Source organism: Streptomyces longhuiensis (assembly GCF_020616555.1).
In the GTDB taxonomy this organism is placed as follows: Bacteria; Actinomycetota; Actinomycetes; order Streptomycetales; family Streptomycetaceae; genus Streptomyces; species Streptomyces longhuiensis.
The window spans coordinates 9,025,120-9,138,560 of the sequence record NZ_CP085173.1 but is presented as its reverse complement, the minus strand read 5'-3'; the positions used below and the strand labels follow the sequence as shown (position 1 = coordinate 9,138,560).

At 70.1% G+C, this 113,441-nt stretch carries 99 protein-coding genes and 2 pseudogenes (2 of these 101 only partly in view); 52 read left to right on the top strand and 49 right to left on the bottom strand.

Annotated elements, in window-relative coordinates:
* On the top strand, window positions 1–817 hold the 3' end of the coding sequence (locus tag LGI35_RS41575; protein WP_227299606.1) for a sugar-binding domain-containing protein. It extends 998 nt beyond the left edge of the window; 817 of the gene's 1,815 nt are visible here — the last part of the coding sequence; its start codon lies beyond the left edge, outside the window; it ends in the stop codon at window positions 815–817.
* A gap of 153 nt (window positions 818–970) precedes the next feature.
* Here the strand turns inward: LGI35_RS41575 and LGI35_RS41570 are convergent.
* Window positions 971–1,323: pseudogene (locus tag LGI35_RS41570) on the bottom strand (cupin domain-containing protein); the annotation flags it as partial.
* A gap of 55 nt (window positions 1,324–1,378) precedes the next feature.
* Here LGI35_RS41570 and LGI35_RS41565 point away from each other — a divergent pair.
* Entirely contained in the window at window positions 1,379–2,026 is a 648-nt protein-coding gene (locus tag LGI35_RS41565; RefSeq protein WP_227299605.1) for an FMN-binding negative transcriptional regulator, read from the top strand.
* Between the two features lie 21 nt (window positions 2,027–2,047).
* Here LGI35_RS41565 and LGI35_RS41560 read toward each other — a convergent pair whose 3' ends face one another.
* On the bottom strand, window positions 2,048–2,905 hold the full coding sequence (locus LGI35_RS41560; RefSeq protein ID WP_227299604.1) for a maleylpyruvate isomerase N-terminal domain-containing protein: 858 nt from the start codon (window positions 2,903–2,905) through the stop codon (window positions 2,048–2,050).
* Between the two features lie 199 nt (window positions 2,906–3,104).
* Here LGI35_RS41560 and LGI35_RS41555 point away from each other — a divergent pair, with 199 nt between their 5' ends.
* Entirely contained in the window at window positions 3,105–4,358 is a 1,254-nt protein-coding gene (locus LGI35_RS41555; RefSeq protein WP_227299603.1) for an amidohydrolase, read from the top strand.
* Window positions 4,359–4,379: 21 nt separating this feature from the next.
* Here the strand turns inward: LGI35_RS41555 and LGI35_RS41550 are convergent, their stop codons facing one another.
* The 4 genes from LGI35_RS41550 to LGI35_RS41535 form a co-directional block, all read right to left on the bottom strand.
* Window positions 4,380–4,955: a TetR/AcrR family transcriptional regulator gene (locus tag LGI35_RS41550; protein ID WP_227299602.1), complete on the bottom strand. Its 576-nt coding sequence runs from the start codon at window positions 4,953–4,955 to the stop codon at window positions 4,380–4,382.
* On the bottom strand, window positions 4,952–6,382 hold the full coding sequence (locus LGI35_RS41545) for an MFS transporter (RefSeq protein ID WP_227299601.1): 1,431 nt from the start codon (window positions 6,380–6,382) through the stop codon (window positions 4,952–4,954). Before LGI35_RS41545 ends, LGI35_RS41550 begins: the two co-directional genes overlap by 4 nt.
* A 177-nt stretch (window positions 6,383–6,559) precedes the next feature.
* Window positions 6,560–7,546 (bottom strand): alpha/beta hydrolase, encoded by a 987-nt coding sequence (locus tag LGI35_RS41540; RefSeq protein WP_227299600.1) that lies wholly within the window; start codon window positions 7,544–7,546, stop codon window positions 6,560–6,562.
* Between the two features lie 20 nt (window positions 7,547–7,566).
* Window positions 7,567–9,183, bottom strand: coding sequence for a phosphodiester glycosidase family protein (locus tag LGI35_RS41535; protein WP_227299599.1), 1,617 nt, complete (start codon window positions 9,181–9,183; stop codon window positions 7,567–7,569).
* 376 nt (window positions 9,184–9,559) lie between these two features.
* On the opposite strand from LGI35_RS41535, the gene LGI35_RS41530 reads away from it, so the two are divergent.
* From LGI35_RS41530 to LGI35_RS41520, 3 genes are all read left to right on the top strand, one after another.
* Window positions 9,560–10,390, top strand: coding sequence for an ABC transporter substrate-binding protein (locus tag LGI35_RS41530; RefSeq protein WP_376224091.1), 831 nt, complete (start codon window positions 9,560–9,562; stop codon window positions 10,388–10,390).
* An 83-nt stretch (window positions 10,391–10,473) separates the two neighbouring features.
* Window positions 10,474–11,238, top strand: a complete 765-nt coding sequence (locus tag LGI35_RS41525) for an amino acid ABC transporter permease (protein ID WP_376569426.1) — start codon at window positions 10,474–10,476, stop codon at window positions 11,236–11,238.
* A 57-nt stretch (window positions 11,239–11,295) separates the two neighbouring features.
* Window positions 11,296–12,087 (top strand): amino acid ABC transporter ATP-binding protein, encoded by a 792-nt coding sequence (locus LGI35_RS41520; protein WP_227299597.1) that lies wholly within the window; start codon window positions 11,296–11,298, stop codon window positions 12,085–12,087.
* A 208-nt stretch (window positions 12,088–12,295) separates the two neighbouring features.
* Here the strand turns inward: LGI35_RS41520 and LGI35_RS41515 are convergent, their stop codons facing one another.
* Window positions 12,296–12,883, bottom strand: coding sequence for a TetR/AcrR family transcriptional regulator (locus LGI35_RS41515; protein WP_227299596.1), 588 nt, complete (start codon window positions 12,881–12,883; stop codon window positions 12,296–12,298).
* Between the two features lie 141 nt (window positions 12,884–13,024).
* Here LGI35_RS41515 and LGI35_RS41510 point away from each other — a divergent pair, with 141 nt between their 5' ends.
* The 4 genes from LGI35_RS41510 (at window position 13,025) to LGI35_RS41495 (ending at window position 19,624) form a co-directional block, all read left to right on the top strand.
* Window positions 13,025–13,807: an SDR family NAD(P)-dependent oxidoreductase gene (locus LGI35_RS41510; protein ID WP_227299595.1), complete on the top strand. Its 783-nt coding sequence runs from the start codon at window positions 13,025–13,027 to the stop codon at window positions 13,805–13,807.
* A 288-nt stretch (window positions 13,808–14,095) separates the two neighbouring features.
* The gene (locus LGI35_RS41505; protein WP_227299594.1) at window positions 14,096–14,959 is read left to right on the top strand and encodes an LLM class flavin-dependent oxidoreductase; all 864 of its coding nucleotides are present in this window, start codon (window positions 14,096–14,098) and stop codon (window positions 14,957–14,959) included.
* Between the two features lie 335 nt (window positions 14,960–15,294).
* Window positions 15,295–18,447, top strand: coding sequence for a discoidin domain-containing protein (locus LGI35_RS41500; RefSeq protein ID WP_227299593.1), 3,153 nt, complete (start codon window positions 15,295–15,297; stop codon window positions 18,445–18,447).
* 595 nt (window positions 18,448–19,042) lie between these two features.
* A complete protein-coding gene (locus tag LGI35_RS41495; protein WP_227299592.1) occupies window positions 19,043–19,624 on the top strand; it encodes a TMEM165/GDT1 family protein in 582 nt (193 codons plus the stop codon).
* Between the two features lie 26 nt (window positions 19,625–19,650).
* On the opposite strand, the gene LGI35_RS41490 is transcribed toward LGI35_RS41495, so the two are convergent.
* The 4 genes from LGI35_RS41490 to LGI35_RS41475 form a co-directional block, all read right to left on the bottom strand.
* Window positions 19,651–20,244 (bottom strand): DUF3592 domain-containing protein, encoded by a 594-nt coding sequence (locus tag LGI35_RS41490; protein ID WP_227299591.1) that lies wholly within the window; start codon window positions 20,242–20,244, stop codon window positions 19,651–19,653.
* A gap of 376 nt (window positions 20,245–20,620) precedes the next feature.
* Window positions 20,621–21,313 (bottom strand): DUF899 family protein, encoded by a 693-nt coding sequence (locus tag LGI35_RS41485; protein WP_227299590.1) that lies wholly within the window; start codon window positions 21,311–21,313, stop codon window positions 20,621–20,623.
* 256 nt (window positions 21,314–21,569) lie between these two features.
* Window positions 21,570–22,721: a hypothetical protein gene (locus LGI35_RS41480; RefSeq protein WP_227299589.1), complete on the bottom strand. Its 1,152-nt coding sequence runs from the start codon at window positions 22,719–22,721 to the stop codon at window positions 21,570–21,572.
* 117 nt (window positions 22,722–22,838) lie between these two features.
* A complete protein-coding gene (locus tag LGI35_RS41475; protein ID WP_376222935.1) occupies window positions 22,839–24,608 on the bottom strand; it encodes a SpoIIE family protein phosphatase in 1,770 nt (589 codons plus the stop codon).
* Window positions 24,609–24,847: 239 nt separating this feature from the next.
* Here LGI35_RS41475 and LGI35_RS41470 point away from each other — a divergent pair, with 239 nt between their 5' ends.
* Window positions 24,848–29,074, top strand: a complete 4,227-nt coding sequence (locus LGI35_RS41470; protein WP_376226835.1) for a HAMP domain-containing protein — start codon at window positions 24,848–24,850, stop codon at window positions 29,072–29,074.
* 53 nt (window positions 29,075–29,127) lie between these two features.
* On the top strand, window positions 29,128–29,709 hold the full coding sequence (locus LGI35_RS41465) for a response regulator (RefSeq protein ID WP_376222940.1): 582 nt from the start codon (window positions 29,128–29,130) through the stop codon (window positions 29,707–29,709).
* Between the two features lie 62 nt (window positions 29,710–29,771).
* Here LGI35_RS41465 and LGI35_RS41460 read toward each other — a convergent pair whose 3' ends face one another.
* The 4 genes from LGI35_RS41460 to LGI35_RS41445 all read right to left on the bottom strand — a co-directional run bounded on the left by LGI35_RS41460 (window position 29,772) and on the right by LGI35_RS41445 (window position 34,353).
* A complete protein-coding gene (locus tag LGI35_RS41460) occupies window positions 29,772–31,475 on the bottom strand; it encodes a sel1 repeat family protein (RefSeq protein WP_227299585.1) in 1,704 nt (567 codons plus the stop codon).
* A gap of 126 nt (window positions 31,476–31,601) precedes the next feature.
* Window positions 31,602–32,399 carry a citryl-CoA lyase gene (locus tag LGI35_RS41455; RefSeq protein WP_227299584.1) on the bottom strand — a complete coding sequence of 266 codons (798 nt, stop codon included), beginning with the start codon at window positions 32,397–32,399 and terminating at the stop codon, window positions 31,602–31,604.
* Window positions 32,396–33,601 (bottom strand): CaiB/BaiF CoA transferase family protein, encoded by a 1,206-nt coding sequence (locus tag LGI35_RS41450; RefSeq protein WP_227299583.1) that lies wholly within the window; start codon window positions 33,599–33,601, stop codon window positions 32,396–32,398. The genes LGI35_RS41455 and LGI35_RS41450 overlap by 4 nt, the downstream gene beginning before the upstream one ends.
* Entirely contained in the window at window positions 33,598–34,353 is a 756-nt protein-coding gene (locus tag LGI35_RS41445; protein ID WP_227299582.1) for an IclR family transcriptional regulator, read from the bottom strand. Before LGI35_RS41445 ends, LGI35_RS41450 begins: the two co-directional genes overlap by 4 nt.
* A 190-nt stretch (window positions 34,354–34,543) precedes the next feature.
* On the opposite strand from LGI35_RS41445, the gene LGI35_RS41440 reads away from it, so the two are divergent.
* Complete coding sequence (locus tag LGI35_RS41440) at window positions 34,544–35,896, top strand: MFS transporter (protein WP_227299581.1); 1,353 nt, start codon at window positions 34,544–34,546, stop codon at window positions 35,894–35,896.
* On the opposite strand, the gene LGI35_RS46235 is transcribed toward LGI35_RS41440, so the two are convergent.
* The 3 genes from LGI35_RS46235 to LGI35_RS41430 form a co-directional block, all read right to left on the bottom strand.
* A complete protein-coding gene (locus LGI35_RS46235) occupies window positions 35,893–36,027 on the bottom strand; it encodes a hypothetical protein (RefSeq protein ID WP_264484707.1) in 135 nt (44 codons plus the stop codon). The two genes, LGI35_RS41440 and LGI35_RS46235, sit on opposite strands and share 4 nt — an antisense overlap.
* A gap of 5 nt (window positions 36,028–36,032) precedes the next feature.
* On the bottom strand, window positions 36,033–36,479 hold the full coding sequence (locus LGI35_RS41435) for a PaaI family thioesterase (RefSeq protein WP_227299580.1): 447 nt from the start codon (window positions 36,477–36,479) through the stop codon (window positions 36,033–36,035).
* 79 nt (window positions 36,480–36,558) lie between these two features.
* Window positions 36,559–37,191 (bottom strand): dihydrofolate reductase family protein, encoded by a 633-nt coding sequence (locus LGI35_RS41430; RefSeq protein WP_227299579.1) that lies wholly within the window; start codon window positions 37,189–37,191, stop codon window positions 36,559–36,561.
* Between the two features lie 81 nt (window positions 37,192–37,272).
* Between LGI35_RS41430 and LGI35_RS41425 the strand changes: the two genes are divergently transcribed.
* Window positions 37,273–37,839: a GNAT family N-acetyltransferase gene (locus LGI35_RS41425; RefSeq protein WP_227299578.1), complete on the top strand. Its 567-nt coding sequence runs from the start codon at window positions 37,273–37,275 to the stop codon at window positions 37,837–37,839.
* Between the two features lie 55 nt (window positions 37,840–37,894).
* On the opposite strand, the gene LGI35_RS41420 is transcribed toward LGI35_RS41425, so the two are convergent.
* Together LGI35_RS41420 and LGI35_RS41415 are read right to left on the bottom strand one after the other, a co-directional pair.
* Window positions 37,895–38,647 carry an anti-sigma factor gene (locus tag LGI35_RS41420; protein WP_227299577.1) on the bottom strand — a complete coding sequence of 251 codons (753 nt, stop codon included), beginning with the start codon at window positions 38,645–38,647 and terminating at the stop codon, window positions 37,895–37,897.
* On the bottom strand, window positions 38,644–39,228 hold the full coding sequence (locus LGI35_RS41415) for a sigma-70 family RNA polymerase sigma factor (RefSeq protein WP_227299576.1): 585 nt from the start codon (window positions 39,226–39,228) through the stop codon (window positions 38,644–38,646). The genes LGI35_RS41420 and LGI35_RS41415 overlap by 4 nt, the downstream gene beginning before the upstream one ends.
* 239 nt (window positions 39,229–39,467) lie before the next feature.
* Here LGI35_RS41415 and LGI35_RS41410 point away from each other — a divergent pair, with 239 nt between their 5' ends.
* From LGI35_RS41410 to LGI35_RS41395, 4 genes are all read left to right on the top strand, one after another.
* Window positions 39,468–40,742 (top strand): NAD(P)/FAD-dependent oxidoreductase, encoded by a 1,275-nt coding sequence (locus LGI35_RS41410; RefSeq protein ID WP_227299575.1) that lies wholly within the window; start codon window positions 39,468–39,470, stop codon window positions 40,740–40,742.
* An 86-nt stretch (window positions 40,743–40,828) separates the two neighbouring features.
* A complete protein-coding gene (locus LGI35_RS41405) occupies window positions 40,829–41,536 on the top strand; it encodes a DUF1365 domain-containing protein (protein ID WP_376222926.1) in 708 nt (235 codons plus the stop codon).
* Window positions 41,533–42,867: an SAM-dependent methyltransferase gene (locus LGI35_RS41400; protein WP_227299574.1), complete on the top strand. Its 1,335-nt coding sequence runs from the start codon at window positions 41,533–41,535 to the stop codon at window positions 42,865–42,867. Before LGI35_RS41405 ends, LGI35_RS41400 begins: the two co-directional genes overlap by 4 nt.
* On the top strand, window positions 42,864–43,673 hold the full coding sequence (locus LGI35_RS41395; RefSeq protein WP_227299573.1) for a DUF1295 domain-containing protein: 810 nt from the start codon (window positions 42,864–42,866) through the stop codon (window positions 43,671–43,673). The genes LGI35_RS41400 and LGI35_RS41395 overlap by 4 nt, the downstream gene beginning before the upstream one ends.
* 18 nt (window positions 43,674–43,691) lie before the next feature.
* Here the strand turns inward: LGI35_RS41395 and LGI35_RS41390 are convergent, their stop codons facing one another.
* Window positions 43,692–45,065, bottom strand: coding sequence for a cryptochrome/photolyase family protein (locus LGI35_RS41390; protein WP_227299572.1), 1,374 nt, complete (start codon window positions 45,063–45,065; stop codon window positions 43,692–43,694).
* 239 nt (window positions 45,066–45,304) lie between these two features.
* On the opposite strand from LGI35_RS41390, the gene LGI35_RS41385 reads away from it, so the two are divergent.
* On the top strand, window positions 45,305–46,438 hold the full coding sequence (locus tag LGI35_RS41385; protein ID WP_341483481.1) for a PP2C family protein-serine/threonine phosphatase: 1,134 nt from the start codon (window positions 45,305–45,307) through the stop codon (window positions 46,436–46,438).
* On the opposite strand, the gene LGI35_RS41380 is transcribed toward LGI35_RS41385, so the two are convergent.
* From LGI35_RS41380 to LGI35_RS41365, 4 genes are all read right to left on the bottom strand, one after another.
* Complete coding sequence (locus tag LGI35_RS41380) at window positions 46,386–46,994, bottom strand: MarR family winged helix-turn-helix transcriptional regulator (protein WP_227299571.1); 609 nt, start codon at window positions 46,992–46,994, stop codon at window positions 46,386–46,388. The genes LGI35_RS41385 and LGI35_RS41380 overlap by 53 nt on opposite strands.
* Window positions 46,994–48,838 (bottom strand): MFS transporter, encoded by a 1,845-nt coding sequence (locus LGI35_RS41375; RefSeq protein ID WP_227299570.1) that lies wholly within the window; start codon window positions 48,836–48,838, stop codon window positions 46,994–46,996. Before LGI35_RS41375 ends, LGI35_RS41380 begins: the two co-directional genes overlap by 1 nt.
* 165 nt (window positions 48,839–49,003) lie before the next feature.
* Window positions 49,004–50,614: an APC family permease gene (locus tag LGI35_RS41370; protein ID WP_227299569.1), complete on the bottom strand. Its 1,611-nt coding sequence runs from the start codon at window positions 50,612–50,614 to the stop codon at window positions 49,004–49,006.
* Window positions 50,615–50,696: 82 nt separating this feature from the next.
* Complete coding sequence (locus tag LGI35_RS41365; protein ID WP_227299568.1) at window positions 50,697–50,936, bottom strand: DUF5302 domain-containing protein; 240 nt, start codon at window positions 50,934–50,936, stop codon at window positions 50,697–50,699.
* Window positions 50,937–51,423: 487 nt separating this feature from the next.
* Here LGI35_RS41365 and LGI35_RS41360 point away from each other — a divergent pair, with 487 nt between their 5' ends.
* The 3 genes from LGI35_RS41360 to LGI35_RS41350 are packed head-to-tail and all read left to right on the top strand — an operon-like array spanning window position 51,424 to window position 56,488.
* Window positions 51,424–52,365, top strand: a complete 942-nt coding sequence (locus tag LGI35_RS41360) for an ABC transporter ATP-binding protein (protein WP_227299567.1) — start codon at window positions 51,424–51,426, stop codon at window positions 52,363–52,365.
* The gene (locus tag LGI35_RS41355; protein ID WP_227299566.1) at window positions 52,362–53,720 is read left to right on the top strand and encodes an ABC transporter permease; all 1,359 of its coding nucleotides are present in this window, start codon (window positions 52,362–52,364) and stop codon (window positions 53,718–53,720) included. The genes LGI35_RS41360 and LGI35_RS41355 overlap by 4 nt, the downstream gene beginning before the upstream one ends.
* A gap of 5 nt (window positions 53,721–53,725) precedes the next feature.
* On the top strand, window positions 53,726–56,488 hold the full coding sequence (locus LGI35_RS41350) for a bifunctional YncE family protein/alkaline phosphatase family protein (RefSeq protein WP_227299565.1): 2,763 nt from the start codon (window positions 53,726–53,728) through the stop codon (window positions 56,486–56,488).
* Between the two features lie 112 nt (window positions 56,489–56,600).
* Here LGI35_RS41350 and LGI35_RS41345 read toward each other — a convergent pair whose 3' ends face one another.
* On the bottom strand, window positions 56,601–58,040 hold the full coding sequence (locus LGI35_RS41345; RefSeq protein WP_227299564.1) for a purine-cytosine permease family protein: 1,440 nt from the start codon (window positions 58,038–58,040) through the stop codon (window positions 56,601–56,603).
* A 277-nt stretch (window positions 58,041–58,317) separates the two neighbouring features.
* Here LGI35_RS41345 and LGI35_RS41340 point away from each other — a divergent pair, with 277 nt between their 5' ends.
* Window positions 58,318–59,205 carry an MBL fold metallo-hydrolase gene (locus tag LGI35_RS41340; protein WP_227299563.1) on the top strand — a complete coding sequence of 296 codons (888 nt, stop codon included), beginning with the start codon at window positions 58,318–58,320 and terminating at the stop codon, window positions 59,203–59,205.
* Here LGI35_RS41340 and LGI35_RS41335 read toward each other — a convergent pair.
* Both LGI35_RS41335 and LGI35_RS41330 read right to left on the bottom strand, forming a co-directional pair.
* Window positions 59,156–60,601: a GntP family permease gene (locus LGI35_RS41335; RefSeq protein WP_227299562.1), complete on the bottom strand. Its 1,446-nt coding sequence runs from the start codon at window positions 60,599–60,601 to the stop codon at window positions 59,156–59,158. The genes LGI35_RS41340 and LGI35_RS41335 overlap by 50 nt on opposite strands.
* Before the next feature lie 182 nt (window positions 60,602–60,783).
* The gene (locus LGI35_RS41330; RefSeq protein ID WP_227299561.1) at window positions 60,784–61,773 is read right to left on the bottom strand and encodes a Bug family tripartite tricarboxylate transporter substrate binding protein; all 990 of its coding nucleotides are present in this window, start codon (window positions 61,771–61,773) and stop codon (window positions 60,784–60,786) included.
* Between the two features lie 97 nt (window positions 61,774–61,870).
* Here LGI35_RS41330 and LGI35_RS41325 point away from each other — a divergent pair, with 97 nt between their 5' ends.
* Window positions 61,871–63,517, top strand: a complete 1,647-nt coding sequence (locus tag LGI35_RS41325; RefSeq protein WP_227299560.1) for a sensor histidine kinase — start codon at window positions 61,871–61,873, stop codon at window positions 63,515–63,517.
* Entirely contained in the window at window positions 63,514–64,224 is a 711-nt protein-coding gene (locus LGI35_RS41320; RefSeq protein ID WP_227299559.1) for a response regulator, read from the top strand. The genes LGI35_RS41325 and LGI35_RS41320 overlap by 4 nt, the downstream gene beginning before the upstream one ends.
* Before the next feature lie 129 nt (window positions 64,225–64,353).
* Here LGI35_RS41320 and LGI35_RS41315 read toward each other — a convergent pair whose 3' ends face one another.
* Window positions 64,354–64,872 carry a lamin tail domain-containing protein gene (locus LGI35_RS41315; RefSeq protein WP_227299558.1) on the bottom strand — a complete coding sequence of 173 codons (519 nt, stop codon included), beginning with the start codon at window positions 64,870–64,872 and terminating at the stop codon, window positions 64,354–64,356.
* Between the two features lie 419 nt (window positions 64,873–65,291).
* Here LGI35_RS41315 and LGI35_RS41310 point away from each other — a divergent pair, with 419 nt between their 5' ends.
* On the top strand, window positions 65,292–66,086 hold the full coding sequence (locus LGI35_RS41310) for an SDR family NAD(P)-dependent oxidoreductase (protein ID WP_227299557.1): 795 nt from the start codon (window positions 65,292–65,294) through the stop codon (window positions 66,084–66,086).
* A 124-nt stretch (window positions 66,087–66,210) separates the two neighbouring features.
* On the opposite strand, the gene LGI35_RS41305 is transcribed toward LGI35_RS41310, so the two are convergent.
* Both LGI35_RS41305 and LGI35_RS46705 read right to left on the bottom strand, forming a co-directional pair.
* Entirely contained in the window at window positions 66,211–67,263 is a 1,053-nt protein-coding gene (locus LGI35_RS41305) for a cytochrome P450 (RefSeq protein ID WP_227299556.1), read from the bottom strand.
* A gap of 108 nt (window positions 67,264–67,371) precedes the next feature.
* Complete coding sequence (locus LGI35_RS46705) at window positions 67,372–67,452, bottom strand: tryptorubin family RiPP precursor (protein ID WP_227300733.1); 81 nt, start codon at window positions 67,450–67,452, stop codon at window positions 67,372–67,374.
* 395 nt (window positions 67,453–67,847) lie between these two features.
* Here LGI35_RS46705 and LGI35_RS41295 point away from each other — a divergent pair, with 395 nt between their 5' ends.
* Window positions 67,848–68,801, top strand: a complete 954-nt coding sequence (locus LGI35_RS41295) for a DUF5996 family protein (protein ID WP_227299555.1) — start codon at window positions 67,848–67,850, stop codon at window positions 68,799–68,801.
* A gap of 36 nt (window positions 68,802–68,837) precedes the next feature.
* Here the strand turns inward: LGI35_RS41295 and LGI35_RS41290 are convergent, their stop codons facing one another.
* Window positions 68,838–69,329: an SRPBCC family protein gene (locus LGI35_RS41290; RefSeq protein WP_227299554.1), complete on the bottom strand. Its 492-nt coding sequence runs from the start codon at window positions 69,327–69,329 to the stop codon at window positions 68,838–68,840.
* Window positions 69,330–69,490: 161 nt separating this feature from the next.
* On the bottom strand, window positions 69,491–70,033 hold the full coding sequence (locus LGI35_RS41285; RefSeq protein WP_227299553.1) for a DUF1707 SHOCT-like domain-containing protein: 543 nt from the start codon (window positions 70,031–70,033) through the stop codon (window positions 69,491–69,493).
* A 152-nt stretch (window positions 70,034–70,185) separates the two neighbouring features.
* On the opposite strand from LGI35_RS41285, the gene LGI35_RS41280 reads away from it, so the two are divergent.
* Entirely contained in the window at window positions 70,186–70,602 is a 417-nt protein-coding gene (locus LGI35_RS41280) for a VOC family protein (protein WP_227299552.1), read from the top strand.
* A gap of 173 nt (window positions 70,603–70,775) precedes the next feature.
* On the opposite strand, the gene LGI35_RS41275 is transcribed toward LGI35_RS41280, so the two are convergent.
* The 3 genes from LGI35_RS41275 to LGI35_RS41265 all read right to left on the bottom strand — a co-directional run bounded on the left by LGI35_RS41275 (window position 70,776) and on the right by LGI35_RS41265 (window position 73,818).
* The gene (locus LGI35_RS41275; RefSeq protein ID WP_227299551.1) at window positions 70,776–71,417 is read right to left on the bottom strand and encodes a class I SAM-dependent methyltransferase; all 642 of its coding nucleotides are present in this window, start codon (window positions 71,415–71,417) and stop codon (window positions 70,776–70,778) included.
* Between the two features lie 156 nt (window positions 71,418–71,573).
* On the bottom strand, window positions 71,574–72,518 hold the full coding sequence (locus LGI35_RS41270) for a fumarylacetoacetate hydrolase family protein (RefSeq protein WP_227299550.1): 945 nt from the start codon (window positions 72,516–72,518) through the stop codon (window positions 71,574–71,576).
* Entirely contained in the window at window positions 72,493–73,818 is a 1,326-nt protein-coding gene (locus LGI35_RS41265; RefSeq protein WP_227299549.1) for an MFS transporter, read from the bottom strand. The genes LGI35_RS41270 and LGI35_RS41265 overlap by 26 nt, the downstream gene beginning before the upstream one ends.
* A gap of 281 nt (window positions 73,819–74,099) precedes the next feature.
* On the opposite strand from LGI35_RS41265, the gene LGI35_RS41260 reads away from it, so the two are divergent.
* Both LGI35_RS41260 and LGI35_RS41255 read left to right on the top strand, forming a co-directional pair.
* Window positions 74,100–75,431, top strand: coding sequence for an enolase C-terminal domain-like protein (locus tag LGI35_RS41260; protein ID WP_227299548.1), 1,332 nt, complete (start codon window positions 74,100–74,102; stop codon window positions 75,429–75,431).
* A 4-nt stretch (window positions 75,432–75,435) separates the two neighbouring features.
* The gene (locus tag LGI35_RS41255; RefSeq protein ID WP_227299547.1) at window positions 75,436–76,170 is read left to right on the top strand and encodes a FadR/GntR family transcriptional regulator; all 735 of its coding nucleotides are present in this window, start codon (window positions 75,436–75,438) and stop codon (window positions 76,168–76,170) included.
* A gap of 30 nt (window positions 76,171–76,200) precedes the next feature.
* Here LGI35_RS41255 and LGI35_RS41250 read toward each other — a convergent pair whose 3' ends face one another.
* On the bottom strand, window positions 76,201–76,611 hold the full coding sequence (locus LGI35_RS41250) for a hypothetical protein (RefSeq protein WP_227299546.1): 411 nt from the start codon (window positions 76,609–76,611) through the stop codon (window positions 76,201–76,203).
* A 213-nt stretch (window positions 76,612–76,824) separates the two neighbouring features.
* On the opposite strand from LGI35_RS41250, the gene LGI35_RS41245 reads away from it, so the two are divergent.
* The 4 genes from LGI35_RS41245 to LGI35_RS41230 all read left to right on the top strand — a co-directional run bounded on the left by LGI35_RS41245 (window position 76,825) and on the right by LGI35_RS41230 (window position 81,913).
* Window positions 76,825–77,859 carry an alpha/beta hydrolase gene (locus LGI35_RS41245; protein ID WP_227299545.1) on the top strand — a complete coding sequence of 345 codons (1,035 nt, stop codon included), beginning with the start codon at window positions 76,825–76,827 and terminating at the stop codon, window positions 77,857–77,859.
* 259 nt (window positions 77,860–78,118) lie between these two features.
* Complete coding sequence (locus LGI35_RS41240) at window positions 78,119–79,045, top strand: alpha/beta fold hydrolase (RefSeq protein ID WP_227300732.1); 927 nt, start codon at window positions 78,119–78,121, stop codon at window positions 79,043–79,045.
* Window positions 79,046–79,199: 154 nt separating this feature from the next.
* Window positions 79,200–80,483, top strand: coding sequence for a glycosyltransferase (locus LGI35_RS41235; RefSeq protein ID WP_227299544.1), 1,284 nt, complete (start codon window positions 79,200–79,202; stop codon window positions 80,481–80,483).
* 92 nt (window positions 80,484–80,575) lie between these two features.
* Window positions 80,576–81,913, top strand: a complete 1,338-nt coding sequence (locus tag LGI35_RS41230) for a wax ester/triacylglycerol synthase domain-containing protein (RefSeq protein ID WP_227299543.1) — start codon at window positions 80,576–80,578, stop codon at window positions 81,911–81,913.
* A gap of 91 nt (window positions 81,914–82,004) precedes the next feature.
* Here the strand turns inward: LGI35_RS41230 and LGI35_RS41225 are convergent, their stop codons facing one another.
* Window positions 82,005–82,928 (bottom strand): SDR family oxidoreductase, encoded by a 924-nt coding sequence (locus LGI35_RS41225; RefSeq protein ID WP_227299542.1) that lies wholly within the window; start codon window positions 82,926–82,928, stop codon window positions 82,005–82,007.
* 105 nt (window positions 82,929–83,033) lie between these two features.
* On the opposite strand from LGI35_RS41225, the gene LGI35_RS41220 reads away from it, so the two are divergent.
* Window positions 83,034–83,600 (top strand): TetR family transcriptional regulator, encoded by a 567-nt coding sequence (locus tag LGI35_RS41220; protein ID WP_227299541.1) that lies wholly within the window; start codon window positions 83,034–83,036, stop codon window positions 83,598–83,600.
* A 17-nt stretch (window positions 83,601–83,617) separates the two neighbouring features.
* Here LGI35_RS41220 and LGI35_RS41215 read toward each other — a convergent pair whose 3' ends face one another.
* The gene (locus LGI35_RS41215) at window positions 83,618–84,874 is read right to left on the bottom strand and encodes an FUSC family protein (RefSeq protein WP_227299540.1); all 1,257 of its coding nucleotides are present in this window, start codon (window positions 84,872–84,874) and stop codon (window positions 83,618–83,620) included.
* Window positions 84,875–85,027: 153 nt separating this feature from the next.
* Window positions 85,028–85,699: a TetR/AcrR family transcriptional regulator gene (locus LGI35_RS41210; protein WP_227299539.1), complete on the bottom strand. Its 672-nt coding sequence runs from the start codon at window positions 85,697–85,699 to the stop codon at window positions 85,028–85,030.
* Between the two features lie 145 nt (window positions 85,700–85,844).
* Between LGI35_RS41210 and LGI35_RS41205 the strand changes: the two genes are divergently transcribed.
* A complete protein-coding gene (locus LGI35_RS41205; protein WP_227299538.1) occupies window positions 85,845–86,963 on the top strand; it encodes an FAD-dependent oxidoreductase in 1,119 nt (372 codons plus the stop codon).
* Between the two features lie 23 nt (window positions 86,964–86,986).
* Here LGI35_RS41205 and LGI35_RS41200 read toward each other — a convergent pair whose 3' ends face one another.
* Together LGI35_RS41200 and LGI35_RS41195 are read right to left on the bottom strand one after the other, a co-directional pair.
* The gene (locus LGI35_RS41200) at window positions 86,987–87,745 is read right to left on the bottom strand and encodes a carbonic anhydrase (protein ID WP_227299537.1); all 759 of its coding nucleotides are present in this window, start codon (window positions 87,743–87,745) and stop codon (window positions 86,987–86,989) included.
* 244 nt (window positions 87,746–87,989) lie between these two features.
* Window positions 87,990–88,733, bottom strand: a complete 744-nt coding sequence (locus LGI35_RS41195; protein ID WP_227299536.1) for a TetR/AcrR family transcriptional regulator — start codon at window positions 88,731–88,733, stop codon at window positions 87,990–87,992.
* 89 nt (window positions 88,734–88,822) lie between these two features.
* On the opposite strand from LGI35_RS41195, the gene LGI35_RS41190 reads away from it, so the two are divergent.
* Window positions 88,823–89,686, top strand: coding sequence for an SDR family oxidoreductase (locus LGI35_RS41190; protein ID WP_227299535.1), 864 nt, complete (start codon window positions 88,823–88,825; stop codon window positions 89,684–89,686).
* Window positions 89,687–89,901: 215 nt separating this feature from the next.
* Here LGI35_RS41190 and LGI35_RS41185 read toward each other — a convergent pair whose 3' ends face one another.
* Complete coding sequence (locus tag LGI35_RS41185) at window positions 89,902–90,516, bottom strand: TetR/AcrR family transcriptional regulator (protein ID WP_423835782.1); 615 nt, start codon at window positions 90,514–90,516, stop codon at window positions 89,902–89,904.
* Between the two features lie 228 nt (window positions 90,517–90,744).
* Here LGI35_RS41185 and LGI35_RS41180 point away from each other — a divergent pair.
* The 4 genes and pseudogenes from LGI35_RS41180 to LGI35_RS41165 all read left to right on the top strand — a co-directional run.
* Window positions 90,745–91,092: pseudogene (locus tag LGI35_RS41180) on the top strand (HGxxPAAW family protein); the annotation flags it as partial.
* A 112-nt stretch (window positions 91,093–91,204) separates the two neighbouring features.
* Window positions 91,205–91,993 (top strand): ArsR/SmtB family transcription factor, encoded by a 789-nt coding sequence (locus tag LGI35_RS41175; RefSeq protein ID WP_227300731.1) that lies wholly within the window; start codon window positions 91,205–91,207, stop codon window positions 91,991–91,993.
* Window positions 91,994–92,057: 64 nt separating this feature from the next.
* Window positions 92,058–92,558: a hypothetical protein gene (locus tag LGI35_RS41170; protein WP_227299532.1), complete on the top strand. Its 501-nt coding sequence runs from the start codon at window positions 92,058–92,060 to the stop codon at window positions 92,556–92,558.
* A 385-nt stretch (window positions 92,559–92,943) separates the two neighbouring features.
* The gene (locus LGI35_RS41165) at window positions 92,944–93,516 is read left to right on the top strand and encodes a dihydrofolate reductase family protein (protein ID WP_227299531.1); all 573 of its coding nucleotides are present in this window, start codon (window positions 92,944–92,946) and stop codon (window positions 93,514–93,516) included.
* 216 nt (window positions 93,517–93,732) lie between these two features.
* On the opposite strand, the gene LGI35_RS41160 is transcribed toward LGI35_RS41165, so the two are convergent.
* A complete protein-coding gene (locus LGI35_RS41160) occupies window positions 93,733–94,458 on the bottom strand; it encodes an aspartate/glutamate racemase family protein (RefSeq protein ID WP_227299530.1) in 726 nt (241 codons plus the stop codon).
* 63 nt (window positions 94,459–94,521) lie between these two features.
* Window positions 94,522–96,012 (bottom strand): NCS1 family nucleobase:cation symporter-1, encoded by a 1,491-nt coding sequence (locus tag LGI35_RS41155; RefSeq protein WP_227299529.1) that lies wholly within the window; start codon window positions 96,010–96,012, stop codon window positions 94,522–94,524.
* Between the two features lie 314 nt (window positions 96,013–96,326).
* On the opposite strand from LGI35_RS41155, the gene LGI35_RS41150 reads away from it, so the two are divergent.
* Window positions 96,327–97,835, top strand: coding sequence for an MFS transporter (locus LGI35_RS41150; RefSeq protein WP_227299528.1), 1,509 nt, complete (start codon window positions 96,327–96,329; stop codon window positions 97,833–97,835).
* A 157-nt stretch (window positions 97,836–97,992) separates the two neighbouring features.
* On the opposite strand, the gene arcC is transcribed toward LGI35_RS41150, so the two are convergent.
* Complete coding sequence (gene arcC / locus LGI35_RS41145) at window positions 97,993–98,922, bottom strand: carbamate kinase (protein ID WP_227299527.1); 930 nt, start codon at window positions 98,920–98,922, stop codon at window positions 97,993–97,995.
* Between the two features lie 113 nt (window positions 98,923–99,035).
* On the opposite strand from arcC, the gene LGI35_RS41140 reads away from it, so the two are divergent.
* Genes LGI35_RS41140 through LGI35_RS41125 form a run of 4 tightly spaced genes read left to right on the top strand, consistent with a single transcriptional unit; the run spans window position 99,036 to window position 104,293 of the window.
* A complete protein-coding gene (locus LGI35_RS41140) occupies window positions 99,036–99,974 on the top strand; it encodes an oxamate carbamoyltransferase subunit AllH family protein (RefSeq protein WP_227299526.1) in 939 nt (312 codons plus the stop codon).
* On the top strand, window positions 99,971–101,521 hold the full coding sequence (gene fdrA / locus LGI35_RS41135) for an acyl-CoA synthetase FdrA (protein ID WP_227299525.1): 1,551 nt from the start codon (window positions 99,971–99,973) through the stop codon (window positions 101,519–101,521). Before LGI35_RS41140 ends, fdrA begins: the two co-directional genes overlap by 4 nt.
* Window positions 101,518–102,945 (top strand): YlbE family protein, encoded by a 1,428-nt coding sequence (locus tag LGI35_RS41130; RefSeq protein WP_227299524.1) that lies wholly within the window; start codon window positions 101,518–101,520, stop codon window positions 102,943–102,945. Before fdrA ends, LGI35_RS41130 begins: the two co-directional genes overlap by 4 nt.
* Before the next feature lie 31 nt (window positions 102,946–102,976).
* A complete protein-coding gene (locus tag LGI35_RS41125; protein ID WP_227299523.1) occupies window positions 102,977–104,293 on the top strand; it encodes a cytosine permease in 1,317 nt (438 codons plus the stop codon).
* Between the two features lie 20 nt (window positions 104,294–104,313).
* Here LGI35_RS41125 and LGI35_RS41120 read toward each other — a convergent pair whose 3' ends face one another.
* Together LGI35_RS41120 and LGI35_RS41115 are read right to left on the bottom strand one after the other, a co-directional pair.
* Window positions 104,314–104,967: a GntR family transcriptional regulator gene (locus LGI35_RS41120; RefSeq protein WP_227299522.1), complete on the bottom strand. Its 654-nt coding sequence runs from the start codon at window positions 104,965–104,967 to the stop codon at window positions 104,314–104,316.
* Window positions 104,968–105,040: 73 nt separating this feature from the next.
* Window positions 105,041–105,727, bottom strand: coding sequence for a FadR/GntR family transcriptional regulator (locus LGI35_RS41115; RefSeq protein WP_227299521.1), 687 nt, complete (start codon window positions 105,725–105,727; stop codon window positions 105,041–105,043).
* 78 nt (window positions 105,728–105,805) lie between these two features.
* Between LGI35_RS41115 and LGI35_RS41110 the strand changes: the two genes are divergently transcribed.
* Genes LGI35_RS41110 through LGI35_RS41085 form a run of 6 tightly spaced genes read left to right on the top strand, consistent with a single transcriptional unit; the run spans window position 105,806 to window position 112,274 of the window.
* A complete protein-coding gene (locus LGI35_RS41110; protein ID WP_227299520.1) occupies window positions 105,806–107,041 on the top strand; it encodes an amidohydrolase family protein in 1,236 nt (411 codons plus the stop codon).
* Window positions 107,038–108,654 (top strand): ABC transporter substrate-binding protein, encoded by a 1,617-nt coding sequence (locus LGI35_RS41105; RefSeq protein ID WP_227299519.1) that lies wholly within the window; start codon window positions 107,038–107,040, stop codon window positions 108,652–108,654. The genes LGI35_RS41110 and LGI35_RS41105 overlap by 4 nt, the downstream gene beginning before the upstream one ends.
* Entirely contained in the window at window positions 108,651–109,583 is a 933-nt protein-coding gene (locus LGI35_RS41100; RefSeq protein WP_227299518.1) for an ABC transporter permease, read from the top strand. The genes LGI35_RS41105 and LGI35_RS41100 overlap by 4 nt, the downstream gene beginning before the upstream one ends.
* Entirely contained in the window at window positions 109,580–110,446 is an 867-nt protein-coding gene (locus LGI35_RS41095) for an ABC transporter permease (protein WP_227299517.1), read from the top strand. The genes LGI35_RS41100 and LGI35_RS41095 overlap by 4 nt, the downstream gene beginning before the upstream one ends.
* Window positions 110,443–111,486 carry an ABC transporter ATP-binding protein gene (locus tag LGI35_RS41090; protein ID WP_227299516.1) on the top strand — a complete coding sequence of 348 codons (1,044 nt, stop codon included), beginning with the start codon at window positions 110,443–110,445 and terminating at the stop codon, window positions 111,484–111,486. Before LGI35_RS41095 ends, LGI35_RS41090 begins: the two co-directional genes overlap by 4 nt.
* A complete protein-coding gene (locus LGI35_RS41085; protein ID WP_227299515.1) occupies window positions 111,483–112,274 on the top strand; it encodes an ABC transporter ATP-binding protein in 792 nt (263 codons plus the stop codon). Before LGI35_RS41090 ends, LGI35_RS41085 begins: the two co-directional genes overlap by 4 nt.
* Before the next feature lie 113 nt (window positions 112,275–112,387).
* On the opposite strand, the gene LGI35_RS41080 is transcribed toward LGI35_RS41085, so the two are convergent.
* Window positions 112,388–113,441: the 3' portion of an adenine deaminase C-terminal domain-containing protein gene (locus tag LGI35_RS41080; RefSeq protein WP_227299514.1), read on the bottom strand. Its footprint extends 656 nt past the window's final position; only the last 1,054 of its 1,710 coding nucleotides appear in the window; its start codon lies beyond the right edge, outside the window; its stop codon occupies window positions 112,388–112,390.

Sequence of the window (113,441 nt, the reverse complement as noted above, 5' to 3'; positions counted from 1 at the left end):
CGACGCGTTGCGCCGCGACGCCGAACTGGCCAAGTCCATCGGCCTCAACGGGCTGCGCATCCACCAGAAGATCGAGGATCCCCGCTTCCTCTACTGGGCCGACCGGCTGGGGCTGATGCTCTGGGAGGAGATGCCCTCGGCCTACACGTTCGGTGCGCAGACCGTCGAGCGGGTGGTCGGCGAATGGACCGAGGCGGTCTCCCGTGACCTCAGCCACCCGTCGATCGTCGCGTGGGTCCCGGTCAACGAGTCCTGGTCCGTCCCGAACCCGGCGCTCGTCCCCGCCCAGCGGCACTTCATGGACAGCCTCTACCACCTGACCAAAGCCCTCGACCCGTCGCGCCCGTCCGTCTCCAACGACGGCTGGGAGATCTCCGCCGCCGACATCTGGGGTGTGCACGACTACACGCAGGACGCACAGGTGCTGCGCGAGCGTTACGGGAACTCCTCGTTGCGGCGGGGCGAGATCGTCGAGCAGTGGCCGGGTGCCAAGCGGCTCGTCCTGGACGGCGTACGCCACCAGGGGCAGCCTGTCGTACTGAGTGAGTTCGGCGGAGCCACCTTCGAACCGGCCGAGGGCGCCGAGTGGTTCGGCTACGACACGGTGAGCACGAAGGAGGACTTCGCCGAGCGCCTGGCCGGGTTGGTGGAGGCCGCGGTGGACTCCGGGCTCGCCGGGTTCTGCTTCACCCAGTTCACCGACACGGAGCAGGAGATCAACGGCCTGTTCTCGGCGGACCGTCAACCGAAGCTTCCTGTAGAGGAGTTGCGCGAGATCCTCACCCGGACCCGAGCCCTGGGCCGTGGCGCGTCGTAAGCCGGCCCTCGAATTCGCCCTTCGGCGATTCCCTGTCCGCCCGCAAGCAGCATCGAGTTGCGCTATCGGCAACCTCCCGAACCGGCCGACTCGACGGACGTGTGGAACGGTGCCAGTTCGAGTACTTCATGACCGTCGTCGAGCGCGGTGGTCTCACAAGACGGTGCCCGCGGGGCCGGGCGGCAGGTGGACGGTCGTGATCAGGTGGCAGGTCTCCGTGCCGGTACCGCGGTAGGTGTGGGGGGCGTTGCCGTCGAAGGTGGCTGTCGGTCCGGCTTCGACGGGGTACTCGGTACCATCGACCTCGAGGATCATCTGTCCGACGGTGACGCTGACGGTCTCGACGACTCCGGCCTGGTGGGGGTGGCTGGGGTATGCGTCACCGGGTGCCAGCGCCAGACCTCGACCGGGGCGGAGGTCGAGGTCGTCCGCAGGAGCCGGGCCTCGCTGCCTCGCTCCCCCGTCCACAGCGGCATCACGGCGCCGGCGGTGACGACGCGGACGCGCCGTCGGCCTCCTCGCCCTCACCTGAACCGGCCCACCACTCGCAAGGAGAAGAGCGTGTTCATCCAACCCTGGGACGCCGCACTGGACGAGGGCGAATGGCAGGCGTGGATCGCCGACGGCCACGACTTCGGCCAGCTCAGCGTCAACGGCCTTCCCGGCCGGCCCCCCGTGGTCGTCCCCACCCACTTCACCGGCGACGACAACCACCTCCTGATCCACTTCGCCCGGCCCAACCCGGTCTGGAAGGCGATCGAGCACGACCCGAACGTCACGTTCACCGTCATCGGGGACTACGCCTTCATCCCCGGCCCCTGGCGCGCCAAGCCGGACACGACACCCACCGACGGCGTCCCCACCAGCTACTACGCGGCCGTCCAGTTCACCTGCCACGCCCACATCGTCGACGCCCCCGAGGCCAAGGCCGAGCTCCTGCGCCGCCAGCTCGCCCACTTCCAGCCGGACGGCGACCACGCCCGGGTGGCCGTGGACCAGCCTCCGTACGGCCGCATGCTGCCCGGCATCCGTGGGCTGCGCCTGGACGTCATCGATGTGGTCGCCAAGTTCAAGTACGACGACCACAAGCCCGCCGAGCACCGCACCACCGTCGCGGACCGCCTCACCGCGCGGGGCAAGGCCCTCGACGTGCCCACCGCCCGCCAGCAGCTCCGCCGCCTGGACCGCATGGGCGACTGGAAGCCCTGACGGGCGGACGCCTTCCTCGGGTCAGGGGCTAGCGATGAGTTCGGTGAGCCGCAGTGCCTGCCAGGGCTTTCGGCCGCCGGCCCGCATCTGACCGCGCGCGATCGCCTTCCAGACCGGCATGCGCCGGAAGGCGACCAGGAGGAACGCTGCCGGCGCCGCCGTGATCCGGCAGTCGTACGCGCGCGGCGGGGCGTCGCGGGTCACGGTCGCCGCGCCCTCATCGATGACGACCGCCAGCCGTGGACCGCCCTTGATCGCGACGTCGAACGCGATGCTGACGCCTTGCGCCTTCGCCGTGTCCAGGGCCAGCGGCATCATCGTCGGCATCGACTGCCCGAGCACCAGGCGCGCCTCGTCCGGGCCTATCGGCCACGGGAGCCGGGCGCCGCGGGCGATGTCGAGGCCGTGCAGGAGGCTCTCGCTGAGCATCATTCCGGTCGCCGCCGCGAGCGTGAGCGTCCGCTCCTGCCCGTACCAGGGCGTGGGGACGGGGGTGTCCGGGGCGAGACCGTCGGTCTCGCGCAGGAACGCCTCGCCGCGCTCGGCGATCAGGTCGCCGAGACGGGTGCGTTCATCGCCGCCGAGAAGGCCGAGGGACAGGGCGTTCACGGCCGTGAGCCGCTCGACGAACGGCCCGTCGCCCGGCGGCAGGACCGTGTCCCACTCCACGGACTCGCCGGTGAAGCCGGAGCCGAACGCGAGATGCACGGCAGCCACATGTGCGCCGACATCACCCACGGTCCACTCCGGGACACCGGACGCCACCTCCAGGTCCGGAAGGTCACGCAGCAGTCGGACAAGTCGCGCGACCACGGCACGCAGCGCGGCACGCGTCTTCTCGTGCTCGGCGACGCGATCGATTCCCGTGACGGTGCCCATGCCACTCCCTCGGTTGCGAACGGAGCCGCACGTTACCGCCGGGTAGAGCGGTTGCGACAGTGGTCGCCCGTCCCCGGCACGAACCCACCACAACCCCCTCGGCGCGTACGCGGTCAGCGCCACCTGCCAGGGGGCCGCGTGTATCCCTGGTGTGCGGAGCTACGGTACGCACATCGGTACTCAGAGAGGTCAGGTAGCCATGTCGAAGACGGTGACCGCACAACTGCCGGAGATCCGCGACGAACTCGCCGCCTTCTACAAGGATCTGCACCGAAATCCCGAGCTCTCGCTCCAGGAGACACGCACCGCCGGTCTGCTGGCGAAGCGTCTGCGTGAGGCGGGCTTCGACGAGGTGGCCGAGGGGATCGGCGTCACCGGCGTGGTCGGGGTCCTGCGCAACGGCGAGGGGCCGGTGGTCATGCTCCGCGCGGACTTCGACGCGCTGCCGGTGGAGGAGAAGACCGGACTCCCCTACGCGAGTCAGGCGCGGGGCGTGGACCACGAGGGCCGTGACGTACCGGTGATGCACGCCTGCGGTCACGACATGCACGCGGCCTGTCTGACCGGTGCCGCGATGTTGCTCGCGCAGTCGCGTGACGAGTGGCGCGGCACGCTGCTGGTGGTGTTCCAGCCGGCCGAGGAACTCGCGGTCGGCGCACGGGGGATGGTCGACGACGGACTCTTCGAGCGGTTCCCCAAGCCCGAGATCGTGCTGGGCCAGCACGTCGGGCCGTTGCCCGCGGGGGTCATCGGCTACGGCACGGGCCCGGTGATGGCTGCGGCGGACTCCCTCGACCTGACTCTGCACGGTCGCGGGGGCCACGGGTCCCGGCCGGAGGCGTCCATCGACCCGGTGCTCATGGCGGCCAACGTGGTCACGCGGTTGCAGGGAATCGTCGCGCGGGAGGTTCCTCCGGCGGAGACCGCCGTGGTGACCGTGGGGCGCCTGCAGGCGGGCACCAAGGACAACATCATCCCCGACAGGGCCGAGTTGGGGATCAACGTCCGCACCTTCACCCCGGCGATCCGCGACAAGGTCCGCAACGCCATCGAGCGCATCGCCACCGCTGAGTCGCAGGCGAGCGGCGCCGCGGAGCCGCCGGAGTTCGCCTGGACCGGCTCCGCACCGGCGCTGGTGAGCGATCCGGAGGCGACGCAGGCCACGGTCGCCGCGTTCGCGGAGCACTTCGGGCAGCAGCGGATCATGCCGATGCCTCAGGTGAACGCGAGTGAGGACGTGGGTGTGTTCGGAGAGGTGCTCGACGTGCCGACCGTCTTCTGGTTCTGGGGCGGTCTGGACACCGAAACGGTTCTCGGCGCGCTCCAGGAAGACCGGCTGGACGAGCTGCCGAGCAACCACTCCCCCCACTTCGCACCGGTCGTCGAGCCCACCCTGAGCACAGGCGTGGAAGCACTCGTCGTAGCCGCAACGACCTGGCTCGCGAACGCGTGAACGCGGTGGGCCCGCCGGCGTTCACCGATCGCGGGCGGGCCCGTCGCCACCGAGCGTCTCCAGCAGCACGTCGACGACCTCGTCCACCTCCGCGTCGGCCAGGTCCTCGAACGCCCCGGAGTGGCGGGCGAGCAACACCCCGGCGACCGCCGCCACCAGCACGTCGGCCCGCAGCCCCGGCCGGTCCCTGCCCTCCCGGGCGAAGCGTGCGCGCAGCGGATCCACGAGCCGGGACCGCAGTGCCGCGCGGGTGGCGTCCTGCGCGGCCCCATCGCTCAACGGCTGGACGGCGACCCTCAGCAGAGGGACCGGGCCGCGCCGCTCCGCACGTTGGGCGACGTCGCGCAGGCGGGGCTCGGTGAGGAGGTCGTCCGGTGCGACGTCACCGTGTTCGGCGCGCAGCACCTCGACGTACAGCATGGGCTTGCTGCCGAAGTAGCGTGCGATCAGGGCCGGGTCCGCCCCGGCCCGCTCACCGATCTCGCGGATGGTGGTGCGGTCGTAGCCGCGCTCGGAGAAGAGTTCGGTCGCCGCCCGCAGCAGCGCCTCGCGGGTGCGGGCGGAGTTCCGGCGCGGGCCGGCGTCCGCGCCGCTCACGGGCGGCTCGGCTCGGGGCGCGCCCGCTCACCCGTGGCGACCGGAGCGACGTGCCCCGCCGCGACCACGGACGGCCGCAGCCGGGTGCCCGTGCGGGTGAGTACCACGGCGAGAATGCCGGTGATCACGAAGGCGGCGCAGCCGGCGAGACCCGCGTTGCGGTAGCCGTCATTGGTCGGCAGCGCCGCGCCGGGGTCGGTGGCGGCCTGGAGGATGACGGCGCTGAGCGCGCTGCCGGTCGAGTACCCGATGTACTTCATGACCTGATTGAAACTCATCGCGCTGCCCGTCTCCTGTGCGGGCACTCCGCCGACGATCAGGCCGGGCGTGACCGCGAAGGTGACGCCCACGCCGAGTCCGGCGAGCGCCATCATCGTGCCGATGCCCCACAGGCTGGAGCGGGCGACCAGGAAGCAGACCAGGCCCGAGAGGGAGAGCAGGCAGCCCAGCGGCAGCATGCGGGCGGGCGTCGCCGCCGCGCCGAGCATCCGCACGAGGCGGCCGGTGACGAGGCTGGCGGCGGAGAACGGCACGAGCAGCAGACCGGTGACGACGATGGTCGAGCCGAAGCCGTATCCGGCGGACTCGGGTGTCTGGACGTAGCGGGTGACCAGCGCGATCAGCAGGTAGGTGCCGACGCCGCCGACCATCGTGGTCAGGTTGGCGACGAGTACGCCGCGATCCTTGATGAGCCGTACCCGCACCAGCGGATGCGTGGAGTGCATCGAGTGCAGGACCCACCCGGCGAGCAGGACGACGGCCGCGACGGCGAGCGCGAGCAGCGGAGCGGATCCCCAGCCCCACCGCTCCCCCTCGGCCAGCGTCACCAGCAGGGCCGCCATGCCGCCGGCGAGCAGCAGCGCGCCGGGGAAGTCCATCGGGACGGTGGGGCGCTGCGGCGCCGCGGGCACGACGATCACGGTGGCGGTGAGCGCGGCGGCCGCCGTGGCGGCAGCGAACCAGAATCCGGCGTACATGCCGAGGTACTGCGCGAACAGGCCGGTGATCGGATAGCCGAGGCCGATGCCCGCGGCGGTGGTCAGGGAGAGGGTCGCCACCGCCGACCGTGCCCGCTCCGGGGGCAGCGCGTCGCGGGCGGTGGCGATGGCGAGCGGGACGAGGCCCATGCCGACGCCCTGAAGCGCCCGGCCCACGAGGAGGCAGGTGAGCCCGAGGGGCAGGGCCGCCAGGAGGCTGCCCACCAGGACCACGGCGAGGCCGGTGAGGATCACGTTCTTGCGGTGCGGGCCGTCGCCCAGGCGCCCCATGACCGGTGTGGCGATGGCTCCCACCAGCATCGTCACCGTGAGCGCCCACTGTGCGGTGGAGACGGCGACGTGGTCCTCGGCCGCGATGGTCGGGATGAGCGGTGCGCCGAGGCTGCTGACCACGGCGACGAGCATCCCGAGCGAGACGAGGACGGGCACGAGAGCCCGTGGGTGGCGGAGTGCGGGTGCCGATACGGCGGAGGTACGCGCGGACGCCGGTATGGAGGGCTGCAAAGGAGGGGTACCGTTCTTGTCATCAGGCGATGTCATTGCATGATGACATAGTTTGCACCCGCTCCGGCCGCCCCCGACTGGCGGGCGCCGCCACAGATCACGTCAGTTCGTGACCCTCAACGCCCCCAACAGCATCGGCAGCGAGGCGTGCAGCTCTCGTTGCCAGTACGGCCAGCTGTGGGTGCCAGGCCCGTAGAAGTTGGTCGTCACGTGCCGGGCACCCGCCTTTTCCAGCGCGCCCGCCAAGGCATGGTTCTGCCGGTTGAAGTCCGCTTCGAGGGCGTTCGTGGCACCTGGTGGGTCCAGGGGGCCCGCGGTGCCGTCGCCGCACGACAGGTACACGGGGATCGGCTTGAGGCGCTTGGCCAGGTAGTACGGGTCATGAGCCGCCCACACATCCCGCTGCGCCACGGGGTCGCCCCAGACCCGGCGCGGGTCGTCGCCCTGGCCCGCGAAGAACCCCATGATGCGGTCCACCGACTCGTCGTTCAGCAACGGGTGCACGGATCCTGAGTACGCCGCTGCCGCCTTGAACATGCCCGGGTGCCGGGCCGCGTACATCAGCGCGCCCTGCCCTCCCATGGACAGTCCTGCGACCACGCGACGCGGGCCCGCTCCCCAGTCGCTTTCGAGGAGTCGGCGCAGCTCCTTGGTGTGAAACGTCTCCCAGGCGGGGTCACCACCGTTGCCGTTGTTCCACCAGTCGCTGTACCAGCCGTTCCAGCCGGCCTCCGGCATCACCACGAGGACGTCGCGCAGGCTGTCGATGCGGGCGACGTCGGTCCGGCTCGTCCACGACGTGTAGTCGCCGCAGCACCCGTGCAGCAGCCACAGGGTCGGCCAGTGCCGACGGTGGTCGCCCGGGTTCCAGCCGTCGGGCGTGAGCAGTCGGACGTGGACGGTCCGGCCGCCGAGAGCCGAGGAGCGTACGGACAGATCCACCTGACGGTCGGCGACCTGGGTGACGGCGACGACCTCGGCACCGCGAGCGTCGGCGGCCACGGACGGTGCGTTCGGTGTCAGGGTGAGCAGCAGGACGGCCAGGGCGAGCAGGAGGCATCTGGCGCGGCGGATCGTGGCGGCGGTCATGGCTGCTCCTGTCGACGGGGTCATTTTCGGCCGGGGAGGACCAACAGGGCGTCTCCGACCGGGCGTTCTCCGGTCGCGTCGGACGGGGCGTTGATCACGCCCCCGCCGGCGACCATGGTGGTGGACCCGCCGCCGTCGAGGTTCATCGCGTCGCGCAGGCCCAGCGCCTTCGCGACCGCGGCGCTCTCCGGGATGCTGAGTCCGAGCGCGCCGGTGCTTCGTCCGTCGGCCGTGACGAGAACGGTCCGTCCCGCGGCGTCGACTCCGGCGAGCGTGCGCGGATTGCGTTTGTGCACCCAGCCGTAATAGAAGCTGGGATTGCCGGGCTGGACCATGCCGTCGGTGGCCACCGTGACGTGTGTACGGCCGTCCCGGACGAGTTCGGGGCCGCCGTTGAGGATGCTGGTGCTCATGGAGGGGGAGACCGTACGGCCGTGCGCGTCCTTCAACGCGGCCCGTATCCGCAACTCGCCGCCGGTCTGCGCCAGTTCGGCCAGCTGGGAGGTGTAGCGTCCGGTCGCCTGCACGGAGCTGCCGCCTTCCGGCAGCGATCCGCCGCGCGGCGAACGCACCTCAAGTACCCGTCCGTGGCGATCGAGTACGGCCTCGAACCCTTCGCCACTCGGAGTGCGTTCGCCGAACTCGGGCGTGAAGGCCACGAGTTCGTCGCCGTCCGTGCAGGTCGCATCATGCAGGGGCAGCGAGGTGGGCGTGTCGTCGGCGGTGCCGCCGCAGTTCCTGATCAGGCCGGGGACGCGGTTGATCCCGTCCAGCGGGAGAGAGGTGCCCCGGCCGGACAGCTTGCCCTGCCAGGTGAGCCGCGCGACGTCGGTCCGACGCCCGGAATCGTGGATCACGAGGGAGGGCCGCCCGCTCACGGGTTCACTCAGGAACTTGCCGTCATACACGCCGACACCGGCCGGGTCCCCGGGGGCGCCGGCGTTCGGGTCGAGGACGAAGAACCCGGCGTTGACCCCCGCGGTCGCCCCGGCCGCGGCCACGAGTTGGCTGGTCGTCTCCCGGTTCTCCAGATCCGGCCCGTACGAGGCTCTCAGCGCGCCGTGGAAGCGGTGCGGGTCGATGGTGAGAACGTCGATCCGCCACGGACCCCGGTCCATGGGGTCCCCGTCCCACCCTTGGTACACGGCGGCCCCGGTGTATCCGGCTGTCCGCAGCCGGGTGCGCTCGGCCGTGGCCGCGGACTGCGAGCCGAACTCACCGACACGGACGCGCCATCCGAGCGTGCCGCCCGCGAAGTCCGCCGTCGCCTGTGTGGTGACCTCCTCGGCCCGCGCCTCGAAGCCGTGTTCGCGCAGTCGGGCGACCAGGTCGTCGGCGCTCGCGTGGTCGTTGAGCGCCGACGGTGGCGCGTCGGGGTCCGGCGAGCCGGCGCCGCCGGGGATGGAGACCTCGACCGTCCAGGCAAGCGCCGGGGCATCGGCGCCGCGCACGATTCGGGTGAGGGTGACACCGGGCTGGAGCTGCTGCGACGTCCGCGTCTCGGTCAGGTCGGCGGGGCCGAGAGGCAACACCCCGACCGGCCTCGAAGGCGGCGCCGACGAGGCCGGAACCGCCAGGCCTCCCACGACGGCGAGGACGGACAACACCGCACCCACGGCGAACGGTCTGCTGTTCACGTGCCCCCCACAGGACGAAGAACGGCTCTCCCGTAACGGTGCTTGTGGTCGAGACCACTCGTCAAGACATGTGCACGCCATCCCTGCATACGCCCCGGCCGGCGACCGTGCGCCCGGCCGATGACGGCCTCCCCCGCACGACCCGCGCCACTCAAGATCGAAAATGTGAAGGCTTCCGGAGTGGCTGGTGACAGCCCTGGACTTTCGTGTTCGCGCTGATGCAGGGTGTGCCCACCGCAGTCGGAGCTCCGTTCGGGCCCGTCCCCAGTGGCCCGTGGTCACGGCTGCGCGGGCACCCGTCGGTGCCCGTCCCATTCCAGGTCAACTTCTCCCTGCCCAGGGAAAGTTGCCTCTCTCCATGCCCGAGGGAAGTCCAGTGAGCACTCACGGAAGACTCGTCCGCCGCTCCACCCCGCTCGTGCTCGCCGCCACGCTCGCCCTGTCGGCCACCGCCTGCAGCAAGGAACAGGCCACCACGACGGCCGGCGGCGTGAAGCTGGTCAAATCCGGCCAGTTGACGACGTGTACGCATCTCCCGTACGCCCCGTTCCAGTCGGAGAAGGGCAAGAAGATCGTCGGGTTCGACGTCGATCTGATCGATCTGGTCGCCGACGACCTCGGCCTGAAGCAGCAGATCGTGGACAAGTCGTTCGAGACGATCAAAACGGGTGCGGACCTCAACGCGGGGGTCTGCGACGTGGCTGCCGCGGGCATGACGATCACTCCCGAGCGCAAGCAGCACCTCGCTTTCTCGACCCCCTACTTCGACGCGAACCAGGCCCTGTTGGCCCGTAAGGGCGTCAAGGCCAAGTCGCTGGGCGCCATCAAGAGCGGCAAGATCAAGCTGGGATCGCAGTCGGCCACCACCGGCGAGGACACCGCGCACGCCGCCGGCATCGACTCCAAGTCGTTCGAGAGCTCGGACGCCGAACTCAACGGGCTGCGCACCGGCCAGGTGGACGTCGTCATTCAGGACTATCCGGTGGTCCAGAACTGGCTCAAGGATCCGGCCAACGCAGCGAAGTTCACCGTCACGGGCACGGTCCAGACGGGCGAGAAGTACGGCTTCGCCGTGCGCAAGGGCGGCAACCCCAAGCTCCTCGCCGCCATCGACAAGGCCATCAAGAAGGCCAAGCGGGACGGCACGTACAAGAAGCTGTACGAGAAGTGGATCGGCCCGATGCCCGCGGAGGCCGTGTCCCAGTGACCTCCTCGCCCACTCCCGTCGCTACGAAGGCCCCGGCTCAGGCGGCCCCGCGCCCCCGCCTCTCCCCACGCCGACGGCGCAGCATGCTCCGCGGTGCGCAGTACGTCGTCCTGGCCGGTGCGGTGATCGCCGTCGCCGTACTGGCCGACTGGCACCAGTTGCAGCAGCAGTTCCTCGAACTCTCCGTGGCCAAGCGGATGTTCCCGGACCTGCTGACGGTGGCGCTGACCAACACGGTGGCGTACACCCTGTCGGGTTTCGGTGTGGGCCTCGTGCTCGGGCTGATCGTCGCCCTCATGCGGCTCTCCTCGGTGGCCCCCTACCGGTGGCTCGCCACTCTCTACATCGAGGTGTTCCGCGGGCTGCCCGCCCTGCTGATCTTCATCTTCATCGGGGTCGGCGTCCCCCTGGCGTTCCCCGGCCTCGCCATACCGGGTGGCGCGTACGGGCAGGTCGCCGTGGCCCTGGGCCTCGTCGCCGCCGCGTACATGGCGGAGACCATCAGGGCCGGCATCCAGGCCGTGCCCCGCGGTCAGATGGAGGCCGCGCGGACGCTGGGCATGTCGCACGCGAGGGCCATGTGGTCGATCGTCATCCCCCAGGCCTTCCGGATCATCGTGCCGCCACTCACCAACGAACTGGTCCTTCTCTTCAAGGACTCGTCCCTGGTGCTGTTCCTCGGCGTCTCGCTGGAAACACGTGAACTCACCAAGTTCGGACGGGACCTGGCCAGTGAGACCGCCAACACCACACCCATCTTCGTGGCCGGTCTCTGCTACCTCCTGATCACCGTCCCGCTGGGCTACGTGGTGCGCCGCCTGGAGGCGGGCCATGCGAAGGCACGGTGAACGATGAGCACCACCGGCGAGCCGTCCGGCAGCACGAGAGAACACAAGGGGACGGGCATGACGAATGCCACCACCGACGACACGCCCACGCCGACCCGGGCGATCGAGATCCGCGCGCTCCACAAGTCCTTCGGTGACCTTCAGGTCCTGCGCGGCATCGACTTCACCGTCGACACAGGCGAAGTGGTGTGCGTCATCGGCCCTTCCGGGTCGGGCAAGTCGACGTTGCTGCGCTGCACCAACCTCCTCGAAGAACCCACCCAGGGCCACGTCCTCATCGCCGGGACCGACATCACCGACCCGGATGTGGACATCGACCGGCTACGTCGCCGGATCGGCATGGTCTTCCAGCAGTTCAACCTCTTCGCGCACTTGAGCGTGCTGGACAACCTGACGATCGCTCAGCGCCGGGTTCTCGGCCGCGACAAGGCTGAAGCGGTCCGGGTGGCGCGGCAGAACTTGGCCCGCGTCGGCCTCGCCGAAAAGGAGGACAGCTATCCCGCACAGCTGTCGGGCGGCCAGCAGCAACGGGTGGCCATCGCCCGCGCCCTGTCGATGGGCCCCGAGCTGATGCTGTTCGACGAACCCACCAGTGCGCTCGACCCCGAACTGGTCGGAGACGTCCTCGCCGTCATGCGCGGTCTCGCGGACGACGGGATGACCATGATGGTCGTGACCCACGAGATGGGCTTCGCCCGCGAAGTCGCCGACCGTGTCGTCTTCATGGACGACGGCGTCATCGTCGAACAGGGCACCCCTGACGAAGTCCTCAGCAACCCCCAACACCGCCGCACCCGCGAGTTCCTGGCCCGGGTCCTGCGACCGGCGGACGCCGTCACGGAGTCCTGACGGGATGTGACACTTCCCGATCCCGGCCCGCCTTCCCGACCGACGTCGACCGGGAAGGCGGGCGGCACCGGCCCGTGACCGCCGCCCGGCGACGCGGTCATGATCCCTCGACGACTCGGAACGGCGAACCGACGCGCAACCCCGCGCGGGGCCGACACAGGGCGGGCCGGCACGGGCCGAGGCAGGCGGGTACGCACATGGATCCGTGTCAGTGCGTGGCCCGCTGACCGATCCCGTGCAGCAGGGTGTCGACGACGCGCGTGGCCAGGGCGTCCACGTCGGCGTCGGTATCGGGCGCCTCGGTGGCGGCTTCATGGATGAGGGCATAGTAGACGCGCCGCGCCCAGTCCAGATCCGTGTCGGGGGTGAGGAGGCCCGCATCGCGGGCACGCGCGAACAGCCGCTCGCACCGGGCCAATACCTCGGCGTGCACGCGCGCGGCCTCCGGGGCGTCCGCGAGGTCGGCGCCCATGGCGAAGCCCCATCCGATCTTCACGCGGAGCACGTTCGCGGTGACCTGGTAGAGGGCGATCGCCGGCGGGGCGGTGTCCGGCCTGGCGGCTTCGACGGCCTCATGGAACCTCTGCGTCGCCCAGGTGGCCAGGGCCGTGATCAGGGCGTCGCGCGACGCGAACCGCCGGTGAACGGTGGTCCGCGCGACCCCGGCGGCCTCGGCGATCTGCTCCATCGTCGCCGCCGGGTTCACGGACAGGACCCGCTCGGCGGCTTCGAGGATCGCTCTCACGGTCCGCTCCACGTCGGCGCGCAGCGGCTTGGCAGAGGCGGGCAGCGCCATGGGGTGCCGATCCTTCCGGGTCTGTGGGTGACTCCACGAGAATACGACGGTGTGGCGACTCATAGATAACTTGCAACATCAATGATGCATGTTCTACCTTCGATGCATCACATGAGACGCGGCTATCTACGGAGTTACACCATGGATCTGCAGTTGAACGGCAAGGCTGCACTGGTCACAGGGGCGAGCCGGGGCATCGGGCTGGCGGTCGTTCGGGCGTTGGTCGCCGAAGGCGTCCGCGTCGTCGCGGCCGCCCGTACTCCCACAACGGAACTGAAGGCGACCGGCGCCACGCTCGTGGCGGTGGACCTGTCCGATCCCGCGTCACCCGAGCGCCTGGCCACCGAGGCTGTGACCGAACTGGGCGGCATCGACATCCTGGTCAACAACGTCGGCGGCGGCGACGGGGGCCTCAGCGGCGGCTTCCTCGACACGACCGACGCGCAGTGGGCGGAGGTGGTGGACCTGAACTTCTTCGCCACGGTCCGTGTCACCCGCGCCGCCCTGCCCGCCCTGCTGGCCACACGCGGCGCGATCGTCAACGTGTCCTCCGTCGGAGCCCGCGTCCCCCACAGCGGACCGATCGCCTACACGACGGCCAAGGCCGCGCTCACCGCCTTCGGCAAGGCACTCGCGGATGAATTCGGCCCGCGCGGTGTCCGGGTGAACACGGTCTCCCCCGGGCCGGTCCGAACCGCCATGTGGGAAAGCCCCACCGGCTACGGAGCGGAACTCGCGGCATCCATGGGCATCCCGCACGCCGATCTCCTGGCGGGACTCCCCTCAGCGACGGGCATGCTCATCGGCCGGCTCATCGAGCCGGCCGAGGTCGCAGCCCTCGTCACCTACCTCACCTCACCACTCGCCGCCGCGACCACGGGCACCGACCACCTCATCGACGGCGGATCCGTCAAAACGGCCTGACGAGCTCGCGCACGCGTCACGGCTGGTTGAGGCCGGGACGGCGGCCCAGCCACTGGCGCAACAGGGCAATGTCCGCTCCCCTGTGCCGCCACGGCACCACAGGCGCCCTCACCCAGGGACGGTCGCCCAACGTCGCACCTTCGACCCCGAACACCAGGCGTCCACGAAACCGGACCGCCGCAGAACCGCGCAGGTACAACCGGGACAACGGCGCCGCAGCGTCCGGTACTGAGTTGCCATGATGCGAATTCGATTGCGCCTTCCCAGCGCGCTGCGCATCCTGCTCGGATGCGCTTCTCCGTCAACATCCCGAATTTCGGCGACTTCGCCGACCCTCGTAACGTCGCCACCGCAGCGGCCGCCGCCGAACAGGCGGGCTGGGACGGGCTCTTCGTGTGGGATCACGTCCTGCACCGACGGCACCAGGGGCGTCCCTTCGGGGACCCCTGGATGCTGCTGACCGCCGCCGCGCTGGCCACCTCGCGGATCCGGCTGGGCACCCTGCTGACGCCGGTCCCCCGTTACCGGCCGCAGCAACTCGCCCGTCAGGTGGCCACCTTGGATCAGCTGAGCGGCGGCAGGGTGACCTTTGCCGCGGGACTGGGCGGTCCGGTCGAGGACGAGTACCGCAGCTTCGGCGACGCCGCCGAGCCGCGCGTCCTCGCCGAGCGCCTGGACGAGGGACTGGAGCTGTTGGGCTGCATGTGGTCCGGCGAACGGGTGGACCACCACGGCCGGCACTACGAGGTCCGGGACGTGGCGATGCTGCCCGCCACCGTGCAGCAGCCTCGCCCACCGGTGTGGATCGGCGGGTTCTGGCCGCGCCGTGCACCCATGCGGCGGGCAGCGAGGTGGGACGGCGCGGTGCCGCTGTTCGAGACGGCCCGGCACGGGCATGTGCCGGATGCGGCAGAGGTGCGGGAACTGGTCGACTACGTGCGCAAACACCGTACCGACGAGGGCGAACGCCCCTTTGAGTTCGTACTGGGCGGTGCCACACCCCTGGACGCGGCCAAAGCCGGGAACGTGATCGGTCCGCTGCGCGATGCCGGCGCCACCTGGTGGGACGAGCGACAGGTCGAGACGGGCCCCGACCTCGATCGTCTGCCCCCGGTGCTGCGTCGCATCGAGGCCGGGCCGCCGGTGCTCTAGACAGGCGCTGCCCACAGCCGATCCGGCGTCGCCGCCTTCCAGCCGAACCACCGATGCCGGTCCTGCCCGCGATGCTCCGCCCCCGTCCCTCAGCCCCCGTCCCTGACCCCTCAGTCCTCAGTCCTCAGTCCTCAGACGGCGTACGAGAACACCAGCACGGCGACCGAATCACTGTTGTCGTTGTCCGCACTCCGGCTCCAGGTCGCCACTGCCGGCGGCATACCACGTCTCTCCTCGATCTCCGGCGGGAACCCACCCATTGACGCTCCGTGCGACAGGCCGAAGAATGAGCGCCACCCCCACCTGACAACGTTGTCTTGTGAAAGGTCCCGCACATGTCGCACCACCCCCAGCAGGTCGACCGCCGGAGATTCCTGCAACTCCTCGGCTTGACGGGCGCCCTGGCCGCCCTGCCCTCCGTCGTCGGCATGAACTCCGCACAGGCGCTGGGAAGTTCCGCCGGACCTGCTGACTCCGCCTCTCCCCCGGACGAGATAGCCGCCACGTACCACCGCGTTCTCCTCCAGCACACCCACTGGTCCGAGACACAGTGGGACGAGGCGCGGGGCTATTACACGGACAAGGACTTCGGTTTCGCCGTCGTCCTCGGCCATGCGGTGCTCCTCACCCACGGCACGTACGACAGCGGGCCCGCCGGTATCGACCGCGAGACCCTCAAGGCGCGCACGCTCGCCACCATCCGGCACTTCGCGGCGTCCAACCGGCTCACGGGCGGGACCCAGTGGGGCCGCAAGCTGTTCTTCGACACCACATTCCAGTCGTACTTCGTCCTTGCCGCGCGGTTGCTCTGGGACGACCTCGACAGCACGACGCGCGCGAACGTCGACACCATCGTTCGTGAACAGGCCGCCTACACCACGAAGCTGGGCACGGGTGACGACCCGGACTCGGGCGACTGGACGCCGAACGGTCTGCAGGGCGGCCACGTGGGCGACACGAAGCTGGAGGAGATGGGCCTGTACTCGCAGACCCTCGCACCCGCCCTCGCGTGGGCGCCCGGCGACGCGCGCCGCCCGGACTGGGAGTCCGCCTACGGCACCTGGTCGCGCAACGAGGCCGGGCTTCCGCCCGCCGACCTGGCGAATCCAGCGCTCGTCGACGGCGTTGCAGTCTCCCGCAACACGGCCCGGAATCTGTACGACACGTTCATCGTCGAGAACCACGGCTCCTTCGGCCCGCACTACCAGGAGGAGTTGTGGCGCACGTCGGGCCGCAACGCGGCGCACTTCCTGGCCGCCGGGCAGCCGCTGCCGCAGGTACTGACCGCGCAACCCAACGCGCTGCCTCTGTGGCGCACCTTGCTGGGCGTGATGAGTGACGCCGGCGAGCCGTTGATGCCGATGGTCAACGACCGCGAGCATCTGTACGGCAGGGACGTGATCCCCCTCGCGTTCCTGGCCCAGGTGGCCGGTGACCGGGCGGCGGCACGAGCCGAACTGGCGCTGGCCGAGCGGTTGGAGGCGTACCAGAAGTATCCGCCCGAGTACCGTCTGGCGAAGTTCTCCGGTGAGCCGAAATACGAGCCGGAGGCCCGGGCCGAGGTGGCCATCAGTTATCTGCTGCACGTGTGGGCGGCTGCGAACGGCCACCGGGTTCGTCCACTGTCCGAGGACGAGCTCTTCGCCCAGGCGTCGGGAGTGGCGGACTTCGGCACGGGGCCGGGACTTGTCTCGCACCAGACGCGGGCCGCGTGGGCGGGCGCCGTCAGCAAGTCCGGCTTTGTGAAGTTCCCCTGGCAACCGGGCCATGACGACTGGCTGTTCAAGCTCAGCGGTGGCACGCCGATGTTCCTGCCCGCGACGACGGGCAAGGTCGGGCAGCGCGCGGTCCGGCTGTACACGTCGCTGCGCGACGGCTTCGACGGCACTGCCACCGTGTTGCGCCTTGACACCGGTTACGCGGGCTTCACGACGCTGCCGACGGGCGGGGTCGTCTACGCGACCTCCGGAACGGCCGCCGGGGAGGGGCATCTCGAGGTGCACAACCTCACCATGCCGGGGATGGCCGGCCTCGACGGCGCACGTACGTACCGCTTCGAGGAGGGAGAGGTCTCCGTGCGTGCGCAGGATGCGGGTACGTCACCCACGGCAACGGCGCGCGTCGACGAGGTGGGCTTCCCGCGCACCACTGTGCGACACATCCGAATGCTCGGCGTGCGCCCCGACCCGACATACGGATACTCGCTGTACGCGTTCGAGGTCCGCGACGGGGCGGACGGCTCCGACCTCGCGCGCGGCGGGAAGGCCACCACGTCCTCGTACGATCCGGGCAAGGGCCCGGAGCTGGCCTTCGACGGCGACCTGGCGACGCGATGGGCGGTGGCGAAGGCCGAACGTCCGCGCGCCGACAGCTGGTTGTCCGTGGACCTGGGCGCCGCGCACGAGGTCGACCGCGTCACGCTGCGCTGGGAAGCGGCGGCCGGGCGCGCCTACCGCATCCAGGGTTCGACCGACGGCGAGCGCTGGGAGGACCTGGCGGCCTGGCCGGTTCCCGAGGTGAGCAGCCGGGGCGGCTGGCTCGACGTCGACGGGCGGGCCGGACTTGTCGTGCGCGGCTCGGACCACCCGATCGCGGTGTACGGCGACACGATCCTGGCGGCCGACGGCCCCGCGGCGCCCGTGGTGGTCGAGGGGTATCCACGCGCGTCGGGCAAGACGCTGCGCGCGCTCGCGCGGAAGGCCTCACCCGCGGCTGGGAACAAGGCGGTCCAGGTGGCGTTCACGGAGGAGCACCTGAGCCTGTTCAACCTGTCGGGCGACGCCGTCACGACGACGGTGGACGTGCCGCAGTCCGGTGCAGGTCGCGTGGTGTTCCAGGGGGACCAGACACTGACTGACGACGGGACGTCCTACCGGGCCGAACTCCTGTCGGCCGAGGCCTTGTTGCTCGCACCCCGGTTCACGGTGACTCCTGTGTCGGGGGCGACCCGACTGCCCACTGGGCTGCGCGTGCAGGTCACGGACGGGGCCACGGTGCGGCTGTCCGGCGCCGCCTGCCGCGTCCGGGTGGAGGGACAGCAGCGCAGCGAGGTCGCCGTCGTGTCGCGTGGCCGTGAGACGACCCTCCGTCTGCACGGCGCGGCCGCCTTCCCCCTCGACGACCTCGCGCTCGGCCGCACCGTGTTCCCGACCAGTCCGTTGCCCGCGGGCATGTCGGACCCGGCTGCCGCGGTGGACGGTGATCCGGCGACGGCGTGGCGGCCCGGCCCCGACGGACGCATGGTCGTCGATCTGGGCGCGCGGCTGCCGGTGCGCTCGGTCGAGGTGTCCTGGACGGCCGGCGGTGCGCCCGCCCTCGGAGTGGAGGTCAGCGACGACGGTGTCGATTACCGAAGCGCGGGCCGGGTCGACGGGCGCGGCCGCAACCGGGAGCTCATCCTCGACACGTCCGCGCGATACGTCGCGGTACAGGTCGACGGACGACTGTCCGCCGACGCCCGGATCGCACGGCTCTCCGTGCGAAGCTGAGCCCGTAGGGATCGCATCGTGAGGGACCCCGGCCGCTCAGGTGGCCGGGGTCCCTCGTCGTGGCGGGCGATGCGGACCACGACCTGTCCGGCGCGGGCTTCGTTCCGTGCTGCGCGCGCCATCCAGCTCAGCCTCCACTCGCTGTGTCACACGCGTTCCCTTCGTCACCTGCATCACCTCGCACAAGTGCCGTGCAGTTGCCCTCATCGGCAGCCATCAGCCCCTCCCCCGCGCGAGCGCCGATGTCCATGACGCCCCCAACTGCCGCCCGCGGGCGCCATGGTGAGTGCGCGCGGACCGCTCACCCCGCCCCGGTCCGCGATCCGGCCACCACGTGGTCAGAACACCACCTGTTAGCCTGGATCACAGCGAAGGGGAGTAGTCCCGAGAACCGCTGGTCGACACGCTGGGTGCTCCAGAGCACCCCGGCCACCGGGCTCCCGCACACTGTGCGGGGGCGGACGAGACCTTCGGCCAAGGCATGATCCGGCCCCACTCAGGTGTGGGCCGTTCCGTCGTGCCGGGCCGAGTGGTTCTCCCGTCGCCCCCTGGGTGCCGATGAGCTGACGGCCCGGCCCCAGCAGAAAGCAAGGCCATGACCTTCGACCCCCTGGCGTTCCTCACCGCCTTCGGGCTGATCTTCCTCGCGGAACTGCCCGACAAGACCATGTTCGCCTCGCTGGCCATGGGCACCCGGATGCGGCCGCTGTACGTGTGGTTCGGAACCTCCACCGCCTTCATCGTGCATGTGGCGATCGCCATCGGCGCGGGCAGCCTGCTCAGCCTGCTTCCGGGCATGGCCGTCAAGCTCGTCTCCGCCGCTCTGTTCGCCTTCGGCGCCGTCGTCCTGCTGCGCGGCGGCGACGAGGACGACGAGGAAGGCGCCGCCAAGACCGTCACCGGTTTCTGGCCCGTCTACACCACCGCCTTCATGGCCGTCTTCATCAGCGAATGGGGCGACCTCACGCAGATCACCACCGCCAACCTGGCCGCCACCAACCCTTGGCTGCCCACCGCCCTCGGCTCGGCACTCGCGCTGATGTCGGTCTCCGCCCTCGCCCTGCTGGTCGGCCGCTTCATCGCCAAGCGTGTCCCTCTCAAGACCGTGCAGCGCATCGGTGCCGCGTGCATGGCCGGACTCGCCATCTGGACCCTGATCGAAGCCTTCACCACCTGACCCCGCGGCGTGAGCGCCTGGCGGACTCAGGGCCGCGCGGTTCCGGATCCGCTGTGGGCGCGGCGGGAGCGCCGCCGCGTCGCGATCGCAATGGCCGTTCCGATGCCCGCGATCAGCAGTCCGATCCCGCAGAAGATCAGCGGAATCAGCCACAGCGAGACAAACCCGTCGATCTTCGCGTCCTCCGGGTCATCGGCGCGGTACAGGACGTCGACCCGCTCCCCCGTGTCGTACGCCGGTGGGTTGGAACCCATTGAGCTCCGGAATGTCGTCAGCTCTCCGCCCGCGGGCTTGAACTCGACCACCGGGTGAGCCGTGGGCCCGCTGCTGTGCCGTGACTTGCTGGACGAGCTGACCTGGCTGCCGCCCTCCCACTCCAGGTACACCACGGTTCCCTTGGCACGCTCCGCATCCATCACGAACGAGATCGACACCCCGCCCACGATCGCCCCGACGGCGAAGAACAGTGTTCCGAAGGCGATGATCCCGAACGTGATCCACCAGCCGGCACTCCGCCGCCCACGTACCTGAACCTGCACAACGTCCCTCTCACTCGTCCGGAGTGAGAGGACGCTATCCCAAGTGCAAAGACCGCTGCTCACCCGCCCCACGTCGTTCATGTCGCCGTATCCCGCCGGGACCTGACCCCGGCGGGATACGGCGTACCAGATCCGGACAAAGATCGTCCGGCGGGGCGGAGGAACTGCCCGGCGGATCCCTGCGCGTGACGATCGGTGATGTCGGCGCCGCACCCGATGAAGGGACCCCGAGTCCGTCCGGGGCAGCGGCTACGGCGCACACTCCGGCCCGACCGCGGCGGCGCCACACCGCGGACGGGTCGGCACGTGCACCTACACAACTACCGGCTCACGATCGCAGTCGAGGTCGCGGGCATCCAACATGGTGACGACTCCCCGGCCACGCGCGCCGTCATCCGCGCGGACTGCGGTGCGGGTATCAGCTGAGCGCATACGCGGACACCACGGATGCGTGAGGTCAGCTGTTCTCGCCGTACGCCGCCGCGATCTCCTTCGACTGCGCCCACCGGCTGCCCGTCGGCTGCTGCGGCCAGCCCTCCGGCGAGTCCTGCCACTCCTCCTGGCGGCCGTACGGCAGCAGGTCGGCCAGGCCGAACAGATGGCTCAACTGCTCGACGCCGCGGCCGTCGGTGTGCCAGGTCCGGTACACCTTGTCGCCGTCGCGCAGGAACACGTTGACCGCGAATCCGGCGTTCGGCGGGGCGCCGACGTCGCTGCCGAACGAGCTGTTCGCCGTCGAGTACCACGTCATCGCGTTCCCGACCTTGCGCTTGTAGGCGAGCGCCTCGTCGATCGGTCCCTGGGTGACGATCACGAACCGGGCGTCGAACTTCTCCACGCCCATGAGCCGGGTGAACTGGGTCGTGAAACCGGTGCAGCCGCTGCACTGCCACTCAGCGTCCTCGAACCACATGTGGTTGTAGACGATCAGCTGCGAGTGGTCGCCGAAGATCTCCGCGAGGCGGACCGGGCCGTCCTCGCCCTCCAGTACGTAGTCGGGCATCTCGACCATCGGCAGCCGGCGGCGCTGGGCGGCGATGGCGTCGAGCTCCCGGGTGGCGGCCTTCTCCCGGACGCGCAGCGCCGCCAGCTCCTTCTGCCAGGTGGCCGCGTCGACGACGGACGGCAGGGCGTTCTCGGTGGTGGACATGGTGCCTCCGGACGGATCTGGTGACTGTCTGGGAGTACCGACTCCCAGGGCGACCGGAAGTCATCGGTCGCCCCCCAGCAAGATCGCACCGGCGACGGCTACCGGCATCTTCAAGACATGATCGGCTTCGGGCCCGCATGATCAGCTCGAAGGTCCGCACGCCGGACTTCGAGACCCGCATGATCAGGCAGCGGTCCGGACCACTGCCCTGCCATTTCCTCGAGAGCGTCGGCGTCCGCTACTTGTTCGGCGCCCGCTACTTGTTCGGGCCCCGGAAGCGGCCGAACGCCTTCGTGAGGGCGGTCAGCGGAGAGCCGTCCAGTCTGACCGAGCCCGGATCGGCCGGCCGGGGCACACCCGCGCCGCCGGTCGCCTCCGCGAGCGCGGCCTGCGCCGCCTCGGCCGCCTCCCGGTACAGGTCACAGGACTTCGTCATGGCCTCCAGCGCCTCGGCGTACCTGGCGACCATGCCCTGGGCGTGGACCAGCTCCTCGTCCGGGGTGAGCAGGTGCCAGCCCTGGCGCAGCCGTGTCAGGGCCCGCTCGGCGTCGGCGGGCAGCGGCCTCGGCAGCGCGGCGAACTCCTTGATCCTGTCGAGGAGTTCGGTCGGTTCGGAACCGTCCAGGAAGACGCTGCGCACCGTGAGGCGCTCCGCCTCATAGCCCGGGACGGGCGGCACCGTGGGCAGGACGACGGCGCCGCCACGCGGCATCCGCACACTCAGCTCGCGCTTCATCGCGAAGTCCGCGATCTGGGCCTGGTCCGGTGTGCCCCGGTGCTCGACCACCCGGTGCCGCAGGCTGGGCGGCAGGAACGCCGAGACCGGCTTCTGCCCCATCGCGTCCGGCGTCATCGCCTCGTGCACCACGACGTGGATGTACCAGCTGTTCCGGGCGCAGTCCCGCAGCCGGCGGCGCAGCTCGTCGTCGTCCTTCGGCAGATGGTTCGCCGCCCGCAGGCGCACGCCGGGCACCGTGTCGTGGTCCCAGTCGACGCGGTCGCTGTCGGGCCAGAACATAGTGGCGGGCGAGGGCCAGTGCGCGTCCCACGGCCGCTCCGCCTCGGCGGCGAGGACCCAGGTGACGCCCTCACCCTCCTTGCGGCGGACCTCGGGGTCGTACGTCGTCAGCTGTGCGCGCACGGTGACGTCGTCGGCGACGCGCCAGCGGGCCTCGAAGAGGCGGCGGGCTGTTGGACCGGGGTCGGCTGCTTCGTCCCGCGGGTGCAGGGCGGTGGAGCGGGCCGCCTCGACGGGGTCGAGGTCCAGGAAGTCGTCGAGCACCCCGGCCGCCTTGAGGGCGATCAGGTTGCGCCGGACGTCCTGCTCGGGCTCGGGCCCGAGATGGCGCCCGCGCCCCAGCCACGCGGTGTCGGGGGCGATGGTCGAGGAGCTGCTGTTCTTGGCCATGGAATCGTTCTGTGGGTGATCGGGGGCTCGACCAGTATGGTCCCTACATCTGACGATGGAAGGGGAACCCCGTCCCCGACTTGCATCAATCGCGGCGGAGCGGCTTGAACCCCGACGTCAGGCGCGGGGCGGCGGCTTCGGAGCGTGGCGCGTGGGCGCGTCGACCGCCGGCGCCTGGAGCACCAGTACCGACAGGTCGTCCTCGACCGGGCCCGTCCCGAAGTCGTGTGCCGCTCGCCGCACATGCTCCGCGAGCGCCTTGGCGCCGAGGCCCATGCCTTGGCGGAGCACGTCCGCAAGACCGTCGTCGTCGTCCAGCTGCCAGTTGCCGCGACGTCGTTCGGTGACACCGTCGGTCACGCACAGCAGCGTTTCGCCGGGCCCGAGATCGAAGGAGCTGGCCCGGAATTCGGCGCCCTCGTCGATGCCCAGCAGCATCCGGGGTTCACAGGCCGGCTCCACCCGGCCGTCGGTGAACAGGTGGAGGGGCAGGGGGTGGCCGGCGCTGGCGACCCGGCAGCGGGCTCCCGCCACGCCCGGTTCGACGGCCAGCTCCCCGTACAACAAGCTGAGGAAGCGGGTGGCCGCCTGCTCGCCGTCGGCCGTGAGCGCTTCGGCGCTGTCCTCCGCCATGGCGGTGTTCAGCCGGTCGAGCACCGATTCGACGCCGTGGCCTTCGCGCGCCAGGAGCCGCACCAGGTGCCGGGCGAGGCCGGTGACGGACATCGCCTCCGGGTCCTTCCCCTGCACGTCCCCGAGCAGGAAGCACCAGCGTCCCTCACCCTTCGGGAAGATGTCGTAGAAGTCGCCGCCGACGGTCTGGCCCTCGCCGTGCGGCTCGTAGACGATCGCGCTGTCGATGCCCGCGATGCTGGCCAGGGTCGTCGGCAGCTGCCTCCGCTGGAGGGCGACGCTGATGGACGTCTGTCTCGCGTACTGGCGGGCGGTGTACACGGCCTGCGCGACGCGCCGGGCCACGTCGTCCACCATCCGCACCACCGCGTCGGTCATCTGCAGCTGCCCGGTCCGGCCCAGCAGGAGTACTCCTACGTCGGTGTCACGCACGGTGAGCGGGAAGGCGAACGCCGACCCGCCGGCACGGTCGGCCCCGCCGCTCTCCGGCCAGGGCCAGGGCGTGCCCCCGGCGCGGATTCCGGCGGACGGCGGCATCCGCTCCAGCTCCTCGCGCAGCGGCACGATGCGCCGCTCGTCGACGTGCCACACCCGGGAGAGCTGCAGGCCCCTCCCCTGGGTTCGCAGCCAGATGCCGCACCAGTCCGCGAGCCGGGGCACGAGCAGCTGGGCCGCGAGCGCGGCGACCATGGCCTGGTCCAGCTGCCCGGCCAGGAGCTCGCTGGTCTCGGCGAGGAACGACGGGCCGCTGCGGTCGACCCACTCGGCGGCGTACCTGTGGCTGCGCGCCGACTGTTCCTGCGGCCTCACGTCACCGGATGCGGCCGGCACGGTCCCGGGTACGCCGGTCTCGCCGCTACGGGCCGGTGGGGATTCCTTCCCAGGGCCCGGCTCCGCCGACGAGGACTCCAGCCGGAACCACACCCGCTTCTCCGACCGGCGGTAGGTCACGCCCCAGGCCTGGGAGAGAGCACTCACCAGCTGGAGGCCGTAGCCGGGCTCACCGTGCCGGGTGTCCGCCGCGCCGCGTACGCCTCTGGAGGGGTGGCGGTCCGCCACCTCCACGACGACGGCCACTACGGCATTCGGGTGCCGTTCCAGGCGGCAGACGACGTCGATGTCGGTGCCGGCGTACACGACGGCGTTGGTGACCAGCTCGCTGACCAGCAGAACGGCGTTGTCGACGAGCCCCTGCGGGACGGTCCCGGGAGCGGGGATCGGGTCCTGGCCGGGAGGCGTCGCGGTGGACGTCATCCGGCCCGTGAGCACCTCACGTACGAATCTGCGCGCCCGTGCGGACGCGAGCTGGTTCGCCGGCAACTCCTTGCTGCACACGAAATCAGCCGAGTGTGCGGGCAACGGGATCACGACGCCCCCTGTGTGCGCCAACAGCGGCGGGAGAAGTATTTTCGCGCCCCTTATAATATGACAAACATGAGTAAACAGGCCGCTGGTGTGCGCGATGAACTCCGGGCGGAGGGTGGTTCATGACCATGGACACGGCTCGGCCCGACGCGGCCGGCCCCACCACGACGGACTCCGGGCAATGGGTCCGTGCGAGTGAGCTGCGCCCGCTTCTGGCCGCGATGAAGGCACTCCGCGACGGTGATTTCACGCCGCATGCGGACGGTTCAGGAGAAGACAGCGAGGCCGCCACACAGGACCCGGTGGTGGCCGAGATGGGCGCGGTCCTCAACCAGATCGTCGCCCGGAACGGCCATCTCGCCACGGAGCTCCAGCGCGTCCGGCACGAGATCATCCGGCGGGGCCGCCTGGACGAGCACATCTCGGCGAGCCCGGGCACGGGCACCTGGACGACGAACGTGGAGGCCGCCAACACGGCGATCGAGGCGCTCGTGGGGCCCGTCGCCAAGGCCACCCGGGTCCTCGACGCCGTCGCGGACGGCGATCTGACCCAGCACGTCGATCTGCACGACGGAAGCCGCCAGCTCCGCGGCGACCTGCGCCGCCTGGGCATCGGCGTGAACCGCATGGTGGACCAGCTCTCGCTGTTCACCGGAGAGGTGACCCGGGTCGCCCGCGAGGTCGGCACCGAGGGGCGGCTGGGGGGCCGTGCGAAGGCGCAGGGGCTGTCCGGCGACTGGCTCCACGTGACCGAGGCGGTCAACACGATGGCGTCGCGGCTGACGGCACAGGTGCGGGACATCGCGGTCGTGACGACCGCCGTGGCCCGCGGCGACCTGACGCAGCAGGTGACCGTCGAGGCCACGGGCGAGCTGCTGGAACTGAAGCTCACCGTCAACACGATGGTGGACCAGCTGCGGGCGTTCGCCGACGAGGTCACCAGGGTCGCCCGCGAGGTCGGCACCGAGGGCCAACTCGGCGGCCGCGCCCAGGTCAGGGGCGTGTCCGGGGTCTGGAAAGACCTCACCGACAACGTGAACTTCATGGCGTCGAACCTGACGTCCCAGGTCCGCAACATCGCCCAGGTCACCACCGCCGTCGCCAACGGAGACCTGAGCCAGAAGATCACCGTCGACGCGCGGGGCGAGATCCTCCAGCTGAAGTCGACGATCAACACGATGGTCGACCAGCTCTCCGCCTTCGCCGACGAGGTCACCCGTGTGGCCCGCGAGGTCGGCACCGAGGGCCAACTCGGCGGCCGCGCCCAGGTCAGGGGCGTGTCCGGGGTCTGGAAAGACCTCACGGACAGCGTCAACTTCATGGCCGACAACCTGACATCGCAGGTCCGCAACATCGCCCAGGTCGCCACCGCCGTCGCAGAGGGCGACCTCGGGAAGACGATCACCGTGGAGGCCAAGGGCGAGATCCTTGAACTGAAGTCGACGATCAACACGATGGTCGACCAGCTCTCCGCCTTCGCCGACGAGGTCACCCGTGTGGCCCGCGAGGTCGGCACCGAGGGCAACCTGGGCGGTCAGGCCCAGGTCAGGGGCGCGTCCGGGGTCTGGAAGGACCTCACCGACAACGTGAACTTCATGGCGCTCAACCTCACGTCCCAGGTCCGCAACATCGCCCAGGTCACCACCGCTGTCGCCAACGGAGACCTGTCGAAGAAGATCGACGTCGACGCCCGCGGAGAGATCCTGGAGCTGAAGGACACCGTCAACACGATGGTCCAGCAGCTGAGGGCGTTCGCGGACGAGGTGACCCGTGTGGCCCGTGAAGTCGGCACCGAGGGACGGCTGGGCGGCCGCGCCCAGGTCCACGGCGCCTCCGGGGTCTGGGAGAACCTCACGGACAACGTCAACTTCATGGCCGACAACCTGACCTCCCAGGTCCGCAACATCGCCCAGGTCGCCACCGCCGTCGCGCGCGGTGACCTGTCGAAGAAGATCGACGTCGACGCCCGCGGAGAGATCCTGGAACTCAAGACCACGATCAACACGATGGTCGACACGCTGTCCGCGTTCGCCTCCGAGGTCACGCGTGTGGCTCGCGAGGTCGGCTCCGAGGGGCAGCTGGGCGGCCAGGCCCGTGTGGAAGGCGTCTACGGGACGTGGAAGCGCCTGACCACCAGCGTGAACGAGCTGGCGCTGAACCTGACCACCCAGGTGCGCGCGATCGCCGAGGTCGCCAGCGCGGTCACCCAGGGCGACATGTCCGGCTCCATCTCCGTGGAGGCCCAGGGCGAGGTCGCCACCCTGAAGGACAACATCAACCTCATGGTGGCGAACCTCCGCGAGACGACCCGTGCCAAGGACTGGCTGGAGTCCAACCTGACCCGCATCGCCGGCCTCATGCAGGGCCACCGCGACCTGGTCGAGGTCGCCGACCTCATCCTTCGCGAGCTGACCCCCCTGGTGAACGCCCAGTACGGTGCGTTCTTCCTGGCCGAGGCGGGTGCGGAACCGGGCGAGGACCTCGAACTCCTGGCGGGTTACGGCACCGGACAGGAGGAAGGCCGCCGACCGCGTCCCCGGCTCAGCCTGGGCGCGCCCGGCTGGGGCCTGATCAGCCAGGCCGCCGCGGAGAAACGGCGGATCCTCGTCGACGCGGTCCCCACGGACTACATCACCATCAGCTCCGGCCTCGGTGCCGCGCCGCCGGCCAGCGTCGTCATCCTGCCGATCCTCTTCGAGGACAGGGTGCTCGGAGTCATCGAACTCGCCTCGTTCAGCCGCTTCAGCGAGGTCCACCTCGCCTTCGTCGACCAGTTCGTGAACACCATCGGTGTCTCCATCAACACCATCATCGCCAACTCCCGCACCGAGTCCCTCCTCTCCGAGTCCCAGCGCCTCACCGCCGAACTGCGCCAGCGCTCCGACGAGTTGCAGATCACCAACGCCAAGCTGGAGGAGAAGGCGGCACTCCTCGCCACGTCCTCCCAGTACAAGTCCGAGTTCCTGGCGAACATGTCGCACGAGTTGCGCACGCCCCTCAACTCGCTGCTCGTACTGTCCCGGCTGCTCGCCGACAATCCCTCCGGCAGGCTCTCCGGGGAAGAGGTGGAGTTCGCCGTCACCATCCACCAGGCGGGCTCCGACCTGCTGCAACTGATCAACGACATCCTCGACCTGTCGAAGATCGAAGCGGGCCGGATGGACGTACACCCCAAGACGCTGCCGCTGAACAAGCTGCTCGACTACGTCCGGGCCACGTTCCAGCCGCTTTCCGGGGACCGCGGCCTGTCGTTCGACATCACCGTCGGCGAGGACGTCCCCCGCGAGCTCTTCTCCGACGAGCAGCGCCTCCAGCAGATTCTCCGCAACCTCCTGTCGAACGCGGTGAAGTTCACCTCGTCCGGCGGGGTGGAACTGCTCGTGGAGCGCGCGACACCCGCGGACTTCGAGGAGGAGACACTGCGTGCGGCGGACGAGATCATCGCCCTCTCCGTCAAAGACACCGGAATCGGCATCCAGCCGGAGATGCTCAACGGCATCTTCGAGGCCTTCCAGCAGTCCGACGGCGCCACCAACCGCAAGTACGGAGGCACCGGTCTCGGCCTCTCCATCAGCCGTGACATGGCGGCACTGCTCGGCGGAAGGATCACGGCCGAGAGCGAGCCGGGCGTCGGTTCCACCTTCACCCTCTACGTCCCTGTGCACTACACATCCCCCGCGCTGGAGCCTCTCCCCACGGACGCCTCGGTGCCGGCCGTCACCGGACCGGACACACCAACCCTCGCTTCCAAGGCCCGCGCGGGAACCCCCGCGGAACTCGACGTGTTCACCGACACGGTGTCCGCGCCCCGCACGGGAACCCGGGCCGCCGACGACCTCGCCGACCTCATCGACGAACACGCGAGTTGGCCGGAGACGACCCGGCTCAAGGAGTGGCTGACCGGCGGCACCGCCAAGGTGCTGGCCAACCGCCGTATCCTGATCGTCGACGACGACATCCGGAACGTCTTCGCCCTCACCCATGTACTGGGCCGGGTCGGAATCAACGTCAAATACGCCGAGAACGGCCGCGAGGGTCTCGAAGTCCTCGACCGGACACCCGATGTGTCCCTGGTCCTGATGGACATCATGATGCCCGAGATGGATGGTTACGAGATGATCGCGGCGATGCGGCGCACACCCCGTTTCGCGAACCTGCCGGTCATCGCGCTCACCGCCAAGGCCATGCCCGGCGACCGCGAGAAGGCCATCGAGAGCGGCGCGAACGACTACATCCCCAAGCCGGTGGACGTCGACCGGCTGCTGTCGGTGATCTGCCGGCTGCTCGATCCGCAGACCCCCGCGCAACCGCCTCCGGCCACGTCCGGCGACGACACCCCGGGGCGGGCGCTGTGACAGCGCCCCAGGGAGGGGCGGCGGACACCTCCAGCATCCTCATCGTGGACGACATGGAGGAGAACCTGGTCGCACTCGAAGCCGTGCTCGGCTCGCTCGCCCGCGTGGTCCGCGCGCACTCGGGCGAGGCGGCGCTCAAGGCGATGCTGCGGCAGGAGTTCGCCGTCGCGCTCATCGACGTGCTGATGCCGGGCATGAACGGATTCGAGACCGCCGCCAACATCAAGGGCCTCGACCAGACCAAGGACATCCCGATCATTCTGCTGACCGGGGCGGCGGTCGACCCGAACTACGCGTACCGCGGCTACACGGTCGGCGCGGCGGACTTCCTGATCAAACCGTTCGACCCCTGGCTGTTGCGGACCAAGGTCAACGTCTTCCTCGAACTGCATCGCAAGAACCGCCAACTTGCCGATCAGGCAGAACAGTTGACGCGGCTCCTTGCGGTCGACGTGCCCACCAAGCCCGCCGAGGAACAGCACCGTCTTATCGACGTGGAACGTCAACTGGCCGAATTGCAATGCCTGTTGCGCGAAAGGGAGGGTACGGACGAGCCCGATGAGGCGAGTCTCGCCGACCGGGTCGCCTCACTCGAAAAGGCTGTTGGACGGCTCGTGGAAGGCCGAGAACAGTAGGGGCAGGCCCGGCGGCGCCCTGCCGGCCGGCGGCGAACCGCCCGGCAGGGCCTCGTGTCGACTCAGGGTCCCGCGTCGGCTCGAGGCGCGGCCAGCGCCTGCTCGGCGGCTTCCAGCTCTTCCTCCGGATCCAGCATCCGGGACAGCATGTCCAGATCATCCGAGTCGTAACGGGACCTGACGTCCTCCCACCACTGCTCGGCGGCCACGCGCAGCAGGTCCACGGCCTCCGCATGACGTCCGGTCCGGTTCAGTACGAGGCCGTAGTAGCCGGCCGTCTCGGTGCCGAACGCCTCGTCCCGGCCCCCTTCCCAGGCCTTGCGCAGGTACGGCTCGGCTTCCTCGTACCCGCCGCGCTGTGCGATGGCCTTGCCCGCCAGCATCGCGTTCAGTGCGCTGTTGTCGGCGGCCGCGCGGATGTACCACCGCTCGGCCTCCTGGTAGTCCTTGTGGTGGTCGGAGAGCCGGGCCATGGCGCTGCAGGCGTCGTGGTCCCCGGCCTCCGCGGCGATCCGCTTCCAGTGGTCGCGCAGCACGGGCTCGCCCAGGTCGTCGTAGAGCCACCTCAGGTCGGCCGCCGCCGCCCTGTCGCCCGCCAGCGCCGCGGGTTCGTGCCACGGAAGCATCCAGCGCGCCGCCGCCCCGCCCCACTCGTAGAGCATCTTCCCGTACGCGTACGAAGCCTGGACGTCCCCCGCTTCGGCCCGTTCACGCAGTTCCGGGAGCCGGCGCAGATCCTGCTCGGGCGGTACCTCGTCCTCCGCACGGAGCTGGGCGATCTTGGCGAGCCGGTCGGGGACGAGCTCGTCGTCCGGGTCGACCTCCCTCAGCCGGGCCTCCGCCTCGTCGAGGCGGCGCTGCCGGCGCAACAGGTCGGAGAGCCTCACCCGCCCGGCGCGGTGCCCCGTGTCGGCGGCGAGGATGTACCAGTGCTCGGCCTCGGCGAGCGCACCGCGCTCCTCGTTGAACAGGCCCAGGACGAAGGCCGCACCGTCGTACCCCTCGGTGTGTGAGCGCAGAAGCAGTTCACCGACCTCGGACCAACGGTCGTCGGCATGGTGCCGCTCCAGGAAGATCGCGTGCTCGACGAGAGCCACCGGGCTGAGGTATCCGGCTCTGCGGAAGTAGTTTCCGGCCTCGTCGGTCAGCCCGGGATAGTCCTTGAACTCACGACCCATCTCCTCCAGCGGTTCCACCGCCTCGCCCGCTGCCTGGCCGTCCTCGGTGTCCTCCGCCGCCTCGAGGGCGTCGGCGACCCGGTCGAAGGTCTCGCGAATGTGCTCGAAGAGCTGAACCCACCGGAAGACGGCGATGTCCCCGATGTCCACGCCCTTCATGAGGAACTCGGCCGCCTCGTCCGGCTTTCCCTCGGCCGCGAGCAGCTTGCCCAGCTCGATCTTGCAGTCGAGTCGCCCCATGTCCCAGCCTGCCCGGAACCACGCGGCGGCCTCCGGGTCGCCGTTCTCCTGAAGCAGTACGGCCAGTCCGTACGCGCAGCCCGAGTGCCGGTCCGCGGCGAGACGGTACAGCCGCTCGGCCTCCCGGCGGTCACCACGGATCTTCCGGTAGCGGGCGAGGGTGTACGCCGAGAAGGCGTCGCCCGCCTCAACCGCCCGCTCCCAATAGGGCATTCCCTCGTCGACCCGACGGCCGAGCACGAAGAAGTCGGTGTGCCGACGGGCGGCCTCCGCGTCACCCGCGACCGCGGCGGCGACGAGTCCCTGGCCGCGTTCCTCGATGGTCCGTGCTTCGTTCTGTAGTGCCATACGAGAGATCGTTTCATCCTGACCGGGCAGCGGCCAACGGCGGGACATCGGTGCGGAGTTCAGGAGGGCGGCCCGGGCGGCCGCGGTCGCGGGCCCCGCGCGCACTGCGCTGTGTGCTGGGTGCCGTCAAAGCTCGCGCGGTGGTGTGCCGTGGTATCCCGCGAGCAGTGGCCTCGGCAGGGGGCCCTTGATCCGGGTCCCGCCCTGGGTCTCCTCCCAGGCGTGGGCGAGGATGCCGACGCTGCGGGAGAGCACGAACAAGCCGCGGCCCATGTCGGCCGGGAAGCCGAGTTCCGCGAAGATGATCGCGGTCGCGCCGTCGATGTTCATGGGGACGGGTCGTGTTCGGCCCTCGGACAGAGCCTCTTCCAGCGCAAGGCCGGCGGCCAGGGCCTCACCCCTCACCTCCCCCGCGTCCACCGCCTCGCGTACCAGCGTGAGCAGCGGATCGCGGCGTGGGTCGTGGGGGTGGAAGCGATGTCCGAAGCCGGGGATGTAGGCGCCTCGTGCGCGGTATTCGGCGACGACACCTCGTGCCCGCTCCCCCGCCGTGATGCGCGCGAGTACCTCCATGCACTGCTGGCCAGCGCCGCCGTGCGTGTCACCGAGCAGGCCGACGCCCGTGGCGACCGCACTGTTGAGGCCCACGCCGCACGTCGCGGCCATGCGGGCGGAGGCGATGGAGGGGGCCTGCGGGCCGTGGTCGACGGCGGCCACGAGCGCGGCTTCCAGGAGGCGGGCCTGACCCGGGGTCGGCAGTTCCCCGCGGAGCATCAGCCAGATCTGCTGCGCGAAGGTGATGCGTCCGATGAGCTGCTCAACCGGGTAGCCGCGCAGCAGGATCTCGCCCGGCCGGATCCGGCTGACGGCGGTGGACCACCATCCGGTGACCTGGTCCGCGTCGATCGTGTTCGACTTGGTCATATCGCCCCGCTCTCCTTCATGCTCGATATCTCCCTTTCTCCGTAGCCGAGTTCGGTCAGGACCTGATCCGTGTGCTGGCCGAGCAGCGGCGGCGGTGTCGCGGGGCCGACGGGCTCGCCGTCCACCCGTACCGGGCTTCCGAGTACGTCGAGGGGCCGGTGACGGCCGTCCGGGAACGGCAGGCGGTGTACGAAGTCACGTGCGGCGAGCTGTTCCAGGCCCAGCGCGTCCGGAACGGACAGGACGCGGGCCGCGGGGACACCTGCGTCGGAGAGGATTTCCTCCCACTCCTTGGCGGTGCGCAGCGCGAGGCCGGTCTCGATGTGTTCGCGCAGCGCGTCTCGGTGGATCTTGCGGTCGGCAGGGTGGGCGAAGCGTGTGTCGTCGAGGAGGTCGGCGCGGTTGATGAGTCGGCACAGGGTCGCGAACTGCTGCTGGCGGTTGGCCGAGATGTTGAGGTGTCCGTCGGCCGTGGCGAAGGTGCCCGACGGTGCGGCGGTGAAGTTGTCGTTGCCCATGGGCTGCGGACTGGCTCCGGTGATCAGGTAGTTGGAGGTGACCCAGCCCATCGCGGTGAGGGCCGCCTCCAGCATCGACACATCGAGCATCGCGCCTTCGCCGGTGCGGGCCCTGCGCACGAGGGCGGCGGCGACGGCGTAGGCCGCGGCCATGCCGCCGAGGGTGTCAGCGACCGGGAAGCCTGACCGCAGGGGGGTGACTTCGGGGGTTCCGGTCACGCTCATCATGCCGCTGAGGCCCTGCACGATCTGGTCGTAGGCGGGGCGGGCACGCATCGGACCGGTCTGCCCGAAGCCGGAGATGGCGCAGTAGACGAGTGCGGGGTTCTCCCGCCTGAGGACGTCCCAGCCGCAGCCGAGGCGGTCCATCACACCGGGCCGGAAGTTTTCGACCAGGACGTCCGACTCGCGTACCGCGCGCAGCAGCGCTTCGCGGCCTTCCGGGTCCTTCAGGTTGAGGGTCAGGGAGCGTTTGCCTGCGTTCTGCGCCAGGAACGACGCTCCGAGCAGGTCGTCGCTCAGGTCGCGGTCCGCCCCCAACTGCCGTGCCAGATCGCCTGTTTCAGGCATCTCGACCTTGAGGACGTCGGCTCCCTGGAGGGCGAGCTGGTATCCGGCGAAGGGGCCTGCGAGGACGTTGGTGAGGTCCAGGACGCGCACTCCGTCCAGGAGCGGAGCACTCATCGCTGCGCACCCCCGATGCAGTCGAGGGCCGTCAGTTCCCGTGCTGTCTCGACGAGTTCGCTCGCGAATCCGGTCACCGCCTCGTCTGTGAAGCGGGTCGTGGGCCCGCCGAGCGCGACGGCTGCGGCGACCCGTCCCGCCGCGTCGAACACGGGGGCCGCGACGCCGGAGACACCTGCTTCGCGCTCGCCGTGGCTGACGGCCCAGCCGTCGACGGCCGCCTTCTGCGCCCGCTCCCACAGCGGCCACGCGTCATGCGGGGCCAGGCGCGCCACGGCCTCGACGTCGGGCTGCTGCGCGCGGGAGAGGAGGACGTGGCTGGCGGCGCCCGACCACAGCGGCATCTCCTCGCCGACGCGGACCACGTGCCGCAGCGTGCGGGTTCCTTCGTGCCGGGCGATACAGACGCGGGCGTGCTGCTGACGCACGTACAGGTGGACCGCCTCACCGCCGCTCGCCTCGCTGAGCCGCTTCATCAGGAGAAGAGCCGCCTCGGGCAACTGCCAGGTGGAGCGGGCGAGTTCGGCCCAGCGCAGCAGCCCCGGGCCGGGCACGGTACGGCCGTCCCCGCGACTCCACAGCAGTCCGCACTGCTCCAGAGTGTGCACGAGACGTACGACGGTGCTCTTGGCGAGCCCGGTCGCGTCGACGAGTTCGCGCACGGTGCGACTCGGATGTTCGGCGTCGTACAGGGCGAGGAGGTCGACGGCGCGCTGCACACTGCGCACGCCACTCGACTCGGTCTCGGCCATGGGCCCTCCCAAAGGGACTGCGTAACGAACTGCATGAACGAACTGCATGAACGAACTGCGGAAACGGATGCGGCCGACCCCTTGTCAGGGGGTGGACGCCTCCATAACATCACCGAACCATTCAGCGGCACAAGTGAACCGCCTGGTGGTACTCAATCTCTTCCGGACGTCAGGTGACGAAGGAGTCCCCATGAGCGAAGTGGCAAGCAGACGACCGATGTTCCAGCCGAGGGTGGCGTTCGCGGCCGTCTTCGGCACCACCATCGAGTGGTACGACTTCGCCCTCTACGGCACCGCGGCAGCGCTCGTCTTCAACAAGGTGTACTTCCCCGGCAGCGACCCGCTGGTGGGCACCGTTCTCGCGTACGGCACCTTCGCGATCGGGTTCCTGGCCCGCCCGCTCGGCGGCGCCTACTTCGGCGAGAAGGGCGACACCAAGGGCCGCAAGAGTGTGCTCGTCACGACGCTGCTGCTGATGGGTCTGGCCACCACCGCCATCGGGCTTCTGCCCACCTACGGCCAGATCGGCGCGGCCGCACCGATCCTGCTGACGCTGCTGCGGTTCGTGCAGGGCTTCGCGGCGGGCGGCGAGAAGACGGGCGCCCTGATCATCCTCTTCGAGAACGCTCCACCGAAATGGCGCGGCCTGCTCACCTCACTGCCTGCGATCGGCACAGGCACCGGCACGCTCCTGTCCACGGGGGCCTTCGCCCTGGTCACCGGGCTGCTGCCGGAGGACGCGCTACTGGCGTGGGGATGGCGACTGCCGTTCCTGTTCAGCGCGGCGCTGACGTTCTTCGGCCTGTGGGTGCGCAGGTCAATCGACGAGACGGCGGAGTTCAAGGCGGCGCGCATCGACCCCGTAGCAGCCCACCGCTCGCTGCGCGAACGGCTCGCGGGCAGCCGCTTCGTCGCGGCCTGGCGCCGCTATCCGAAGCAGATGCTGATCGTCATCGGGGCCGGTGCGGCCGAGAACGCGGGCTATTACATCTTCGGCACGTTCTCCGTCGCCTACGCGGAGGACCGCCATCTGCCCACTGCCGCACTTCTCAGCGGCATCGCCGTCGCAGCCGCCGTGAAGCTGGTGACCGTCCCGGCGTTCGGCGCCCTCTCCGACAGGGTCGGGCGGCGCCCGGTGTCGATCGGCGGAGCACTGGTCCTGCTCGCCTCGGCCTGGCCGTTCTTCGCACTGGTCGACGGCGGGCAGACGTGGACGGTATGGGCGGCGCTCCTGGTCACGCTCGGCATCGGACAGTCCGCCATCCTCGGCTCGCAGCCGGCGTTCTTCGCCGAACTCTTCGACACCGACGTACGGTTCAGCGCCGTAGGCGTAGCCAACAACATCGGCACCGTCCTCACCGGCGGCCTCGCCCCCGTACTCGCCACCACGCTCCTCATCTGGTTCGACCACAGCGTGACCGGAGTCGTCGTCTTCATCGCCCTCATGAGCGCCGTCACCGTGGTGACGGTGGCCCTCGCGAAGGAGACCCGGCACACCGAACCGGAGCGGACAGCGGCGGCCGGGAACCCCGTCAACGCCTAGTCACGTATGGCCGGCGCGGTGTTGGCGGCGTCGAGGATGTTGCCGAAGGCACGGGTGATGATCGGCCGCGCGAGGAGGCACGTGATCCAGTTCCCTGTGATCCAGTTCCCCCTGTGGATCCGCTTCCCCATGCGGATCACGCCGACGTCGGCGCCTGGTCGAGGGGGATGACGCGGGCCGTGGCACCTGCGGTGGCAATGACCACCCCGTCAGAGTCGACGAGGCTCCCTTCCAAGAAGGCGATGTCCCCCGCCCGGTGCACCACGCGCCCCGTGCCGACGATCCGGCCCGGGCGTACCGGCCTCAGAAAACACGTGTGGAGTTCCAGCGTGGACTGGAACCGGTCCGGTCCGAGTGTGGCCAGAAGCGCGGAACCGACGGTGTCGTAGAGCATGGCCGCGAGAAAGGCGCCCAGCACGTTCCCGGCCGGGTTGGTGAAGTCCTCGGTCGCGGTGAAAGCCAGCTCGACGGTGCCGTCGTCGCCGTCCGCGTCGAGGACCTCCAACCCCAGCGTGGCCGCCGCCCGAGGCAGCGGAGCGCGCCCCTCCACGACATCCCAGAACGGCCCGGATCGCTCTGTCATCGCACCCCTCCCAGGTCGAGCGTTCTGTCGAGGTTTCTCCTGCCGTTCCTGTTCCCCTTCTCCGCCTCCTCCTCCGGCCTCACGCCTGGTCGTCCAGCTGGAGGGATCCGTACTGGGGCCTGCCCGCCCGTTCGTAGACGCAGTACTGAACGCCTGCGCCAGTGGCGCCTGACTCGGTGAGCGTCCAGGCGGCAGGGGCGGCGCCTTCGGCGAAGAGCCGCTTGCCGGTTCCGAGGATCACGGGGTTGATGAGCAGCCGGTACTCGTCGACGAGGTCGTGCTCCTGCAGGGTGCGAATGAGGTCGCTGCTCCCCTGCGTCATGATCACGCCGTCGAGGTCCTCCTTGAGCTGCGCGACGGACTCGGCCGCCTCCCCCTTGAGGAGATGAGAGTTGTTCCACGCAAGGCTGTCCATAGTGCGCGAGGCGACGTACTTGGGCATCGCGTTCAGCCTCACGGCGATCGGGTCGTTCTCGTCGGTCACGCGGGGCCAGTGGGCGGCGAAGATGTCGTACGTGTGCCGACCGAGGAGCAGATGGTCGGCGGTCTCCTCGAAGATCCCCGTCATCAGGACCCTGAAGTCCTCGTCGACGTACGGGACTTGCCAGCCGCCGTGCTCGAAACCGGCGTCGACGTCCTCGCCCGGACCGCCCGGAGCCTGCATGATGCCGTCCATGGTGATGAACGCGGTGACGATCAGCTTGCTGCTCATGAGGCTGCCTTCCCATGCCTGGGGTGATCGGTGGCGGTCGGCGGATACGAGGTAGCCGCAATGGCGACCCGGAACGGGGCTATGAGGGTCGCCGAAGAATTCGGGTTCCAGACAGGTAATGCATGCCACACCCGCAACGAGGCGGGCAGCCATTCACCCGAGCGGCCGCCGGACTCGCCGAACGGCGCCTGTGTCAGAATCCGCCGCATGACACAAGATCGGACCGGCGAGACGCTGAGCGTCGGGCAGCGCGACACCGAACTCAACGAACGCTTGTCCCAGGGATTGGACGAGGTCAACTTCCCCGCCACCGGAACCACTGCCTCAGATCAGACTTCGCTGTCGGTGAAGGTGGTCGACGACGCCGGTGAGCTGCTCGGCGGCCTTTCCGGCTGGACGTGGGGTGGGCTGCTCGGCATCGAGATGCTCTGGATCCGCGAGAAGAGCCGTAAGGACGGGTGGGGATCAAAGATCCTCCTGGCCGCGGAGGAGGAGGCGCGGCGGCGCGGCTGCGATCGCGCCTGCGTATCGTCCTTCACCTTCCAGGCACCGGAGTTCTACCAGCGCCACGGATATGTCGAGACCGGCCGGACCCTGGGAATCCCGGGCGGCGCCGAGGATGTCCACATGTTCAAGAAACTGGAATAGGACGCGAAGACATGTTCGGCGAGGCATTTCCCTGCCTCGCCGGTGCCATGCACGCTCAGGCGGGGAAGTTCATCAGGGCCACCGGCGCAGAGGTGGGTTCGGGGGATCCGCCCGCCGGTTCGACCGTGATGCCCATGCCTGACGCCTTGTCGACGGGGCCGTCCAGGAGGACGGCCTGCGCCCGCGAGGCGGGGTCGAGCAGGCCGGCCGGACGCATCGTGTCGCCGTCGGCGAACCACAGTTGGTAGACCTTGCCGGACGGCGGCGTGGCCAGTCCGGACGACACGAACGCCGCCTTGTCGCGGCTCTTGGAGACGACCACCGTGGCGCTCGCGCCGTCGCCGAGACGCGCGGTGCCGGCCTTGGCGTCGGGCGCCCCCAGAACTGCCGCGAGCTCCGCCGACCGCCGGTGCTCCGCGCCGGCCTCGGCCCGCGCGTCCCGTGCCTCCTCGTGCTGCCACACCGCGACGCCGCCGAGACCGGCAGCGGCAGCCAGGCACGCGGCGAGTGCCCAGCGCGACGCGCGGCGGCCCCGCGCCGGGTTCCCGCCACTCCTCTCGGGCGACTTCGGGAGCGGCGACTCCTGGCGGACATTGGGGATCCGTCCCATCACCCGGGCCTTGAGGTCGGGCGACGGGCTCTCACTGACGGCGAGTCCCAACCTGCCTGCCGTGGCCGCCAGTTCGGCCACTTCCTGGGTGCAGGTCTCGCAGGCCCCGAGGTGGCGCTCGAACGCGGCCCGCTCGTCCTCGGACAGCGCGTGGAGCACGTAGGCACCGGTCAGCGTGTGGACATCGGCGTTCGTCATGCGTTCACCCCCAGGCAGTCGCGCAGGCGGATCAGACCGTCCCGCAGTCGCGTCTTGACCGTGCCGAGAGGCAACCCGAGAAGCTCGGCCACTTCCCGGTACGTGAGTCCGCGGTAGTAGGCCAGCGTCACCGACTGACGCTGGAGCTCCGTGAGGCCGCCCAGACAGCGGCGTACCTGTTCGCGTTCGAGGCGGTGCTCCACCTGCTCGGTCACCTCGTCGAACTCGGGGGTGCGGTCCAGGAAGGCGGCCTGCCGCTCCCTGGCGGCGGAGGCCTCGACCGACCGGACCCGGTCGATGGCACGCCGGTGGGCGAGGGTGAGTACCCAGTTCATGGCCGTACCACGGTCCGGGCGGTAGCGGGCGGCGCTGCGCCACACCTCGATCAGGACCTCCTGGGCCACCTCCTCTGACTGCGCGTGGTCACGCAGCACGCTGCGCACCACTCCGAAGACCGGCCCGGCCACCCGGTCGTACACGGCGGCGAAGGCCTCCTGGCTGCCCTTGGCGGTCCGGCCCATGAGCGCCTGGAGGTCGGGCTCCGGCGCGGGTGACGCCCCAAGGGGTGCGATTCGGTTCACGTGGCGATCTTCCGGAAGGGAACGGCGGGACACCGGTAATGCGTAGCCGGGGCACCAGCGGATTGGTGCTGATGCGGACGGGTTCTCCACGCGGTACGCGGCGCGCTCCGCGTCCAGATCCTCTGTCACCGGTGCCGCGGCGAACATCCCGGCCAATCCGCCCCCGCCTCGGCTCCGGATTACCCATGAGTCCTCCGAGCGGACAGTCGAGCGGAGGCGCGGAGCATGAGGAGTGGATCGTGACGGGTGCGGCACAGGCCATACGGACAGCGGTCGTGGGGAGCGGCGTGGCGGGTCTCACCGCCGCCCATGTCCTTGCACGCCGCCACGGCGTGGTGATGTACGAGGCCGACGACAGGACCGGCGGTCACGCGCACACCCACGACGTGCCCTCGGCCGACGGCAGCCTGCACCGGGTCGACTCGGGATTCATCGTCCACAACCGCCGCACCTACCCGAACCTGCTGCGGCTCTTCTCCGAACTCGGCGTCACCACGCAGGAGTCGGAGATGAGCATGTCCGTACGCTGCGAAGGCTGCGGCCTCGAGTACGCCGGGGCCCGGGGGCCTTCGGGCCTGTTCGCGCAGCCGCGCAACGTGGCGCGCGGGCGCTATCTGCGCATGCTGGCCGAGGTGCCCGCCTTCCACCGGGCCGCTCGCCGACTGCTGGCCGAGAGCGACGACGACGCCCTCACCCTCGGCGAGTTCCTGACCCGGGGCCGCTTCTCCGCGTACTTCGTCGCCCACTTCATGACGCCGCTCGTCGCCGCCGTATGGTCGTGCGACGCCGCCACGGCCCGGCGCGCTCCGGCCCGTTACCTGTTCCGGTTCCTGGCGCACCACGGTTTGCTGTCGGTCACCGGCTCACCGGTGTGGCGCACGGTGACCGGCGGCTCACGCAGCTACGTCGACCGCGTCGTGAAGCAGCTGGGCGCCGTACACACCGCCACGCCCGTACGGTCCGTGCGACGGCACTCCGACGGCGTCGAGCTCACTACCGAGGACGGGCTGACGACGACGTACGACTCCGTCGTCATCGCCACCCACCCCGACCAGGCCCTGCGCCTCCTCGCCGACCCCACGCCCGAGGAGAGTCAAGTCCTCGGAGCCTTTCACTACTCGCGCAACAACACCGTCCTGCACACCGACACCGGCGTCCTGCCCAAGGCCGCGGGGGCGCGCGCCGCCTGGAACTACCTCATGCCGACCTGCGGCGTCGCGGCCGACCGGGTCCGCGTCAGCTACGACATGAACCGTCTGCAGCGCCTCACCGCACCCGAGACCTTCGTCGTCACCCTCGGCGGCGAGGACCGCGTCGACCCCGGGCGCGTACTGGCCCGCATGACGTACGAACATCCGGTCCTCACCCCGGAGTCAGTGGCCGCCCAGCGGCGGCTCCCCGCCCTCAGCGGGCCACGCACCGCCTATGCGGGGGCCTATCACGGCTGGGGTTTCCACGAGGACGGCTGCCGCTCGGGCGCGGCGGCGGCCGCGGCGCTGGGGGTGGTCTGGTGATCCCCGCCCCCCGCCCCTCGTCCGCCCCGGCGCGCGGTCTCCCTCCCGGACATGCGCCCGCGCTGTACCCGTGCCTGGTCACACACGTGCGCTCCGCGCCCAGGCGCCACGTGCTGCGGCACCGCACCTACCTGTGGCTGATCGACGTGGACCGCCCGCCCCGTCTCCCCGCCCCTCTGCGTCCCCTGGCCCGGTTCGAGGCGCGGGACCACTTCGGCGGAGCGGAGCCCACGATCCGGGCCGGTCTGGAGAAGTTCCTGGCCGGGCACGGTGTCCCGTCCCCGACCGGACCCGTCGTCATGCTCGCGCAGGCCCGCGTCCTGGGGCACGTCTTCAACCCGCTCACCCTCTTCTGGTGCCACGACCGGGACGGCGAACTGCGCTGCGTGGTGGCCGAGGTCCACAACACGTACGGCGAACGGCACTGCTACCTGCTGAGCCCGGACGAGGCTTTCCGCGAAGGGTTCCACGAGGAATTCCGCGTGGACAAAGAGTTCTACGTCTCGCCGTTCTTCCCCGTCGACGGGCAGTACCGGATGCGTCTGCCCCTGCCCGGGGAGCGGCTCGATCTCGCCGTGCACCTGGAGCGAGCAGGCGGCAGGCCGTTCACGGCGACCGTCCGGGGCCTCCGCCAGGAAGCCACCTCGGGAGCGCTGGTCCGCGCCGCGCTGCGGCACCCCTGGCCCACGCTCGCCGTCTCGGCCGCGATCCGTGCGCACGGCATCCGCCTGTATCTGAAGGGGCTGCCCCTGCGGCCCCGCCCACGACACCGAGTACAGAAAGGCATGGAATGAACTTCCCGGTGACCCACCGCGCCCACGCCGAGCGGCGGTCCGCCACCGCAGCCGACACCGCGGCCGTGGACGCGGCCCGCTGGCCGGACGTCGCGTCGGCGCCCCGGTCCTCGCGCGCGAGAACCGCCGTCTCCCAGGCGGTCGTGCGCGGCGCGCTGGACCGCCTCCCGCTGCATGTGCGACTCGCGGGCGGCAGTCAACTCGGCCAGGGCGGGCCTCTGTTGAGGATCCACGACCCGGAGGCCTTCTACCGTCGCATCGGCGTGAGCGGCCTCGTCGGCTTCGGGGAGTCCTACATGGCCGGGGAGTGGGACGCTCCCGACCTCGTGGCAGCCCTGAGCGTGCTCGCCGGCCATGCCGCCGAACTGATCCCGCGCCCCCTCCAGCGGTTGCGCGGTCTCTGGGCGCCGCGGCACCCGGCCTCCGAGCGCAACACCCCGGTCGGTGCCCGCGACAACATCAGCCGCCACTACGACCTGTCGAACGACCTGTTCACCCTGTTCCTCGACGAATCGCTCAGCTACTCGTCCGCCGTCTTCCGCGGTTTCCCCGCGACCTGGCGGCACCTCGAAGCGGCACAGCACGCCAAGATCGACCGGCTGCTCGACCTCGCCGAAGTCACCTCCGGCACCCGCCTGTTGGAGATCGGAACCGGCTGGGGCGAGCTCGCGATCAGAGCCGCCGCCCGTGGCGCCCGCGTCACCACGCTCACTCTCTCCGCCGAGCAGCGTGACCTGGCGCGTGAGCGCATCCGCGCCGCGGGGGCGGCCGACCGGATCTCCGTGGAGCTGTGCGACTACCGGGAGGCCCGGGGAACATACGACGCCGTGGTGAGTGTCGAGATGGTCGAGGCGGTGGGCGAGGAGTTCTGGCCCGTCTACTTCAGGACGCTCGACGAACGGCTCGTGCCGGGCGGCCGTGCCGCCCTCCAGGCCATCACCATGCCGCACGACCGGATGCTCGCCAGCCGTGGCACCTTCACCTGGATCCACAAGTACATCTTCCCCGGTGGTCAGCTGCCCTCCGTGGAGGCGATCGAGGAGACGGTCCGCGACCGCACCGGCCTGCGCACCGCACGCCGCGACGGCTTCGGCGCCCACTACGCCGAGACGTTGCGGCTGTGGCGCGAACGCTTCACCGAACGCGCCGACGAGGTCGATGAGCTCGGCTTCGACGCCACGTTCCGCCGCATGTGGACCTTCTACCTCGCGTACTCCGAGGCGGGGTTCCGCGCGGGCTACCTGGACGTCCAGCAGTACCTGTTCACGAAGGACGGCCCGCGCGGGGGTTCGGCGACCGTTCCCCGGCCGGGCGGCGGGGCCGAGCGGTGATCGGGTTCGACTGGGCCGCGTTCGCCCTGAACCTCGCACCGGCCGCGGGCGCGGCGCTCCTCGTCATGGCGGTCACCTTCGCCGTCGCCGTGCGCACGGGTCTGCACCGGATCGTGGACGTGGCATGGGGCATCGGTTTCACGGCCGTCGCGCTCGTGTCCTACGTGATGTCGGCCGGCGACGGCGACCCGGGACGGCGCCTGCTGGTCACCGTGCTCACCGCGGTGTGGGGCCTGCGGCTCGCGCTGCACATCGCACGGCGAGGGCGCGGCCACGGCGAGGACCCACGCTACGAGGCACTGCTCGCCAAGGCCCCAGGCAACCGCGACCTGTACGCCCTGCGCATCGTGTATCTGCTGCAAGGCGCCCTGGTCTGGCTGGTGTCGCTGCCGGTACAGGCGGCGCAGTACGGCGCACGCCCTCTGTCCGCCTTCGCGGTGGCCGGAGCCGCGCTCTGGGCGGTGGGACTCTTCTTCGAGGCGGTGGGCGACCATCAGCTCGCCCGCTTCAAGTCCGACCCGGCCCACCGGGGACGCGTCATGGACCGCGGTCTGTGGAGCCTCACACGACACCCCAACTACTTCGGTGACTTCTGTGTGTGGTGGGGTCTCTTCCTCGTCGCCTGCGACGCGGGGGCGGCGCCGGCCGCCGTCACTGTCGTCTCTCCGCTCACCATGAGCTATCTGCTGCTCAGGGGGAGCGGAAAACCGCTTCTGGAACGGCACATGGCCGAGCGTCCCGGATACGCCGCGTACGCCGCCCGCACGAGCGGATTCTTCCCTCGCCCGCCGAAACGGGGCCGCTGACACGGGCCCCGCGCGGGCTCAGTCCCGCCCGCGCGCCCGCCTGAACCGCTCGAGACCTTCGGCGAGTTCGACGATCGGGTCCGGGTAGGCGTACTTCGCGCGCTCGGGTCCGGGCTGCTTCCACGGCTCGTGCACGGCGGACCCGGCGAGGCCCTCGAGTTCCGGCACCCAGCGGCGCACGTACGCGCCGTCCGGGTCGTAACGCTTCGCCTGCGTCACGGGGTTGAGGACGCGGTTGGGGCGCGAGTCGGTGCCGGTCCCCGCCATCCACTGCCAGTTGAGCTGGTTGTTCGCGATGTCGCCGTCGACCAGGAGGTCGAGGAAGTGACGGGCGCCGACTCGCCAGTCGACGTACAGCGTCTTCGTGAGGAAGCTCGCCGTCAGGAGGCGGCCGCGGTTGTGCATCCAGCCCTCGTGGCGCAGTTGCCGCATGGCCGCGTCGATCACGGGATAGCCCGTGAGCCCGTCGCGCCACGCCTCGATGTCCCGGGCCGCCGCTCGTTCGGAGCGCCAGCGGTCGTGCCGGGTGCGGTAGTCGCGCGCCGCGGCGGCCGGGCGCGCGGCGAGGACCTGGTGGTGGAAGTCGCGCCAGGCGAGCTGACGTACGAACGCGTCGGCGCCCGGACCACCGGCTCGACGCGCCCGATGGACGAGTTCGACCGGGGAGAGCGTGCCGAAGTGCAGGTGGGGCGACAGGCGTGATGTCGCGTCGCCGGGCAGGTCGTCGTGCCCGTCCTCGTAGCCTCCGACACCACGCCGTAGCCACGCGGTCAGCTGTTTGCGGCCCGCGCTCTCCCCGCCGGTCGCGAGGCCCGGCGAGGTCCCGGAGACCTGTGCGCGTGACGGTGTCCCCTCCGTGGCCACGCCGTCCGGGACCCGGATCGCGCGCGGCGCGGCGAGGACGTCGCGCAGATGCTGCTCCGACCAGTGCCGGTAGTACGGGGTGAACACGGCGAAGTGGTCCGACGACGCCGGGGTGACGGCGCCCGGCGCCACCGCGGTGATGACCGTGTCGTGGACGATCAGTCTCCGCCCCTGCGCCTCCAGGACGTTCCTGAGCCGCTCCTCACGCCGCTGCGCGTACGCGCTGACGCCGCCCGCCAGGTGCACGGCTTGCGCGCCGGTCTCGGCCGCGACGCCGGCCACGGCATCGGCCACGTCCCCCGACCGCACCACGAGGCGCCCGCCGCACGCGCGCAGCGCCGCGTCGAGATCGCCCAGGCAGTCCGCGAGGAACGCTTCCCGATTGGGCGCGGTGTACCCGGCGGACGCGATCCCCCTGTCGCGTACGAACAGCGGCACCACCTCACTCGACGCGCGGAGCGCCGCCCGTAGCGGCGGGTGGTCGTGCACGCGGAGGTCGGACGTGAACAGCACGATCGAGATGCTCACGAAGCCGCTCCAGTACGGGCCGGGCCCGGGTCACCGGCCGCTGTGCACTCCGCTGCCGCCTGGGCGGTGTTACGAACCATGGCCCCGGACTCTACGACGTGGAACGGCTGAGCTCCGCGACGCGGGCAGTGTCGCCGTGGCGGCCCCTCTGCGGTCAGGAATCGTCACCCTGTGCAATCAGCGCAGGTGATGGCCCTCTCGATGCCCATGTCGCGCTGCGAGGGTGCACAGTGGATGACGTGGGCCAACGGCGGCGCTCGGGCGGTCTGTGGCAGCGGTGGCAGCCGAGTCACGCGCTGGTGATGTTTCCGCTCGCGCTCATCGTGGTGATCACGTTCGTGGACCTCCTGGTTCCGGCCGACGTGCATCTGGGGCCGCTGCTGGTCGTGGCCCCCGCACTCACCGCCTCCTTCGCCGGACCTCGCCTGACAGCGTTCATCGGGGCCTTGGCCGTCGGGGCCCAGGCGTTCATCGGCATCCATTTCGGCGTCCTGAACACACGCAACGTGATGGTGCAGATCTTCTCCCTCGCCCTCCTCACTAGCCTGATCGTGTTCTTCTGCCGCGTGCGCGAGCACCGGAGACGGGAGCTGGCCAAAGTGCGGTCCGTGGCCGAGGCCGCGCAGAAGGCCCTGCTGCGGCCGCTCCCCCACCGCATCGGCCCGTTGCGGATCGCGTCGCTGTACCTGGCGGCGGAGGACGAGGCCGAGATCGGCGGCGACCTCTACACGGCGACCGGCACCGACGACGGCGTACGGATGATCATCGGTGATGTCCGAGGACACGGGCTGTCCGCCGTCGGCGAGTCGGCGCTGCTGCTCGGTTCGTTCCGCGTGGTCGCCGACCAGCACGCGACGCTGCCCGCGCTCGCTGTCGCCCTGGACCGGAGTGTGTCCCGCTACCTCGCCGATTTCGTCGAGGCGGAGGACGAGGTCGACGAGCACTTCATCACCGCCCTGCTGCTGGACATCCCCATTCACGGGCGCATGACCCGCATGACCTCTTGCGGGCATCCCCCGCCGTTACTGCTGCACGAGCACCGCGTCCGCACCCTCACCAGTCCCCACCCGGCCCCGCCCCTCGGCGTGGCCGGGCTGCGGGTCGCGCCGTATCCCGTCGACGAGTTCGCCTTCGACGCCGGTGACACCTTGGTCCTCTACACGGACGGGGTCACCGAGGCCCGCGATGAGGGCGGAGTCTTCTATCCGTTCGCGCAGCGAGTCGAGCAGTGGACCACGAGCAGCCCGGAAGCGCTCCTGGATCACATCCGCCGGGACCTCCTCGCCCACTGCCGAGGGCACCTCAGCGACGACGCCGCCATCATCGCCATCCAGCGCGATCCGGCCCCCCGGCCGGGCGGCGCCGACGGGTAGGTAGGCCCTGGCGTCGGCCGGTCCCCGGTGGCTCGCCCGGCGGGGGTTCGGCGGGGCGCTGCGTGGAGAGGGCTTCCAGGGCAGGCAGGGCGTCGTGCAGGGTGTGCCGGTGATCGGCGGTGAGCTGGTCGATCCGCTCGGCGAGACGGGTGGCTGCTTGGCGGCGCGTGGAGTCAAGAAGTGCCTGGCCCGTTTCGTTGAGCGCGATCAGGGTGGCTCGCTGGTCCTTCGGGTCCGCCTCGCGTTCGATCCATCCGAAGCCGTCGAGCAGGTCCACCATGCGGGAGACGGTGGACAGGGCGATGCCCATGCGTGTGGCGAGGTCGCTGATGCGCAGCGGCCCGTGCGCGGAGAGGGCCGCCAGGGCGGCCAGGCGGCTGGGGGTGAGTTGGTTCTGCATGCCTTGGGCGCGCAGTTCGGGGAGGAGCTGCTGAATCGCGGCACGGAGCCTCTCGGCGAGCTCCGCCGACTGCTCGGAGTCGAAGGGGTCCGAGTCGGCGGCGTCGGAGTCGAAGGCAGCGGAGTCGAAGGCAGCGGAGTCGAAGGGGGAGGTCATCACGGCCCCTCCGATCGGGGCGTCGGCTGGGCTGCCGGGGGCGAGGGCGTCTGTGGGGGCGGGGCTGTCCGTGCGGGCGCGGCCGTCTGTGGGGGCGGGGCGAGTGCCGGAAGCGGGACGGGTTGGGGCAGAGGCCTGTCGTCGTGGATGTAGCGGCCGCCGCGCAGCATGGAAGCGATGGCGGCGACGACGCACGCGGCGATCGCGAAGTCGAAGGCCACGGACAGACCGTCGGCGAACGGCTGGGAGATCAGCTCCGGGAAGAAGCCGCGCCCGGTGAGGTAGTGGGCGTGGCCCGGGGGCAGTTGAGCGAGGACGTGCGGGCCGAGCAGGGTCTGGATCGGGTTGTAGCCGAGGAGCGAGGCGAACAGCACGCCGACCGGCGGGAGGGCGGCGACCTTCGCGGCGTCGGCGGCGGGTACCCCCTGCGCGGTCAGGCCGTGGTTGAGGGCGTCGGGGAGGGCGACGGACAGACCCGCGATCATCAGGGAGAAGAAGATGCCGATGGAGAGCACCGTGGCCGAGTTCTGGAACGTGGTGCTGATCCCGGCGCCCACCCCACGCTGGTCGGGCGGCAGGCTGTTCATGATGGCCGCCCGGTTGGGTGCCGCGAAGAGGCCCATGCCGAGCCCGTTCAACAGCAGGACGAGGGCGAACGCCGGGTAGTTGAAGTCGACCGGCAGCGCCTGGAGGGCCAGGAAGGTGGCGGCGGCCAGCAGCATGCCTCCGGTGGCGAAGGCCCTGGCCCCGAACCGGTCCGAAGCCCAGCCGGAGAAGGGCCCCGCCACCAGGAACCCGACCGTCAGCGGGAGCATGTAGATGCCGGCCCACAGCGGGGTCTGCTCGAAACCGTAGCCGTGGCGGGGCAGCCAGATGCCCTGGAGCCAGATGATCAGGATGAACATCAGGCCGCCGCGCCCGAGCGCCGCCAGCAGACTGGCCACGTTCCCCGCGGTGAACGCGCGGATCCTGAACAGCGACAGGTGGAACATCGGCTCGGGGACCCTGGTCTCCACCACGCAGAAGACGGCCAGCATCGCCATCCCGCCGGTGATCGCGGCGATCACCCCGGGGTTGGCCCAGCCCATGATGTCGCCGCCGTAGGGCTGGATGCCGTAGGTGATGCCGGCCAGTACGGCGATCAGGCCCACGGCGAAGGTGAGGTTGCCCCACCAGTCCAGGCGTGCCCCCGCCCGTACGCCCGTGTCGTACAGCTTCAGATAGGCCCACACGGTGCCGAACAGGCCGAACGGCACGGACACCAGGAACACCAGATGCCAGTTGAGGGGCCCGAGCAGTCCGCCGAGGACGAGGCCGATGAAGGATCCGGTGATGCCCGCCACCTGGTTCAGCCCCAGTGCGAGGCCGCGCTGACGGGCGGGGAAGGCGTCGGTGAGGATGGCGTTGGAGTTCGCCATCAGCATCGCCCCGCCGACACCCTGCAGGACCCGCATGCCGATCAGCCACAGGGCGCCCGCCGTGCCGTGCATCCAGGTCACCGACAACAGCACCGAGAACACGGTGAACACCGCGAATCCCATGTTGTACATCCGGACCCGGCCGTACATGTCACCGAGGCGTCCGAAGCTGACCACCAGCACGGCGGTGACCACCATGTAGCTCATGATCAGCCACAGCAGCAGGCTCGTGTTGCCGGGCTGTAGCGGATCCACGCCGATGCCCCGGAAGATGTCCGGCAAGGCGATGAGCATGATCGACATATTGATCGTCGCGATCAGCACGCCCAGCGTGGTGTTGGAGAGCGCGATCCACTTGTAACGCGGTCCCGGCTCCCGGAGGCCACCCCGACGTGCGGCGGCCGACTCAGCGGTTGTCCTTGCCACAGGGCATCACTCCCGCCGGAGTTAGTTGCTTGACATCAACCAATCTACTCCGGCCGCCCGGATGCGGCCATGGCTCCTGACCTGGGCAAACAGGTCAGCCGATGGGTTTTCGCCATCGCCGGGCGCCGGTGCGGAGTGATCGCGAGGCGCCTGACCCTCACATCCCTAGAACACCCGCTCGGCCGACGGATCCGTACGGAGATGGGCTGCGCCCGAGCGCACCGCCCATACGAAGACCGCGAGAGCCAGAACGCCGACCACGACGGTGTCGTACGGAGCCGGCAGTCGGCCGGAGCCACCGAACGTGCCGAGCCATGACAGCAGGGTCAGCGCCGCCAGATGGAAGACGATCCAGGCCCCCTGACGCAGTTCCTCGCGGACGGGCCGTCCCGCTGTCCGGCCCTGTTGCAGCAGGTACAGCGGGACACCGGCCAGGACCAGGGGCAGGGCGAGCCGCAGGTGTTCCCAGCCGGACCAGTAGATGAACTCGGTGGCCACGGCGAAGCTGACCGGCGCGATCCAGCGCACGCCCCGCACCTGACCGTCCGCGAGGGGCACTCCGCGTTCTCGGTCGTGCGCCCGGAAGGACGCGACGGCGACCGCCGAGGCGGCGTAGATCAGGAGGTACATGTCCCCCATCACGCTCACGATGTCCTGCCAGCCGCCGAACGGCAGCATGAACAGGATGATGACGACGAGGTTGAGGACCAGGGCGCGGCGCGCGATCCCGGAGCGGGGGTCGATGCGCATGAAGAACCGGGGCACCAGGCCGTTCTTCGCCAGGGCGTAGGTGTGGCGGGCGTCGATGGCGACGCCCACGTAGGCCGAACCGCCCGGGGAGACCACCGCGTCGGCGTAGAGCAGCGTGGCCAGCCAGTGCAGGTTGAGCACTAGGGCGAGCTGGCCGAACGGCGAATCGAAGTTCACGCCCTGCCAGCCGTGCGCGAGGAGCGAGTCGGGCACCGTGTAGAGGAAGGCGAGTTGGAGCCCGAGGTAGACCAGCACCGCGAGGCCGATGCCGGTGAGCACGGCCGCGGGAACGTTGCGGCGGGGGTTGCGGGCTTCGCCGGAGAAGTCCAGGGGGGCCTGGAAACCGTTCACGGAGTACACGATGCCGCCGCCGGCGAGCGCGGTCAGGCAGGCGGCGTAGCCGTAAGGGGCGAAGCCGCCGTGCTCGGTGAGGCGGCCCGAGTGCGTGCCGGACAGGAAGAGCGCGACGATGGTGACAAGGGGGACGACGACCTTGAACACCGACACCAGGTTGTTCAGGCGGGCGAACATCCTCACCGCGAACCAGTTCAGCGCGGTGAGCAGCACGCTGAGCGCGGAGGCGACGCCCAGGCCCGACGCGGTGAGCCGGCCACCCTCGTAGAGCCCGGGCACGTAGTGGGCGGCGTACTGCATGATCGCGCTGATCTCGGCGGCGGTGCCTCCCACGGAGAGCAGGACGGACCAGCCGACGACCGTGCCGACCAGCCGGCCGCTCGCGTACAGCGGCCACCGGACGGTGCCGCCGCCCTCTGGCCTGGTGGCGCCGAGTTCGACCATGACCAGGGCCACCAGTGCGCAGAGCGCGCCGGCCGCGATCCAGGACAGCAGTGCGGCGGGGCCGGCGGTCTGCGCGGCGTACAGGGCGGCGAACAACCAGCCCGAGCCGAGGATGTTGGAGAAGCCGATCGCTGTCAGGCCCCAGAAACCGAGGTCCTTGCGGAGCCGGTTCTCCTCGGCGTGGGCTTCCGGGTCACCCACGGTCCCCGCCGGCTGATACCGCGCCACGTGGCAACCTCCCAGACGATCACAGACCCAGGGGGCTCAGCGTGCCATGCGGCGCGTCACCTTCGAAGGAGCGCTGCCGTGGTCAGCCGCCGCTCTTGCGTCGGAACGACTTCTGGCTCGAAGCCGGACCGTGCGCACCGCGGATCTTCGATCCGGTCTTCGCGGCGCCGCCGGCGGCGTCCGACTGCAGGCCGCGCTTACGGTCCAGCGCCTCGCGGAACTTGCGCTTCAGGTCGTACTGGCCGTCGGCGTCGGGCGCAAGGCCTTCGTTCGCGGCCTCGGTCGGCTCCGAACCTTCCTGCGATGCAGACTCTGCAGCCATGGGGACCTCCTGGGTTCGGGCAATGGGAAGGACAGCTTGTCATGCCCGTCAGCACTTGTGTGCCTTCGCCCGATGCCGCCGATGGTCACCGGCGGACGGTCAGGTTGATACGACGGCCGCTTCGAGCGCTGTGATGAAGGCGGTCCGGTCGGGGTCGGAGAGCGGCTGAGCGAGCCGGCCTGCTGCGCTGCCGTCGCGGCCGCCGTGTCGACGAGGCAGGACGCGGCCAGCAGGAGCGCTGCCGTTCCGGCCGGGGCCCGGAGCCGCGACGAGGCCAGGTCCACCGAATGGGCGCCCGGCGCGGACTCTGGATGATGTCGCGTCAACTTCCCCTGAAAGAAGGTCTGTTCGACATATCGACCGTCACCGGCCGGGCATCGGCGTGACGGATTCCGGCCGTCTCCCGTTCCCCGAACGTCAAGCATCCGTCCCCGCTTGCGTCGTGTGCCGTCCCTAAGGTCCTCGGAGGTTTCCAAGGAAGGCACTCATGGACGAACGCCTCGCAATACGGGCTCGCGGGATCACCAAGTGTTTCGGCGACGTCGTCGCGCTCGACGGCGTCGATCTGGATGTGGCGCAGGGGCAGATCCACGGCCTGGTCGGACCGAACGGCGCCGGGAAGACGACATTGCTCGGCCTGCTGCTGGGCCTGGCCGTCGCCGACGACGGCCGACTGGACATCCTGGGTGCGCCCATCGGGCGGGCGCTCGCCGCTCCCGAGGGTGTCGCCGGCTTCGTGGACGGTCCCGGTCTCTATCCCTCGCTCACCGCCAGGCAGAACCTGGCCGCGTTGGCCTCCCTGCGCGGCCTCGACGCACGGGCGTCGGGGATCGACGACGTGCTCGGGCAGGTCGGGCTCACCGATGTCGCCGACGACCGCACCCGCGGCTTCTCCCTCGGCATGCGTCAGCGGCTCGGTCTCGCCGCGGCCCTGCTCACCAAGCCCCGGCTGCTTGTGCTCGACGAACCGTCGAACGGCCTCGACCCGGCAGGCAAGAAACACGTACACGGTGTCCTCGCCCGGCTCGCGACGGAGGGAACCGGCGTCGTGCTGTCGAGCCACCGCATGGACGACGTCGAGGCGCTGTGCTCGGAGGTCACCATCCTTGCCACCGGACGGATCGTCTTCTCCGGCCCGCTGAGCAAGCTGGCCGCCGAGAACAGTGAGCTCGACTACCGGCTGCTGACCTCCGACCCGCAGGCCGCGCGCCGCCTCGCGGCCGACACCGCCGGGATCCGCGTCGTCGACGACGCCGTGGGACGGCACGACACCGAGGCGCTCGTCGTGCGCGCGCTGGTGCCCGCCCTCGACGAACTGGTGGTGCGGCTCGTGCGGGCGAACGTCGCACTGCGCGAACTCTCGCCCGTGGTGTCGCCGCTCGAAGCGGCGTTTCTCGCCCTCACCGAGCAGCAGGAGAACAGCAGATGACCGCAACCGTCGCGGCCGGCCATGTCGCCATTCCCGCCCCACGTGTCTCGGTGGCGCGCGGCTACCGTTTCGAGCTGGTCAAGCTGGTCTCGCAGTGGCGGATCCGGCTGCTGGTCCTCGCCTGCTGGATCGCGCCGGCGCTCTTCGTCGCCGCCGTGAGTCAGCAGAGTTCGCTCCCCGTCGACACGCTCTTCGGTCGCTGGATGCACGCCACCGGATGGGCCGGATCGCTGGTGGTGCTCGGTTTCTCGGGCACCTGGGCGCTCCCGCTGCTGACTTCGGTGGCCGCCGGTGACGTGTTCGCCGCCGAGGACCGGCTCGGCACCTGGCGCCATCTGCTCGTCGCGGTCCGCTCGCCCCGGCGGATCTTCGCGGCGAAGGCACTGGCCAGCCTCACCGTCATCCTGCTGCTCGTGGCCGGGCTGGCCTGTTCCGGCGCGGCCGGCGGGGTCGTGGCGGTGGGCAACCAACCGCTGGTGGGGCTCGACGGCCACCTGTTGTCGCCCGGAGACGCGGCCGTTCAGGTCCTGCTCGCCTGGGTCTGTGTACTCGCCCCGACGCTGGCCTTCGCCGCGATCGGACTGCTCGGGTCCGTCGCGCTCGGGCGCTCCCCGATGGGGCTCCTGCTGCCCATGCTCGTCGCGCTCACGATGCAGCTCGCCCAGATGCTGCCGCTCCCTGTCGCGGTACGCCTCGCCCTGCCCAGTTACGCCTTCATCGCCTGGAACGGTCTGTTCACCGGCCCGGCACAGGTCGGTCCGCTCTTCGTCGGCATCGTTGTCAGCCTGTTGTGGGCAGTGACCGCGACGGCGCTCGCCTATGTCCTTTTCCTCAGGCGGGACTTCACCGATCTGACCCACGACGGCTCGGGGCGCCGGGCCACCACCGTCGGAGCCCTGCCGCTCGTCGGGCTCCTCGTTCTGACGGCGGTCGCCGTCGCCCCGGCGACCTCGGCCACGGGTTCCGGGATCGAGCAGGACAAGGTGCAGCGCTCGGTCGCCACGGCGTTCGCTCATCTCTACCGCCTGCAGACCGAGCAACTCAACCGACCCGACGTCACGGAGGCGCAGCTCAAGGCGAGCGCGGCGTGCACCAAGGGCAGCGTCAGGGTCGCGGCCGAAGGGCCGGGCAACGACTGGCGCTGCGTCGTCTCCTGGCACCTCCCCGACGTCGAGGCCACCGGGTCGGCCATCTATCAGCTCGACGTCACCGCCGACGGCCGGTTCATGGCCGACGGCGATGGACCGAAGGAAGTGAACGGCTACTTCCTGGTGCGGACCCCGACCGGGGACGGACCGAACCCGCTCTGGCAGTTCGACGGCAACGTCGAGCTGTTCTCCACCTCGAAGGGATAAGTCACATGCAGGTGACACGCCGTCGCAGGCGTGCCGCGAAGGGCCGTTCCGGCCTTCTCGGCAGACACATCGGCCGCCGGACACCCCTGGCCACGGCAGGCATCACGGCTCTCGCCCTCGCCGCCGCCGGAACCGCTTTCGCCCAGACGGACCAGTTCGGCACCGACCAGGTCGGCCAGACGACCCGTCAGGGCCAGGTCATCTCCAGTGACCAGTACATCGCCCCGTACGGCGAGCGTCTCGTCGTCGACAACGGCAAGATCATGTCGTCCTCGGTCAGCCCGGACGGCACCCACCTCGCGGCCTCCATCACCGACGGCGGCATGGCGCTGTCGATCGTGGACCTCAAGAGCTGGAAGGTGCAGCAGCTCGTCGGCAACTCCGCGTCGGCCGACCTGCGCATCAGCGGCAACGACGTGGGCCAGGAAGGCCCCACGTACTCGCCCGACGGTTCGCAGCTGTGGCTGGGCCAGATCGACGGCTACACCAGGTTCACCGTGAACGCGGACGGCAGCGTCGCCGACCCGACGTCCATCAAGATCCCGGCGGACGGGCCCAAGCACGCGCTGGTGGGCGAGCCCGTGTTCTCGCCCGACGGCTCCACCGTGTACTCAGCGGTCAACGGCCAGAACCGCGTCGTCGCCATCGACACGGCGACCGGCGCCATCCAGCACAGCTGGTCCGTGGGCAACGCCCCGCGTGACATGGCCGAGGTCGGCGGCAAGCTCTACGTCAGCAACGAGGGCGGGCGTCCGGCGAAGTCCGGCGACACCACGATCAACTCCTACAACACCCAGGTGCCCGCCGACCCGGTGACCGCCTCCACCACCACCGGTACGGTCAGCGTCATCGACCTGGCGAAGCCGGATGCCGCCGTATCGAGCATCAACGTCGGTCTCCACCCGACCGCGCTGTACGCCAAGAAGAACGCGCTGTTCGTCACCAACACCGCCACCAACGACGTGTCGGTCATCGACACGACCAAGAACAAGGTCGTGCAGACCGTCGCCACGCAGCCGTGGCCCGAGTCGTCGGTCGGCTACGAGCCCGACGCCGTGACGCTCACCGACGACGGTCATCTGCTGGTCACGCTCGGCCGCGCCAACGCGGTGGCCGTCTACCGGTACACGACCCCGCAGGAGCCGGTCAGTTACGTCGGTCTGCTCCCGACGGACTACTTCCCCGCCGAGATCGCCACCGTCGGCAAGCAGGTGGTCGTCTCCAACACCCGTGGAATCGACGCCCGACGCCCCACCACCGGCGCCGGGCACGCCACCCACGACACGACGTCGAGCGTGCAGCGGTTCACCCTGCCGAACGACCGCGTCATCAAGTCCGAGACGTCCAAGGTCTTCCAGCAGAACGGCTGGACCCGCGGCTCGGTCACACTGGCCCATGGCAAGGGCAAGAAGACACCGAAGCCGGTGCCGGTCCCCGAGCGGCTCGGTGACCCCTCGACGATCAAGCACGTGTTCCTGATCGTCAAGGAGAACCGGACCTACGACCAGGTCCTCGGCGACGTCCCGGAGGGCAACGGCGACCCGTCGCTGGCGCAGTTCGGCGAGAACGTGACGCCGAACCAGCACGCCTTGGCCAAGCAGTTCGGTCTGTACGACAACACGTACGACATCGGCACGAACTCCGCCGAGGGTCACAACTGGCTGATGCAGGCCGACGACCCGGAGTACACCGAGTCCTCGGCCGGTGAGTACGCGCGCAGTTACGACACCGAGGACGACGCGCTGGGCCACCAGCGCACCGGATTCATCTGGACCGGCGCCCAGGCGGCCGGAAAGTCCGTACGGGACTTCGGCGAGTTCCAGCAGTTCCTGACGAAGCCGGCGGACGCAAGCTGGCAGAACCTTTACTGCGACTCCAAGAACATGGGGGCGACCGGTCAGGACACCGCCTACCCCCTGGTGTCGTCCTCGCCCATCCCGTCGCTCAACTCCGTCTCGGTACACGGGTTCCCGAAGTTCGACACGAGCGTCCCGGACATCTACCGGTCCGAGATCTGGAAGCGTGACTTCGAGAAGAACGGGCCGGCCGACCTCAACATGTTCTGGCTGTCCAGCGACCACACCGGCGGTCCGGCGAACGCAGCCGCCCAGGTCGCGGACAACGACCTCGCGGTCGGCAGGATGGTCGACGAGATCTCGCACAGCAAGTACTGGAAGGACTCGGCGATCTTCGTTGTCGAGGACGACTCCCAGGCCGGTCTCGACCACGTCGACGGCCACCGCGCCCCGATCCAGATCATCAGCCCCTGGGCCAGGCACGGTGTCGTCGACAGCCACTACTACTCGCAGATCACGATGATCCGCACCATCGAGCAGATCCTCGGGGTCCACCCGATGAACCAGAAGGACAGCGCGGCCAGCCCGATGCGTGGGGCGTTCAGCCGGAAGGCGGACGTCACGCCGTTCAAGGCGCTGCCCAACCGGACCTCGCTCACCGGGGGCCTGAAGACCCCGCCCTCCTGCGGCCTGGACACCCCGGCGCCGCAGAACCCCGATGCCGCGCCGGTGCCGTCGGCGAAGGTGCCGGCGGACAAGCAGAAGCTCGCGGCGCAGTGGGACGCCTGGAAGTCGCAGCAGCGGCTGACCGGGCGCGACGCCAAGCCCGACTTCGCGAACCCCGCGCAGATGAACCACTTCACGTGGTACCAGACGCACGAGTGGTCGAAGCCGTACCCCGGCGAGAGCAAGATCTTCGCCCCGAAGGACGTGCCGGGCGCCTACATCCCGTCACCGGAGTCCGACGGGTGACGTAGTCGGAGCGTAGATACCCGACCGTAGAACCCAGGCCGCATGTCCCGGAATGGGCCCCTGCCCGGCATCGATGCCGGGCAGGGGCCCATTCTGCTGAATCGGGCCCGTTTCAGACCGAGCGCCGCTGACGGAGCATCAATCCCGCGTAGACCAGGGCTCCCAGGGACATCCCGACGACTGCGGACACGTCGGCGCCGCCGAGGGCGGCTGCGACCGGGCCGGTGTAGATGGTCGTGTTGGCGCACAGGAGCGCCGCCCCGACGCCGATGGCCATCGCGGCGGCTCCGGCGGGATTCACCCCGTGCCAGTACCAGAAGCGGCTGTTGCGGGTCTGGTCCTGCAACGCGACTCCGTCGTAGCGGTTGCGGCGCATGAAGATGTCCACGGCGTAGATCGTGAACCCAGGGCCGAGGAAGGCGGCGGAGAGTTCCAGACCGCTGTTCATGGTGTCGAGGAAGTCGGACACGAACAGGGAGTAGAAGGTGAGGGCGAGCGCGATGGAGGCGTCGAAGATGACGGTGAACGCGCGGCTCCAGGGGATCCCGCCGGATTGAAGGGCCAGGCCGCCGCTGTACGCCGTGAGTACGTTGTTCGTGATCGAGCCGAAGATGACGACCAGCAGGAAGACGGGGTAGAACCAGCCGGGCACGACCTCCTTCAGTGACGTCTGCGCGTCGTTCATGTCCACCGCCGTCCCGGCCAGGACGCCGAGTCCGCTGAGCAGGACGGCCGGCACGAATCCGCCGACGGCCGTCCACCAGCAAACCGCCTTGCGTGAGGTGTCGGCAGACAGATAGCGGGCGTAGTCCGCGCTGCTGCTCCATGACAGGGGGCCACCCACCATGATCGTGAATCCCGAGGCGAGCACCACCCACAGCTCGTGGCCGTGGACCGCGGTGGCGGCAGGTGCCCGGTAGCCCCAGTCCGTGTGGCGCAGCACGTAGTACGCCAGGACCACGACGCAGACGGTCAGCGCCCAGGTGAACCAGATGCTGCACCGCATGATGGTGGCGTGCCCGTACACGCTGATGGAGAACGTCACGACGGCGGTGACCAGCACGATCGCCACCTTGACCGGGGTGTTCGCGTGGATGCCCAACTGCTCGACCAGTGCGAATCCGGCGAGGGATCCCAGGGCCAGGCTGATCGCCTCGTAGGCCACCGCGACGGTCCACCCGAGCGTCACGTTGAGGAATCTGTTGCCGCGGACGCCGAACATCGCCCGCGTCACCACCCAGCTCGGTGTTCCTGAGCTGGGGCCGCTGATCGCGAGGTACCCCACGCCCGCCCAGAGGAGGTTGCCGGCCACGATCACCGCGAAGGACTGCCAGATGTCGAGGCCGAGCAGCACCATCGCGCCGCCCAGCACGATGTACAGGTAGCTCATGTTGGAAGCCGCCCACACCGTGAACAGGGAACGTGGCCGACCGTGGCGATCGGGGTCCGGGATGTGGTCGACACCGTGGGTCTCCACATGACCGGCGCGGTCCGTGACCGGCTCGCCCCGCTCGGGCCCCTCACTGGTGCCGCCAGTTGCCCTCAACGCCATCCTGACCTCCGGAAACCCGCTATTGGGATGCGCACCAGTTGCTTGTCGGGGTGGGCGTCAACAGCGTCCCAGGTCATGACGTCAACCTCACGGACCGGACGACGCCGCTTGCCCGCCGGCGAGCGTCGAGCGGACCGCGGAACGCATCCCCGGGCTCGGCGAAGGCACCCTCAGCGCGGCGCAGGACGACGGCAGGACCGACACGTAGCCAGGCGATCGACCGACGCCACGCCCGGACCCTCGGTCACGCCTACGGGATCTGGACCCAGGACACATGATGGCAACCCATCCGGCACTCCCCGTGGTCCGGGACTGGTCCAGGGTCACCGCGATCGACGGCACACGCACCCTGATCGACGAACCCCACGTCCATGAACTGCTCGACGCCCACACCTGGTTGGTCCGGGGCCGCGACCGCGATCTCCTCGTCGACGGCGGACTGGGAGTAGGCGACCTTCCGGCGCTCCTCGCGCGGCTCACCGATCGCGAACCGACCGCCGTCCTCACGCACGCCCACGTGGACCACATGGGGGCGGCCCACGCGTTCGCCCATTGCTGGGCACACCCGCTGGAAGCCGTGGCGTCACCGGAACTCGGATCGCTGCTCGGCTCTGCGTGGGCCGCTCAAGGCGGACTCCAGGATTTCGACCTGCCCCCGTCGCCGATCTCCGCGGTTCCACACGCCGGCTACGACCCGTCGAGCTACGAACTGCGCCCCGCACACATCACGCGTCACCTCCGCGACGGGGACCGCGTCGATCTCGGCGACCGCGAGTTGACCGTGCTGCATCTGCCGGGCCACAGTCCGGGCAGCACCGCCCTGTTCGACGCATCCGACGGGACTCTGTTCAGCGGCGACGTCGTGTACGACGACGTACTCCTCGACGAGCTGCCGGGGTCCGACCGTGAGCAGTACGTCCACACCATGAAACGGCTGCGCGAGCTGCCGGTCCGGACAGTCCGCCCGGGCCACGGCCCCAGCTTCGACCGGCAGCGGCTCCGCCGGATCATCGACGACTGCATCGCCTCGGCGGAGGCGCGGGCCACGGGCAGCTCTTGGAAGCCGCTGGTGCCGTCCACCCGCACCTGGTCCGACTCCCGGCGCTCGCGTCCGGTCAGACGAGGACGGACAGGAGCAGGGCCATCCCGAGACCCATCACACTGACCAGCGTCTGCACGACGGTCTGCGTCTTGGCGGCCTGGGTGAGATCCATGCCGAAGGACTCCTTCACCAGCCAGAACCCTGCGTGGTTGACGTAGTTGAGGCCCAGGGAGCCGGCGCCGATCGCGACCACCAGGAGCGAGGCCTCGAGCCCGCCACCCGTGCCGATCAGCGGGGCGACGATGCCGGTGGCCGAGACGATGCCGACGGTGGCCGAACCGGTGGTCAGGGAGAGGAGCAGGGCGATCAGCCACCCCAGCACGATCACGTTGAGGTGGGCTCCCTCGGCCGCGGAGGCGATGGCGTCACCGATACCGGAGTCCTGAAGCACCTGCTTGAACGCGCCGCCGCCACCGATGATGAGCAGGATCGCGGCGATGGACTTGAGGCTGTCCGTCAGGGAGGAGCGGGTCGCCTCGCCGGAGCGGCCATCGCGTACGAGAGTCACACCGAGCGCGAACAGGAAACCGGCGAGCATCGCCACCAGCGGTTCACCGACGAACGTGAGCGCCGCACGCACGGCGCTGGACTCGTCGAGCACGGTTTCGGCGAGGGTGCGCAGCAGCATCAGGGCGACGGGTATGAGAACCGCGGTGACGGCCAGTCCCGTGGACACACCGGCGCGCTGCAGCGTGCCGGTGTCCGTGCCGTTGCCCGAGCCGGCGGGAGAAGCGTCGGTCGTGGTGTCGGCCTCGTTGTTCCGGTCGCCTCCGGTGAACTGGGCCACGAGCACGGGGTCGGGCCGTACGTCGGCGAGGCGGGGCGCGATCCAGCGGGCGTACACAGGGCCGGCCAGGATGACGGTCGGGACAGAGCAGATGATGCCGACGCCGAGGGTCAGGCCGAGGTCTGCGTGGAGGCCCGTCATGGCGGTCAGCGGTCCGGGGTGGGGCGGCACCATGCCGTGCAGGGTGGACAGCGCGGCGATCGCGGGCACGCCGAGCAGCACGTAGGGAGAACCCTTCGTCGCGCCGTCGCCCTCCAGGCGGCGGGCGACGCTGAAGATCAGCGGCAGCAGCACGATGAGGCCGACCTCGAAGAACATCGGAATGCCGATGACGAATGCCGCGGCCCCGACGAGCCAGGGGAGCCTGCGGTTGCTGGACCGGTCGACGATGGCGTGCGCGATGGCGTCGGTGGCGCCGGAGTCGGACAGCAGACGGCCGAGCATGGCTCCGAGGGCGAGGGTGAGGCCGATGTCACCGAGCGTGCCGCCCGCTCCCTCCTCGATGGACCCGGTCAGTTTCGCCACGGGTTCGCCGGCGGCGAGCCCGGTGCCGATGGTCACCACGACGAGGGCGATGAACGGGTGGATGCGGAGCCGGGAGTTGATCAAGTAGATCAGCAGCCCGATCGCCACGGTGAGCACGAGCAACAGGTACCAGGTGTGCGAGGTCATACGGGAGGGGATGCCTTTCGGGATCCGGCCGCGGTCCGGCCGGGGGGAAACGGGCATGGCTCGGCGAGCCCGCGCGCACGGGGCTGGACCGTCCGGTCATGGGTGGGTGGGATTACGTCGGGCAGCTGCCCGTGGTGAAGGCCTTCGGTGTCGAAGCGAGCCGTCGGTGGACGACCGCCGGGTCACTCCCGTCCGAGCGAAGCGGCGAGATCGGCGACGAGCTTGTCCTGCTCGGTGAGGTAGGCCGCGAACGTGTCGCCGGTGGCGAACGCGTCCGTCCAGCCGTGCCGGTCGAGCTCGGCCTGCCACCGCCTGGACCGGTGCAACTCGGTCAACACGTCGACCCAGCGCTGCCTGTCGCTGTCGCTGATGCCGGGCGGGGCGACGATGCCCCGCCAGTTGCTGAAGACCAGGTCGATGCCCGACGCCTTGAGCGTCGGGACCCCGGCCAGGGGCTCGACCGGATGCTCGCCGGTGACGGCGAGGACACGCAGCTGGCCGCTGTCGACCTGGTCGAGGAACTCCCCCAGGCCGCTCGTGGCGAAGTCGACGTCGCCGTCGAGCACTGCCGGCAGCAAGTCGCCGCCACCGCCGCCGTAGCCGACGTAGTGGACCTTCTTGGGCTCGATGCCGACTGTCTTCGCCAGCTCCATGGGCAGCAGGTAATCCGGTCCGCCGGGGGATGATCCGCCACCGACGGCGAGGCGTTCAGGAGCCTTCCGCCACGCGGTGACGAGGTCGCCGACCGTTCTGTACGGCGAGTCCTTGCGGACGACGACCGCGCCTGCCTCCTCGATGAGACGGGCGATCGGTGTGGTCCGGGCGACCGTCACCTTCGCCTTCGCCTCATGCGACGCGCCCACGACGCCGAGGCCCATCTGGAGCGCGAGCTGTCCGTTGCCCCGTTCGTCGGCGATGCGCTGCAGGCCGACCGTGCCGCCCGCGCCGGGAAGGTTGAACACCTGCACGTCCGGCGCGATGTGCGTCTCGTCCATGACCCGGGCCGCGGTCCGCGCCGTGGTGTCGTAGCCGCCACCGGGTGTGTTGGGCACCATGATCCGCAGATCGCGGTCCGACTGTGCCTGCCCGCCCCCGAACACCCCGCATGCGCTGACGGTGAGGAGGGTCAGTACGGCGACGGTGCCGAGAAGGGCACGTGCGGGACCTCTCATGGCACCTCGCTTTCGATTTCAACTGCCGGGCGTCATGATTGTCCGACATGGCACGCGAGCCGCCCACGTTGTGTCAGTAGCAAAGATTGAGTTAATTGTGGTCACGACGTTCCGCCGCCATACCCTCGCGGGCCAGATGCTGGTGCTCCAGCTCGCCATCGTCGTGGTGGTGCTGCTGGCGGTCGCGGGTGTCTCGCTCGCCCAGTCCGAGGCCACCTTCCAGCGGGTCGAAGGCCGCAAGGTCGACGCCCTGGCCGAGCAACTGGGCGCCAACCCCCTGGTCCGCAGTCGGCTCGTGAGGCCTGCCCCGGAGGAGGCACTGGCCCCGCTGGTGCACTCCACGCTGGCGCAGTCCGGCGTCACATCGGTGACCGTGGCCGACGCGCAGGGCCGCATCGTCTCGTCCACCAACCCCACGGTGGTGGGTGAACGGCTGAGCCTGGGGGCGGGGGTGGCCAGGGGTCGCAGCTGGTCCGGCGACATGACGCTGGACGGAAGCCGTGAGCTGGTGGCCCAGGTACCGGTTCTGAGCGCCGCGCGGCAAACGCTGGGCCGGCAGCTCGGCACCGTCATGATCGGAGAGGCCTCCCCCACCGTGTGGCAGCGGCTCAGCGGTGCCTCCTCGTACCTGCTCGCCTACCTGGGCATCGCGAGCGGACTCGGTGTGATGGGTTCCTGGCTCCTTGCCCGGCGGGTCAAACGCCAGACGTACGGCCTGGAGCCACGCGAGATCGCCGGCCTCGCCGAGCACCGCGAGGCGATGCTGTACGGGATCGCCGAGGGCGTCGTCGCACTGGACCCGCAACTCCGCCTCACGCTGGTCAACGACGTGGGCCGGCGCCTCCTCGACCTGCCCGAGGACTGCGTCGGACAGAGCATCGACGACCTGGGTTTCGAGGGGCGGCTGCGGGACGTACTCGTCGGGGCCCGGCACGGTGCGGCCGACCGGCACGACCAGGTGGTGATCCGCCGTGGGCGCCTGCTGGTGATGAACCGGATGACCGTCATGAAGGACGGCCGTCTGCTCGGTTCGGTCACGACCCTGCGCGATCGCACCGAACTGGCCGAGCTGGAAAGGGAGATCGGCTCCTTCCGGAGCTCCTCCGAACTGCTCCGCGCACAGGCCCACGAGTTCGCGAACCAGCTCCACACCATCTCGGGCCTGATCCAGATCGGGGAGCAGGACGAAGTGGTCCGCTACATCCGCGCCCTCAACCAGCGCCGCCAGTCGCTCGATGTGACGCTCGCGCGGCGCGTGCGCGACACCGCGATCGCCGCGTTGCTGATGGCGAAGTCCTCCCTCGCCGCCGAACGCAAGGTCAGCCTGCGGATCTCCGCCGGGACCGCACTCGGCCGTCTGGCCCCGGAGGACGCGGCCGACCTGGCCACCGTGATCGGCAACCTCGTCGACAACGCGGTGGACGCCGCTGCTTCCGATGACGACACCGGCGACGCGTGGGTCGAGGTGGAGCTGCGGCAGGACGCGTCCAGCGTGGAGGTCGTGGTCCGGGACTCCGGCCCGGGACTGCCGCCCGAAGTCGCCCGTGAGGTCTTCGCGCACGGCTTCACCACGAAGGCCGCCCAGGAGGGCGAGCGCGGGATCGGCCTGGCGCTCACCAAGCTCGTCTGCGAGCGCCACAGCGGCGAGATATCGGTGGCCAACACTGCCGACGGCGCCATGTTCACCGCCCACATGCCCCTCGGCCACCCCGCCGATGTGGCGCCCGAAGGAGTCCCCGGATGACCGCCCCGCACGACACGGCCGCAGGAGACGACTCGATCGACGTGCTCGTCGTGGACGACGACTTCATGGTGGCCCGGGTGCACCGCACGTTCGTCGAGCGCGTGGGGCCGTTTCGCGTCATCGGCACGGCTCACACCGGGCAGCAGGCGATCGACGCCGTCGAGGAACTGCGCCCCGACCTCGTCCTGCTCGACCTGTACCTGCCGGACGTCTTCGGCCTCGATCTCATCCCCCGGCTGCGCTCCGCAGGCCACGACTTCGACATCATGGTCATCAGCGCCGCCCAGGAAGCGGAGACGGTGCGCCGCGCGGTCCGCCGCGGCGTGGTCGACTACCTGCTCAAGCCTTTCGACTTCGAGGACCTGCTCCCCCGGCTCGAGCGGTACGCCGCCCGACGCCGCCGGCTGCTCTCCGCGGTCGTACGGGGCCAGGCCGACGTGGACCGCGTGCTGGGTGCGGCGGCCCTGGCCGCTCCGGGCGGTGGCCTGCCCAAGGGCATGAGCGTCGAGACCGCCGCGATGGTCGAACGCGCCCTGCGCGAGGCCGACAGCACTCTGTCCGCGACCGAATGCGCCGCCCTGACCGGCATCTCCCGCGTCAGCGCCCGCCGTTACCTCGAGTACTTCCACGGCACCGGCAGCGCCGGCGTGTCACTGCGCTACGGCGTCGCCGGCCGACCGGAGCGCCGCTACGACTGGCACGGGTGAGGTCAGGGCGGTAACCGTGCCGTCGGCGGCAGCCAAAAGGGGGCGTCCCGCAGGCCGAGCTGCGGAACGCCCCCTCCTGAGGCGGGTCATCGCTGCCCGCGGGCTGGGAGGCCCGCGGGCAGGTTCAGGTCAGCGGTGGCCGCCGCCGTGCCCGTGTCCGTCACCGTGGTGGCCGCGGTCGTCGCGGTGGCCGCCCCAGGAAAGGGTGTCGACCCTCCGGTTGCGGTCATCGCGCAGGGTGGCGGTGTCGGAACGGTTGTCCCACGCGTACCTGCGACGGTCCTGGTACACGTCACGGCCGCTGTCGCGTCCGACACCGGTGTGGACGCGGACCGTCGCGCGGCCCGCCAGGCGGTAGTGATGGAACGTGTAGGTGCGACCGTCCCTGGCCGACAGCGTCCACCCGTCGAGGTTCACGGAGTGGCGGGACGTGTTGGTGACATCGATCCACTCCTTGTTGAGGGAGCGGTTGCTGCCGTTGTCCCAGCCCGGGGAGTCGTACTGCGCGCCGGAGATCTCGACGCGGTCGCGGTGCTGGCGGCCGGCGGCGTCGGCCGATGCCGACGCGGCGAACGTTCCGACCAGGGCGCCGGCCGCGAGAGCGGCGGCGGCCGTACGGCGGGCAGCAACTGACATGAAAGCGGACATGAATGCCCCTTCACTTCGTACTGCAGACCCGTGTACCGGCGTGGTACGCCGCGGGCCTGCTATGTGCGGGTCCCGGCCCGATGGCCGAGAACGCACAACTTGCCAACAGATCGCCCCGAATGTGCGCATGACGTGAAGGCGGTTACAAGTCGTCCATATTTCTGTTGCTCTCACGTGCATCGTCCATTTATGCACTGAAGGCACCAGGTTGACGCCCCGGCCGTTGCCCCGCACGGCTCCGGCCCCGCCTTCAGCCGCGCCTCGCGGCGTTTCGTCACCCAGAAGCGCGTAACAGCCGCACCGCTCCCCACCCGTTCGGCCCCAATTCCGGGTGCCCGGACATCACCGGGGGCTCGCGAGCGGGAAGAGTCCCGTGACGACCTGCCGATCACCCACCCATTCCAGTAAGGGAAAACGACGTGCACCTGGATCTTTCGGGCCGGACCGCTCTGGTGACGGGCTCCACACAAGGCATCGGAGCCGCGATCGCGACCGGACTCGCACGCGCCGGCGCGCGGGTCGGAGTCAACGGACGCGACCGGGGCAGGGTGGAGGCGGCCGTCGAGCAGCTCAAAGTCGGCGTGCCGGACGGCGACTTCGTTCCGGTCGCCGCCGACGTCGGTTCCGAGGAGGGCGCTCGACGCGCCTGGGAAACGCTGCCTGACGTGGACATCCTCATCAACAATCTCGGCATCTTCGACGCGAAGAACCCCTTGGACATCACGGACGACGAATGGCGCCGCTACTTCGAGGTGAACGTGCTGGCCGCCGTCCGGCTCACGCGGCTGTACCTGCCGGGCATGACCGAACGCGGCCGGGGGCGTGTCCAGTACATCGCGAGCGACTCCGCGGTGGTGATCCCCGCCGAGATGATCCACTACGGCATGTCGAAAACCGCCCTGCTCGCGGTCAGCCGCGGCTTCGCCAAGCACGCCGCGGGGACGGGCGTCACCGTGAACTGCGTCATCGCGGGCCCCACTCACACCGGCGGCGTCGAAGACTTCGTGTACCAACTCGTCGACCGCGACCTGCCGTGGGACGAGGCGCAGCGCGTCTTCATGCGCGAGTACCGCCCGCAGTCGCTGTTGCAGCGCCTGATCGAACCCGAGGAGATCGCCAACATGGTGGTGTACCTGAGCTCCGACCTGGCCTCGGCGACCACGGGCGGTGCGCTGCGGGTCGACGGCGGGTACATCGACGCCATCCTTCCCTAGGGCGGCGCCCTTCGATCGTGCGGGTCAGACCGGATGGCTCATGGGGGGGTGCCTCTACCGAACACCACCAAGTACCGTTCTCCCAAAGGGAGTTCGACGGAATTGCGGCAACCCCCGCCAATCGTCAGGCTGTTCGCGCCTTCGTCAGGCGTACTTCCTCGACCCCCAGCAGGCCGAGCAGCGGAACCCTGCCGGTCCGCTGGTCGGGATCGACGACGAGCCCTGCGCCGCGGATCCCGTCCAGCAGGAGTTCGGCGAGCGGCATCACCATGTGCCGTCCCCAGCAACGCTCAGAGGAATGCCCGAAGGGCAGATATCCCGGCGTGGCGTCGGGGTCGAGTTCGTCCCAGCGCTCGGGCCGGAACGCGGGCGCGTCCTCCCACAGGGCCGGGTCACGGTGCGAGAGCAGCGGAAGCAGCAGGACGTCGTCGTCCTCCCGGATCCGGCTGTCGATCGCGGGGTACTCCGGGGAGGCGTTGCGGAGGATGTTCCACGAGGGCGGCAGCAGTCGCAGAGCCTCGTAGATGATGTTGCGGTTCGACGTGCTGTCGTCGAAGGGGGAGCCGAGCCACAACGCATTCGCGACGAGCGTCGAGACCGTGAAACACACCGGTGCGGCCGCTCGCCGGTAGACACCCATCGCGTACCTGCGCTCCTGGTAGCCGACGGCCTCGGCCGCCCGCTCCGCAAGGCCGGTGAGGTGGGCACCGGGTCGCGGCCAGCCGGGCAGCGCGGCGCCCGCGGCGATCACGGACCAGGTCAGCTTGGGTGTCAGTTCGAGGTTACGACTCATCAACATCCGGAGCCGGAGGGGGTCCTGGCCGAGGATGAGGTCCCTCAGGAGGAGGTGCCCGGTCAGAGGCCAAGGACCCGACAGGTCGACGTCCGGCGGCAAGGGGCGCTTCAGCGCCTCGCGGACGTCGTTGCCTGTCGTCCGGGTGACCGAGGAGGCTTCGTTGCGCGAGATCGAGCGGCCGTGCAGCGGCTTGAACGTCGGCCGCTCGGTCTCCGTCGCCCGGCGCGCGGCGAGGATCCGGTCCGCTACGTCGTGTCCGGCCACTCCGACGGTGTCGCTCTCGAGCCGGAAGACGTCCTGGCCCAGGTGGTCGTCGAGGAGGGCTGTCAGTCGCGGGGCGAACACGGTACGGCGCGTTCGCGGCGCGGAGGTGAGCGACACGGGTTCTCCGGTGGCGGTGGGGGCGGAACCCCCGCTGCACGACTGGCGGCGTCGGACGCAACGCTCGCTGTCACCGCGCAGCGGGGGCGGATGGAGGCGCGCGCCGGATCAGTACCAGAGGTACCAGGCGCTCGCCTTCAGGGACTTTCGGGCCGCGGCCTTGTTGCGGATGGCGAAGAGAAGCTTCATCACTGCACCCCCTCTCAGGGCGGACGGAAGGCACGCGACGGATGCCGGGGTGAGCCGGTGAAGATCGCATGCCGGTGGCGCGGTGAACCTTCCCTGCCGTGATCAACGGTCAATCCATCAATTCACCGAAGAGCGTTTCGCATATCCACTTTCAGACTCTGCGTTTGCCCGCGTACGCGGTGCTCTGCGTGGACCGTGTGCGGCCTCGATGGGTCGCCGGATTCGCCTCGTGCCCTGGTCGCGGCGCCGCGGGTCAGGCCAAGAAAGGGGGCGGCGCGTGCGCCGGATCGCGGAAGGCGTCATTCCCACCACGGCCGGTTTGGCCGGATGGGCAGCCCTCGCCGCCGAGCGGGCAGCTCTCCGACCTGCGTGCGAAAATGGCCGGGAGGCTCTCCATGAGCGAACGACTCAACACATGGCCGGCGCTGGCCTACGAGGATCTGGCGCCCATGGTCGACTACGTGAACCGGCTGGTGCAGGTCGGGAGCAAGTACACCCTGGACGACCCCTTCGAGGCCGGCTGGGGAAACATCGTTCTCGATGTCACCCCCCGCGGACTGCGGACGCCGACCTTTCGGCGCCAGGGAGTGACCTTCGACGTGCACTACCGGCTGCTCGACAGTGACGTGGTCGTCGAGTCCGACAGGGGCTCGGTGACGGTCCCCGTGTCCGACGGATCCCTCGCCGCCTTCTACGCGTCGTTCTGCGACGCGGTGGCCGGGCTGGGTGTGCGTCCACCGCGCACGTCGTTGATCTGCGAGATCCCGGGTGCCCCAAGGAAGTTCGAGGACGATCAGGTCGAGCGCACCTGGGACGGCGACAGGGCTCGGCTGATGTGGACGGCGTTCAACCTCGCGGCCGGCGGACTCGAAACATGGCAGGCGCCCTTCCAGGGGCATCGCCCCCGGGTCGGTGTGATGTGGGGCGGTTTCGATCTGTCCGCCACCCGTTACCGGGCGCACCGAGCCACCCCGGAGGCCGACCGTCCGGCGTTCATGCAGAACGCCGCGCGCGATGAATACGTATCGGTCGGGTTCACGTTCGGCGACGCCAAGTCGCCGAACGCAAGTGTCTACGCCTACATCTGGCCCCAGCCGGACGGTCTCGAAGGCCGGACCTGGGGTGTCGACGGCGCGACCTGGAATCCCGATGCGGGTCTGGCCCTGCTGCCGTGGGCCACGCTCAGGGAGACGGCCGACCCGCGCCAGGCCGTCGTGGCGTTCGGCGACGCCGTCTACGAGGCGGCCGTGCAAACTGCGGGCTGGCCGGCCGACCTGATCGGACCCCGCTGCGACGGCTGGCGCATGAGCACGACACCACCAGCTGCGGTCGGGGGCCGAGATCAGTGAACCAACGGCCTCGCCGGACGGCACCGACTCGCGTCGTCATTCCGTGCGGACATCCCTACCGGAGACGAGCCCGGCCAAGTGGTGCAACGAGTTGATGAGATGCTCCGGGCCGAACGGCGGGAACTGGATGTACTCCCGGATGTGCTGTGGCACCGCCGACCAGTCGTAGGTGAGCGTGACCTCGGTCTCGGACGGCCCGAGCGGCGCAAGGTCGTAACGCCAGATCCAGCCGCCGAAGTCCAGGTCTCCGTCGTCCTTCCGGTACCCCGTCAGCCAGCCGATGGTGCGCGGCGGGCCGAGCACCTGGACCTTGTTGACCGTCTGGTACTCACCGTTGGGATGGTTGGGGTGGTACATGTCCATCCGGAAGATCTGCCCCACCTCGGTCAACGGCGCCCGGTCGACGGATTCCTGAACCCAGCCGGTGCCGTCGATCGCGGAATGGGCCGTCGGGTCCGCCAGTACGGCGAACACCCTCTCGGCGGGCGCGGCCACGGTCAGGGTGGCGCTCACGTTGTTCTCGGCCATGATGCGCACGCTCCTCGTCAGCTGATCTCAGGCCTCCGCAGAAGCGGAAGTGGGGGTTCCCGGGTTCCCCCTCTGCAGACGAGGCGGCGAGGTGGAACTCATCGGTCATGGGGGCGGGACACGCTCCCGGGCCACCACTGACGACAGTAGGCGTCGGTCCTTCAACGCCGCGCGTGGCGGATCTTCAACCGGCCGAACCCCATGGTCCCGGAGATCCGAATCCTCGGCCCGCCCGGGCCGGAGCGCCGCGGGGCCTTGTAGCGCAGGTCCTTCCACCCCGTGTGCAGACCCTCGACGTCGACGATCGCGTCGCGTGGAACCGTGATCCTGGCCCTGCCGGTGCCGACCTGGAGCTCGATGTCGACTGCCGGGTGCTCGAAGACCGCCCGGGACAGGTCCAGGCGCACACTTCCGAAGGCGGACTCGACCTTGAGGTTGCGAGGGACCTTCCATGCGCCGCGCCGCGTGATCCGTCCGCCGAGGGCGCCGATCGTGGACGAGGTGCCCGCGTCCTCCTCCGGGAGCGAGGCGAGAGCCGGCTCGAGCTCGCGGTGCGTCCTGGCGGTGAGGACCTGCTGCAGACGGTCGTCCATCTCCTCATGCGAGATGTGCCCCTCGGCGTACGCCTCCTGCACGCGTTGCACGGCTGAGTTGCGGTCGTCTTCGCTGATCGGGCGTGCCGGGTTTTCCTGCGGGAGAGTCACCGTTTCACTCTAGTGTCGGGAATTCCGCCGCCGCCGAGAAATCCACGCGCCCAAGGCCCGCCCCCGGGAAATCCGTCTGCGCCTATCCCCGCTGAGCAGGCGGAACGCGACTAGTGTGCACCCCTGACAAAACGTCACGAAAGGAATCCCTCATGGTCTCTCGACTCAATCCGTACATCAGCTTCGCCGGTGACGCCAAGCAAGCCATGGAGTTCTACAAGAGCGTTTTCGGCGGCGACCTGTCGGTGAACACGTACGGAGCGTTCGGTTCCGAGACGCCCCCGGGGTACGCCGACAAGGTCATGCACAGCATGCTGGAGGCCCCGAACGGCTTCGCTCTCATGGGCGCCGACAGCCCTCCGGGCATGGAGCTCAAGCAGGGCAACAACTTCTCGGTGAGCCTGAGCGGCGACGACGCCGGCGAGCTGCGCGGCTACTGGGAGAAGCTGTCCGCCGGCGGCAACGTGGCGGTCCCGCTGGAGAAGCAGATGTGGGGTGACGTGTTCGGCATGTGTACCGACAAGTTCGGCGTCACCTGGATGGTCAACATCAGCGAGGCCGGCGCCTGAACCGCATCGCCCGGGAGCGGAACCGTATGAGTACCTCGCCGAGGTTGCCGGAGCCGCACGCCGCGTGGAAGACCTTCTCGAAGGTCCACGCCCGGACCCGGTCACGCGGCGTGCGGTTGATGTCCCGGCGGGGGTGGTCACCCTCCTCCAGGGCGCGGGCCGTCGGTGTCGCGTCAGCTGTCCCTGCGCATCAGCAGACGCCCCTGACGGAACCGTTCGCCCTCCCGCGGCTCGCGCAGCATCCGGCCCACCTCGGCGAACCCGGCCTCGGCGGCCATCTTCGCCAGGTCCTCGATCGGCCACCGGTAGGCCGTCACCACCTTGTGGTCGAACTCCGTGACCGGATCGTCCCCGGACTCGAAGAAGCCGAGCAAGAGGTGGCCGCCGGGCGTGAGTACGCGGCGGAACTCGTCGAAGTACGAGGGGACGTCCTGCGGTGGGGTGTGGATGACCGAGTACCAGGACACGACGCCGTTCAGCGAGCCGTCGGCCAGGCTCAGCGCGTCCATGGAGCCGACCTCGAACCGCAGGTCCGGGTAGGTCTCGCGGGCCAGATCGATCATCACCGGCGACAGGTCGACACCGAAGACATCGAGGCCGAGGTCCCGCAGGTGCGCGGTCATACGTCCCGGGCCGCAGCCCAGCTCGGCCACGGGCCCGCCCTCGTTCGTCCGCGCCAGTTCGGCGAACGCCGCGAACACCGCGCGGTCGAGCGGCTGGGCGTCCAGAGCATCGCGGGTGAATTCGGCGTAGAGGACGGCCACGGCGTCGTAGGCGTCCGCTGTCGCATGGTGGTGCGAGGGAGATTCAGTCACAAGCGACGAGACTAGAGCCACGCCCTGTCACACCGACGAGTGCCCCGTCGGACAGGCCGCCCTCCCCGCGATCACGCCTTGCGTGGGTCAACTGCTTTGTGCCGCAGCCCGTTTGGCGGCGGCCGTCCCGTGAGGCGGCCGCCGCACACACATCGGTCACCGGCCTCCACTCGGGTCTGTTCGGTGCGCACGCCGCCTGAGCGGGTGGTCGATCGCTCCGACCAGCCAGTCCAGCTCCGCCTGGCCCCCGAGTACGGGATTCGAGAGCTTCCCGATGCCGTCGATGGTGATCTCGACGACGTCCCCGCCCCGCAGGGTGAAGTCGAGTCCCGGCACGATGCCGGTGCCGGTGGACAGCACCGCGCCGTCGGGGAACGGCTGGGAGTGCCAGAGATGGTCCACCAGTCCTTGCGGCGGACGGTGGAAGGAGGCCGTGGTGGTCGTCGCCTCATAGGCGACGGCGCCGTCCCGCCGCACCTCGAGGGCGATCTTCAGCGCGGTCGCGTCCTCGATCTCCCAGAAGGGCACAACGCCCGAGGACACCGCCGCGCTTCCGGCGTAGATCTTGGCCTGGGGCAGATACAGGGGGTTCTCACCCTCGATCGAACGGGAGCTGACGTCGTCCACGATCACGTAACCGACCGTCTCGCCGTGCCGGTTGAGCACGAGACCGAGTTCGGGCTCGGGGACATCGAGGTCCGAGTCGTCCCGTACGGCGATCGGCTCGTCGTCGGTCACGACCCGCCAGGGCTGGGACTTGAAGAACAGCTCCGGACGCGCGGCGTCGTAGATCCGCTCGTACACCGACTGCTCGGTGCTCTCCGCGACCCGGGCGTCCCGGGAGCGCTCGTACGTGACCCCGGCGGCCCACAGTTCCATCAGGCCGTCGAGCGGCGGGAGCAACAGCACGTCGCGTACCGCAAGGCCGGGGTCGGTGGAGGCCGCGGTGGCCTCGACCAGCGTGCGCAGGTCGGCTGCCGGCAGGCGCAGCAGGTCGGCGATGCGCGGTGCGCCTTCGAAGGTGCGGATGGTCCCGGTCTCGTCGTCGACTCCGGTGTGTACGGCCCCGGTGTCGTCAGCGAAGCGCACGATGCGCGTCATCTTCGGTCCTTTCTGCGGGAGTTCGGGTGGTCTGACCCACCCAGTGGAAGCCGGTGACCACGACGGCCCCGGCGGCGGCGATCGCCGCGATGGCATAGAGGCCGCCGGCCCCCGAACCGGTACCCGACTCGACGGCTCCCATCACATACGGGCCGACGAAACCGCCGAGGTTCCCGAATCCGGAGATCAGCGGGATGGTGGCGGCGATCTGGATGCCGGCGAGGATCGTCGGCGGAACCGTCCAGAACACCGGCTGCGCGCCCAGGAAGCCGAAAGCGGCGACACACAGAGCGGCGACCGCGGGCACCGGCGGCAGGAGCACGCCGCCGAGCAGTCCGACGACGGTCAGTACGAGGGCGATGCGCAAGGGCCCGCGCCGGTCGCCGGTGCGGTCGGAGTACCAGGGCAGGATCACCACGCCGAGCAGCGCGAACACCCAGGGCAGCGCGGAGACGAAGCCGATGCCGACGTCGCCGAGACCGTCGATGCGCCCGACCAGCGCGGGCAGCCAGAACGTGACCCCGTACACACTGATCTGGATCGCGAAGTAGACGAACATCAGGCGGAGCACCCGGCTGTCGCTGATGACAGCGCGGACGCGCCGGGGTGAGCGCATGCTCGGGTCCGGGCGGTCCGCGGCGATGCGGTCGGTGAGGAGCACCTTCTCCTCGCCCGTCAGCCAACTCGCCTGCTCCGGGCGGTCGGTGAGGAGCCAGGGGACGGCGATGGCCAGCAGGACGGTGGGCGCTCCCTCCAGGAGGAACATCCACTTCCACCCGTCGAGCCCGGCCAGCCCGTGGAGCCCGATGAGATAGCCGCCGATGGGGTTTCCGATGATGCTGGAGATGGCGACGGCGGACTGGAACATGCCGGTCGCCTTGCCGCGGTCGGCGGCCGGGAACCAGTACGTGATGTAGAGGATCACGCCGGGGAAGAAGCCGGCCTCGGCGGCGCCGAGCAGGAAGCGCAGCGCGTAGAAGCTGGTGGGGCTGTCGACGAGTGCCATCGCGCAGGACAGCAGGCCCCAGACGAACATGAGGCCGGCCAGCCAGCGGCGGGCGCCGATCCGGTGCAGAGCGAGGTTGGACGGGACGCCCAGCACGGCGTAGCCGACGAAGAAGACGCCGGCGCCGAGGCCGTAGGCGGCGGCGTCGATCCCCACGTCCGCCTCGAGGTGGGGCTTCACCAGCGCGACGTTCGTGCGGTCCAGAAAGCTCAGTACGAACATCAGGAAGAGTGGGGGGAGCAAGCGCCGGGACACCTTGCGGCGCACGCTCTCCAGGGTGGGCACCGTGTTCATCGGACCTCCTGCGGTCCACGCTGATGCGCGTGGAGGGCTGCGGCTGTCTGTCAGATGTCTGGCCTGGGGGCGCCGTAGACATCTGACCAATGGACCGTAGCGACGGCCCAACTGACGGGCAATACCTGGGAAGCAACCAGATGATCTGAGCGAAACATCTGGCGAGCGCGACAGACATCTGACATCTTGGCCATCAATCCGCCGGAAGCCCGGAACGCGGATCCACCGCGTCTCGTCTGCTCACCACCTCGTCAACCCGTCGCACACAGGAGTGACCGCCGATGACTGCTCGTATCGTCGATGTGGAAACGATCGACGTCCGCTTCCCCACCTCCAAGGACCTCGACGGCTCCGACGCGATGAACGACTCGCCGGACTACTCGGCGGCGTACGTGGTGCTGCGCGTCGGCGGCGGCGACAAGCTCACGGACGTGTCCGAAGGGCACGGCTTCACCTTCACCATCGGCCGCGGCAACGACCTCGCGGTCCAGGCCGCACGGGCGATCGGCGAGCGGGCCATAGGTCTGTCCGTCGCCGAAATCGTCGGCGACCTGGGCGGCTTCTCCCGCCACCTGCTCGGCGACAGCCAGCTGCGCTGGCTCGGCCCGGACAAGGGAGCGATCCACCTCGGCACGGCCGCGGTCGTCAACGCCGCCTGGGATCTGGCCGCCAAGCTGGCGGGCAGGCCGGTGTGGAAGCTGCTCTCCGACTTCTCGCCGCAGCAGTTGGTGGACCTGGTGGACTGGCGCTACCTCAAGGACGCGCTGACGCCGCAGGCCGCGCTCGACATGCTCGAGTCCCGGGCGCCGGGCCGCGCCGAACGGGAGGCGTACGTGCGCCGGCACGGATACCCCGCGTACACGACGAGCGCGGGCTGGCTCGGCTACGACGACGCCAAGTTGGCCCGGCTGTGCAAGGAGGCCGTCGCGCAGGGCTGGGACGCGGTGAAACTCAAGGTCGGCGCCGACCTCAAGGACGACATACGCCGCTGCCGCATCGCCCGCGAGATCATCGGCCCCGACCGCAGGCTGATGATCGACGCCAACCAGACCCTCGGCGTCGAGGAGGCGATCGCCTGGGCGGACGCGCTCGCGGAGTTCGGTATCTGGTGGTTCGAGGAGCCGACCAGCCCGGACGACATCCTGGGGCACGCGGCGATCGCACAGCGCATCGCGCCGATCCACGTGGCCACCGGTGAACACGCCCACAACGCCGTGATGTTCAAGCAGTTCCTGCAGAGCAAGGCGACCGGCATCTGCCAGATCGACGCCTGCCGGCTCGGCGGCGTGAACGAGGCGGTCGCCGCCCTCCTGCTCGCCGCCGCGCACGACGTGCCGGTCTGCCCGCACGCGGGCGGAGTCGGCCTGTGCGAACTGGTGCAGCACCTGTCGATCTTCGACTACGTGGCGGTCAGCGGCTCAATGGAAGACCGCGTCGTGGAGTACGTGGATCACCTCCACGAGCACTTCCACGACCCGGTCCGCATCCGCGGCTCTCGCTACCTGGTGCCCGAGGCTCCGGGCTACAGCGCGCAGATCCGCCGCGAGACCCTGGAGACCTACCGCTACCCCACCGGTCCGGTCTGGAGCGAGTCCGGCCGGATGGGATCCTGACCCCATGTCAACCAAGAGAGATGCGGACGGCTCCGGCGAGGGCGGACTCAGCGTCGTCGACGTCGCGATCAGCCGCCTCAAGAAGCGCATCGAATCGGGCGAGTTCGCGCCGGGTCAGCGGCTACCCCCGGAGACTGCGCTCGCGAACGAGCTGGAGCTGTCCCGCCCCTCTCTCCGCGAGGCCGTGCGCGCCCTCGCCATGGCCGGCGTTCTCGACGTGCGCCGGGGTGACGGCACGTTCGTCACGGATCTGCGGCCGGACCGGCTGGTGCGCGCCATCGGCAGCTTCCTGGACCTCGCCAACGACACCGGCCTCGACGAGATGCTGGAGTGCCGCAAGGTGATCGAGCCGGGCGCCACCGCGCTCGCGGCGACCCGGATCGACGCGGCCACGCTCGACGCCCTGCACCAGCGCATCGAGCGCATGCGAACGCTGCACGACCCGGAGGAGCTGGTCCGCGAAGACCTCGCGTTCCACGCCGACATCGTCGCCGCGACGGGCAACCGCACGCTTGAGTCGCTGCTCTCCTCGGTCACCCAGCAGACGGCCAGGGCCCGCATCTGGCGAGCGCTGATCAAGTCCGACGTGCTCGCCTGGACCCACGAGCAGCACATGGACATCTACCGCGCCCTGCGCGCCCACGACAGCCTGGCCGCCTTCACCGCGGCCAACCGGCACGTCAACGATGTGGACGCCTGGGTGCGCGACCGCCTGGACGCGGTGCGGGATCGCGCCTGAGGGAGCAGGGGACCGCCACCACCGGTCGTGTCACGCGCGCCCCAGGACGACGAGCGCGACCAGCAGCACCGTGACGGCGGCGCTCATGCCGTGGGCGACGACCGCGGTGAGCGGGAAGTTCCGTTCGGCGGTGGCATGCCCCTGGGCATGTCTCCCCCGGCTGGGCAGCCAGCGGAAGAGCATCATGAAGCCGAAGGCGGCCACGATCAGAACGACGGCGCAAGCGGCCCAGGCGGAGCCGCGCGCGTTGCCGACGAGGTACGCGGTCCAGGAGGCAAGTCCGGCGACAGCGAGCGCGATGTGGCCGAGGACGAGCCACAGCGGCAGCCGCGTCACGCCCGGCGTGCGCTGTTGCAGCCCGCCGTGGCGGATCCACACCGTGGCCAGATATCCGCCCAGGCTCGCGGTGACCAGCCAGACACACAGCACGGTGACACGCATACGCTCCCCCTCGGCATCCGTAGCCCTTTGCCCCAGCACAGCGCACCGCGGGGACGACCGTTCAGACATCCATTCATCAATTCACTCGTAGGGATGAATAGAGGCGCTAACTCCCCCGAACTCAACAGCCCGACTCTTTACGGAGTGGGGCATCAGGCGTCGGCACCCGGCATCGGCGTCGACGCAGTCGTTCAGTCTGGTTGGCTGCGGCGTATGGGTCACAGACGATCGTTCCGCAGTCCGACCGGGGACGGCGTCCCGGCGCCGAAGGCGACGCCGCCGTTCGACCCCGAACTGAGCGTCGCACTGGCGGACTTGGGCGAGGAGTCGAGGGAACCGCTCACCCCGGACAACCTCGCGGCCCGGCAGCGGCGGGATGCCACGGCCCGGCCCAGGCCGACCGCCGAGGACCTGCGCGCGGACGGCCGTTTCGAGGTGGCGGAGTTGCGCGTACCGGGACCGCCCGGCGGGCCGGAGGTCACGCTCGTGAGCGCCCGGCCGTCCGGGCTCGTCGGACCGCTGCCGCTGCTGTACTACATGCACGGCGGCGCGATGGTCATGGGCAACGCGTGGTCCGTGCTTCCGCGGATTCTTCGCGAGTGGGCTCTTCCGCTGGACATGGCCGTGATCTCGGTCGAGTACCGGTTGGCGCCTGGAGCGCAGTTTCCGGAGCCGCTGGAGGACTGCTACGCGGGGCTCGTCTGGGCCACCGCGCACGCGGCCGAACTGGACATCGACCCGGATCGCGTCATCATCGGCGGGAAGAGCGCCGGCGGCGGGCTCGCCGCGGCCCTCGCCCTGCTGACCCGCGACCGCGGTGGCCCGGAGCCACTGGGGCAACTGCTGCTGTGCCCCATGCTCGACGACCGCGGCAGTACCTTTTCCAGTCGACAGATGTCGGGCCTCGGGCTGTGGGACCTCACCTCGAACACCACCGCGTGGCAGGCCCTGCTGGGTGATCGCCACGGTGCCGAGGACCTGCCCCCGTACGCGGCCCCCTCTCGCGCCACGGACCTCTCACAACTCCCCCCGGCGTATGTCGACGTCGGGTCGGCAGAGATGTTCCGGGACGAGGGTGTCGCCTACGCGAGCGCCATCTGGCAGGCGGGCGGCCGGGCTGAACTGCACGTATGGCCCGGCGCCTACCACGGCTTCGACAGCGTGGCGCCGAGGGCGACCTTGAGTCAGGACGCGCGCAACGCCCGCACCGCCTGGCTCCAACGCCTGCTCTCCGACCGCCCTGCCTGAGCCCAATGCCCCCAGCGTTCGCGCCAGAGCACGGGCTTGGGAGGGGGAACAAGTCTGCGAGCTTGGAGAGTTGGTATGCCACGGCTCGACCACTATCCAGCGAATGGAACCGAATGTTCCGTTCGGGCCGATATCTTGATGGCATGTCAATGTACGGTTTTGTCAGGACCTTGGCTGGATCGACCACAGGGCGACAGTGCCGAGGCGGCCCACCGCTGGACCTGATGCACGGAACGGGGGTCGAGACCCCGTGTCGCTGATGCGCCCGGCGCTCGCCGTCCCGAACGCCCGCACCCGATCCCCTCTCGTGTCCCGCCACGAATGGGAGGGCTACCGCTGCGAGTCGCGGCTGGTGCGTACACCCGCACCGCGTATCGCGCCCTTGGTGCTGGTCGGCGGCGCGTTCCAGACCAAGGAGAGTTGGGGCCGTCTGGAACGTGAACTGCTCGCGCACGTGGACGTGTTCACTGTCGACCTGCCGGGCTGGGGTGCCGGGAACGTCCTCCCCGACCGCCATGGCGCGGACTTCCTCGCGGACGCCCTGGGGCACATGCTCGACGAGTCGGGGCTGACCTCCGTCAATCTCGTGGGCGGTTCGTACGGCACGGCGGTCGTCTACCGCCTCGCGCAGCGGCGGCCCGAACTGGTCGAGAGGATGGTGCTGGTCGGCACCATGACCTCCATCCCCGGGCACGCCCGGGTCGCCATGCGCCGGACTCTGGACCTGCTCGTGGACCGGCGTATGGAGGAGTTCGCCGAGGAGACCGTCGCGTTCATGGTCAACGCCGACCGGATCGACTCCGTCACCGCAGGCTCCCGGGTTCGCCGCTTCCTGATGCGCCGGATGCTCAACCTGAGCGAGGAGGACGTCGCGAAACACCTCGCCAACACGATGCGTCTGCTGAGGCACGAGATGCTCGACACGAGCCGGCCGCCGTCCATGCCGGTGCTCGTCGCCACAGGGGAGCACGACACCTTCACCACACCGGACCTGTGCCGGGACCTCGCCGCCACGTGCTCCGACAGCTGGTTCACACAGGTGGCCGACGCCGACCACATGCTTCCGCTGGAACGGCCGGTGGAACTCGCCGATCTGATCACACACTTCCTGGCGGGCGAGCCGTTGGAACAGCTCCCGTACTGCCGCGGGGTGGAACGGACTTCCCAGCCCTGCCCGGCACGGTGAGTACGCCCGACGGCGTCCCCGGCGGTACGTGATCATGTGACTCTCGGTCCGCGTGCTCGTTGGTGGCGTATGGAAAAACGTGAGTCGCGGCAGCCCAACGGCTCGGCAGGAACACCGGGTTGCGCGACTCCGGTCGAAAGGGGACCCGCGCTCGATGCGCATCCAAGTCATCACGGTGGGTTCGACCGGCTCGGTCGCCCCCTACACCGGTCTCGCACACCGGCTGTTGGCCGAGGGGCACACCGTCGAGATCGTCACCCACGCCAAGTTCGCACCGATGGTCGCCTGTTGCGGACTTCGCATGGAGCCGCTCGAAGCCGACCCCTTTGAGGCCCTGATCGGCGCCCACCGCAGCCTCAGCGGCGCAGGGCATCCACCAAACGCCCCTCGTTCACCCCGGCGCCGAGCACGCACATCGCTCAAGTCTCTACGGTCACTCGTCCGGACGACCGAACAGGCCATGCTCTCGCTGGTGGACGCCATCCTCACCGCGGTGGATCCGAAGGCCGACCTCATCCTGCTGTCGACCATCGCGGCCCCGATCGGCGCGGCCGTCGCGCGCTACCACCGCATTCCCACCATGGGCGTGTTCCTTCAACCCGACGTGCCCACAGCCGAGTTCGCCCCGTGCACGATGGCGTTGCGGAGCCCAGGGCGCACCAATCTCCTGCGGGGCCACGCCGCCAACGCCCTCTTCGACACCCTGTACCGCACGGCCAATCGCGCCGTCCACGCCCGCCTGGGTGTCGACCACCGCGGCGCCCATCGCCTGCGCAGCGTCCGCGAGCGCAATCAGTGGCCGATCTGGCACGGCTACAGCCCCTGGGTGGTTCCGCGTCCGGCGGACTGGCGGCCCGGGCTGCACGTGTCCGGGTACTGGTGGCCGCACGAGTGCCCGAACTGGCAACCACCCACCCTGGTACGGGACTTCCTGGCTGCCGGCCCACCTCCGGTACTCATCGGTTTCGGAAGCATGATGCCCGGCGACCCAGAGGAGCTCGGTCAGATCGCCGCGCAGGCGCTGCGCCGCGCGGGACTGCGTGGGGTCGTACAGTCGGGCTGGGCCGGCCTCTCGGTGGTCGACGACGACGTCATCACCGTCGGCGAGATCCCACACAGCTGGCTGATGCCTCAGACGGCCGCGGTGGTCCACCACGCGGGCGCCGGCACCACGGCGGCCGGTCTTCGGGCGGGTGTTCCGGCGGTACCGGTCCCGGTCATGACCGATCAGCCCTGGTGGGCCGCGCGCCTGGTGCGGCTCGGGGTGAGCGCGGAAGCGTTGCCCTGCACCGAACTGACCGCCGCACGACTGGCCGACGCGCTCACTCGGACGACCCGGGACCGTGCGCTGTCGCGAAACGCCGCGGCAGCGGCCGTACGGCTTGCGGAGGAGGACGGAGCGGGGGCCGTGGCCCGCGCGGTCGCCGCGCTCGGCTGATCCGCGTCAGCCCGCGCGTGCGCCGGCCCAGCGCTCGCCCGGACACACCGAACGGAGCAGGGCGCCCACCATCATTGGCTTGAGGACCCCCTATGACCCGACCAGCCCCGCCGTCACACCCCGCCGCCTCGTCGCCCGCACCGGAACACGACACCTCGCGCCCCACCACCGCCATGCCACCGCTGGACGCCTGGATGTACCGTCAGCAGAGCAGCGGCGGCTCCAACATGACGGCCGCGCTGCTCGCCTGGTTCGAGGGGCCCCCGCCCACACTGTCGGCCCTTCGCTCCTTGGCCGAGTACCGCCTGGCACCCTACGAGCGGCTACGGCAGATGCCGAGCGCAGCCGATTCCACGGACGACAGCTGGCCGCTGTGGTCGACCGGCCCGCACTTCGAGGCCGCTCACCACGTCGTCGAAAGCCCCGGCGCCGCCACGACGGAACTCGAAGTGGACATCGCGGCCCTCTTCACCGCACCACTCGCTCCCGGCCGCCCGCCCTGGCAGTTGCACCTCATCCCCACCACGGGCGGCTTCGTTCTCCTCTTGCGCGCCCACCACGCACTGCTCGACGGCAGGTCGATCGCCACACTGCTCCGCGCCCTGTTCGACGAGACCGCCGCCCTACGCCCTCCGCGAGTCGGCGGCGCCGCGACAGTGGACGCACCCTCCCGAGCCCGTCAACTCGTCTGGACTCTGGGCGACTTGCTCCCCAAGGCACGCCCACTTCCCTTTCACGGACCCGTGGACCCTTTCCGAGTCCTGTCCTTCCGCCAGGTGTCGCGCCAGGAACTCGACGCCGCCCGCGCCTCGACGCGCTCCGCCCCGTCAGCCGAACGCGCCTCCACCAACGCGGTCTTCCTCGCCGCCACCGCCGGAGCGCTGCGAACCCAGGGCGTCACCGGCCGCTCCCTACCGACCTTGCCCGGCATCTGCGCCCTGGTCCCCGTGGACGTACGCACCAACGAGGAGTCACAACTCCTCGGCAACCACTACGCCACGGTCCGGGTGCCGCTCCCCCGGCAGCGGGACGCGCGGGAGAGACTCGCTGCCGTCGACTGCTACATCCGGCGCGCCGCGATCGGGGCCAGGGCACGCGCCCAGGCGGCCGTGGTCTCCTCACGACCTCGAAAGATCACCCCTCTGAGCAACGCAGCGGGCCGTTACGTCGATTCGCCTCGCTACTTCTCCCTTCTGTGCAGCAGCGTGTCCACACACGCCGGCGAACTGACCCTCGGATCAGCGCGACTCACCGCGATGGCAGCCCTCCCGCCACTCGGTCCGGGCCACCCGGTCGCCGTCACCGCCATCCATCACGGCAGCACCTCCGTCGTCACCGCCATCACCGACCACAACCATCGCGACCTGGCACAACCACTCGCGGAACGAATCCACGACGAGATCCGCGTCCTGGCCGATCCGAACGGCTGAAGGAAGACAGCGGTCAGCCGGTTCGGGTGAAGCCGCTGTGCCGCGATCCACGTGTACGTGCGCCACGCCGGTGCCGAGTCCGCGGCTCGGGTCAGGCAGTGGTCGTCGACGCCTGGAAATAGTGCCCCTTGTCGAGGTCTTCGAGGAGGCCGGGGTGGGCCGGCTCCCAGGCGAGCAGTTCGCGGGTCAGCCTGTTCGACGCCGGGGCGTCGATGCCGACGAAGGCGGCCAGCCAGGCGAAGTGCCCGGCGGCGTTCTCGGGAGCCACGGAGGTCACCGGCACGTCGAGGTGACGGCCGATCACTTCGGCGACGTCGCGGAGTGCGACCCCCTCCTCCGCGACGCCGTGCAGCACCGATCCTGCGGGGGCCTTCTCGACCGCGAGGCGGAACAGGTGGGCGGCGTCGAGGCGGTGGACGGCGGGCCAGCGGTTGGCGCCGTCGCCGACGTAGCCGGAGACGGCCTTGGCGCGGGCGGTGGCGACCAGCGTCGCCATGAAACCGTTGTCCCCGTCGCCGTGGCAGGTGGGAGCGAGCCGCACCACGGACGAGCGCACGCCCTGCGAGGCGAGGGCGAGCACCGCCTCGGCGGTGGCCACCCGGATGGAGATCGGCGAGCCGTCGTTCGTGGGCATGTCCTGCTCGGTCGAGAGCCGCCCGGGCGCGAGGCCGGCCACGCCGGAGGCGATGACGAAAGGCCGGTCGGTGCCGACGAGCGCGGCGCCGATGGTGTCGACGGCGCGGCGATCCGCCTCCGCGGCGCCCTTGAAGTCGCCGGAGAAGGCGATGTCGTGCTTGAAGGCGAGGTGGACCACCCCGTCCGACGCGGCGGCCGCTTCACGCAGAACGCCGAGGTCGTCGACGGTGCCGCGGACGACCTCCGCCCCTGCGGCGGTGAGCGCGGCCGCGGAGGCGTCGGAGCGGGCCAGCCCGACGACCTCGTGTCCCGCGTCGATGAGCTCGGGAACGACGGCGGAGCCGATCCAGCCGGAAGCGCCGGTCACGAAGATGCGCATGAGGAACCCCAAAAGAGTCGATGGCAAGTGCCGCCATGGTGATGTCAGTGCCTGTCATCAACGCTACACCTGATGTCATTCACTGTCATCACGTAGGATCTGCCCATGGGTAGATGGGAGCCGAACGCGCGTGGGCGTCTGGCGAACGCGGCGTTGGAGCTCTACAGCGAGCGCGGGTTCGAGCAGACGACCGTGGCTGAGATCGCGAAACGGGCCGGGCTCACGGAGCGCACGTTCTTCCGGCACTACGCGGACAAGCGCGAGGTCCTCTTCGCCGGCTCCAGCCAACTGGAGGAGGCGTTCGTGAAAGCGGTCGCCGACGTGCCGAAGTCCGCGGCGCCGATCGACGCGGTGGCCGTGGGCCTTGACGCGCTGGCCGAGTTCTTCGTCGACCGCCGCGACTTCGCGCGGCGGCGGCAAGCCGTGATCATGGCGACGGCGGAACTCCAGGAGCGCGAACTCATCAAGCTCGCCTCGATGTCGGCGGCACTCGCCGACACGTTGCGTCGTCGCGGCGTGGCGGAGCCGGCCGCGAGCCTGACCGCCGAGGCGGGCGTCGCCGTCTTCAAGGTGGGTTTCGAGCTCTGGATCGGCGCGGCCGAGGACCGTGAGATGTCACGGTTCATGCGGGAGTCGCTGGACGAGCTCAGGACGGCCCTGACGGGCAACTAGCCCGCCTCGTCTCTCTGTCACGTGCCTTTCCGGCGTACGCGCAGATTGTGCTTGCGGGCCCATTTCAGTACTTCGGCGAGTGCCGGGAAACGTTCGTGCAGTTGCTGGGCGTTGCGGTCGAGTTCCTCCATGAGGCGCTGCGAGCGGTGATCCGTGTCGAGCTCGTCGAGGATGCGGTCGATCTCGGTGAGCAGGGCCCCCTGCAGTTGCCACTGACGCGGATCGTCCTGGACGGTGTCGAGAAGCAGTCGCGCGACGTGTTCCCGCTGGACATTGGCGGCGCCGAGATGGCTGACCAGGCGGTCCTCGGCCGTTTCCGATTCCGAACTGGTTCCGGTGGAGACGAGTACGGCGAAGCTGACCACCGCGTCCCCGACGTGCCCGAGCAGATCGCGCATCGCCATCGACACCTCGGGTTCGAGCAGCCACTCCTCTTCACGCTGTTTGGCCAGGTCCGTCAGGGTCCGGGCGATGACGCGCAGCACGACGGTGCAGATTTCGAGTGTGTCGAGGCCGGTCCGCAGCACCACGCGATGCAGTCGCCCTTCCCGCACACGCGGATTGAGCCGGAGGCTGTCCTCGGCCTGCCGCAGGGAGGCGTCCACGTCGGCGATGTCCTGATCGAGGCGGCGCGCCTCGTGGAGTCGTTCCGCGGCGACCGGCCAGGGGGTCTCGTCGTCGAGCTGGTCGGCGAGCTCGACGAGCAGCCGGCGCATGCGCCGGGCGAGGTCCTCCAGGGCGTCGCCCGCCGTGTCCACCCAGAGAGGCGGGGCGAAGAACAGGTTGAAGGCGAGCCCGGTCAGGGCTCCGATCAGGGTTTCCAGTACGCGGTCCCATGCGCTCGATGCCACTTGGGTGACGCCGAGTACGAGCATGGCGCTGATCGCCACCTCGGGCACGAACTCGTTCGCGCGGACGAGGGGCCCGATGATGAGGGAGGCGAGGATGATCAGCCCCAGGCTCCACCAGCTCAACCCCACCAAGGCGCTGAACCCGATGGCGATGAACACTCCGACGACCACGGCGTTGATGCGGCGGATGCTCATCTTCACGGTCGCGTAAAGGGTCACCTCCACGACGAGGAGAGCGGTCAGGGGCGCGGTCAGCGGGACCGGTTCGCGGCTGAGGTGCAGGGCGATGACGTAGGCGATCGTCGCGGCGACGGTGGCCCGTAGCGTCTGCACAGCGGCCGGGTGCCTCAGCCGTTTCACGAGCCGACTGCCACGGGGGACACGGCTCAGCAGCTTCACCAGCCGCTCGGGGAACAGACGCATCCTCAGTCCCTTCCCCGATCCGTGCGGCACCTCCCGGCCGCGTAGACCGGCCGGGTCACGCCGAACGGGATCGGGGCGGTCGGCGCTCGCGCCTCATGCCCGCATTTGTCTCCTTCACCACGCCGTCCCCGAACACGTCAGCTGCTCGGACGGCTATCGACCGGCGGTGATTCCGGTGAGGATGAGGTCGATGCCGGCGAGAAACTCTTCCCGGTCGTCGTGATCGCGCAGCCGGCCCGCGACGCTGCGGGTGAACGCGTACTCGTCGGGATCGAGGTTTGCCCAGACCGCCGAGACGGCGCCCAGGAACTCGGTCCGGTCCGTGTCCGGCGGGGCCGAACGGGCGTTGGCCGCGTTCTGTCCGGCCACTCCGAGGATGTAACTCCACAGCGCGGACGCGACGGTGAACTGGTCGGCGGCGGGCACCCCGAGCGCCTGCACCTGGCGCCCGATGTGTTCGAAGACCCGCATCATCGGCGACTGCCCCGGGGCGCGGGTGAGTTGGGCGCCGATCCACGGGTGGTCGTCGATCGCGTCGAACGCCCCGAGCGCCAGGGCGCGGATCGCGTCCTGCGGCGTGGCGTCGACGGTGTCGGCGGTCATGGCGCCGGCGACGACGGCGTCGGTGGCGGCGCCGAGGAGTTCGTCCTTGCCCGCGACATGCCAGTAGATCGCGCCCGGCCCGGTGGCGAGTCGCTCGGCCAGCGCCCGGAACGTGAGTCCGCTCTCGCCCGCCGTGTCGAGAAGCCCGATCGCGGCCTCGACGATGCGCTCACGGGAGAGCGGCTCCTCCCGTCGTTCTGGACGACGCGTCCTGGTTGCCATGCGCACATCCTGACATAGGACTGGAACCTCGTTCCAGCTTGACATCTCTGGAACAGAGTTCCAGCCTGGCTGTGGAACAACATTCCAGAGACGAGATGACCTGCCGGATTCCCGCCCGGCAGGCGTGCACAGGCAAGGAACGACCATGACCACACCCGTAACGATCATCGGCGCAGGCCTCGGGGGGCTGACCCTCGCCCGTGTCCTCCACGTCCACGGCATCCCCGCGACGGTCTACGAGGCCGAGCCCTCGGCCGAGGCCCGCACACAGGGCGGCAGGCTCGACATCCACGCCCACAACGGGCAGCTCGCGCTGGAAGCAGCCGGCCTCACCGCCGAATTCCGCGCGATCATCCACGAGGGTGGCGAGGCCACGCGCGCGCTCGACCGGCACGGAAAGGTGCTCCTCGACGAACCCGACAACGGCAACGGCGCGCGGCCCGAGGTGCTCCGCGGAGACCTGCGACGCATCCTCGTCGACTCCCTGCCCACGGGGACTGTCCGGTGGGGGAAGAAGCTCACCGGCGTCGCGGCGCTCGGCGACGGGCGGCACGAAGTGACGTTCACGGACGGATCCACCGTGAGCACCGAACTCCTCGTCGGCGCGGACGGCGCCTGGTCAAAGGTCAGGCCGCTGCTCTCAGACGCCATGCCCGAGTACGTCGGCACGACGTTCATAGAGACCTACCTGCACGACGCCGACGAGCGGCACTCCGCGGCGGCCGAGGCGGTCGGCGACGGCGCGATGTTCGCACTCGCCCCTGGAAAGGGGATCGCCGCGCACCGCGAGGCGGGGAACATCCTGCACACGTACGTGCAACTGAAGTGCCCCGCCGAGTGGATCGCCGGCATCGACTTCACCGACGCCGCCGCCGCGACCGCTCGGGTCGCGGCCGAGTTCGACGGGTGGGCGCCGGAACTCACCGCGCTGATCACCGACGGCGAAACCGCACCGGTGCCGCGCACCATCCACACGCTCCCGAACCGGCACCGGTGGGACCGCGTTCCCGGGGTGACGCTCCTCGGTGACGCCGCGCACCTCATGCCGCCGTCCGGCGAGGGCGCGAACCTGGCGATGCTGGACGGCGCCGAGCTCGGGCAGGCGATCGCCGCGCACGCCGACGACCTCGAAGCCGCACTCACCGCCTACGAAGAGGCGATGTTCCCGCGCAGCGAGTCGGAAGCCGCGGATGCGCACAAGCTCTTGGCGCTCTGCCTCGACGACCGGGCACCGCACAGCCTCATCGACTTCCTCACCGGCTGAGACGATCCGCGGCGCGGGCCGGTTCAGGACGGTGCGCCGGACAGGACTTCCACCTTGCCGGTGTCGAGAGAGTAGTAGGCGCCCACGACGGCGAGGTCGCCCTTCTTCACGAGTGGAGCAAGGTCGTCGTTGGTACGCAGATCGGCCGCGGTCAAGGTGACCTGCGCGCGGGCCATGGTCTCGACAGGGTCGCTGCCACCCTCGCGGACTGCCTGCCGATAGGCCGGTTCCAGAGCCTTGACGATCGCCTGCAGGTTGCCCGGCAGCGGTTTGCCGTCACGCAGAGAGTCGTACGCCGCCTTGACCGCGCCGCACCGCTGATGGCCGAGAACCACGATGAGCGGGGTGCCGCTCGTCATGGGTCCGTATTCGACGGAACCGGTGACGACCGGCCCGATGGCCTCCCCGCCCGTGCGCATCACGTAGAGATCGCCGAGCCCGGTGTCGAAGAGGAGTTCAGGCGGTACGCGGGAGTCGATGCACGAGAGGACCGACCCATACGGCTCCTGCTGCTGAGCCACGAACTCGCGACGGTCCGGATCCCGGTCCGGGTGCTGCAGGTCCCCGCTCACCCAGCGCTTGTTGCCCTCCATCAGCCTCGCGAAGGCAGCCGCGGGCGTGGTCGGCGGCGGCATCGACGTAGCGCCGGACGACGAAGTACTGGACGGCGTAGCACTGGACGGTGTGGTGACGGCGCTGGTCGGTGTGCACCCCGCGAGCGCGACCGTGGCACTCGCCAGTGCGCCGGCGAGCAGGACTCTGCGTTTCGGAGACTCTGCCATGTCCATAGGTCGTTCCCCTCGGTGCCGCGTGCGGCTCACACACGCCCATGCGTCCTGACAGGGGCGATTGTGCTGCCAGGTACGGGCGAAGTGACGGCAGGCACGAGAGGGCGCGCGGCACATTGCCACCGGCGGGCTAGGGCATTTCGTCCGACTCGCGGGAACCGGTGATTGACGACAACGCCGCAGATGGGCGTGCCAGACCGCGCGAGCCCCGCCCGATGGGAACGAGAGGGCCGAGAGCTCAGCCGTCGGCGGCGAGGCGCCCCAGCCACTCGGTCAGCAGGTGTTGCTCCGCCCCGCTGAGGGTTGTCTGTTCGGGCAGCGCGGCACGCAGGGCGCGAGCGGCGCCGGCCGGGCCCGCGGCCTGCACGGCCGGTTCCTGGTTGGTGACGGTGGCGACCATGGACTCCCGGAGCGCCGTCAACAGGGCCGGATTGCGCTGGTCTTCGGGCAGTGACAGCCAGGTGAGGACCGCGCCGCGCGCCGTGGCATGGATGATCATGGCGGCCAGCTCCTCGTCGACCCTGAGCCATCCGCCGGCGGCGAGCCTCCGGATGCGCCCCATGAGGATCTTCATGCCCGCCTCGAACGCGGCCGACGAGGTCGTCGTGGGTTCGCTGTACATCAGCGTGTACAGCGCGGGGTTGTCGAGCCCGAACTCGACAGCCAGATCCCATCCGGCCCGCAGGTCCTCGATCGGGTCCTGCGGATGAGGAGCAACTGTCTTGCTTGCGAGGAACTTGGCGAAACCGTGCTCGGCCACCGCTTCGAGCAGGCCGTCCTTGTCGCCGAACAGCCGGTAGATGGCGGGTGGTTGCAGGCCCGCCGCGACCGCCACGGCGCGCGTCGTGACCGCGTCACGGCCCTCGCGCGCCAGCAGCTCGGCGGCGGCCTCGATCACCCGCTGCCGGGGCTCGCGCTCCGTGGTCGCGGTCTCGGATTCGACGGCGGCCGCGCCGCGGCTCCCTCGTGAACGTGGTGGCATATATCAACGATACAATACGAACGTTACCATCGTTAATATCGATGTTACGCTGAATACGATTCCATTGGAACCATGCATGGGAGTGAACCATGATCATCGTTACCGGAGCGACCGGACAGCTCGGGTGTCAGATCGTCGAGAGCCTGCTGGCACGCGTGCCCGCGGACCGGGTCGGCGTCAGCGTCCGCGACCCGCAAAAGGCCAGAGACCTCGCCGAGCGGGGGGTGCGCGTGCGACAAGGCAGTTTCAGCGACGCCGCCGGTCTCGCGCACGCCTTCGAGGGCGCCTCGCAAGTGCTGATCGTCTCCGTCGACAAGATGGGCGAGGAGGCCGTGCGACAGCACCGCGCCGCGATAAGGGGGGCGGTCGCAGCGGGCGCCCGGCGCATTCTCTACACCAGCCACATGGGCGCGAGCCCCACATCGCTCTTCGAGCCCTGTCGTGACCACGCCGCCACCGAGGAAGCCCTGCGCGCCTGCGGCGTGCCGTTCACCTCGCTGCGCAACGGCTTCTACGCCACGAGTGCGCTGCAGTTCCTGGGGCATGGTTCGGAGTCCGGAGAAGTCGAACTCCCCGCGGACGGGCCGGTGAGCTGGACCGCGCACGCCGACCTCGCCGACGCGGCGGCAGCCGTCCTGACCGACGAGGGCCGCTTCGACGGCCCGACCCCGCCGCTCACCGCCGCACAGGCACTGACCTTCGACGACATCGCCGCCATCGCCACGGAAGTCGGCGGCCGCGGCGTCAAGAGGATCACGACGCCTGATGCCGCGTTCCGCGAACAGCTCGTGGGCCACGGCGTTCCCGCCGGGACGGCCGACCAGCTGCTCGGCGTCTTCACCGCCGGTCGCGCCGGCGAATTCGCGACGGTCGACCCGACCCTCGCCACCCTGATCGGACGCGAACCCACCTCACTGCGCGCGGTGTTGCGCGAGCAGTTGAGAGGCAACTGAGCCACACGTCCGCGGCGGTCTTGAGCGTCGGGCACGCGGAGTCGGGTTCAGTCGTGCGGTTGGGGCGAACGGTGGCGGGCGCGGGCGAGCAGGCGAGGACGAGCCCGATGTGGTCGGCACCTCCGTTCGGGCGCGATGCCCACCGTGTCGCCGACGGCGCGTCCGGCGCGCTCGCGGGCCGGTTCACCGACGACGGAAGGGCCCAGACGCAGCCGTCAGTCGCCGCCGGGCCACGCGGCCAGCGCCAGCTCGGCCACCTGGGACAGCTCGGCCGCGTCGGCTCCGTCCCGCGCCCGCTGTGAAAGCCCCTGCACGATCGCGGCGAAGTAGGAGGCCAGGGCCGACACATCGGCCGCGGCAGGCAGCTCGCCTTCTTCCTGAGCCTGGCGCAGGCGCTCCTCGATGGCGGCCAGGCCCGCGTTGCGCACGTCGCGCAGGAACGTGGCGATCTCCTCGTCCTGCACGGTGACGTTGGTGGCCGCACTGATGGCCAGGCAGCCCGCCGGGTGCGCCGGATCCGCGTAGACCACCGCCGCCTCACGCAAGATCCGGGACACGGCGCCGCGAGCCGTCGGCTCCTCGGCCAGCGCACGCGCCGGGAAGGACCCCACCGGCGACCGCCCGTACACCTCGACGGCCTCCCTGAAGAGCGCCTTCTTGTCGCCGAACGCCGCATAGAGACTGCCCGGACGGATCCCCATCGCCTCCGTCAGCTCGCCCAGCGAGGTCGCCTCGAAGCCGCGCTCCCAGAACAGTCGAATGGCCGCCTCCAGCGCCGCGTCCCGGTCGAACGTGCGCGGACGCCCTCGTGCCTTGCTCATGCCCACCATTCTAGAGCGCTCGCTCAAGAACTCATGCTACGGTCCATTCTTGAGTGGTCACTCAACAAATTCAGTCGCCCAACAAATAGCGCAAGCCGAGGAGGTCCGCACCCCGTGAACGGACATCTGGACACGCAACCGACCGGACACATCGAGGGACTTCTGGGCGAACAGGCAGAGAGGCACTCGGCCGGGCAGGCGGAGGGGCATCCGGGCGGACAGCCCGACACGCACCGGCACGACGAGGGGCACACCGTCGCCGGGTGGGCCGGCTTCGCCGTTGCCACCTGCGGGGCCATCATCACCGGCCTCGGCATCTGCGGCCTGCGCCCGGGGATCTGGCCGGGGATCTGCGTCCTGGCCTCGGCGGGGCTGGTCACTTGGGGCCTCCACCTCGCGGGCTGGGGCAAGCCGCCGGGCCCGCGGCCTTCGGATCTCAGGGGCCGGGACCGCGCCGCGCGCGGCGGGCACGCGGACTGCCTCGGGTGCCGGCTGGCCGGACGACGCGGGGCTCCGGCGCTTCCGGGCATCGCCGCCGGGCCCGCCGCCACACCCGCGGAAGCGCCGCCCCCCGCCGACCTCTGACACGGGAGACGACCAGGGCACTCCAGGCGCGCAGGAACCCACTCCTCACGACCGCTGGCATTATGCAGGTGAATACCTGCATAATCGGAGTGTGAGCCACGAAGCGACAGCGATGGACCAGGTCTTCAAAGCGCTGGCCGATCCCACCCGGCGGCGGCTGCTCGACCGTCTGCGCGAGCACAACGGCCAGACGTTGCGCGAGCTGTGCGACCGCCTGGACATGGCGCGCCAGTCGGCCACCCAGCATCTCGACATCCTGGTGCGGGCCGGCCTCGTGACCGTCGTCCGGCGCGGACGCGAACGGCTTCACTACCTCAATCCGGCCCCGATCCACGAGATCGAGGAACGCTGGATCTCCGAGTTCGACAAGCCACGCCTGCAAGCGATCAGCGCCATCAAGAACCAGGCAGAGGAGTACGCCATGAGCAGCGGATCAGCATCCGTACCGTCCTACGTCTACGTCACCTACATCCGGGCCGGCGCGGAGCAGGTGTGGCAGGCCCTGACGGACGCAGACCTGACGGCGCAATACTGGGGACACGCCAATGTCTCCGACTGGCAGCCGGGCTCGGCCTGGGAGCACCGACGCGTCGACGGGTCGGGAGCCGTCGACGTCGTCGGTCAAGTCCTCAAGGCCGAGCCGCCGACGCGTCTGGTCATCACGTTCGAGGACACCCCTGACGCCCAGCCGCCACGCGACCCGTCCGTCGTCACCTTCCTCGTCGAGCCGCACGAAGACATCGTCCGACTCACCGTGACACACGAGAACCTGCCCAACCTGGAGATGCTGAACGGCATTTCACAGGGATGGCCGGCCGTTCTCGCGAACCTCAAGTCGCTGCTCGAGACCGGCGAGGTGCTCCCGCAGGCGCCGTGGAGCATGTCGAGCTCGCACGCCTGAAACGGCAGGCACAACAGCCGCTTCCCCCCAGTCACTCCGCGCAGGACTCAAGGAAGAAGCCATCGTGGACACCACTTCCCTTCGGGACGCCTACCGCACCCTGCTCGACGCCGCCGCCACAGTGGCCGGTTCCGGGGACTCGAGCCCCGTCCCGCCCACGGGCGAGTGGAACGCCGACCAGATCCTGGCCCACGTCGCCATCGTCAACGCCACCACCATCTCGACCGTCGCCGCCGCGTCCGCGGGAGCACCCACGACGTACGACACCCGCACGGCGCACGACAACTGGACCATCGAGCACGTCATCGAGCTCGCCGGCGGCAACGCGGGGCTCCGGGAGCGTATCCGCCTCCAGGCAGACGCCCTCTGCGCCCTCGGCGGCCCGATGCTGAGCGAGACCGAACTCGACACACCGGTGCACGCCCTGCTGCTGTCCCACGACAAGGTCCTGGTCAATCAGCCCCTCCCGCTCAGGGACCTCATCACAGGCCTGGCGGACGTGGAACTGCCCGGCCACACGCGACAGCTCCTGGCCCTGTCGCCGCAACCGGCGCTGGACGACTAGGGGTTGAAAGGCCCCGGCCTTCAACGCCCCCGCACCACATCCAGCTCCGCCACCACCGCGAACCGGTTCTGGTCGCCGTGTTCGCTCAGCGCCCGCAGGGCGACGTGGCGCGCGCGGTGACCGGGGCCACCGGGACGACGTAGGCGGTGCGGTCGTTCGGAAAGGTGCCAGTTGTCACCTTCCGCCACGTGGCTCCGTCGTCGGACACCAACAGTGGTCCGGTGCGCGCCGATGATTTTGTACGGGCGCCGCAGTCATCCAGTCAGTGACAGTGGAGATCCGCGGGCGAGCAGCCGTATCGGCCACCGGCCGAACACCCGGAAGACCGGATCACCACCTGCCAACCGCCCGCCGGACGGTACGGAACACATCAGGAGACCTTGAGATGCGCACTCTGATCAGCACCGCCTTCGTCTCGCTCGACGGCGTCGTCGAGGCCCCCGGTGGCGAGCCCGGCTACCGGAACTCCGGGTGGACCTTCAAGGACGTCGAGTTCCTCCCGGAGTCGTTCGAGATCAAGGGCCGCGAGCAGCAGGAGGCCGCCGCCATGATGATGGGCCGCGTCAGCTACGAGGCGTTCAGCCCGGTCTGGCCCGGCATGGAGGAATTCGCCCAGTACAAGGCCATGCCCAAGTACGTCGTCTCCACCACGCTCACCGAGGACGAGCTCGTCGCGGACTGGGGCGAGACCACGATCCTGCGGTCCCTCGACGAGGTCGCCGCGCTCAAGGAGACCGAGGGCGGGCCGATCATCATCCACGGCAGCGCCGCCCTCAACCGGAGCCTCTCCGACGCCGGCCTCATCGACCGCTACCACCTGCTCGTCTTCCCGCTGCTGCTCGGCGCGGGCAAGCGCCTGTTCAGCGACACGGACAAGGACACCCAGAAGCTCTCGCTCGTCGAGTCCGAGGCGTACGCCAACGGTCTGCAGAAGCAGGTGTTCGACGTCGTCCGCTGACGGCGGGGGGAACGCACGGGACGCCCACTCCGATCGAGGGCCTCCCACCAAGGCCTCGTCAGACCAGGGCCTCCGACTGAGACTTCCCATCAGGGCCGTTGGTTCACGCGCACTTGAAGGTTCTGGCGTGGCCCGCATGGCGGGCCACGCACATCACGCCGCATCCTGATGAGCCGGCCGTGACACCACCGCGTGAAGCGGCCCCGGCCTCCTTGTTCACGCGGCCCGCGGCGGCCAGTTCTTGATGGCCTTGGGGCGGGGCGCCGCGTACGTGCGTACCTTCGAGGTGGAGAGGCCGAGACGGACGAGGGACTCGGCGATGGTGACGGCCGCCGCGACGCCGTCCACGACGGGGACACCGGTGCGCTTGACGACTCGCTCCGTGAGGCCGGCCATGCCGCCGCAACCGAGGCAGATCACCTCGGCCTTGTCGCGTTCGACGGCCTGGGCCGCCTGTTCCACGATGGCCTCGACGGCGGCTTCCTCGTCGCTCTCCAGCTCCAGTACGGCCATGCCGCTGGCCCGCACCGACGCGCAGCGGTCGGAAAGCCCAGCGAGCTTGAGCCGGTCCTCGATGAGCGGCACGGTCCGGTCGAGCGTGGTGACCACGGAGTAGCGGTGGCCGAGGAACTGCGCGGTGCTCGCCGCGGCTTCCGTGATGTCGACGACCGGGACGTCGAGGAGTTCCTGGAGCCCCTCCCGTCCGTGCTCGCCGTACCCGGCCTGGATGACGGCGTCGAAGGGGTGCGGGTAGGAACGGACCGCCTCCATCACGGCGACGGCCGCGAGGTAGCTCTCGTAGTTGCCCTCGACGGACTCCGCGCCGAACGGCGGAGTGAGGGGCACGATCTCCGTCCCCGGTGAGGCGACGGCGGCGGCCTGGGCGCCGATGCCTTCGGTCATCGAGGCGGTGGTGTTGACGTTGACGACGAGGATGCGCATTTCTGGGCTTTCTTTGCCGGGTCCGGCCTGGGCCGAAGGCGGTACGAGGGTGGTGCGGAGCAATCAGGCGGCGTCGACCGCGATGGCCTCACCGTCGACATCCCTGGTCGCCCTCTTGCGGTCGGCGAGGACCAGGTAGACGACGGCGGAGAGGATCGCGCCGATGAACCAGGAGAACCCGGAGACGGACTTGAAGGCGGGGACGAGCGCGATGACGACGGCGACGGCCGCGGCGGGCGCGAAGGCGGCGATGGCCTTCAGGTGGAACCCGCGCTGGTAGAAGTAGTCGCCCTGCTGATCGTCGGTGTAGAGGTCGGGGACGTTCACACGGGTCTTGCGGACCAGCCAGTAGTCGGCCATGACGACGCCGAAGATGGGGCCGAGCAGTGCTCCGAGGCCACCGAGGAAGTAGTTCACGACGGTCGGGTTGTCGTAGAGGTTCCACGGCAGGATGACCAGGCCGATGACGGCGCTCACCACGCCGCTGCGGCGGAAGTTGAGCGTGCGCGGGAACAGGTTGACGAGGGCGTAGATCGGCGCCACGAAGTTCGCCATGAGGTTCACCGCGATCGTGAGCGTGATGAACGCGAGTGACGCCGCCGCCATCAGGAACGTGTTGGGGATCGAGCGCACGATGTCCTCGGGCCCGGTGATCACCTCGCCGTTCAGCTTGAACTGGGCCCCGCTCAGCACGACCACGATCCCGGCGAAGAACAGCATGTTGACCGGGATGCCGACGAGGTTGCCGCGCACGATCGCCCGGCGGCTCTTGGCGGAACGTGTGAAGTCGCAGAAGTTGAGCACGAAGGTGCCGTAGATGACGACCCAGAGGGCGGCGCTCTCGAAGATCTGGCGCCACATGTCGAGGCCGTGCGGCGCGTGCCCGGTCGACATGGAGATGGAGCCGTCGGCGCGGATGAACATCCAGATCGCCAGCGCGGACATGGTGATGAGGATCGTCGGTGCCGCGAACGCCATGTACTTGCGGATGAGTTCCATGCCGTAGCTGACGATGACGACCTGAATGACCCACAGGGTCAGGAACGTCGCCCAGCCCAGGGTGGAGAGTCCGAGGATCGAGTTCTCGTCGAGGGAGCGCAGCCCGGGGAAGAGCACTTTGACGAGCGCGCCCAGTACGGACGCCGCCAGGTACGTCTGGATGCCGAACCAGGCGATGGCCACGACACCACGGACGATGGCCGGGATCTGCGCTCCCTTGACGCCGAAGGCGATGCGGCTCATGACGGGGAACGGGACACCCGTCTTGTTGCCCATGTATCCCGAGAGGGTCAGGAGCAGGAAGAGCAGCGCCGACGCGACCGCGAAGGCGACCAGGATGTTCCAGACGCTCATCCCCAGGGCGAACAGGCCTATCGCGAAGGCGTAGTTGCCGAGGCTGTGCACGTCGTTGCCCCAGAGGGTGAAGACGCTGTAGGCGCCCCAACGGCGCCCTTCCTTCTTCGTGGGGGCGAGGTCGGGGCTGTACAGCCCGGGGCTCGTCCGGGGTTCCCCGTCGACCGCAGCGGTGGGTGGCTTCTCGTGCACGGCGGCCATGACACACTCCCGGCTTTTCCGTATTGCGGAATTACTTTTCCTTGTTTCGGAACGGGAGATTACGGGGGGCGGTAGGGGCGGTCAATAGGTCGCTGCCCAGAATTTATGCGACACCGCGCAACGCACTGCCGGGACAACTGTCACGCGGTGAAGATTGCGTGAGCAAATTGTTTCCGGGCGACGCAGACCCCTCGAACCGCCCGCCGCCGCACCAGGCCCTCGCGAGCGGCGATTCTGCATACCAATGAAGCCGTTGGACCCGCTCGGCGGGTGTGACCTTTACGTTCGCCCGCGTTTTGGTATACAAAATCTGCATGCAAGCCCCACCACCGTCACCCAGCACACCTCAGGAGCAGCTCCCGGATCCCCGCCGCTGGTGGGCGCTGTGCGTCCTCGGTCTGGCCCAGCTGATGATCCTGCTGGACAGCACCATCGTGAACGTGGCCCTGCCGTCCATGCAGTCGGAGTTGGGCATGGCGGACGGTGACCGCCCCTGGGTCGTCACCTCTTACACGGTCGCCTTCGGCGGGCTGCTCCTGCTCGCCGGCCGCATCGCCGACCACGCCGGGCGCAAGCGCGTCTTCGCCTCGGGTCTGCTCGGTTTCGCGGTCGCCTCGGCAGGGGCGGGGGCAGCCCCCACGGCGCAGGCACTTTTCGCCGCCCGCGCCGTACAGGGCGCCTTCGCCGCGCTTCTGGCCGCCTCGGCCCTCGCCCTGGTGGCCACGACCTTCGCCGATCTGCGCGAGCGCCGGAAGGCCATCGCCGTCTTCGGTGCTCTCGGCGGCGCCGGAGCCTCCCTCGGAGTCGTCCTCGGCGGACTGCTCACGCAGTGGTTCGGCTGGCGCTGGTGCCTGCTGGTCAACGTACCCATCGCCCTTCTCGCTCTGCTCGGCACGCTGTGGACTCCGCGCGATCACGCCCAGCGCCTCACCGGCCGTATCGACATCGCGGGTGCGGTGCTCGGGTGCGGTGGCCTGACGGCGCTGGTGTACGCGTGCAGCCAGGCCGAGGCTCAGGGGTGGACCTCTCCTGGCGTGCTCGGCGTACTGCTGGCCGGGGCCGCCCTGCTGACGGCGTTCGCCTGGTGGCAGACCCGGTCCGCCGCCCCGCTCCTGCCACCGCGGCTGATGCGCGACCGTCGCCGTGTCGCCTCGCTGCTGGCCGGTGGCGCACTGATGGCAGGCCAGCTGTCCGTCTCGCTGTATCTCACGTACTACCTGCAGACCGTGCTGGACTGGTCCGCGCTGGCCAGCGGCCTGGGCTTCCTGCCCATCAGCCTCGTCACCACCGCGACCGCCACCCAGCTCGGCACGCGTCTCCTGCCCAGGTTCGGCCCGCGCGTGATGATGACGGCCGGTCTGTGCATCTCCGCGTGCGGACTGTTCCAGCTCACGCTCCTGGACCCGGACTCCACCTACGCCGCGAACGTCCTGCCCGCACTGATCACCTTCAGCGTCGGCATGGGCGGCAGCTTCCTGGCCATCATGACCGGCGCCACCTCGGACGTGCCCCCACAAGACGCCGGTATCGCCTCGGCGACGGTGAACTCCGCCCAGCAGGTGGGCGGCTCCATCGGATCGGCCGTGTTCAACACGGTGGCCGCGAGCGCGGCGGCGGCCTTCCACGGGAGCCCGGGGGCCGCCACCCTGCACGGCTTCACCTCGGCCGTCCGGATCCCCCTCGCCCTGCTCCTGCTGGCAGCGGTCGCCACGGCCATGCTGGCCGAGCGCCAATCTACCCGCGTATATGCACGCGCAAATACTCTTCCTCGTAATCCGAGTGAAGTAAGAAATGGGCAGGAAAGCGGAAGTCGCGGCGCTTGACGAGGCGCTCTCGAAGAAATTCGGAGGGTGTGTCCGACTCCCCCATCGGGTAACCGGACCACACCGTCCGGGAACGGAATGCATTCCTGCCGAGGGACCTCATAGAGCCCACCCGCAGCAAGAACATCCTTCCGGGTCACGCTCCGCCGACCTCGGCTCAGGCGAAGACGATCCCCTCCGGCACGTCGGCCCGGATCTCCGTGCCCACCCGGCGCTCCAGCAGGTCGTCGATCCGTTCGAGCGGTCCGATGAGTGCGCGTCCGCCGGCCTTCGCGACCCGCACCGCCGCATCGACCTTCGGCTTCATGGACCCCTCGGCGAAGGCCAGTTCGGCGATCGCTTCCGGGGAGGCCGTCAGGATGTCCCGCTGCTCGGGAGTCCCCCAGTTCTCACTGACGTAGTCGCCGTCCGTCAGCATGACCAGCATGTCCGCCTTGAGCTCGGCCGCGAGGGCCGCGCTGGCGAGGTCCTTGTCCACCACGGCCTGCATGCCGGTCTGGCGGCCCTTGCCGTCGATCTTCACGGGCACACCTCCACCGCCGACGCACACGACGAGCCTGCCGTTCTCCAGGAGCATCCGCACGAGCGGTGCCTGGACGATGCGCCGCGGGGCCGGGGACGGCACCACGCGCCGGAACGCCGCACCGTCGCGCGCGATCGTCCACCGGTACTCGGCCGCCGCCTCCGCGGCGTCCTGCGCGGAGTACTGGGGACCGATCAGCTTCGTCGGGCGCTCGAAGGCCGGATCCGCCTCGTCGACCTCGGTGGTCGTGACGATCGCCGCCACCTCGCGCTCCCCTGCGAGAGCGTTGGAGAGCTCCTGCTGGATGACGTAACCGATCATGCCCTGCGTCTCCGCGCCGAGGATGTCCAGCGGGTACGCCGCCACATCCTGGTACGCGAGGTTCTGCAGAGCCAGAAGACCCACCTGGGGTCCGTTCCCGTGAGTGATCACGAGCTCGTACTGACGGGCGAGGCCGGCGAGCGCCTCGCAGGTGGACCTCACGTTCGCCCGCAGATGGTCGGCCGTCATCGGCTCCCCCCGACGGGCCAGCGCGTTGCCTCCGAGAGCCACGACGATGCGCATGGATTCCCTCCACAGACTTGTTCGCTTCCCCATTGTCAAATGGTATACCAGTGAGCGAATGTTGAAGGGAACCCATCACGCCCGACGGGCACGGTGAGGGCGAGGAGGGTGCAGTGACTTCTCTGGGCACAGCCACCGGGCTGCGCGCCATGTCCGGCGACGCCGCGCTGATCGCGCACCTGCGCGTGCTCCGCGGGCAGGGCGTCGTCGACAGCGTCTTCCACCGGACTGTCAACGTACTGACGCCTGGTGAGAGGCTCGTCGCCCTCGCCGCCCGAGGCGGGGGTGACGCCCCCAGGACCCTCGTCACCGACGTGGACAGCTGGTCAGGGAGGGGCATCTCGGCGGGTCAGGCCGTGGAGTTCGCGCCAGGTGTCATCACTCTTCGCGCGGCGGACGCGCTCCTGCGGGTACACACGGAGGGCGCGGATGAATGGCATCCCATTCTTCCGTCGCTCGCGGCGCTCGACCCCCGCGACCTCGCGGCCGCCGCCTCGGCGCTCGACCGGCTGATACAGGCACACGGCTCACGCGGCGGCATGCTCGGCCCGACTCCCACCGCATCGTCGATGGAGGCAGCCGTCACCCGGGCACTCGCCGACGGACGGGACACCCTCGTACGCGCGATCAGGTCCGCGGACGACGCCGGCATGCGCCGCGGCGTCCTGTCACTTCTCGGACTCGGCCCGGGACTGACGCCCGCGGGCGACGACTTCCTGACCGCCCTGGCCCTGTTGTCCTCGCTCCAGGGCAGCGGGCTCGCCCCCTTCGGGCGGGCGCTTCAGGGCGTCCTGCTCGAACACCCCGGCCGCACCACGCGGTTGAGCGTCACCACGCTCGACGAGGCCCTGGCGGGACGGGCCCGCGCCGCACTGCTCGACGTCCTGCACGCGCTGGCCCACCCCTCCGGGTGGAGCGAGGCGCGGCCGACCGAATCCATCCGCACCCCGGTCCGACACGTGCTGGCCATCGGTCACACGTCCGGCACCGACACCTTGTCCGGTCTGGTGACCGGGCTTCGCCTGGAGAAAGAACTGCGAGGTTCGCTGTGAGCATCACAGCAGTCGTCAAGAAGAACACCTACTTCGACTCGGTGTCCCTGATGTCCATCTCGACGCGGGCGAACCAACTGCCCGGCGTGGAGCAGGCGTTCGTCGCCATGGGCACCGAGATGAACAAGGGCGTGCTGAGCAACCTCGGCCTCCTCACGGCGGATCTCGGCGCCGCGGGCACCGGGGATCTCATGATCGTCGTGGAGGCGGGCGAGGGAGCCGACCACGCGGCACTCCTGTCGGAGGTCGAGGAGCTCCTCGTACAGAAGGCGCCCAGTGCGCGCGGTGGCGCGGACACGGTCACGTACCGCACGGTCGACAGCGCCGCGCGGGCCATCCCCGAGGCGAACCTCGCGATCGTCGCGGTCAACGGCGCGTACGCGGGCCGGGAGGCCCGCAAGGCGCTGGAGAACGGCCTGCACGTGATGGTCTTCAGCGACAACGTCCCCATCGAGGAAGAGGTCCGTCTCAAGCAACTGGCACACAGCAAGGGCCTGTTCATGATGGGGCCCGACTGCGGCACCGCGATCATCAACAATGTCGCGCTGTGCTTCGGGAACGCCGTGCGGCCCGGCACCGTCGGCGTCGTCGCGGCGTCCGGCACCGGCGCGCAGGAGGTCAGTGTCCGTATCCACGCGCTGGGCGCGGGCATCTCGCAGCTCATCGGCACGGGCGGCCGCGATCTCAGTGAGCAGGTCGGCGGCATCATGATGATCGACGGGATCCGGGCGCTCGCCGACGATCCCGGGACCAGCGTGATCGTCCTCGTGTCCAAGCCACCAGCTCCCGCGGTGCAGGACAAGGTGCTGGCCGAGATCGCGGGCGCGGGCAAGCCCGTGGTCGTCTACTTCGTCGGCGGATCCGAGGAGACCGTGACCGCGGCCGGCGGACACTTCGCCGCGAGCACCCAGGACGCGGCGCTCCAGGCCGTCCGCCTCGGGGTCGACGCCCACGCGGCCGTCGACGAACTGGCCGCCAAGCAGGTGGACGAGGTCTGCGCCCGGCTCTCACCTGAACAGCGTTACGTGCGGGGCCTGTTCTGCGGCGGAACCCTGTGCGACGAGTCGATGTACGCGCTCCTCGAAGTCAGCGACAACGTGTGGAGCAACATCCAGAAGGACCCCGGGCGGCGTCTGACGGCCGGCAGTTCCAGCGTCGGGCACACCTTCCTCGACTTCGGCGACGACGACTTCACCAACGGCCGCCCGCACCCGATGATCGACCCGTCCCTACGCCTGGCGCGCCTCGTCGAGGAGGCCGAGGACCCCCAAGTAGCCGTCATCCTCATGGACTTCGTCCTCGGGTTCGGCGCTCACGAGGACCCGGTCGGGGTCACGCTCCCCGCCATCGCCCAGGCCAGGAAGATCGCCTCCGACGCGGGCCGTCACCTGGAGATCGTGGGCTACGTCCTGGGCACCGACCTCGACACCCCGGCCCTCGCCGAGCAGGTCGCGGCCCTGGAGGCCGCCGGAGTCACCGTCACCCGCAGCAGCACCGAGACGGGCCACTTCGCCCGTGAGACCGCCCGGAAGGCACACCGCGCATGAGCACTCAGGCCACCAGCCTCTTCACCAGCGACCTCAGCGTCGTCAACGTCGGACTGGCCATGTTCGACCGGGACCTCACCGCCCAGGGCGCGCAGGTCACGACCCTCGACTGGACTCCGCCCGGCGGCGGCAGCCCCGAGGTCCTCGCGGCTCTCGACGCACTGGAGGACCCACGCGTCGCCGAGCGGACCGACGCGGCCAATGCCGAAGCCGTCGACCGCATCGTCGGCGCACGGCCGATGCTGGTCGGCTTCGGCCGGGCCATCGACGTGGTGCCCGGGATGACCCCGACGACGATCCTGCACGCCGGACCGCCGATCACCTGGGATCGTATGGCGGGCGCCATGAAGGGGGCCGTCACCGGCGCCCTCGTGTTCGAGGGCCTGGCTCGTGACCTCGACGACGCCGAACGGCTCGCGGCATCCGGCGAGATCACCTTCTCGCCCTGCCACGAACACGACTGCGTCGGTTCGATGGCCGGTGTCACGTCCGCGTCGATGTACATGCACATCGTCCGCAACGAGACGCATGGCAACACCGCCTTCACCAACCTCTCCGAGCAGATGGCGAAGATCCTCCGCATGGGGGCGAACGACGAGAGCGTCATCGAGCGTCTCGTGTGGATGCGGGACGTCCTCGGCCCCATGCTCAAGGAGGCCATGGAGATCGGTGGCCCCGTCGACCTGCGTCTCCTGCTCTCCCAGGCGCTGCACATGGGCGACGAGTGCCACAACCGCAACATCGCGGGAACCCTGCTCCTCACGCAGGCACTCACTCCCGCCCTGCTGCAGACGAGTTTCACCACGGAGCAGAAGAAGGAGGTCTTCGACTTCATCGCCAGTTCGGACTACTTCTCCGGACCCACGTGGCTCGCCATGGCCAAGGCCGCCATGGACGCCGCTCATGGCATCGAGGGTTCGACCATCGTGACGACGATGGCCCGCAACGGCGTCGAGTTCGGCCTCCGCGTCAGCGGCCTGCCCGGGAACCAGTGGCTCACGGGCCCGGCCCAGCCGGTCATCGGGCCGATGTTCGCCGGGTTCAGGCCCGAGGACGCCGGCCTGGACATCGGTGACAGCGCGATCAGCGAGACGTACGGCTTCGGCGGGTTCGCCATGGCGACCGCACCCGCCATCGTCGCGCTCGTCGGCGGAACCGTGCAGGAGGCCGTCGCCTTCACGCGGGACATGGGCGAGATCACCACGACGCAGAACCCGAACGTCACCATCCCCGCCCTGGGCTTCGAGGGCATCCCCACCGGCATCGACGTCCGCAAGGTCCTGGCCACCGGGATCCTGCCGGTCATCAACACCGCGATCGCCCACAGGGAAGCGGGCATCGGGATGATCGGCGCCGGCATCACGCACCCGCCCGCCGCAGTCTTCGAGCAGGCCGCCAGAGCTCTCGCCCGCACGGTCGCCTGACGGCGCGCCGGCCAATCCACGGAGACCCACCATGAACAGACGCGATCCCGCCCTGGCGGAAACGGCCCACGCGGGCCTGGAGCTGGACCCGGAGTACGAGCACACGCCCGTTCCGGTGGAGAGCCGCAAGTCCCTTCTCACCGTGTCAGCCGTGTGGTTCGGGTTCCCGATGATCCTGACCAACGCCGTCCCCGGCGGGATCGTCGTCGCGCTCATGGGCTTCTGGCGCGGTCTGGCCGCGATCGTCGCCGCGAACCTCGTGATGCTGGTCTACGTCGGTCTGCTCAGTCACCGGGCGGGCAGTACCGGCGAGAGCTTCTCGCTCCAGGCGACCAAGACCTTCGGGAGGGTCGGCTACGTCGTCGCGTCCGGTTTCCTCGCGACGGTCGTCGTCGGGTGGTTCGCCTTCAACACCGGCGCGACGGGGGCCACCCTGCACCAGGCGTTCGGCTGGCACGAACAACTCGTCGCCGCCGTCGCCGGGGTGGCCTTCGTCGCGATCACGTTCCTCGGCATCCGTGCCCTGTCCTGGCTGGGCGCGGTCGCCGCCCCGCTGTTCCTCCTCGTCGGCCTGATAGCCCTGGTGATCGTCTCCAGGGACCACGACCTCGCGACCGTCCTCGACTACAAGGGCGTCGGCGGGAGCAGCGCCCTCACCTTCGGCGCCGCCGTCTCGCTCATCATGGCGACGTTCGCGGACTCCGGAACGATGACGGCCGACTTCACGCGCTGGTCCAAGAACGGCAGGCAGGCCGTCATCGCGACGGCCACCGCGTTCCCCGTGGCGAGTCTCGTCGCCCAGATCACCGGAGGCATCGTCGTGGCGGCCGGCGCCGTGGCCTCGGCGGGCACGGTCGGCGGCAATTTCCTGCCGATCCTCACCGGCGGTCACGGGGTCGCCCTCGACGTACTGGCCGCGGTGTTCGTCTTCGTCAACCTCGGCTCCGTCTGCAGCCACTGCCTCTACAACGGCGCGCTCAGCTGGTCACATCTGACCCGTACGAGGATGCGCGTGATGACGATCGTCCTGGGGGTCGTCGGCACGGTCGCCGCGCTGGCCGGTGTGTGGGACCACTTCCTCGACTGGCTGGTCGTCCTCAGCGTGTTCGTCCCACCGCTCGGCGGCGTACTGATCGCCGACCAGGTGCTGCTGCGCCGCCGGCTCGACGGGCGGGCCGAGGCGGCGGTGCGTCCCACGGCGTTCGGCGCGTGGGCGGCCGGAGCGGCCGCCGGGGGGCTCGTGCACTGGTACGCGCCGCAGTTCTCCGACGCGGTCACCGGCCTGCTCGTCGCCCTGATCGCCTACGCGGTCCTGGAGGGGATACCCGCACGAAGCCGGGGCGAGTGATGGCGGACGCGGGCGTGCGGCTACTGCTCCGGGGTGCGCCTGCGGTGCGCGGCGGCCTCGCTGCGGCCGGTCGCCAGGTGCTTGAGCGCCAGCTCCTCGACGCGCGGCACGTCCCGGGCCTCGATCGCCTCGTACAGCTCCTCGTGCTCCTTGGCGACGCCGGAGATGTCGTCGTGCTGGCCGAGCAGCCATCGCATGCGGCTGCTCAGGGTGCGGCCGAGCTCGTTCAGGAGCTCGTTGTCGGCGAGCGCTGTCACCGTCTCGTGGAAGTCGGCGGCGGCACGGCGCGCGGGTACGGCCTCGCCCTTGGCCGCCGCCCTCAGCTCGGCGTCCAGGTCGGCCCGCAGCCGCGCGAGACCCGCGCGGGTGCGCCGCTGGGCGGCGAGACGGAACGCCAGCATCTCCAGGGCGGCCTTGACCTCGTCGAGGTCCTCGACGTCGGAGGCGGTGAACTCACGGACGACCGCCCAGCTCCGCGGGCGCGGGGTGACAAGGCCCTCGTTCACCAGGTCCTTGAGGGCGTCACGGACGGGCAGGCGGCTCACGCCCAGCTCGGCCGCCAGTTCCCGCTCCACGAGCTTGCTGCCCGGTGCCCGCACCCCGTCGAGAATCTGATCCCGCAGCGTGCGCGTGACCCGCTCCGACTCGGGCTCGAAAGTGTCATCCCCTGCCATGACCACCATTCTCGCACCGCGTCGCAGGTCATTCGGCCGTACCCCGGGCAGAAGACGGGCGTCCGGGCCGCGGTCAGCCGGCCGGGGCATCGGAGCCGGTCTCCTGCTGGTCGAGGATGGCCACCGCGACGGCCGCCGCGGCGCCTGCGTCCCCATCCTCGACGGCCCGGTGCAGGTCCTCGTGCGAGGTGTCGTCGCCGCTGAGGGTGTGCTTCATGCACTGGTCGGCCTTGACGCTGTCGCGCAGGGCGTCGCTCATGCCCCGGTAGAGGTTCTGCAGCACGGGGTTGTGGGAGGCCTCGGCGATGCGGAGGTGGAAGTCGACGTCGGCGTCCGCGAAGGCGTCCACGTCGGCGTTCCGGCTCGCGTCGGCCCGGTCGTCCAGGGCCTTCCGCATCCGCTGGAGATCGTCCGCCGTGCGCCTCGTCGCGGCGAGCCGGGCGGCGACGATGTCCAGGCCGCGGCGTACGTCGATGATGTCCTGGGCGGCGGCGCGGTCGAGCTGGCGGCGCAGCGCGACCTCGGCCTCGTCGGTGGCCGTCACGAAGGTCCCGTTGCCCTGACGGGTCATCAGCAGGCCCGAGTGCACCAGCACGCGCACGGCCTCGCGCACCGACAGGCGGCTGACGCCCAGCGTCTCGGCGAGCCGGCTCTCGGACGGGATCTTGTCGCCGAGCTGCCAGGTGCCCGTCGCGATCTCCTGCCGCAGCGCGGTGATCACGGTGTCGACGAGCGACGGAGCCCGTTCCACGTTTTTCATCCCAACCCCTTCTCTAGTCATCTGATGACCTGATAACTCTATCGGTCGGTTCGTCTCCAACGAAGGAGTAATGCCGTCATGACGCACATCTTGTTCACAGCGATACGTCTGGACGGCGGGCAGCCCCGCGACGTTCTGGTCGCCGACGGGCGTATCGCCGCCATCGCCCCTCCCGCTCTGCCTGAAGAGTACGAAGTCGTCGACGGCCGCGGTGCCTTGGCCCTGCCCTCGCCGGTCGACGCCCACATCCATCCCGACAAGACCACCTGGGGCCAGCCCTGGCTCAGCCGTACTCCCGCGTCGAGCCTGCGGGACCTGATCGACGGCGATGTGGCGGCACGAGCCGGCATGCCGGCACCCGTCGAGGAACGCGCCGGTGCGCTCATGGACCGCGCCATCACCCGCGGCACCCGGGCCATGCGTGCGCATGTCGACGTCGCGCCCGTCCACGGGCTGTCCAATGTGCACGGCGTCCGTGCCGCCGCGGCCTCGCGCGCCGACCTGCTCGATGTACAGGTGGTGGCCTTCCCCCAGCTCGGCCTGCTCACCGAGCCGGGGACGGCCGAGCTTCTGGAGAAGGCCCTGTCCGAGGGCGCCGACGTGCTCGGCGGACTGGATCCGGTGGGCGTCGACGGTGACATGAACGGGCAGTTGGACGTCCTGTTCGGCCTGTCCGAGAGGGCGGCCGTCCCGCTGGACATCCACCTGCACGACGGCGGCCCGTCCGGCATCGAGCAGGTCACCGAGATAGCCCGCCGTACGGTGACGCACGGCATGCAGGGACGCGTCACGGTCAGCCACGCCTTCTGCGTCGCCGACCTCGCCGGCGACGAGCTGACGCGGGTCGGCGAGATCCTCGCCGAGGCGGGCGTATCCCTCGCGACATGCGCCCTGGGAGCCGACCCCGTCGTCCCCTTCGGTCCGCTGGGCGAGCTCGGAGTGCTGGTCGCGGCGGGCTCCGACGGCGTACGCGACCCGTGGACCCCGTTCGGCGACGGCGACATGATCACGCGGGCTCATCTCCTCGCGTACCGCACCGACGCCCGCACGGACGCCGAACTCGCCGCGTGCTACGCCGTCGTGGCCCACGGAGGCGCCGCGCTCCTGGGCCTGGAGCGGACGGAACTGCGTGTCGGTGACCCCGCCGACTTCGTCCTGCTCACCGGCGACTCGGTGGCGCAGGTCGTCGTGGACCGGCCCGTCCCGAGCCTCGTCGTCCGCGCGGGCCGTGTGATCGCCCGCGATGGACGGCTGGTCGACGGCGGCCAGCGGCGCGCCGCGGGCGACCGTCTCGTCGAGAGGGCCTCCCGATGATGCGCCGCGCCATCCCCGTGATCGGGCTCGTCCTGACGCTCGCCGCCTGCACCTCCGAAGCTCGCCAACCGCAGCAGGGCGCCGCCCCGGCGAAGCTCGACCTCAAGACCACCACCCCCGCCGCAGGCAAGGGGCTCGGCAAGGTGACGTGGAACCTCCCCTACGAGCCGCAGACCCTGGATCCGATCCGCTCCTTCAACTACGCGGAGAACACCGCCCTCGCCAACATGTGCGAGAGCCTGCTGCGGCTGACCCCGGACTTCAAGATCAAGCCGGGCCTGGCCGTCAAGGCCGCCAACCCGACCCCCACCACCTGGGTGTACACGATCCGCGAGGGCGTGACGTTCTGGAACGGCGATCCCCTGACCGCCGACGATGTCGCGGCGAGCCTGAGCCGGCACCTCGACCCGAAGCTCGGCACCTGGTGGGGCGACTACTTCAACACCGTCAAGTCGGTCCGAGCCACCGGCCCCCTGCAGGTCACGGTCACGCTCAAGCAGCCCGATGCCCTGTTCAACCAGGCGATGGCCACCGGCGCCGGCGCCGTCGTGCAGAAGAAGTTCCTCGACAAGGCCGGCAAGTCGCTCGGCTCGCCGTCCAGAGGCGTGATGTGCACCGGGCCGTTCACGTTCCAGGACTGGAAGTCGGGCGACTCGATGACGCTCACCCGCAACGACCACTACTGGGACAAGGCCCTCAGGGCCAAGTCCGAGTCCCTGGTCCTGCGGTTCATCGCCGACGAGACGACCGCAGTCAACGCCCTGCGCTCGGGCGAGGTCGACGGCCAGTACTTCTATCTGCCGCCCGCGGGTCTCGGTCAGCTCCAGAAGTCCACCACCGGCTCGGTGACCCTGGGCCGTTCCCTCACCTTCTGGGCACTGCTCGGCTCGGCGAAGTCCGGCCCCTACGCCGACCCCAGGGTGCGCCGGGCCCTGTCGCTCGCGCTGGACCGCGCGGCGATCTCCAAGGTCGTCTTCCAGGGGACGGCCTCCCCCCAGCGAGCGCTGACGGGAAGCGACTACTGGGGCTACGAGCGCAAGACGTATCAGAAGGCCTACGAGGCCCTGCCGCCCGAGACCACCGATCTCGCGAAGGCCAAGGAGCTACTCGTCCAGGCGGGCTCGCCGACGAAGCCCATCGTCATCGGCGTCCAGGGCAGTTCGGCCGTGCACGAGCAGACCGCCAACCTGCTGAAGGCCACCGGCGAAGCGCTCGGCCTCGACATCGAGATCAGGGTCGTCCCGGTCGAGCAGTACGGCAACCTCTACAGCGACCCCAAGGCGCGCAAGGGCATCGACGCCTTCCTCAGCACCTGGTACGGCAACGTGCCCGATCCGCTGGACATCTACACCGTGTTCCGCAAGGGCGGGCGGACGAACTTCAACGACTACAAGGCAGTTGACGGCGCCATCGCCGAGGCGCGGGCCGAGGGGGATCCGGCAGCACGGGCGTCGCTCGTCACCGGGATCCAGGAGAAGGTGACCCGCGACGTCGTGTGGATGCCGCTCAACAACCTGCCCGTGATCCTCTACATGAACAAGCGGGTCACCGGCGCCGTGCCGTCCTTCCCCTACCTGTACTACCCGTGGGCCGCAGGGCTGGGGGCCAGATGACCACCTACCTGCTACGGAAGTTGATCGCGCTGGCCGTGGTCCTGGTCGTCGCCTCGTTCCTCGTCTACGGACTGCTCTACCTCGTACCCGGTGGCCCCATGGCGTTCCTGCTCGGCAACCGCAGCGGCACCCCCGAGCAGATCGCCGCCATCCGGGCCCAGTACCGGCTCGACGACCCCTTCCTGGTCCGCTACGCGGCGTGGCTCGGTGACGCCGTGCGCGGCGACTTCGGCAGCTCCCTGGTGTACCGGCAGCACGTCTCGGGCCTGATGGCCGCCCGCGCGGCGACCACCGCGTTCCTGGTCGGCTACTCCACCGTCCTGATCGTCGTGGTCGGTGTGGCGGGCGGTGTGCTGGCCGGACTGCGGCGGGGCCGGGTGGACGCCGTCATCAGCGCGGTCTCCTCGGCGTTCCTCGCCACTCCGACGTTCGTGATCGGTGTGCTCCTCGTGATCGTGTTCGCCCTGGGGCTGGGCTGGTTCCCGGTGTTCGGGCCGGGGGAAGGCCTGTTCGGTCGGCTGTATCACCTGACGCTCCCGGCGATCACCCTCAGCCTCGGCAGCGCCGCCTTCCTCGCCCGCATCACCCGTGCCTCCGTCCGCGAGGAGTTGGGGCGCGAGCATGTGGAGACCGCCCGCAGCCGTGGCATCGCCGAAGCACTCGTGATCCGCCGGCACGTGCTGCGCAACGCGTCGATCCCGGTGATCACCGTCACCGGTCTGACCGTGGCCAGTCTCATCGCCGGCTCGGTCGTCGTGGAGAACGTGTTCGCCCTCGACGGCCTCGGCTCCCTCTTCGTACGGGCGATCCTGCAGCGCGACTTCGCGGTCGTGCAGGCCGTCGTCCTCGTCCTCGTCGCCGCCTTCGTCCTCATCAACCTCGTGGTGGACCTGTGCTACAAAGCCCTCGACCCGCGGATGTCCCGATGACCGCCGTGACCGCCCGCGTCCGCGGGACACTCGGCAGGTTCAGCCCGTCCCGTGCGGTGCGCACGCTCGGCGTGCCCGGCGTCGCCGCGGCGGCGCTGCTCGCCGTGGTGCTGACGGTCACGCTGCTGGCGCCGGTCCTCGCTCCCTACGACCCCGACCAGCCGGACCTCTTCAACTCGCTGGCCGGTTCCTCGGCCGCGCACCCGCTGGGCGGTGACGCCCTCGGCCGGGATGTGCTCTCACGGCTGATGTGGGGCGCCCGTACGACGTTGAGCGGGCCGGTCCTCATCATCTGCCTGTCCACCGTCGTCGGCACCGCGCTGGCGGTCACGGCGGCGTGGGCGGGCGGCAAGGTGGACGCGGTCGTCTCGCGCCTGCTGGACGTGCTGTTCGCGGTCCCGGGCATCGTCTTCGCCCTGATCACCGTGGCCGTGCTCGGCCCCGGCGTCACCGGAGTCGTCCTCGGCCTCGCTGTCGCCTACACCCCGTACGTGGCGCGGGTGGTGCGCGGTGCGGCGCTGCGGGAGCGCAACATGCCCTATGTGGCGGCGGCCTGGGTCCAGGGCCGGTCCGCGTTCGCCATCTGCGTACGGCACCTGCTGCCCAATCTGCGCCCGATCATCGTCGCCCAGTCGGTGTCCGCCCTGGGCTTCGCGGTCATCGACCTCGCGGCGATCTCCTTCCTGGGGCTCGGCGTGCAGCCGCCGACCGCCGACTGGGGGCTCATGGTCAAGAGCGGACTGGACAGCGCGACGCGCGGGCAGCCGCTGGAGGCGCTGGGTGCGGGCCTGTTGATCGTGCTGGTGGTCGCCGCGGTGATCGTGCTCGGTGACCGCCTCGGCAAGGAAGGTGACCAGCGGTGAATCTCCTGAAGCGCGAGAGGGATCAGCCGGAGAAGAGCGAGGCGGAGAAGGGCCTGTCCGGGGGCGATCTGCTCGATCTGCGAGGGCTTGGACTCGCGGTCCCGGCCGGCCGGGACTGGCGGCCCCTCGTCGAGGAGGTCGACTTGTCGATCGGCCGGGGCGAAGCCGTGGGCCTGGTCGGCGAGTCCGGCTCGGGCAAGTCCATGACGGCGCGGACGATCCTCGGGCTGACGCCTCCGGGGGCGCGCGTCACCGGTGACATCGTCTTCGACGGGATCCGGGTGACCGGCATGGACCGGCGGGCGCTGCGCGGTCTGCGGGCCCGGCGCATCGCGATGGTCTTCCAGGATCCGCGGGCGCACATCAATCCGGTGCGCAGCATCGGTGACTTCCTCACCGAAGCCATGATCGCCAACCTGGACGTGCCCGCCCCGGAGGCGAAGACGCGGGCCGTGCGGCTCCTGTCGGACGTCGGCATCACGGACGGCGAGCGGCGGATGCGCCAGTATCCGCACGAGCTGTCCGGCGGGCTTCTGCAACGCGTCATGATCGCGTCGGTCCTTGCCGTCGAGCCCGATCTGGTGCTGGCGGACGAGCCGACCACGGCCCTGGACGTCACCACGCAGTCCGAGGTCATGGCCATCCTCGACGAGCTGCGGCGCGAGCGCGGCATGGCCATGCTGCTGATCACCCATGACCTGGAACTGGCGGCGGCCACCTGCGACCGGCTGGCCGTCATGTACGCGGGCCGGATCGTGGAGACCCAGGCCGCCGGCGCGCTGACGGCCACGCCCCGGCACCCGTACACCTCCGGGCTGATGCTCTCGCGGCCGAGCATCGATCAGGTCGTCCATCGGCTGCCGGTCATCCCCGGCAGGCCGCTTGCCGCCTTCGAGGCGGACGGCGGCTGTGCGTTCGCCCCGCGCTGTGCGCACGCGCGACCGTACTGTGCGGACGGTCGACCGGCCATGGTCGAACTGGAGGGGGCGCGCGTGGCGTGCACGCGGGCCGGCGAACTCACCTTGCAGGGAGAGTCATGAGCGACTTCGTGATCGAGGCGGCGGGTCTGCGCAAGGAGTTCGGGCAGGCGGTCGCCGTCGACGACGTGTCCTTCACGCTGTCGCGCGGCCAGTCCCTGGCGGTGGTCGGGGAATCCGGCTCCGGCAAGACGACGGTCGCGCGGATGCTGGTAGGGCTGGAGAACCCGTCCGGCGGATCGATCAGCGTGTGCGGGCGGCCGCGTCGCGGCGGGCGGGTGTCGTCGGCGGAACGCCGCAGGCGCGCCCGGGAGATCCAGATCGTGTTCCAGGACCCCTACTCGTCGCTCGACAAGCTCCAGCGGATCGGCGACGTCGTGGAGACCAGCCTCGCCCTTCATTTCCCGCTGACACCCGCCGAACGGCGCAGGCGGGCACGGGAGTTGCTCGAGGCGGTCGGACTGGCCGAGCGGCACGCGGCCATGCTCCCCCGCCAGCTCTCCGGCGGGCAGCGGCAGCGCGTCGCCATCGCCCGCGCCATCGCCGTCGAGCCGGAGGTGCTCGTCCTGGACGAGGCGGTGGCGGCGCTCGACGTGTCCATCCAGGCGCAGATCCTCAATCTGCTCGCCGACATCCGTGAACGCAGCGGCATCAGTTACGTGTTCATCTCGCACGACCTCGCCGTGGTCCACCAGATCAGCGACTTCGCCGTCGTGATGTCCGGCGGTCGGATCGTCGAGCGCGGAGACACCCGCGACCTGCTGCGCGACCCCCAGGAGGAGTACACCCAGGCGCTGCGCGCGGCGGTCCCGCGCCCGGGCTGGAAGCCGACGCGGAGGCAATCCGCCTGAGCGTCGTCAGCGGGAGTGGCGGCCAGACCCCGAAGGCGTCGGCCGCCACTCCCCGGTCCCGATCAGGAACCGATCGCCAGTCCCCCGGTCCCGATCGCCACCCCCGGTCCCGTTCAGGAACCGATCGTCGCCCCCACCGGCGCGCGCCGGACGACGTCCACCAGCGACCGGTCAGTGATCTTCAGTGCGGGGGACACGGCGAGCGTAAGAGTGGACACGCTCATGAACGGGTTGAGGTGTTCCCATCCCCACGCCTCCAGGGCGGCCCGCACGGCGCCCGCCTCCTCGGCGACCCGCGCGGCCGGCCGGGCGGAGAGCACGCCGCCCACCGGCAGCGGCATCCGCGCCGCCACACTCTCGCCTGCGACACCTCGGACGACGGCCACGCCGCCTCCGTCGGCCACCACGGTCGCCGACGCCGCGGCCATCGCCGCACGGGACGTACCGATCGTCACCAGGTTGTGGCTGTCGTGGGCGTACGTGGTGGCCACGGCGCCCTCCGTCAGGTCCCGGCCGAGCAGCGGCGCGAAGACGACTCCGTCACGGCCGTGGCGATTACGGACGCGGACCAGTACGGTCCTGCCTTCCCACGCCACTTCGCCGCCGGACACCGGGAGTTCGACCTCGGCGGCCTCGGTGTAGGTGTCCCGAGGGTTCACGCGCATGGCCCGGAACCGGTGCGTCCCGTCCGGCAGGTCCACGCGCCAGCGGAACCCGTCCTCGTCCTGCGCCTCCACGTCGACCCGGCTCTCCAGGGCGCCGGCCTCACCGGACCGTGCCTCGTATACCGCGGCTCCGTCCCTGCCCACGACCTGGCCGCCGGCCAGCACGACGGCCGGGTCGAACGCGGCGAGTTCGCCGCGCAGGAGGACCAGGTCGGCGCGCTTGCCCGGCGAGACGACGCCCCGGTCATACAGCCGAAGGCGCTGCGCCGGGGTCCAGGTCAGCGCGCGCAGGACGACGTGCGGCGGGAAGCCGGCCGCCACCGCCACGCGGGCGATGTGGTCGAGGTGTCCCTTGGTGACGATGTGGTCGGCCGCCAGGTCGTCGGTCACGAGGCACAGCGGCGGCAGCTGGGGCAGCGCGAGGAGCGCCTGCGCGACGTCCTCGCCGAGGCACTTCTCCTGGAGCATCATCGTCATGCCCAGGCGGGCCTTCTCCAGGACC

Coding starts and splice junctions, on each gene's coding strand:
- LGI35_RS41560 (WP_227299604.1), bottom strand. CDS start 2,905: ATGGGCACCGTCACGGGAATCGATCGCGTCGCCGAGCACGAGAAGACG.
- LGI35_RS41555 (WP_227299603.1), top strand. CDS start 3,105: ATGTCGAAGACGGTGACCGCACAACTGCCGGAGATCCGCGACGAACTC.
- LGI35_RS41540 (WP_227299600.1), bottom strand. CDS start 7,546: ATGACCGCCGCCACGATCCGCCGCGCCAGATGCCTCCTGCTCGCCCTG.
- LGI35_RS41525 (WP_376569426.1), top strand. CDS start 10,474: ATGCTCCGCGGTGCGCAGTACGTCGTCCTGGCCGGTGCGGTGATCGCC.
- LGI35_RS41520 (WP_227299597.1), top strand. CDS start 11,296: ATGACGAATGCCACCACCGACGACACGCCCACGCCGACCCGGGCGATC.
- LGI35_RS41515 (WP_227299596.1), bottom strand. CDS start 12,883: ATGGCGCTGCCCGCCTCTGCCAAGCCGCTGCGCGCCGACGTGGAGCGG.
- LGI35_RS41510 (WP_227299595.1), top strand. CDS start 13,025: ATGGATCTGCAGTTGAACGGCAAGGCTGCACTGGTCACAGGGGCGAGC.
- LGI35_RS41505 (WP_227299594.1), top strand. CDS start 14,096: ATGCGCTTCTCCGTCAACATCCCGAATTTCGGCGACTTCGCCGACCCT.
- LGI35_RS41500 (WP_227299593.1), top strand. CDS start 15,295: ATGTCGCACCACCCCCAGCAGGTCGACCGCCGGAGATTCCTGCAACTC.
- LGI35_RS41495 (WP_227299592.1), top strand. CDS start 19,043: ATGACCTTCGACCCCCTGGCGTTCCTCACCGCCTTCGGGCTGATCTTC.
- LGI35_RS41490 (WP_227299591.1), bottom strand. CDS start 20,244: ATGAACGACGTGGGGCGGGTGAGCAGCGGTCTTTGCACTTGGGATAGC.
- LGI35_RS41485 (WP_227299590.1), bottom strand. CDS start 21,313: ATGTCCACCACCGAGAACGCCCTGCCGTCCGTCGTCGACGCGGCCACC.
- LGI35_RS41480 (WP_227299589.1), bottom strand. CDS start 22,721: ATGGCCAAGAACAGCAGCTCCTCGACCATCGCCCCCGACACCGCGTGG.
- LGI35_RS41475 (WP_376222935.1), bottom strand. CDS start 24,608: ATGACGTCCACCGCGACGCCTCCCGGCCAGGACCCGATCCCCGCTCCC.
- LGI35_RS41470 (WP_376226835.1), top strand. CDS start 24,848: ATGGACACGGCTCGGCCCGACGCGGCCGGCCCCACCACGACGGACTCC.
- LGI35_RS41465 (WP_376222940.1), top strand. CDS start 29,128: ATGGAGGAGAACCTGGTCGCACTCGAAGCCGTGCTCGGCTCGCTCGCC.
- LGI35_RS41460 (WP_227299585.1), bottom strand. CDS start 31,475: ATGGCACTACAGAACGAAGCACGGACCATCGAGGAACGCGGCCAGGGA.
- LGI35_RS41455 (WP_227299584.1), bottom strand. CDS start 32,399: ATGACCAAGTCGAACACGATCGACGCGGACCAGGTCACCGGATGGTGG.
- LGI35_RS41450 (WP_227299583.1), bottom strand. CDS start 33,601: ATGAGTGCTCCGCTCCTGGACGGAGTGCGCGTCCTGGACCTCACCAAC.
- LGI35_RS41445 (WP_227299582.1), bottom strand. CDS start 34,353: ATGGCCGAGACCGAGTCGAGTGGCGTGCGCAGTGTGCAGCGCGCCGTC.
- LGI35_RS41440 (WP_227299581.1), top strand. CDS start 34,544: ATGAGCGAAGTGGCAAGCAGACGACCGATGTTCCAGCCGAGGGTGGCG.
- LGI35_RS46235 (WP_264484707.1), bottom strand. CDS start 36,027: ATGGGGAAGCGGATCCACAGGGGGAACTGGATCACAGGGAACTGGATC.
- LGI35_RS41435 (WP_227299580.1), bottom strand. CDS start 36,479: ATGACAGAGCGATCCGGGCCGTTCTGGGATGTCGTGGAGGGGCGCGCT.
- LGI35_RS41430 (WP_227299579.1), bottom strand. CDS start 37,191: ATGAGCAGCAAGCTGATCGTCACCGCGTTCATCACCATGGACGGCATC.
- LGI35_RS41425 (WP_227299578.1), top strand. CDS start 37,273: ATGAGGGTCGCCGAAGAATTCGGGTTCCAGACAGGTAATGCATGCCAC.
- LGI35_RS41420 (WP_227299577.1), bottom strand. CDS start 38,647: ATGACGAACGCCGATGTCCACACGCTGACCGGTGCCTACGTGCTCCAC.
- LGI35_RS41400 (WP_227299574.1), top strand. CDS start 41,533: ATGAACTTCCCGGTGACCCACCGCGCCCACGCCGAGCGGCGGTCCGCC.
- LGI35_RS41380 (WP_227299571.1), bottom strand. CDS start 46,994: ATGACCTCCCCCTTCGACTCCGCTGCCTTCGACTCCGCTGCCTTCGAC.
- LGI35_RS41365 (WP_227299568.1), bottom strand. CDS start 50,936: ATGGCTGCAGAGTCTGCATCGCAGGAAGGTTCGGAGCCGACCGAGGCC.
- LGI35_RS41360 (WP_227299567.1), top strand. CDS start 51,424: ATGGACGAACGCCTCGCAATACGGGCTCGCGGGATCACCAAGTGTTTC.
- LGI35_RS41355 (WP_227299566.1), top strand. CDS start 52,362: ATGACCGCAACCGTCGCGGCCGGCCATGTCGCCATTCCCGCCCCACGT.
- LGI35_RS41350 (WP_227299565.1), top strand. CDS start 53,726: ATGCAGGTGACACGCCGTCGCAGGCGTGCCGCGAAGGGCCGTTCCGGC.
- LGI35_RS41345 (WP_227299564.1), bottom strand. CDS start 58,040: ATGGCGTTGAGGGCAACTGGCGGCACCAGTGAGGGGCCCGAGCGGGGC.
- LGI35_RS41340 (WP_227299563.1), top strand. CDS start 58,318: ATGGCAACCCATCCGGCACTCCCCGTGGTCCGGGACTGGTCCAGGGTC.
- LGI35_RS41335 (WP_227299562.1), bottom strand. CDS start 60,601: ATGACCTCGCACACCTGGTACCTGTTGCTCGTGCTCACCGTGGCGATC.
- LGI35_RS41330 (WP_227299561.1), bottom strand. CDS start 61,773: ATGAGAGGTCCCGCACGTGCCCTTCTCGGCACCGTCGCCGTACTGACC.
- LGI35_RS41320 (WP_227299559.1), top strand. CDS start 63,514: ATGACCGCCCCGCACGACACGGCCGCAGGAGACGACTCGATCGACGTG.
- LGI35_RS41315 (WP_227299558.1), bottom strand. CDS start 64,872: ATGTCCGCTTTCATGTCAGTTGCTGCCCGCCGTACGGCCGCCGCCGCT.
- LGI35_RS46705 (WP_227300733.1), bottom strand. CDS start 67,452: ATGAAGCTTCTCTTCGCCATCCGCAACAAGGCCGCGGCCCGAAAGTCC.
- LGI35_RS41295 (WP_227299555.1), top strand. CDS start 67,848: ATGAGCGAACGACTCAACACATGGCCGGCGCTGGCCTACGAGGATCTG.
- LGI35_RS41290 (WP_227299554.1), bottom strand. CDS start 69,329: ATGGCCGAGAACAACGTGAGCGCCACCCTGACCGTGGCCGCGCCCGCC.
- LGI35_RS41280 (WP_227299552.1), top strand. CDS start 70,186: ATGGTCTCTCGACTCAATCCGTACATCAGCTTCGCCGGTGACGCCAAG.
- LGI35_RS41270 (WP_227299550.1), bottom strand. CDS start 72,518: ATGACGCGCATCGTGCGCTTCGCTGACGACACCGGGGCCGTACACACC.
- LGI35_RS41265 (WP_227299549.1), bottom strand. CDS start 73,818: ATGAACACGGTGCCCACCCTGGAGAGCGTGCGCCGCAAGGTGTCCCGG.
- LGI35_RS41260 (WP_227299548.1), top strand. CDS start 74,100: ATGACTGCTCGTATCGTCGATGTGGAAACGATCGACGTCCGCTTCCCC.
- LGI35_RS41255 (WP_227299547.1), top strand. CDS start 75,436: ATGTCAACCAAGAGAGATGCGGACGGCTCCGGCGAGGGCGGACTCAGC.
- LGI35_RS41250 (WP_227299546.1), bottom strand. CDS start 76,611: ATGCGTGTCACCGTGCTGTGTGTCTGGCTGGTCACCGCGAGCCTGGGC.
- LGI35_RS41245 (WP_227299545.1), top strand. CDS start 76,825: ATGGGTCACAGACGATCGTTCCGCAGTCCGACCGGGGACGGCGTCCCG.
- LGI35_RS41240 (WP_227300732.1), top strand. CDS start 78,119: ATGCGCCCGGCGCTCGCCGTCCCGAACGCCCGCACCCGATCCCCTCTC.
- LGI35_RS41235 (WP_227299544.1), top strand. CDS start 79,200: ATGCGCATCCAAGTCATCACGGTGGGTTCGACCGGCTCGGTCGCCCCC.
- LGI35_RS41230 (WP_227299543.1), top strand. CDS start 80,576: ATGACCCGACCAGCCCCGCCGTCACACCCCGCCGCCTCGTCGCCCGCA.
- LGI35_RS41225 (WP_227299542.1), bottom strand. CDS start 82,928: ATGCGCATCTTCGTGACCGGCGCTTCCGGCTGGATCGGCTCCGCCGTC.
- LGI35_RS41220 (WP_227299541.1), top strand. CDS start 83,034: ATGGGTAGATGGGAGCCGAACGCGCGTGGGCGTCTGGCGAACGCGGCG.
- LGI35_RS41215 (WP_227299540.1), bottom strand. CDS start 84,874: ATGCGTCTGTTCCCCGAGCGGCTGGTGAAGCTGCTGAGCCGTGTCCCC.
- LGI35_RS41210 (WP_227299539.1), bottom strand. CDS start 85,699: ATGGCAACCAGGACGCGTCGTCCAGAACGACGGGAGGAGCCGCTCTCC.
- LGI35_RS41205 (WP_227299538.1), top strand. CDS start 85,845: ATGACCACACCCGTAACGATCATCGGCGCAGGCCTCGGGGGGCTGACC.
- LGI35_RS41200 (WP_227299537.1), bottom strand. CDS start 87,745: ATGGCAGAGTCTCCGAAACGCAGAGTCCTGCTCGCCGGCGCACTGGCG.
- LGI35_RS41195 (WP_227299536.1), bottom strand. CDS start 88,733: ATGCCACCACGTTCACGAGGGAGCCGCGGCGCGGCCGCCGTCGAATCC.
- LGI35_RS41190 (WP_227299535.1), top strand. CDS start 88,823: ATGATCATCGTTACCGGAGCGACCGGACAGCTCGGGTGTCAGATCGTC.
- LGI35_RS41185 (WP_423835782.1), bottom strand. CDS start 90,516: ATGGTGGGCATGAGCAAGGCACGAGGGCGTCCGCGCACGTTCGACCGG.
- LGI35_RS41175 (WP_227300731.1), top strand. CDS start 91,205: ATGGACCAGGTCTTCAAAGCGCTGGCCGATCCCACCCGGCGGCGGCTG.
- LGI35_RS41165 (WP_227299531.1), top strand. CDS start 92,944: ATGCGCACTCTGATCAGCACCGCCTTCGTCTCGCTCGACGGCGTCGTC.
- LGI35_RS41160 (WP_227299530.1), bottom strand. CDS start 94,458: ATGCGCATCCTCGTCGTCAACGTCAACACCACCGCCTCGATGACCGAA.
- LGI35_RS41155 (WP_227299529.1), bottom strand. CDS start 96,012: ATGGCCGCCGTGCACGAGAAGCCACCCACCGCTGCGGTCGACGGGGAA.
- LGI35_RS41150 (WP_227299528.1), top strand. CDS start 96,327: ATGCAAGCCCCACCACCGTCACCCAGCACACCTCAGGAGCAGCTCCCG.
- arcC (WP_227299527.1), bottom strand. CDS start 98,922: ATGCGCATCGTCGTGGCTCTCGGAGGCAACGCGCTGGCCCGTCGGGGG.
- LGI35_RS41130 (WP_227299524.1), top strand. CDS start 101,518: ATGAGCACTCAGGCCACCAGCCTCTTCACCAGCGACCTCAGCGTCGTC.
- LGI35_RS41125 (WP_227299523.1), top strand. CDS start 102,977: ATGAACAGACGCGATCCCGCCCTGGCGGAAACGGCCCACGCGGGCCTG.
- LGI35_RS41120 (WP_227299522.1), bottom strand. CDS start 104,967: ATGGCAGGGGATGACACTTTCGAGCCCGAGTCGGAGCGGGTCACGCGC.
- LGI35_RS41115 (WP_227299521.1), bottom strand. CDS start 105,727: ATGAAAAACGTGGAACGGGCTCCGTCGCTCGTCGACACCGTGATCACC.
- LGI35_RS41110 (WP_227299520.1), top strand. CDS start 105,806: ATGACGCACATCTTGTTCACAGCGATACGTCTGGACGGCGGGCAGCCC.
- LGI35_RS41105 (WP_227299519.1), top strand. CDS start 107,038: ATGATGCGCCGCGCCATCCCCGTGATCGGGCTCGTCCTGACGCTCGCC.
- LGI35_RS41100 (WP_227299518.1), top strand. CDS start 108,651: ATGACCACCTACCTGCTACGGAAGTTGATCGCGCTGGCCGTGGTCCTG.
- LGI35_RS41095 (WP_227299517.1), top strand. CDS start 109,580: ATGACCGCCGTGACCGCCCGCGTCCGCGGGACACTCGGCAGGTTCAGC.
- LGI35_RS41085 (WP_227299515.1), top strand. CDS start 111,483: ATGAGCGACTTCGTGATCGAGGCGGCGGGTCTGCGCAAGGAGTTCGGG.